At 68.9% G+C, this 113,986-nt stretch carries 98 protein-coding genes and 1 pseudogene (1 of these 99 cut by a window edge); 50 read left to right on the forward strand and 49 right to left on the reverse strand.

Annotation, left to right across the window (positions count from 1 at the left end):
- The 3 genes and pseudogenes from VD964_RS17280 to uvrC form a co-directional block, all read left to right on the forward strand.
- Positions 1-135: pseudogene (locus tag VD964_RS17280) on the forward strand (ISAs1 family transposase); the annotation flags it as partial.
- 111 nt (positions 136-246) lie between these two features.
- Entirely contained in the window at positions 247-1,302 is a 1,056-nt protein-coding gene (locus tag VD964_RS17285; RefSeq protein ID WP_324869749.1) for a GMP reductase, read from the forward strand.
- Between the two features lie 124 nt (positions 1,303-1,426).
- A complete protein-coding gene (uvrC, locus tag VD964_RS17290; RefSeq protein WP_324869750.1) occupies positions 1,427-3,301 on the forward strand; it encodes an excinuclease ABC subunit UvrC in 1,875 nt (624 codons plus the stop codon).
- A gap of 4 nt (positions 3,302-3,305) precedes the next feature.
- On the opposite strand, the gene VD964_RS17295 is transcribed toward uvrC, so the two are convergent.
- The 5 genes from VD964_RS17295 to VD964_RS17315 form a co-directional block, all read right to left on the reverse strand.
- A complete protein-coding gene (locus VD964_RS17295) occupies positions 3,306-4,508 on the reverse strand; it encodes a hypothetical protein (RefSeq protein ID WP_324869751.1) in 1,203 nt (400 codons plus the stop codon).
- A gap of 341 nt (positions 4,509-4,849) precedes the next feature.
- A complete protein-coding gene (locus VD964_RS17300; RefSeq protein ID WP_324869752.1) occupies positions 4,850-5,320 on the reverse strand; it encodes a hemerythrin domain-containing protein in 471 nt (156 codons plus the stop codon).
- A 129-nt stretch (positions 5,321-5,449) separates the two neighbouring features.
- Complete coding sequence (locus VD964_RS17305) at positions 5,450-5,710, reverse strand: hypothetical protein (protein ID WP_324869753.1); 261 nt, start codon at positions 5,708-5,710, stop codon at positions 5,450-5,452.
- Positions 5,711-5,859: 149 nt separating this feature from the next.
- Positions 5,860-6,726: a universal stress protein gene (locus VD964_RS17310; protein ID WP_324869754.1), complete on the reverse strand. Its 867-nt coding sequence runs from the start codon at positions 6,724-6,726 to the stop codon at positions 5,860-5,862.
- Positions 6,727-6,905: 179 nt separating this feature from the next.
- Complete coding sequence (locus tag VD964_RS17315) at positions 6,906-8,483, reverse strand: AAA family ATPase (RefSeq protein WP_324869755.1); 1,578 nt, start codon at positions 8,481-8,483, stop codon at positions 6,906-6,908.
- Positions 8,484-8,659: 176 nt separating this feature from the next.
- Here VD964_RS17315 and VD964_RS17320 point away from each other — a divergent pair, with 176 nt between their 5' ends.
- From VD964_RS17320 to VD964_RS17335, 4 genes are all read left to right on the forward strand, one after another.
- Positions 8,660-9,319 carry a hypothetical protein gene (locus tag VD964_RS17320; protein WP_324869756.1) on the forward strand — a complete coding sequence of 220 codons (660 nt, stop codon included), beginning with the start codon at positions 8,660-8,662 and terminating at the stop codon, positions 9,317-9,319.
- Positions 9,320-9,454: 135 nt separating this feature from the next.
- A complete protein-coding gene (locus VD964_RS17325; RefSeq protein ID WP_324869757.1) occupies positions 9,455-10,000 on the forward strand; it encodes a DUF2934 domain-containing protein in 546 nt (181 codons plus the stop codon).
- Between the two features lie 124 nt (positions 10,001-10,124).
- Entirely contained in the window at positions 10,125-11,063 is a 939-nt protein-coding gene (locus VD964_RS17330; protein ID WP_324869758.1) for a DMT family transporter, read from the forward strand.
- A 193-nt stretch (positions 11,064-11,256) separates the two neighbouring features.
- A complete protein-coding gene (locus VD964_RS17335; RefSeq protein WP_324869759.1) occupies positions 11,257-13,986 on the forward strand; it encodes a TIGR02302 family protein in 2,730 nt (909 codons plus the stop codon).
- 27 nt (positions 13,987-14,013) lie between these two features.
- Here the strand turns inward: VD964_RS17335 and gloB are convergent, their stop codons facing one another.
- Positions 14,014-14,781, reverse strand: coding sequence for a hydroxyacylglutathione hydrolase (gloB, locus tag VD964_RS17340; RefSeq protein WP_324869760.1), 768 nt, complete (start codon positions 14,779-14,781; stop codon positions 14,014-14,016).
- 54 nt (positions 14,782-14,835) lie between these two features.
- Between gloB and VD964_RS17345 the strand changes: the two genes are divergently transcribed.
- The gene (locus VD964_RS17345) at positions 14,836-15,645 is read left to right on the forward strand and encodes a methyltransferase domain-containing protein (protein ID WP_324869761.1); all 810 of its coding nucleotides are present in this window, start codon (positions 14,836-14,838) and stop codon (positions 15,643-15,645) included.
- Here the strand turns inward: VD964_RS17345 and VD964_RS17350 are convergent.
- Complete coding sequence (locus tag VD964_RS17350; RefSeq protein WP_324869762.1) at positions 15,630-16,856, reverse strand: methyl-accepting chemotaxis protein; 1,227 nt, start codon at positions 16,854-16,856, stop codon at positions 15,630-15,632. The genes VD964_RS17345 and VD964_RS17350 overlap by 16 nt on opposite strands.
- A gap of 128 nt (positions 16,857-16,984) precedes the next feature.
- Here VD964_RS17350 and VD964_RS17355 point away from each other — a divergent pair, with 128 nt between their 5' ends.
- Together VD964_RS17355 and VD964_RS17360 are read left to right on the forward strand one after the other, a co-directional pair.
- Complete coding sequence (locus VD964_RS17355) at positions 16,985-17,545, forward strand: RBBP9/YdeN family alpha/beta hydrolase (RefSeq protein WP_324869763.1); 561 nt, start codon at positions 16,985-16,987, stop codon at positions 17,543-17,545.
- A 77-nt stretch (positions 17,546-17,622) separates the two neighbouring features.
- Entirely contained in the window at positions 17,623-18,663 is a 1,041-nt protein-coding gene (locus tag VD964_RS17360) for a 4-(cytidine 5'-diphospho)-2-C-methyl-D-erythritol kinase (protein ID WP_324869764.1), read from the forward strand.
- A 16-nt stretch (positions 18,664-18,679) separates the two neighbouring features.
- Here VD964_RS17360 and VD964_RS17365 read toward each other — a convergent pair whose 3' ends face one another.
- The 3 genes from VD964_RS17365 to VD964_RS17375 form a co-directional block, all read right to left on the reverse strand.
- Complete coding sequence (locus VD964_RS17365; RefSeq protein ID WP_324869765.1) at positions 18,680-18,994, reverse strand: hypothetical protein; 315 nt, start codon at positions 18,992-18,994, stop codon at positions 18,680-18,682.
- A gap of 5 nt (positions 18,995-18,999) precedes the next feature.
- Complete coding sequence (locus VD964_RS17370) at positions 19,000-20,061, reverse strand: ABC transporter substrate-binding protein (protein WP_324869766.1); 1,062 nt, start codon at positions 20,059-20,061, stop codon at positions 19,000-19,002.
- A gap of 103 nt (positions 20,062-20,164) precedes the next feature.
- A complete protein-coding gene (locus tag VD964_RS17375; protein WP_324869767.1) occupies positions 20,165-21,397 on the reverse strand; it encodes a Bcr/CflA family multidrug efflux MFS transporter in 1,233 nt (410 codons plus the stop codon).
- Between the two features lie 289 nt (positions 21,398-21,686).
- Here VD964_RS17375 and VD964_RS17380 point away from each other — a divergent pair, with 289 nt between their 5' ends.
- Positions 21,687-22,682 carry a BMP family ABC transporter substrate-binding protein gene (locus VD964_RS17380; protein WP_324869768.1) on the forward strand — a complete coding sequence of 332 codons (996 nt, stop codon included), beginning with the start codon at positions 21,687-21,689 and terminating at the stop codon, positions 22,680-22,682.
- 30 nt (positions 22,683-22,712) lie between these two features.
- Here the strand turns inward: VD964_RS17380 and VD964_RS17385 are convergent, their stop codons facing one another.
- A complete protein-coding gene (locus tag VD964_RS17385) occupies positions 22,713-23,906 on the reverse strand; it encodes a pentapeptide repeat-containing protein (protein ID WP_324869769.1) in 1,194 nt (397 codons plus the stop codon).
- Positions 23,907-24,184: 278 nt separating this feature from the next.
- On the opposite strand from VD964_RS17385, the gene msrB reads away from it, so the two are divergent.
- The 3 genes from msrB (at position 24,185) to VD964_RS17400 (ending at position 26,061) form a co-directional block, all read left to right on the forward strand.
- On the forward strand, positions 24,185-24,616 hold the full coding sequence (gene msrB, locus VD964_RS17390; RefSeq protein ID WP_324869770.1) for a peptide-methionine (R)-S-oxide reductase MsrB: 432 nt from the start codon (positions 24,185-24,187) through the stop codon (positions 24,614-24,616).
- 241 nt (positions 24,617-24,857) lie between these two features.
- Positions 24,858-25,421, forward strand: a complete 564-nt coding sequence (locus tag VD964_RS17395) for a hypothetical protein (RefSeq protein WP_324869771.1) — start codon at positions 24,858-24,860, stop codon at positions 25,419-25,421.
- Between the two features lie 13 nt (positions 25,422-25,434).
- Entirely contained in the window at positions 25,435-26,061 is a 627-nt protein-coding gene (locus tag VD964_RS17400) for a hypothetical protein (protein WP_324869773.1), read from the forward strand.
- A 13-nt stretch (positions 26,062-26,074) separates the two neighbouring features.
- Here VD964_RS17400 and VD964_RS17405 read toward each other — a convergent pair whose 3' ends face one another.
- The gene (locus VD964_RS17405; protein WP_324869774.1) at positions 26,075-26,770 is read right to left on the reverse strand and encodes a response regulator; all 696 of its coding nucleotides are present in this window, start codon (positions 26,768-26,770) and stop codon (positions 26,075-26,077) included.
- 206 nt (positions 26,771-26,976) lie between these two features.
- Here VD964_RS17405 and VD964_RS17410 point away from each other — a divergent pair, with 206 nt between their 5' ends.
- Positions 26,977-28,398: a PLP-dependent aminotransferase family protein gene (locus VD964_RS17410; protein WP_324869775.1), complete on the forward strand. Its 1,422-nt coding sequence runs from the start codon at positions 26,977-26,979 to the stop codon at positions 28,396-28,398.
- 8 nt (positions 28,399-28,406) lie between these two features.
- On the opposite strand, the gene VD964_RS17415 is transcribed toward VD964_RS17410, so the two are convergent.
- Positions 28,407-31,922, reverse strand: a complete 3,516-nt coding sequence (locus VD964_RS17415; protein WP_324869776.1) for an ATP-binding protein — start codon at positions 31,920-31,922, stop codon at positions 28,407-28,409.
- Positions 31,923-32,030: 108 nt separating this feature from the next.
- Between VD964_RS17415 and VD964_RS17420 the strand changes: the two genes are divergently transcribed.
- Both VD964_RS17420 and VD964_RS17425 read left to right on the forward strand, forming a co-directional pair.
- Entirely contained in the window at positions 32,031-33,095 is a 1,065-nt protein-coding gene (locus VD964_RS17420) for an amino acid ABC transporter substrate-binding protein (protein WP_324869777.1), read from the forward strand.
- Between the two features lie 231 nt (positions 33,096-33,326).
- The gene (locus VD964_RS17425) at positions 33,327-35,042 is read left to right on the forward strand and encodes an MFS transporter (RefSeq protein ID WP_324869778.1); all 1,716 of its coding nucleotides are present in this window, start codon (positions 33,327-33,329) and stop codon (positions 35,040-35,042) included.
- Between the two features lie 106 nt (positions 35,043-35,148).
- On the opposite strand, the gene VD964_RS17430 is transcribed toward VD964_RS17425, so the two are convergent.
- The gene (locus VD964_RS17430; RefSeq protein WP_324869779.1) at positions 35,149-36,330 is read right to left on the reverse strand and encodes a hypothetical protein; all 1,182 of its coding nucleotides are present in this window, start codon (positions 36,328-36,330) and stop codon (positions 35,149-35,151) included.
- Between the two features lie 254 nt (positions 36,331-36,584).
- Here VD964_RS17430 and VD964_RS17435 point away from each other — a divergent pair, with 254 nt between their 5' ends.
- Entirely contained in the window at positions 36,585-40,082 is a 3,498-nt protein-coding gene (locus VD964_RS17435) for a PAS domain-containing hybrid sensor histidine kinase/response regulator (RefSeq protein WP_324869780.1), read from the forward strand.
- A gap of 157 nt (positions 40,083-40,239) precedes the next feature.
- Here VD964_RS17435 and VD964_RS17440 read toward each other — a convergent pair whose 3' ends face one another.
- The 3 genes from VD964_RS17440 to gltA all read right to left on the reverse strand — a co-directional run bounded on the left by VD964_RS17440 (position 40,240) and on the right by gltA (position 43,520).
- Positions 40,240-40,890 carry a response regulator gene (locus VD964_RS17440; protein WP_149222643.1) on the reverse strand — a complete coding sequence of 217 codons (651 nt, stop codon included), beginning with the start codon at positions 40,888-40,890 and terminating at the stop codon, positions 40,240-40,242.
- A gap of 127 nt (positions 40,891-41,017) precedes the next feature.
- On the reverse strand, positions 41,018-42,031 hold the full coding sequence (locus VD964_RS17445; RefSeq protein ID WP_324869781.1) for an NUDIX hydrolase: 1,014 nt from the start codon (positions 42,029-42,031) through the stop codon (positions 41,018-41,020).
- Positions 42,032-42,188: 157 nt separating this feature from the next.
- Entirely contained in the window at positions 42,189-43,520 is a 1,332-nt protein-coding gene (gltA, locus tag VD964_RS17450; RefSeq protein WP_324869782.1) for a citrate synthase, read from the reverse strand.
- Positions 43,521-43,723: 203 nt separating this feature from the next.
- Between gltA and VD964_RS17455 the strand changes: the two genes are divergently transcribed.
- Positions 43,724-44,002, forward strand: a complete 279-nt coding sequence (locus tag VD964_RS17455; protein ID WP_324869783.1) for a hypothetical protein — start codon at positions 43,724-43,726, stop codon at positions 44,000-44,002.
- 33 nt (positions 44,003-44,035) lie between these two features.
- Here the strand turns inward: VD964_RS17455 and VD964_RS17460 are convergent, their stop codons facing one another.
- The 3 genes from VD964_RS17460 to VD964_RS17470 all read right to left on the reverse strand — a co-directional run bounded on the left by VD964_RS17460 (position 44,036) and on the right by VD964_RS17470 (position 50,255).
- The gene (locus tag VD964_RS17460) at positions 44,036-47,839 is read right to left on the reverse strand and encodes a response regulator (protein ID WP_324869784.1); all 3,804 of its coding nucleotides are present in this window, start codon (positions 47,837-47,839) and stop codon (positions 44,036-44,038) included.
- Positions 47,836-49,305: a sigma-54 dependent transcriptional regulator gene (locus tag VD964_RS17465; RefSeq protein WP_324869785.1), complete on the reverse strand. Its 1,470-nt coding sequence runs from the start codon at positions 49,303-49,305 to the stop codon at positions 47,836-47,838. Before VD964_RS17465 ends, VD964_RS17460 begins: the two co-directional genes overlap by 4 nt.
- A 179-nt stretch (positions 49,306-49,484) precedes the next feature.
- Positions 49,485-50,255: an FCD domain-containing protein gene (locus VD964_RS17470; protein ID WP_324869786.1), complete on the reverse strand. Its 771-nt coding sequence runs from the start codon at positions 50,253-50,255 to the stop codon at positions 49,485-49,487.
- Positions 50,256-50,734: 479 nt separating this feature from the next.
- On the opposite strand from VD964_RS17470, the gene VD964_RS17475 reads away from it, so the two are divergent.
- The 6 genes from VD964_RS17475 to VD964_RS17500 all read left to right on the forward strand — a co-directional run bounded on the left by VD964_RS17475 (position 50,735) and on the right by VD964_RS17500 (position 58,714).
- Positions 50,735-52,411 carry an L-lactate permease gene (locus VD964_RS17475; protein ID WP_324869787.1) on the forward strand — a complete coding sequence of 559 codons (1,677 nt, stop codon included), beginning with the start codon at positions 50,735-50,737 and terminating at the stop codon, positions 52,409-52,411.
- Positions 52,412-52,446: 35 nt separating this feature from the next.
- Positions 52,447-55,302, forward strand: a complete 2,856-nt coding sequence (locus tag VD964_RS17480; protein WP_324869788.1) for an FAD-binding and (Fe-S)-binding domain-containing protein — start codon at positions 52,447-52,449, stop codon at positions 55,300-55,302.
- 198 nt (positions 55,303-55,500) lie between these two features.
- Positions 55,501-56,250, forward strand: coding sequence for a (Fe-S)-binding protein (locus VD964_RS17485; RefSeq protein WP_324869789.1), 750 nt, complete (start codon positions 55,501-55,503; stop codon positions 56,248-56,250).
- A complete protein-coding gene (locus VD964_RS17490) occupies positions 56,240-57,664 on the forward strand; it encodes a LutB/LldF family L-lactate oxidation iron-sulfur protein (RefSeq protein ID WP_324869790.1) in 1,425 nt (474 codons plus the stop codon). The genes VD964_RS17485 and VD964_RS17490 overlap by 11 nt, the downstream gene beginning before the upstream one ends.
- Positions 57,657-58,499, forward strand: a complete 843-nt coding sequence (locus VD964_RS17495; protein ID WP_324869791.1) for a lactate utilization protein — start codon at positions 57,657-57,659, stop codon at positions 58,497-58,499. The genes VD964_RS17490 and VD964_RS17495 overlap by 8 nt, the downstream gene beginning before the upstream one ends.
- Positions 58,496-58,714, forward strand: coding sequence for a hypothetical protein (locus VD964_RS17500; protein ID WP_324869792.1), 219 nt, complete (start codon positions 58,496-58,498; stop codon positions 58,712-58,714). Before VD964_RS17495 ends, VD964_RS17500 begins: the two co-directional genes overlap by 4 nt.
- Here VD964_RS17500 and VD964_RS17505 read toward each other — a convergent pair.
- Complete coding sequence (locus VD964_RS17505; protein ID WP_324869793.1) at positions 58,711-60,012, reverse strand: D-amino acid dehydrogenase; 1,302 nt, start codon at positions 60,010-60,012, stop codon at positions 58,711-58,713. The two genes, VD964_RS17500 and VD964_RS17505, sit on opposite strands and share 4 nt — an antisense overlap.
- 395 nt (positions 60,013-60,407) lie before the next feature.
- Here VD964_RS17505 and VD964_RS17510 point away from each other — a divergent pair, with 395 nt between their 5' ends.
- Positions 60,408-61,937: a sigma 54-interacting transcriptional regulator gene (locus VD964_RS17510; RefSeq protein WP_324869794.1), complete on the forward strand. Its 1,530-nt coding sequence runs from the start codon at positions 60,408-60,410 to the stop codon at positions 61,935-61,937.
- Between the two features lie 23 nt (positions 61,938-61,960).
- On the opposite strand, the gene VD964_RS17515 is transcribed toward VD964_RS17510, so the two are convergent.
- Together VD964_RS17515 and VD964_RS17520 are read right to left on the reverse strand one after the other, a co-directional pair.
- On the reverse strand, positions 61,961-62,731 hold the full coding sequence (locus tag VD964_RS17515) for an MJ0042-type zinc finger domain-containing protein (protein WP_324869795.1): 771 nt from the start codon (positions 62,729-62,731) through the stop codon (positions 61,961-61,963).
- 266 nt (positions 62,732-62,997) lie between these two features.
- A complete protein-coding gene (locus tag VD964_RS17520) occupies positions 62,998-64,647 on the reverse strand; it encodes an electron transfer flavoprotein-ubiquinone oxidoreductase (protein ID WP_324869796.1) in 1,650 nt (549 codons plus the stop codon).
- A 151-nt stretch (positions 64,648-64,798) separates the two neighbouring features.
- Between VD964_RS17520 and VD964_RS17525 the strand changes: the two genes are divergently transcribed.
- The 5 genes from VD964_RS17525 to VD964_RS17545 all read left to right on the forward strand — a co-directional run bounded on the left by VD964_RS17525 (position 64,799) and on the right by VD964_RS17545 (position 71,586).
- The gene (locus tag VD964_RS17525; protein WP_324869797.1) at positions 64,799-65,680 is read left to right on the forward strand and encodes a uracil-DNA glycosylase; all 882 of its coding nucleotides are present in this window, start codon (positions 64,799-64,801) and stop codon (positions 65,678-65,680) included.
- Between the two features lie 222 nt (positions 65,681-65,902).
- Positions 65,903-68,173 (forward strand): lytic transglycosylase domain-containing protein, encoded by a 2,271-nt coding sequence (locus tag VD964_RS17530; protein WP_414637187.1) that lies wholly within the window; start codon positions 65,903-65,905, stop codon positions 68,171-68,173.
- Positions 68,174-68,227: 54 nt separating this feature from the next.
- Entirely contained in the window at positions 68,228-68,764 is a 537-nt protein-coding gene (gene moaB / locus VD964_RS17535; RefSeq protein WP_149222624.1) for a molybdenum cofactor biosynthesis protein B, read from the forward strand.
- A gap of 11 nt (positions 68,765-68,775) precedes the next feature.
- Entirely contained in the window at positions 68,776-69,792 is a 1,017-nt protein-coding gene (locus tag VD964_RS17540) for a phosphotransferase (protein WP_324869799.1), read from the forward strand.
- Positions 69,793-69,885: 93 nt separating this feature from the next.
- Positions 69,886-71,586, forward strand: coding sequence for a tetratricopeptide repeat protein (locus VD964_RS17545; RefSeq protein ID WP_324869800.1), 1,701 nt, complete (start codon positions 69,886-69,888; stop codon positions 71,584-71,586).
- Here the strand turns inward: VD964_RS17545 and VD964_RS17550 are convergent, their stop codons facing one another.
- On the reverse strand, positions 71,587-72,030 hold the full coding sequence (locus tag VD964_RS17550; protein WP_324869801.1) for a bacteriohemerythrin: 444 nt from the start codon (positions 72,028-72,030) through the stop codon (positions 71,587-71,589). It lies immediately after the preceding gene.
- A gap of 230 nt (positions 72,031-72,260) precedes the next feature.
- On the opposite strand from VD964_RS17550, the gene VD964_RS17555 reads away from it, so the two are divergent.
- Complete coding sequence (locus VD964_RS17555; protein WP_324869802.1) at positions 72,261-73,019, forward strand: Fic family protein; 759 nt, start codon at positions 72,261-72,263, stop codon at positions 73,017-73,019.
- A gap of 18 nt (positions 73,020-73,037) precedes the next feature.
- On the opposite strand, the gene VD964_RS17560 is transcribed toward VD964_RS17555, so the two are convergent.
- The 9 genes from VD964_RS17560 to VD964_RS17600 all read right to left on the reverse strand — a co-directional run bounded on the left by VD964_RS17560 (position 73,038) and on the right by VD964_RS17600 (position 83,920).
- Positions 73,038-74,681, reverse strand: coding sequence for a CocE/NonD family hydrolase (locus VD964_RS17560; protein WP_324869803.1), 1,644 nt, complete (start codon positions 74,679-74,681; stop codon positions 73,038-73,040).
- A gap of 324 nt (positions 74,682-75,005) precedes the next feature.
- Complete coding sequence (ade, locus tag VD964_RS17565) at positions 75,006-76,715, reverse strand: adenine deaminase (RefSeq protein WP_324869804.1); 1,710 nt, start codon at positions 76,713-76,715, stop codon at positions 75,006-75,008.
- A gap of 85 nt (positions 76,716-76,800) precedes the next feature.
- The gene (locus tag VD964_RS17570; RefSeq protein WP_324869805.1) at positions 76,801-78,108 is read right to left on the reverse strand and encodes a PAS domain-containing sensor histidine kinase; all 1,308 of its coding nucleotides are present in this window, start codon (positions 78,106-78,108) and stop codon (positions 76,801-76,803) included.
- Between the two features lie 17 nt (positions 78,109-78,125).
- Positions 78,126-79,262 carry a DUF2336 domain-containing protein gene (locus VD964_RS17575; protein WP_324869806.1) on the reverse strand — a complete coding sequence of 379 codons (1,137 nt, stop codon included), beginning with the start codon at positions 79,260-79,262 and terminating at the stop codon, positions 78,126-78,128.
- 156 nt (positions 79,263-79,418) lie between these two features.
- The gene (locus VD964_RS17580; RefSeq protein WP_324869807.1) at positions 79,419-80,183 is read right to left on the reverse strand and encodes a DUF6969 family protein; all 765 of its coding nucleotides are present in this window, start codon (positions 80,181-80,183) and stop codon (positions 79,419-79,421) included.
- A gap of 112 nt (positions 80,184-80,295) precedes the next feature.
- Positions 80,296-80,946 (reverse strand): ABC-type transport auxiliary lipoprotein family protein, encoded by a 651-nt coding sequence (locus VD964_RS17585; protein WP_324869808.1) that lies wholly within the window; start codon positions 80,944-80,946, stop codon positions 80,296-80,298.
- A 14-nt stretch (positions 80,947-80,960) separates the two neighbouring features.
- Complete coding sequence (locus tag VD964_RS17590; protein WP_324869809.1) at positions 80,961-81,920, reverse strand: MlaD family protein; 960 nt, start codon at positions 81,918-81,920, stop codon at positions 80,961-80,963.
- 9 nt (positions 81,921-81,929) lie between these two features.
- The gene (locus VD964_RS17595) at positions 81,930-82,754 is read right to left on the reverse strand and encodes an ABC transporter ATP-binding protein (protein ID WP_324869810.1); all 825 of its coding nucleotides are present in this window, start codon (positions 82,752-82,754) and stop codon (positions 81,930-81,932) included.
- Positions 82,754-83,920 carry an MlaE family lipid ABC transporter permease subunit gene (locus tag VD964_RS17600; protein ID WP_324869811.1) on the reverse strand — a complete coding sequence of 389 codons (1,167 nt, stop codon included), beginning with the start codon at positions 83,918-83,920 and terminating at the stop codon, positions 82,754-82,756. Before VD964_RS17600 ends, VD964_RS17595 begins: the two co-directional genes overlap by 1 nt.
- 227 nt (positions 83,921-84,147) lie before the next feature.
- On the opposite strand from VD964_RS17600, the gene VD964_RS17605 reads away from it, so the two are divergent.
- Entirely contained in the window at positions 84,148-84,663 is a 516-nt protein-coding gene (locus VD964_RS17605) for an adenine phosphoribosyltransferase (RefSeq protein ID WP_324869812.1), read from the forward strand.
- A gap of 15 nt (positions 84,664-84,678) precedes the next feature.
- Here VD964_RS17605 and VD964_RS17610 read toward each other — a convergent pair whose 3' ends face one another.
- The 3 genes from VD964_RS17610 to VD964_RS17620 all read right to left on the reverse strand — a co-directional run bounded on the left by VD964_RS17610 (position 84,679) and on the right by VD964_RS17620 (position 87,175).
- The gene (locus VD964_RS17610; RefSeq protein WP_324869813.1) at positions 84,679-85,140 is read right to left on the reverse strand and encodes a DoxX family protein; all 462 of its coding nucleotides are present in this window, start codon (positions 85,138-85,140) and stop codon (positions 84,679-84,681) included.
- A gap of 86 nt (positions 85,141-85,226) precedes the next feature.
- Positions 85,227-86,189, reverse strand: coding sequence for a DMT family transporter (locus tag VD964_RS17615; RefSeq protein WP_324869814.1), 963 nt, complete (start codon positions 86,187-86,189; stop codon positions 85,227-85,229).
- Positions 86,190-86,335: 146 nt separating this feature from the next.
- Entirely contained in the window at positions 86,336-87,175 is an 840-nt protein-coding gene (locus VD964_RS17620) for a 2-keto-4-pentenoate hydratase (RefSeq protein WP_324869815.1), read from the reverse strand.
- Between the two features lie 150 nt (positions 87,176-87,325).
- Here VD964_RS17620 and VD964_RS17625 point away from each other — a divergent pair, with 150 nt between their 5' ends.
- The 3 genes from VD964_RS17625 to VD964_RS17635 all read left to right on the forward strand — a co-directional run bounded on the left by VD964_RS17625 (position 87,326) and on the right by VD964_RS17635 (position 89,390).
- On the forward strand, positions 87,326-88,630 hold the full coding sequence (locus VD964_RS17625; protein ID WP_324869816.1) for an acetylornithine deacetylase/succinyl-diaminopimelate desuccinylase family protein: 1,305 nt from the start codon (positions 87,326-87,328) through the stop codon (positions 88,628-88,630).
- 92 nt (positions 88,631-88,722) lie between these two features.
- Positions 88,723-88,983, forward strand: coding sequence for an AbrB/MazE/SpoVT family DNA-binding domain-containing protein (locus VD964_RS17630; protein WP_324869817.1), 261 nt, complete (start codon positions 88,723-88,725; stop codon positions 88,981-88,983).
- A complete protein-coding gene (locus VD964_RS17635; protein WP_324869818.1) occupies positions 88,980-89,390 on the forward strand; it encodes a type II toxin-antitoxin system VapC family toxin in 411 nt (136 codons plus the stop codon). Before VD964_RS17630 ends, VD964_RS17635 begins: the two co-directional genes overlap by 4 nt.
- Before the next feature lie 37 nt (positions 89,391-89,427).
- Here the strand turns inward: VD964_RS17635 and VD964_RS17640 are convergent, their stop codons facing one another.
- The 5 genes from VD964_RS17640 to VD964_RS17660 form a co-directional block, all read right to left on the reverse strand.
- On the reverse strand, positions 89,428-92,232 hold the full coding sequence (locus VD964_RS17640; protein ID WP_324869819.1) for a bifunctional diguanylate cyclase/phosphodiesterase: 2,805 nt from the start codon (positions 92,230-92,232) through the stop codon (positions 89,428-89,430).
- Entirely contained in the window at positions 92,232-92,738 is a 507-nt protein-coding gene (locus VD964_RS17645; protein WP_324869820.1) for a hypothetical protein, read from the reverse strand. Before VD964_RS17645 ends, VD964_RS17640 begins: the two co-directional genes overlap by 1 nt.
- A 132-nt stretch (positions 92,739-92,870) precedes the next feature.
- A complete protein-coding gene (locus tag VD964_RS17650; RefSeq protein ID WP_324869821.1) occupies positions 92,871-94,616 on the reverse strand; it encodes a methyl-accepting chemotaxis protein in 1,746 nt (581 codons plus the stop codon).
- Positions 94,617-94,835: 219 nt separating this feature from the next.
- A complete protein-coding gene (gene prs / locus VD964_RS17655) occupies positions 94,836-95,747 on the reverse strand; it encodes a ribose-phosphate diphosphokinase (RefSeq protein ID WP_324869822.1) in 912 nt (303 codons plus the stop codon).
- A 112-nt stretch (positions 95,748-95,859) separates the two neighbouring features.
- Complete coding sequence (locus tag VD964_RS17660) at positions 95,860-96,387, reverse strand: hypothetical protein (protein WP_324869823.1); 528 nt, start codon at positions 96,385-96,387, stop codon at positions 95,860-95,862.
- A 155-nt stretch (positions 96,388-96,542) separates the two neighbouring features.
- Between VD964_RS17660 and corA the strand changes: the two genes are divergently transcribed.
- Together corA and VD964_RS17670 are read left to right on the forward strand one after the other, a co-directional pair.
- The gene (gene corA, locus VD964_RS17665) at positions 96,543-97,544 is read left to right on the forward strand and encodes a magnesium/cobalt transporter CorA (protein ID WP_324869824.1); all 1,002 of its coding nucleotides are present in this window, start codon (positions 96,543-96,545) and stop codon (positions 97,542-97,544) included.
- 55 nt (positions 97,545-97,599) lie between these two features.
- Entirely contained in the window at positions 97,600-98,004 is a 405-nt protein-coding gene (locus VD964_RS17670) for a hypothetical protein (RefSeq protein ID WP_324869825.1), read from the forward strand.
- A 39-nt stretch (positions 98,005-98,043) separates the two neighbouring features.
- Here the strand turns inward: VD964_RS17670 and VD964_RS17675 are convergent, their stop codons facing one another.
- The 3 genes from VD964_RS17675 to VD964_RS17685 form a co-directional block, all read right to left on the reverse strand.
- Entirely contained in the window at positions 98,044-99,048 is a 1,005-nt protein-coding gene (locus tag VD964_RS17675; protein WP_324869826.1) for a LysM peptidoglycan-binding domain-containing protein, read from the reverse strand.
- 240 nt (positions 99,049-99,288) lie between these two features.
- Positions 99,289-100,182 (reverse strand): cytochrome c, encoded by an 894-nt coding sequence (locus VD964_RS17680; RefSeq protein ID WP_324869827.1) that lies wholly within the window; start codon positions 100,180-100,182, stop codon positions 99,289-99,291.
- A gap of 3 nt (positions 100,183-100,185) precedes the next feature.
- Positions 100,186-100,671 (reverse strand): cytochrome c, encoded by a 486-nt coding sequence (locus tag VD964_RS17685; RefSeq protein ID WP_324869828.1) that lies wholly within the window; start codon positions 100,669-100,671, stop codon positions 100,186-100,188.
- 143 nt (positions 100,672-100,814) lie between these two features.
- Between VD964_RS17685 and VD964_RS17690 the strand changes: the two genes are divergently transcribed.
- The 3 genes from VD964_RS17690 to alr all read left to right on the forward strand — a co-directional run bounded on the left by VD964_RS17690 (position 100,815) and on the right by alr (position 104,163).
- Positions 100,815-101,399 (forward strand): TIGR00730 family Rossman fold protein, encoded by a 585-nt coding sequence (locus tag VD964_RS17690; protein WP_324869829.1) that lies wholly within the window; start codon positions 100,815-100,817, stop codon positions 101,397-101,399.
- A gap of 131 nt (positions 101,400-101,530) precedes the next feature.
- Entirely contained in the window at positions 101,531-103,036 is a 1,506-nt protein-coding gene (locus VD964_RS17695) for a replicative DNA helicase (protein WP_324869830.1), read from the forward strand.
- A 5-nt stretch (positions 103,037-103,041) separates the two neighbouring features.
- A complete protein-coding gene (gene alr / locus VD964_RS17700; RefSeq protein ID WP_324869831.1) occupies positions 103,042-104,163 on the forward strand; it encodes an alanine racemase in 1,122 nt (373 codons plus the stop codon).
- Between the two features lie 163 nt (positions 104,164-104,326).
- Here alr and VD964_RS17705 read toward each other — a convergent pair whose 3' ends face one another.
- Both VD964_RS17705 and VD964_RS17710 read right to left on the reverse strand, forming a co-directional pair.
- Positions 104,327-104,536, reverse strand: coding sequence for a hypothetical protein (locus tag VD964_RS17705; RefSeq protein ID WP_324869832.1), 210 nt, complete (start codon positions 104,534-104,536; stop codon positions 104,327-104,329).
- A gap of 2 nt (positions 104,537-104,538) precedes the next feature.
- Positions 104,539-105,072 carry a hypothetical protein gene (locus VD964_RS17710; protein WP_324869833.1) on the reverse strand — a complete coding sequence of 178 codons (534 nt, stop codon included), beginning with the start codon at positions 105,070-105,072 and terminating at the stop codon, positions 104,539-104,541.
- A gap of 260 nt (positions 105,073-105,332) precedes the next feature.
- On the opposite strand from VD964_RS17710, the gene VD964_RS17715 reads away from it, so the two are divergent.
- The 4 genes from VD964_RS17715 (at position 105,333) to VD964_RS17730 (ending at position 108,009) form a co-directional block, all read left to right on the forward strand.
- Positions 105,333-106,109: an MlaE family ABC transporter permease gene (locus VD964_RS17715; RefSeq protein WP_014250103.1), complete on the forward strand. Its 777-nt coding sequence runs from the start codon at positions 105,333-105,335 to the stop codon at positions 106,107-106,109.
- A gap of 10 nt (positions 106,110-106,119) precedes the next feature.
- Positions 106,120-106,896 (forward strand): ABC transporter ATP-binding protein, encoded by a 777-nt coding sequence (locus VD964_RS17720; RefSeq protein WP_324869834.1) that lies wholly within the window; start codon positions 106,120-106,122, stop codon positions 106,894-106,896.
- Between the two features lie 116 nt (positions 106,897-107,012).
- Positions 107,013-107,693, forward strand: a complete 681-nt coding sequence (locus VD964_RS17725) for an endonuclease III (RefSeq protein ID WP_324869835.1) — start codon at positions 107,013-107,015, stop codon at positions 107,691-107,693.
- A gap of 85 nt (positions 107,694-107,778) precedes the next feature.
- Positions 107,779-108,009, forward strand: a complete 231-nt coding sequence (locus tag VD964_RS17730; protein WP_324869836.1) for a DUF1178 family protein — start codon at positions 107,779-107,781, stop codon at positions 108,007-108,009.
- A gap of 124 nt (positions 108,010-108,133) precedes the next feature.
- Here VD964_RS17730 and VD964_RS17735 read toward each other — a convergent pair whose 3' ends face one another.
- Positions 108,134-109,078 (reverse strand): peptidoglycan-binding domain-containing protein, encoded by a 945-nt coding sequence (locus tag VD964_RS17735; protein ID WP_324869837.1) that lies wholly within the window; start codon positions 109,076-109,078, stop codon positions 108,134-108,136.
- Between the two features lie 327 nt (positions 109,079-109,405).
- Here VD964_RS17735 and VD964_RS17740 point away from each other — a divergent pair, with 327 nt between their 5' ends.
- Positions 109,406-109,636 carry a hypothetical protein gene (locus VD964_RS17740; RefSeq protein ID WP_324869839.1) on the forward strand — a complete coding sequence of 77 codons (231 nt, stop codon included), beginning with the start codon at positions 109,406-109,408 and terminating at the stop codon, positions 109,634-109,636.
- 19 nt (positions 109,637-109,655) lie between these two features.
- Here the strand turns inward: VD964_RS17740 and VD964_RS17745 are convergent, their stop codons facing one another.
- Positions 109,656-110,075 carry a hypothetical protein gene (locus VD964_RS17745; RefSeq protein ID WP_324869840.1) on the reverse strand — a complete coding sequence of 140 codons (420 nt, stop codon included), beginning with the start codon at positions 110,073-110,075 and terminating at the stop codon, positions 109,656-109,658.
- 22 nt (positions 110,076-110,097) lie between these two features.
- Positions 110,098-111,555 carry a GH1 family beta-glucosidase gene (locus VD964_RS17750; RefSeq protein ID WP_324869841.1) on the reverse strand — a complete coding sequence of 486 codons (1,458 nt, stop codon included), beginning with the start codon at positions 111,553-111,555 and terminating at the stop codon, positions 110,098-110,100.
- Positions 111,556-111,771: 216 nt separating this feature from the next.
- Between VD964_RS17750 and VD964_RS17755 the strand changes: the two genes are divergently transcribed.
- The 4 genes from VD964_RS17755 to VD964_RS17770 all read left to right on the forward strand — a co-directional run.
- Positions 111,772-111,966: a twin transmembrane helix small protein gene (locus tag VD964_RS17755; RefSeq protein WP_063635925.1), complete on the forward strand. Its 195-nt coding sequence runs from the start codon at positions 111,772-111,774 to the stop codon at positions 111,964-111,966.
- Between the two features lie 8 nt (positions 111,967-111,974).
- Positions 111,975-112,544, forward strand: coding sequence for a cob(I)yrinic acid a,c-diamide adenosyltransferase (locus VD964_RS17760; RefSeq protein WP_324869842.1), 570 nt, complete (start codon positions 111,975-111,977; stop codon positions 112,542-112,544).
- A gap of 160 nt (positions 112,545-112,704) precedes the next feature.
- Entirely contained in the window at positions 112,705-113,454 is a 750-nt protein-coding gene (locus tag VD964_RS17765) for an electron transfer flavoprotein subunit beta/FixA family protein (protein WP_324869843.1), read from the forward strand.
- Positions 113,455-113,470: 16 nt separating this feature from the next.
- Positions 113,471-113,986 carry the 5' portion of an electron transfer flavoprotein subunit alpha/FixB family protein gene (locus tag VD964_RS17770; protein WP_324869844.1) on the forward strand. It continues 432 nt past the right edge of the window, so the window shows 516 of its 948 coding nt (coding positions 1-516); its start codon is at positions 113,471-113,473; the stop codon falls past the right edge of the window.

Here is a 113,986-nt window from a genome sequence, read left to right on the forward strand (position 1 = left end):
AACCTCGCCACACTGCGCAAGATCGCCCTCAACGTCTTAAACCGAGCACGCCCAGACGTCTCCATCCGACGCAAGCGCAAACGCTCAGGATGGTCCGACGATTTCGCCAGATCAATCCTCGGCCAAATGCGATGACCCTGCCTGCGGCCCCGATGCTGCTTGCCGAACCGGGACATCGCCTCCACTCTGTGATGTTGGGTCATGTGAAAGCGGTTGGCCCGGCAAACAGATATCAGCAGGTGTGCGGTGATCATCGAAAGCGACCTCAAGCTCGACTTCAAGGATGTGCTGATCCGGCCGAAACGCAGCACGCTGCAGAGCCGCAACGACGTGGACGTAAACCGGACCTTCACCTTCCTGCACACCCAACGCGACTGGACCGGCTTCCCGCTGATCGCCGCCAACATGGACGTCACCGGCAGCATGGGCATGGCGCGTGCGCTGTCGCGCTTCGGCGCCATGACCGCCCTGCACAAGCATTACAAGGCCGACGAATTGGCCGCCTTCTTCCGGGAGGAGGCCGAGTCCGCCACCCTGTCCAACGTCTTCTATTCGATGGGCATCGCCGACGCCGACCATGACAAGTTCCAGGCGGTCAAGGCCAAGGCGCCGGTGGGGAAGATCTGCCTGGACGTCGCCAACGGCTACACCGAGCGCTTCGTCGAAGTGATCGCCCGCCTGCGCGAGGAGAACCCGGACACCGTCATCATGGCCGGCAACGTCGTCACCGGCGACATGACGGAGGCGCTGCTGCTGGCCGGCGCCGACATCGTCAAGGTCGGCATCGGGCCGGGGTCGGTCTGCACCACCCGCAAGATGACCGGCGTCGGCTATCCCCAGCTGTCGGCCATCATCGAATGCGCCGACGCGGCGCACGGGCTGAAGGGGCAGGTCTGCGGCGACGGCGGCTGCACGGTGCCGGGCGACATCTCCAAGGCCTATGGCGCCGGCGCCGATTTCGTCATGCTCGGCGGCATGCTGGCCGGCCATGACGAGTGCGAAGGCGAGATCCGCTACGAGGACCGCGACGGCAACCGCGTGCCCGTCGCCATGACCTTCTACGGCATGTCGTCGGACACGGCGATGCACAAATATTCCGGCGGCGTCGCCTCCTACCGCGCCTCGGAAGGCAAGACGGTGGATGTCCCCTACCGCGGCCCGGTGGAGAACACGATGCAGGAGATCATGGGCGGCGTGCGCAGCATGATGACCTACATCGGCGCCACCCGGCTGAAGGAGGTGCCGAAACGCACCACCTTCGTCCGCGTCGGCGCCCAGCTGAACACCGTGTTCGGCGGCTGATTCGCGCCGGTGCCGCATGGCTGATCCCTGCCGGACACGTCGTCCGATTCTTGTCTCTTGGTCCCGTTCCGTTCTACTGCTTGGGTGAGCGGCGAATCGGATCTTTGCAGGAACGAGAGTGCTAATGGACGGGGTGCCCGGCAGCGGAGCGGACGTCATCCGCGCCCAGTTGCCGACCCTTCCGGACACGCCCGGCGTCTATCGGATGCTGGCGGCCGACGGGTCGGTCCTTTATGTCGGCAAGGCGAAGAACCTGAAGCGGCGGGTGGCCAGCTACACCCGGACCGACGGGCTGCCCAACCGCACCCGGCGGATGGTGTCGCTGACCCGCGCCATGGAGTTCGTCACCACCCATACCGAGGCCGAGGCGCTTCTGCTGGAAGCGAACCTGATCCGCAGCCTGCTGCCGCCCTTCAACATCCTGGTGAAGGACGACCGGTCCTTCTCGTACATCGTCATCGGGAAAGGTCATGACTTCCCCCGCCTCATGCAGCATCGCGGCAGCGCCGAACGCCGCGGCACATCGGGCAAGGGCAACCGCCGGGATTCCGACCTGTTCGGTCCCTATGCCTCGCCGCATCTGGTCGGCATGACCATTGCCGCCCTGCAACGCGCCTTCCTGCTGCGGACCTGCGACGACGGCGTGTTCGCCTCGCGCACCCGCCCCTGTTTGCAGCACCAGATCAAGCGCTGCTCCGCCCCCTGCGTCGGGCGCGTCGACGAAGACGAATACGCCGCCCAGGTCCAGGGCGTGCGCGACGTGCTGTCCGGCCGCAGTGCGGAGGTGCAGGCGGAATTCGCCCGCCACATGACCGACTGTTCCGACCGGCTGGAATATGAGGACGCCGCCCGCTGGCGCGACCGCATCCGCGCCCTGACCGCGCTGCAAAGCCGCCAGGACATCAATCTGGAGGACACGCTGGGCGACGCCGACGTTCTGGCCCTGCACCGCGAGGGCGGTGCGGCTTGCGTCCAGGCCTTCTTCTTCCGCGGCGGCCGCAATCAGGGCACCCGTGCCTTCTTCCCCCGCATCGACGCGGAGGAGGAGCCCGGCGACATCCTGGCCGCCTTCGCCGCCCAACTCTATGCCGATACCCCGCCGCCGGCCCTGCTGCTGCTGAGCGACCCGGTCGAGTCACCGGAGTTGCTGGCGGATGCCCTGAGCCTGTCGGCCGGCCACCGCGTCGCCGTGGAATGCCCGAAGCGCGGGCCGAAGCGCCGCGCGGTCGAACACGCGCAGACCAACGCCCGCGACGCTCTCGGGCGCCGGCTGGCCGAGCGGTCCACCCAGGCAACGCTGCTGGAGGGGGTGGCGCGCGTCTTCGGCCTGCCCGCCGCCCCGCGTCGCATCGAGATCTACGACACCTCCCACATCCAGGGAGCCTTCCCGGTCGGCGCCATGGTGGTGGCGGGACCGGAGGGGTTCCAGCGCAACGCCTACCGCCGCTTCTACATCCGCGATCCCGAGGCGGCAGGCGACGATTACGCCATGCTGCGCGAGACCTTCACCCGCCGCTTCCACCGCAGCAGCGAGGCCGGCCGCGATTCCGGGCAATGGCCCGACCTCGTCCTGATCGACGGCGGGCTGGGGCAGTTGAACGCGGTGAAGGACGAGCTGGCGATGCTGCAGATCACCGACATCCCGCTGGTCGCCATAGCCAAGGGGCCGGACCGCAATGCCGGGCGCGAGCGCTTCTTCCGCCCCGGCCAGCCGCCGCTGACGCTGGCGCCCAACGACCCGGTGCTGCATTTCCTGCAACGCCTGCGCGACGAGGCCCACCGAACCGCCATCGACAGCCATCGCGCCCGCCGCATGAAGGCGATGTCGCACAGCCGGATCGACGGCATCCCCGGTATCGGACCGACCCGCAAGAAGGCGCTGCTCCACCATTTCGGCAGCGCCACCGCCGTTGCCTCCGCGGGCCTGAAGGATCTGGAGGCCGCCCCGGGCATCAGCGCTGCCATAGCGCGAAAGCTCTACGAGCATTTCCACGGATAGACGGTTACGGCACCGTCTTCCCCGTGAATGGGTTCCAGCCCAGCGCCGCCAGCGCCGCCCAGGCGGTGGCGCCCAGATGCGGGCGGCGGTAATAGAGGAAGTCGTCGGTCTTGCTGTCCGGCCCGATGGCAAGGCCGGTCGACAGCACCTGCGGCCGGGTGGCGTAGAGATAGCCGCCGGGGCTGATCTCCTTCAGCAATTCGCCGAACAGCCGGTCGGCATCGCCGCGGCGGCCGACGACGCGGTAGGCGAGTGCAGCCTGCGCCGTGCCCTCCACCCACATGCCGTCGCGATCGTCGTTGAAATCGAAACCGCCGTCGGCGCCATGGGCGCGCTCGGCATAGGACAGCGCGGCGCGCCAGGGCTCCGGCGCCTTCGGCAACATCAGCGGCCAGAGCTGGGCGTCGAGGCCGGAGGTGGAGGTGCTGACCGTCACACCGTCCGGCCCGGTGCCGATCGGGAAATGGTCGCCGCCGGCCGTCCACAGCGTGTCGAGGAAGGCGCGCGCCTCGCGCTCCGGACCGGCAAAATCGTCCCCCGGATCTCTGGCCAGCCGGCCGAACAGGGCGGCGAGGTCGGTGTTGTGCTCCGTCGATTTCCAGGTCAGCGGCTGCGGCGCGTCGTCGAAGCCCTGAAGCCCGCCGTTGAAGCCGCCGGGGCCGCGCGGGTCGCGGGTATGCTCGACCACCCAGCGCGCCAGCTCGGCCGCACCGTCGCGAAAGCGCTTTTCGCCGGTCGAGTCCGCCAGGGTGAGCAGAGCCAGCCCGGCCCAGGCGACGTTGCCGGTTGCGGTGCCGACCTGATAGGGGTCCTCGCCCCAATGGTTGCCGACGGCATCCCACCAGCCGTTGGGCGGAATCGGCCGCTGCTTCTGCGCGCCCGCCCGGTAGGTGTTGCGCAGCCGTCCCTTCCAGCCGGCGCGGTCGAGCGACACCGCGTCCAGCAGCGCTTCGCCGATGCGCAAGGCACGGTCCTGCCGGCCGCAGGCGGTCAGCGCCATGATCGCCAGCGCGTTGTCGTAGGTGAAGGCGGCGTTTGAGAGCGCCGGCTCCGAGGTGGGGCCGGGGGCGTAGGAGTTGTCGTAGCTGCGCAGGAACAGCGGCCCGCGCCCCGACACCTCATCCACGCGGGACGCAAGCGTGGCGCAGGTCTTCTGGGCCAGTTCCTTCGCCGGCGGGACGGGAGCGGCGGAGGCCGGAAGGGTCATGACGGCGGAAATCCCGAAGACGACCGCCGCCAGCGCGGCGCCGCGAAACCGTCCGGTCCGCTGCGGGAGCACTCGCTTGACGCAGATACGCTTTGACATCGACACCGCCGGCCAGTTTCAGAAAGGTCCAGATATGGCCCCTTTACCGACCGGCGGCAACCGAACGGGACGGCGTAAACTCCCCCTTTCCCACCCCCAAGTCCCCTCTCCCCCCCGGGGAGAGGGTTAGGGTGAGGGGGTGCCGCGGCGAGGATTCTTGGGATAGCCACGCCGTGCGTCCCCCTCACCCCGACCCTCTCCCCAGGGGGGAGAGGGGGAAATGCACGACCTCAAAGCCCCCCTTACAGCGGCGCCAGCCCGGCCATGATGTGCTGCTTGCGGTCGGCGTAGACGCTGCCCAACTCGGCGGCGCGGGTGTCGTCGAGGACGTCCTTGGCCTCCTCGAACAGCTCCTCCTCCTCTTCGTCCAAGTGGTGGCGGACCAGTTCGCCCAGCACCTGGAGCTTTTCCTTCCAGCCGCTGTCGCTGGTCTTCATCGCGTTCAGTTCGTCCAGCAGGCCGTTGATCAGATGATGCTCGTTCAGCCCCTCGATGGTTTCCGACTTCGCCTCCTTGGCCTTCTTCAGCGAGGCGTAGAACACGCCCTCCTCGACCTTGGAGTGGGCCCACAGTTCGCGCTGCAGATCCTCGAACACGGCGCGGCCGCTGCCGTTGGCCTTCTCGGTCTGATCGAGAAGGCTGCGGATGGTGTCGTGATCGGTCTTGATGCGGGCGAAGATGTCGGCCTGGGTACCGGTGGTCTTGCTGGCCATCGTCGGGGTCCTTGGCAATTGTCGGGGGCGACCGCTGAAGAGCAATCGCGAAAAAGCTTGCCAATAGAACCCCGCCGCGGCCGGACTGTTCCCGGCGGCCGGCACCGCCCTTTCAGCCCTGCGGCCCTTTCAGCCCTGCGGATGCGTGTCCACGAATTCCCGCAGGGTGTGCATCAGCTCCACCGCATGGGCGACCTGCCCGTGGGCACAGGCCTCCGCGATGTCGTCGGCGATGATATGGGCGATGCGGTCGGGCCCGCCGGGGCAGTGGGCAAGGCAATGGCCCATCTCCACCGCCAGCATTTCCGGCAGATGTTCGTGTTCGGCGATCGCGTCGATCTCGGCTTCGGTGAGATCGCTCAGCGCGATGCAGTCCTTGATCGTCAACATGGCGCGTTCCTCCCAGGAACGGCCGGGCCTCCCTGCGGACAGGGGCGGATCGGTTCGGCTGGAACGCCCGCCTTGAAACGGCCGTCGCCGCAGGGCATCCCCGCCCGAATGGGCGGCGGGGATGCCGCGCGGCCGAAGGCCGGCAAAGATCAGTGAGCCATCAGAACCGGCAGCCCGGCGTGGTTCAGCACGTAGCGCGTGACACCGCCCAGGATCATTTCCCGCATCCGGCTGTGGCCATAGCCGCCCATAACAAGCAGGTCGGCGCCCAGCTCCACGGCTTTCTTGGTGACCGTCTCCCCAACGGGTTCCGATCCCGGATGCAATATAGTTAACTCAGGGTTAACGCCCTGCCAAGCGAGATAATCGGTGATGCGGCGTCCTGTCGCGGCCTCCGTCACCGAGGTCTCGGCGGTCAGCACAACCGCGCGCTCGGCGCTGCGCAGGAAGGGCAGTGCCGCGGCGACGGCGCGGGTCGCCTCCGCCTTGCCGTTCCAGGCGACGGCGACGGTGCGGCCGATCTCCGCCGGCAGATCCTTCGGCACCAGCAGCACCGGCCGGGCGGAGCCCAGCAGCGCCGTTTCCATGGTGGTGTAGCCCTGGGTGTCGGCCTCGATGGAGGTGTGGGCGCAGACGATCAGGTCGGACAGGCGGCCTTCCATCGGCACCACATCCTCAACCCGCCCGACGACCTCGCGCCAGGCGGCGGACGGTGCCTCCACCCCGCCGGGGACGTCGCGCAGCTCGATCCCGGCTTCGGCGATCACCGTGTCGAAATGCCGGCGGGCGGCGACGCGATGGTTGTTCGACTCCGACTCCGCCGCGCGCATGATCTCGTCCACCATGGCGCCGGACATGCCTTCGCCCAGCATCGGCACGGCATCGCGCGGGTCGAGGCGCACGAACAGGGCGACGATATGCGCGTCGAAATCCTTCGCAACCGCGACCGCACCTTTGAGGGCCACCGGATCGTTGTCACTGCCGCACAGCGGCACAAGGATGGTCTTGTAGGTCATGGACTCCTCCCGGACCGGTTCGAGCGGCCCTTCCCGGACGGCTCCGGTCCGCCCGCCGATGCGGCGGGCATTCACCGTGCCGTCGTTCGCCCCATCATCATAGCGGTATGGTCGCAACGGTCCACGGCCTGGGGCGGAGCCGTCGACTTTCGACCCTTAACATGTTGTCCGTCCTGGAATTAGGCCAAGCTTGCACGGGCGTCGTCCAGCACATCCGCTGCAACCCTGCCAGCATCCAGGCGCGTCCAATCGATTGTACCCAAATCATAGCTTTCCTGCCGTTCCACCACGTCGGCGGTGGCGTCGGACGCGTCATTGCGACGATTGGCCACACGCTCCACCCGCGCGTTCAAGGGCGCCTCCAGCCAGATCCCGTCGAATCGCACGCCGGCATCGGCGGTCAGCACGGCGAGGCGGCGGCGTTCGTCCGGCCGGGCGCTGACCGCGTCGACCACCACCGCATGCCCGGCGGCCAACACGGCGGCGGCCCGCCGGTACAGTTCGGCATAGACCCGCTCCGTCACGGGCACGGCATAGCCGTCCTCCGGCAGCCGGTCGGTGTCGGCCACGCCGCACAGCCGCTTGCGCAGCACGTCCGTACGCAGGACCACCGCGCCGGGTGTTGGCCCCAGGCCGGGGGCGAGCCCTTCGGCAAGGCGGGTCTTGCCGGTGCCGGACAGGCCGCCGACCGCGACCAGCCGCGCCGGTGGCGGATCGAGCGCCGCCAGCGCATGGTCCAGATAGCGCCTCGCCTCCTCCGCCAGACCGGAAGCGGTTCCGTCCAGCCGCAGTGCCGCCGCCAGCACCTTTGCCCGCACCGCGGCGCGGAGCGACAGGAACAGCGGCAGCGCCGCCAGCCCGCCGTAATCCTCCGTCTCCTCCAGATAACGGTTCAGCACCACAGTGCCGAGCGGCCGCAGCCCCCGGTGGTCGAGATCCATCAAGAGGAAGGCGAGGTCGTAGAAGACGTCGGCGACCGCCAGCGCATCGTCGAACTCGATGGCGTCGAAGAGCGTCGGCTCGCCGTCCAGCAGGACGATGTTGCGCAGATGCAGGTCGCCATGCCCGTGCCGGACGAGGCCGGTCCGCCGCCTCTCCTCCAGCAGCGGCGCCAGCCGGTCGAGCGCCGCCGCGGTGCGCTCCGCCAGCCGTGCCACCATGGCTTCGGGGAACAGGTCGGGAGCGGCGCGCAGATCCTCCAGATTGCCGTCCGCGACCGCCCGCATCGCCTCTGCGCCGCCGCCATCGGGCCTGGGGTCGGCCTCGCCATGGAAGGCGGCGATCCGTTCGGCCAGCCGGCGCATCAGGTCAGGGGTCAGCCGGTGCCGCTCCGCCATGCGGTCGAACAGCGCGTCGTCCGGAAAGCGCGTCATCGACACCAGCCAATCGACGGCTTCTCCCGGGCCGTCGCCGGCATCCAGGAACAGCCGTCCGTCGGCGCCGCGGCGGAGTGCCGCCACGTCGCGATAGAGCGCAGGCGCGGTGCGGCGGTTGATCGCCAGTTCCGCCAGGCAGGCGGCGTGGCGCTTCTCCACCGTCGAATAGTCCAGATAGGGATAGCGCACCGCGCGCTTCAGCTTCAGCGCGCGGTCGCCAGCCAGGAAAACCAGGGCGGCATGGGTGTCGATCCGCTCCACCGCCTGACCGCCATGGCTGTGCGGATCGCTCAGGAAGGCGATCGCCTCTTCCTGCTGGCCCTCCTGCTGGCTGGGGCCCTGCGGCGGGCCCGGACTTCGATCGACGGGATGCGCGGTCATGACGTGATGGTAACAGAGCAGCGCCCCGCCCCGCTCCTGCTTTCATGGTTGAAACGCCGATGCCAATCACGACATCCTAGGGGTAGCGCCGATACACCATGGGACGACGGCCACGCCCCATCGTTATAGTGGCCGAGAACGCTTGCTTGGAGCCGACGCGTCACCGGAGGGTGCCCGTGAACCGCCTGTTCAGCCACCTGACGCACAGCACACCCGCCGCGGCGCGGGCCGGCCTGATCGCCGGTGCGCTCGCCGGCATCCTTACGTGCACCCTTGCGGCACCGGCAGCGGCACAGGCGATCGACGCCGACGGGCGATTCGGCAATTGGGCGCTGGGCGGCCTCGCCTACAGCCTGCAGCCGCCGGCCGAAAGCAGCCTCACCGTCCTCAACAGCAAGATGCGGATCGGCGCCTCGCTGATCCCGCAGATCGAAGGCTACGCCAACGTGCAGCCCTGGATCGGGCCGGGCACCGGAAGCAGCCTGACCCCGCGCGGCGCCGTGACCGGGCTGACCGGCGGGCTGCCCGGCACGGGAAGCGCCGGTGTTTCCGGCGGACTGGCCGGCATCATGGGCGGCGTCCTGATCGACGTGCCGCTCGGCTCCTTCGTCTTCACCCCCAGCGTCGGCGCCGGCACCTTGCCCACCGTGCGGCGGGAGGGCGCGCCCACAACGGAATTCCGCTCGCAGCTGGAACTGGGGTACCAATTCGACAACAACTCCCGCTTCAGCCTGGGCTACAGCCGTATCGTCAACGATGCCGCCGCAGGGGATCCGGCGGCGGGCACCAACAACGTCTTCGGCTTTTATTACCGTTTGCCTTTCGGCGGTCCCTGACCCTGCCGGCACGACAGGACATCGTGTCGCGGCGTCTGGCGGTGGGAAAACGCGCGCGGCGGTAGCGTCTTAACTGCATTTTAAACATGGTCGGCTCAAGTGGACGCGGACCGAACGCTCCCCGGGGAACCCACCATGGCCACCAAGCGCAAGACCGCCGCCTCCGCTGCTCCCGCAACCGCTCCTTCCGCTGCCGCGCCCGTCTTCGAAGCGCCGGTGGAAAGCTGGGCCGACATCATCCTGCGGACCAACTTCGCGTCGGTGGAACAGGACAGCATCGTCCTGCTGCAGGCGGCCAGCTGCCTTCTGGAATCGGATGCTCCGGAGAAGGTCAGCATCGCGCTGGACCAGAATCTGAAGCTGTGGATCGCGATCAAGACCGTCCTGCTGAACGACGATTGCCCGGTCGAGCCGGAGGTGAAGGCCAACCTGCGCAATCTGGCGCAGTATGTCGTCTCCACCACCATGCTGGCGACCCAGGGCGCCATCGAGACGAGCAAGCTGGTCTCGCTGGCCCGCCTGAACATGAACATCGCCGAGGGCCTGCTGAGCGGCCAGCGCAACAGGATGATCCAGGAACGCGCCTATCAGATCTGGGAAGAGGAAGGCCGTCAGGAAGGGCGCGAGCAGGAGCATTGGCTGCGCGCCGAGGCCGAGATCACCGGCCTGTTCAAAGTTTAAGCTCCTCAGCCGGTTAGACGGCGGGTCGGGCGGGTTTTCGCAACGCCGCCATACCCCGTGGACATGACCGCCCGCGTCGCGACACCGTGACGCGGGCGGTTTCGCTTGGTAGGCTCGGGGCACCGTGACAGTCCCGCCGCAAACCCTCTCCAAACCGCACAAGCGCATCGACAACACCCCGCTCGGCATCGGTTCGATGCTGGCGTCGGTGCTGTTCTTCTCGCTGATGAACGTCCTGGCGAAGCTCCTGATGGACCGCTTCCCGGTGACCGAGGTGATGTTCTTCCGCAGCCTGTTCGCGCTGATCCCGGTCTGCCTGTCGATCCATCTGGGCAAGGGCTTCGCGTCCACGCTGTACACGCGCCATCCCTGGGGCCATATGGGACGGTCGCTGATCGGGCTGACCACCATGGTCGCCATGTTCTGGTCGTTCCACCTGCTGCCGCTGGGCGACGCCATCGCGCTGAACTTCGCCGCCCCGCTGTTCCTCACCGCGCTCTCCGTGCCGCTGCTCAGCGAGAAGGTCGGCATCCACCGCTGGAGCGCGGTGCTGGTGGGCTTCGCCGGCGTGCTGATCATCGTGCGGCCCAGCGGCGACGTGCTGAACCTGGGGGCCATCATCGCACTGGCCGGCGCGCTGACCAACGCGCTGGCGATGATCGCCATCCGCCAGTTGAGCCGGACGGAGCCGCCGGACACCATCGTCTTCTATTTCACCCTGCTGACCACCGTCCTCCTTGGGCTGACCCTGCCCTTTTCCTGGGTCACGCCGGAGCCGTTGGACTGGCTTCTGCTGGTGGCGACCGGCCTGCTGGGCGGCTGCGGTCAGCTGATGCTGACGCGGGCCTATTCGCTGGCGCCGGCCGCAGTGGTGGCGCCGCTGAACTACACCTCGCTCCTGCTGGCGGTCGGCTTCGGCTGGCTGATGTGGGGGGAGGTGCCGACCGGCACCATGGTGATCGGGGCCGCGGTGGTGATGGCGAGCGGCCTGTACATCCTGCATCGCGAGACCCGGCGCCGCGCCACCCCGTCCCAGCCGCTGCCGCCCGGCGACGGGGATTGAAGGCTCAACCGCCTGTTCCGGCTCTGAATTTTCGCGCCATGGTTTCGCCGCCATAGTTTCGCCACTACGCAATGATGGGCTGTACCATCGCGCCGATGGGCAAAATCCATCGTCGGCGCCTATATGATTGGCGTGCGCAGCAGTATCGGTGGGCGGCGGCGGACCGGCTGCATTTCGGCGCGGAGGGGGCGGCATGAAGCAGAACGAGCGACGCGGCGACTCCGGAGCTGGGCCGAACCGGCCTGCCGATGGCAATCCGGGGGGCGACGGCCTGAGAGAGCCGCGCTTCCGGCTGGTCCAGGCTCGCGCGGCGCTGTTATGGGAACGGCTGGGGCCGGCGCTGTGGGCGCCGCTGTCCGTGCTGGGCGCCTTTCTGGCGCTGGCCCTGCTGAATCTGCTGATCCTGCTGCCGGGCTGGCTGCATGCGCTGGCGCTGCTGGCGCTCGCCGCGGCCTTCCTGCTGTCGCTCGTCTTGGGCGTCCGGCGCTTCCGCGCCCCGGCCGAGGATGAGGCGCGACGGCGGCTGGAGCGCGACAGCGGCCTGGACCACCGTCCGCTGCACACCCTGCGTGACCGCCCGGCCGGCAACGACCCGATGGCCCAGGCCCTGTGGCGCCTGCACCAGGAGCGCGCCCGCGCCGCGATGCGCAAACTGCGCGTCGCCTGGCCTGGGACCGAGGTGCCGTCGCACGACCGCTACGCCCTGCGCGCCCTTGTGATCCTGGCGCTGGTGGTGGCCGGAGCCGCCGCCTGGGGCGATTGGCGCCCGCGGGTGGCCGCCGCCCTGACCCCGCGGCTGGACGGCGGCACCGCCATGGCCACGGCGACGCTCGATCTCTGGATCAACCCGCCCGACTATACCGGCCTGCCGCCGGTCTTCCTGAAATCCGGCTCCACCGCCACACCCGCCGGCACACCCGGCACCACGCCCCCCGGCCAGCAAGGAGCCAACAAACAGGCGCCCGGCCAGCAACCGGCCGACCAGCCGGTCCAGGTTCCGCAGGGCAGCCTCGTGCTGGCCCGCGTCACCGGCGGCAGCGGCACCCCCAGCCTGGAGGCCGGCGACCGGACCGGCCCGTTCGAGGCGGTGGATTCCACCAATTTCCAGGTGCAAAGGCCGGTGACCGGCGGCACCCGCATCTCCGTCACCCAGGGTGGCCGAACGCTCGGCTCCTGGCCGATCGAGGTGGTGCCGGACCGCGCGCCCATCGTCGCCCATGCCAGCCCGCCATCGGCTGCGGAGCGCGGCGCCCTGAAACTGGATTATGCCGCACGCGACGATTACGGCCTGACCGAGGTGAAGGCGCAAATCCGCCTCGCCCCCGCCGCTCCGCCGGCGACCGACGCCGACAGGAAAGCGGCGGAGGAGAAGGCCGACAGCGCCGAGATGCTGGAGCTTCCGCTGTCGCTGCCCGGAGTCCGCCCGAAGGAGGCGCACAGCACCGCCTTCCAGGACCTGACCGCCCACCCCTGGGCCGGCATGCCGGTGACCGTGCGCCTGACCGCCGCCGACGGCGCCGGCCAGACCGGCCGGTCGGAGGACGCGGCGATCACCCTGCCGGAACGGACCTTCAACCACCCGGTCGCCCGCGCCATCGTGAACCAGCGCAAGATCCTGACCCGCAACCCGCAGGGTTCGCGGGTGCAGGTCGCCCGCGCGCTGGCCGAGATCTCCGCCCGGCCCGGCACCTATGGCGACGACATCGTCGCCTTCCTGTCGATGCGCACCGCCATCGCCCGGCTGATGCTGGATGAAAGCGCCGAGGCCATCCCCCCGCTGCAGCAGCTGATGTGGGAAACCGCGCTGCGCATCGAGGACGGCGGCCTGTCGCTGGCCGAGAAGGACCTGCGCGACGCCGAGAAGCGGCTGTCCGAGGCGCTGGACAAGAATGCGTCGGACGAGGAGCTGAACCGCCTGATGGACGAGTTGCAGGCGGCGCTCGACAAGTTCCTGGACGCCATGGAACAGCGGATGATGGAAGCCCTGCAGCGCGGCGAGCAGCTGCCCATGGTTCCGCCGGAGATGGCCGACCAGATGACGGACCGCAACGACCTGCAGCAGATGCTCGACCAGATGCGCGAGATGGCGCAGACGGGATCGCGCGACGCCGCACGCCAGATGCTGTCCCAGCTGCAGCAGATGCTGGAGAACATGCGCTCCGGCGCCATGGCCCAGATGAACCAGCAGAACGGCCAGCAGCAGAACCAGAACTGGGAGATGATGCAGCAGCTGCAGAAGCTGGCGCAGCAGCAGCAACAGCTTCTGGACCAGAGCTTCCGCCAGTCGCAGGAATCGATGGACCAGCAGCAGCAGGGGCAGCAGGGCGAGCAGCCGCGCAACCGGCAGTCCAACCAGCGCCGCAACCAGAACGGCCAGCAGCAGAACGGCCAACAGAACAACCAACAGAATCCTGGCAGCCCGACCCTGCAGAAGCAGGCCGAACAGCAGGAGGCCCTGCGCCGCCAGCTGGGCGAGCTGATGCGCCGGATGGGTGAGCAGCAGGGCGGCGAGATCCCACAGCCGCTGGGCCGCGCCGAACGCGCCATGCGGGACGCCGCCCAGGCCCTGCAGCAGGGCGCCCCCGGCGCCGCCGTGCCGTCGCAGACCGAGGCGATGGAACAGCTTCAGCAGGGGATGCAGGGCATGGCCGAACAGATGGCCCAGCAGATGATGATGGGCCAGGGACCGGCCATGATGGGCCAGCAGGGCCAGATGCCGCGCCAGAACGGCCGTGGCCGCGACCCTCTGGGCCGCCGCCCGTCCGGTTACGGCATGCAGGACTCCAACGACGTGAAGATTCCGGAACAGTCGGAACTGCAGCGCGCCCGCGAAATCCTGGACGAACTCCGCCGCCGCTCCGGCCAGTACGGCCGCCCGCAGGAGGAACGCAATTACATCGACCGCCTGCTGAAGCAGTTCTGACCGGGAGCTGCGGCCGAACGACGGCTCCTATCCGCGGAAATGGTCCTTGCGGTGGCGGAGTTCGGTGAAGACTTCCACCGCCGGGGCGCCGGACAGGCCGATGGCGGATTGGACGCCGGGGTCGTCGGCGCGCAGGAAGGGGTTGGTCCGGCGTTCCAGGCCGATGGTGGTCGGGATGGTCGGCTGGTTCCGCTCGCGCAATGCCGCGACCTCCTCCATGCGCTGTTGCAGGGCCGGGTTGGCGGGGTCGACGGTCAGGGCGAAGCGGCCGTTGGACTGGGTGTATTCGTGGCCGCAATAGACGCGGGTCGAATCGGTCAGCGCCCGCAGGCCTTGCAGCGACTCCCACATCTGGGCCGGCGTGCCTTCGAACAGGCGTCCGCAGCCGAGCGAGAACAGGGTATCGCCGCTGAACAGAGTCTCCGCCGCCTCGAACCAGAAGGCGATGTGGCCGCTGGTGTGGCCGGGAACGGCGATGATGCGGGCGGTCTGCTCCCCGAACACCGTGCGGTCGCCGTCGCCGAGCGCCACGTCCAGGTCGGGAATGCGGTGGGCGTCGGCACGGGCGCCGATCACGGTGGCGCGGTGGCGGGCCTTCAACTCCGCCACGCCGCCGATATGGTCGTTGTGGTGGTGGGTCAGGAAGATGTGGCTCAGGGTCCAGCCGCGGCGCTCCAGCTCGGCCTGCACCGGGGCCGCGTCGCCGGGATCGACAACGCCGACCTTGCCGGATGCCGCGTCGCGCAGCACATAGATGTAATTGTCGGCGAAAGCCGGAACGAGAATGACCTCCACGGCAGCGGACTCCCTGCTGTTGCGATACGAAACCCGTGTTACGCTTGGAATACCATGTACACAGATATCGTCGATCTGAGGGAGTTCTACGAGTCCGGATTGGGCAGGACCGCCCAGCGGATGATCCGCCGGCGCATCCGCACCATCTGGCCGGACGTGCACGACCAGATCGTGCTGGGCGTCGGCTACACCACCCCGTACCTGCGTCCCTTCATGGGCGAGGCGGACAGGGTGGTCGCCGTGATGCCGGCCAGCCAGGGCGTCAGCTTCTGGCCGGCGGAGGGGCCGGGCATGGTGGCGCTGGGCGACGAGGCCGACCTGCCCTTCGGCGACAACACCATCGACCGCGTCCTGCTGGTCCATGGGCTGGAGGGCACGGAACAACTGCGGCCGATGATGCGCGAGATCTGGCGCGTGCTGGCCGGCGGCGGCCGGGTGCTGGCCGTGGTGCCGAACCGCCGCGGCCTGTGGGCACGCGCCGACTGGACGCCCTTCGGCCACGGCTTCCCCTATTCGGCCTCGCAGCTGAAGCAGGTGCTGCGCGACACCATGTTCGTGCCGGAACGCACCCGCCACGCCCTGTTCATCCCGCCGCTGCGCTCGCATTTCCTGCAAAAGACGGCGCCGGCCTGGGAAGAGGTCGGCGTCCGCTGGTTCAAGGCCTTCGCCGGGGTGACGATGATCGAGGCGTCGAAGCAGATCTTCGCCGGCGTGTCGCGCCGGGCGGCGCAGCAGCCGGTCAAGCGCCGGCTGATCGTGCCCCTGCCGGGCGGCGCGGCCCCCGCCGCGCGAAGCGGCAGCGCCCGCATCATCACCGGCCCCGGCGGCGACCCGGTGGACCGGCAGCCCTACCCGCGGACCTGACGCAGCGCGTCGGACAACCGGCTGCCCAGCCCGCTGCCCAGGCTTCCCGCCCGCGCCGCGATGGTCTGGCTCAGCGTCGCCAGCTCGTCCAGCGTGCGCGTCACCCCGCCCAGCGTCTGTTCGGCGTCGCCGATGCGCTGTTCCGCCGCCATGGCATCCTGGCGGGAGCGGTCGAGCGAGCGCGCCACCTCGGCGGTGAGCGACGCCTGTTCGTCGATGGCGGCGGCGACGGTGCCGTTGATCGCCTGGATCGAACCGATGGTGGAATGGATGCGGCCCAGCGCCTCGTCCACGGCAGCCGTCTCCTTCTGCAGGTTGGCGACCTGATCGGCGATCTGCTTGGTGGCGTCGGCGGTCTGGCGCGACAGGGCCTTCACCTCGTTGGCGACGACGGCGAAACCGCGCCCGGCCTCGCCCGCGCGGGCCGCCTCGATGGTGGCGTTGAGCGCCAGAAGGTTGGTCTGGCTGGCGATGGCGTTGATCAGCTTCACCACGCTGGCGATCTGCTCCGCCGCGGAACGCAGGGAGTTCATGACGGTGGTGGCGCGGTCGCTGTCGGACGCCGCCTCCAGGCTGATCTCCCGCGCCTTGCTGGTGTCGCCGGAGATCTGGTCGGAAGTGGAGGCCAGCCGGTCGAGCATGCCGGCGATGGCGCCGACCGACCCGTCGACGGCGCGCGCGGCACCGGCGGCATCGGCGGTCTGGCGCAGCCCCTCGGTCCCGGCGGTGCGGACGGAGGCGACCGCCGTCTCCAGCCGGCGCCCGGCATCCGCCAGATCGGCGGCCAGCCCGCCGACCTCGCGCTCCACCCGGTCGGACAGGTCGCGCATCAGGGCGACGCGGCGGCTCTCCGCCGTCTCGGCCCGCAGGGTCGCCACCGCCCACTGGCGGGCGAGGCGGGCGAAGCGGCGGGCCTGATCGGCCGGCCCGGCGACGGCCAGCGCCCCCACCCGCTCGCCGTCCAGGTCGATGGCGATGGCGTATCCCTCGCGCATCGTTCCGCCCGACTTGGCCGCCTCCTCCCGGCTGACGGCACGCTCGTCCAGCCGCCGCGCGACGATATCGGCCGCGGCCGGGTGGCCGGTGCCGATCCGCTCCCGCAGGGTGGAGGCGGCGACGGTGCCGCCCTTGCCGATGAAGGACACGACGGCGTCCAGTTCACGGCCGATGGCGTCGCAGAGATCCTGTGCGATGGTAGCGCTGATGTCCAAGGCGCTTCTCCCCTATCTTCGGTTGGTGCTTCCCGGCCCTGCCCCGCCCACCGGACGGAGAGCATTTGCCATGTTTTTGGTTATCTTCCGACACTACACGCAACATTTACAAACGAAGAGTTGAAAGAATGACGCAGCCGACCGTTCTGGTTCTTCCCGGCCTGGGCAATTCCGGACCTGGGCATTGGCAGACATGGCTGGAAGGCAGGCTGCCGGCGCTGAACCGCGTCGACCTCGGCGACTGGGACGCGCCGGAGCCGGAGCGATGGGTGGAGCGGCTCGATGCGGCGGTCCGCGCCGCAGCCCTCGCCGCACCGGGACCGGTGGTTCTGGTGGCGCACAGTCTGGCCTGCATCCTGGTCGCGCGCTGGGCGGCGACATCCGACGCAGCAAACAAGGTGGCGGCGGCCCTGCTCGTCGCCCCGCCCGACGTCGAGTCGACGGGTCGCGTGCCGGCGGTGGTCCGCCGCTTCGCGCCGGTACCGACGGATCCGCTGCCCTTCACCGCGGTGACGGTCGGCAGCCGCAACGATCCCTACTGCGCCGCCGCCCGCGCCTGCGGGTTTGCCGCTCTGTGGGGCGCCGACTTCATCGACGCCGGCGAGGTCGGCCACATCAACGACGACAGCGGCCACGGCCCCTGGCCGATGGGCGAGACCCTGCTGAGGGATCTGCTGGCGCAGCTGTGAAGCAACCCCTTGCCGCTGCGGGGCCAAGGGTGCGACACAGGGCGCGTCGTCGCGCGCCCGCCAGCGGATTGGAGCTTATGACCGGCATTCCCATCACCGAGGCCGCCCCGGCCAAGCTGAACCTGTACCTGCACGTCACCGGCCGGCGCGCCGACGGCTATCACGAGTTGGACAGCCTCATCGCCTTCGCCGAACTTGGCGACACCATCACCCTGACGCCGGGCGCCGCAAGGGTGGCGCTGCGCGGCGCCGACCTGCCGCCTGCCGGGCCGCGGCTGGCCATCGCCGGCCCCTTCGGCCCGGTCCTGATGGGCGAGAACCCGGCCAGCAATCTGGTGATGCGCGCCGCCCATGCGCTGGCCGCCCGGCTGGGGCGTCAGGCCGACGTGATGATCGCGCTGACCAAGGCACTGCCGGTCGCGTCCGGCATCGGCGGCGGGTCGGCCGACGCCGCCGCCTGCCTGCGGGCGCTGGCTCGCCTGTGGGGCATGCCGGCCGGCGATCCGGCGCTGTTCGCGGTGGCCGCCGGGCTGGGCGCCGACGTGCCGGTCTGCGTCGCCGGGCGCAGCTGCTATTTCGGCGGCATCGGCGACGTGCTGGACGAGGCACCGGACCTGCCGGAAACCCATTTGGTTCTGGTCAACCCGAACGTGCCGGTGCCGACGCCTGCGGTGTTCAAGGCGATGGCCGTCGCAAGGGCGGCGAACGGCGCCGGATTCTCCGCGCCTGCCCGCTTCACCCGCAAACCGGCGGACGCCCGTGATCTGGCGGCGCTGCTGCTGGAGCGGACCAACGACCTCACCGCCCCGGCCCTGACGGTCGCCTCGGTGATCGCCGACGTGCTGGCGGCGTTGGAGCGCAGCGCCGGTTGCCTGCTGCCCCGCCTGTCGGGCAGCGGCGCCACCTGCTTCGGCCTCTATGCCACGGCGCAGCAGGCGGAGGGTGCGGCCAAGGCCATCGCCGCGGCGGAACCGGGCTGGTGGGTCAAGCCGACCCGCCTGCGCCCCACCCCGCCCGACGCCCCGATCCTGCCGCGCGACATCGTCGCCGATCCCGTCGCCGCCGTCCCGCCGCCGGCCGCTCCCTTCCCCGACACCGGCGGCTGGGGCGTGGGCTGATCGAGGCGAATGCGGCTCAGGCCCGCATGTAGCCCCAACCCTCCGCCTGCGCCTCGGCGATGTCGAGAACGCCGGCGGGCACCACCGTCAGCCCTTCCGCCGACCGGCCGGTCTTCGCCAGCGTGTTGCCGCAGACGCGCAGAAGCCGGTCGGTCTCCGCATCCGGGACGTCCAGTGCCGCCGCGACCGCGCCGGCATTCACCACGATTCGGACTTCGGCGTCCGGCCGCGCCTTCAGCAGGTTGCGGGCGTTGTTCCGCGCCCGCTCCAGCGCCGCCGGGGTGGGGGCGTGGATGACCAGACGCAGGGTGCCGTTCGGGGGCGGGGTCATCGCCGTCATTTCCCCAGGGCGGCATCGTGGAAGGACAGGTCGAACAGCGCGTCCACGTCGACCGGTTCGGTGATCTGGCCCAACGTCTGCTGAAACGCCTGCATCCGCTTGGTGGACTCCAGGATCACCCTGGGGTCGTCGACGAAAGTCGTCGCGTCGGAGGTCAGCGCCGCCCGCATCACGTCGCGCTCGACCAGGCCCTTGCCGATGATCTCCGTCACCAGCTCCGCCGTGCGGTCGGGATTGGATTTGGCGAAGGCGGTGGCGCGGATGTGCAGCTTGACCAGATCGGCGACGGCGGCGCGATTGCCGGCGATGGCGTCCTCCGTCACCACCAGGACGGCACCCGGCTGCTTGGGGAACATGGTGCCGGCCTTGGCGATGATGGCGGCATCCTGCAGGCGCGACTGAACAAGGGTCAGGATCGGCTCCAGGATCGAGGCGCCGTCGATGGCGCCGGTCAGCAGCGCCTGCTGCAGGGGCTGCTCGCCCATGCCGACGATCTCGACATCGTCCGCACCGATCCCGGCGACTTCCGCCATCCAATAGCGCAGCACCGTGTCGGGCACCGAACCGGCCGGCAGCGAGCCGATCTTGGGCAGCCGGCCGTTGGCCGCGCGGAAGGCCTTGATCCCCTCCGCCGGGCTGGCGGCACCGGCCATCGCCTTGGCCAGCGGCCCGCGACCGATCAGCGCCACCTGATCGATGACGTTGGCGGCGACGACCTTCAGCTTCACCCCCTTCGACCGCGCGATCATCGCCGGGCCGATGCCGACATAGGCAACGTCCAGCGTCCCCGACGCCAGCGCCTGGATCATCGCCGGACCCGACTGGAAGCTGGTGGTCTGCAGGGCCAGACCGACATCCTTCGCCCATCCCTCCCCCGTCAGCACATAGAGCTGGGTCATGGGAATGATCGGGATATAGCCGACACGCAGGGGCGTCGCGGCAAAGGCCGGCCGCGGCAGCGACGCAGCGGCACCGGCGGCGCCCAATGCGGCTGCACCGGCCAGCAGCCGGCGGCGGGCGATGGGAAGGGTGGTGTTGAAACGGCTGGTCGTCGGCATTGCTGTCTCCCTTTGCCGGGCAAAGCTAGCCCGCCCGGCTGGGAAACTCAATTCACAACATTCCGAAATGACACATCCCAGTATTCAACAAGAACTTTCTGTTTTACTGCTCGCCATGCTGCCGGCGACGGACGGGTCTGATCAGCCACAGGTTCAACACCAGGCTGACCAGGGCCGCGCCGCCGATCACCGCCGCCATCGGCAAGGCTGTGCCGTTGGCCATCAGCCCGACCGCCCAGCCCGACGCCGCGCCGATGCTGAACTGCAGCATGCCCGCGAGCGCCGACGCCGTGCCGGCCATTTGCGGGAAGGACTGCAGCGCCCCGGCCATGGAGTTGGCGAAACAGAAGCCGGTCAGCGACATGAACAGGAACAGGCAGCCGACCAGCCCCCACAATCCGCCCCAGCCGCTCGCCACGACGACGACCAGCAGGATCCCGCTCGCCGCCGACAGCCAGACGCCGGTCCGCAGTATGACGTCGGACCCGAAGCGCATCACGGCGCGGCTGTTCAGCGTGTTGACGATGATCATGCCGACGATGTTCAGCCCGAACAGGAAGCCGTAATTCTCCGGCTGCACGCCGAACAGCTCGATGTAGACGAAGGGCGAGCCGGAGATGAAGGCGAACATCCCCGCATAGATGAAGGACGATCCCACCGCATAGCCGAGATAGCGGCGGTTGGTCAGCAATGTGCGGTAGGATTCCGCCAGCACCATCGGGCGCAGGCTGGTGCGCCGCGTTTCGGGGTGGGTTTCCGGCAGGGTGGCGAGCGCCAGCATGGCGATGACGCCGAAAGCCGCCTGGGCCCAGAAAATCCAGCGCCAGTTCGCCCAGATCAGGATCTGCCCGCCGATCAGCGGGGCGATGATCGGGGCGGCGCCCATCACCAGCATCATCATCGACAGCACGCTGGCGGCGCGGTCGCGTTCGAACACGTCGCGGATCATCGCACGGACCAGAACCGGGCCGGCGCACGCCCCCACCGCCTGCACGAAGCGCCAGGCGGCCAGATGGCCGACATCGGTGGTCAGCGAGCAACCGACGCAGCCCACGGCATAGAGCAGGATGCCGGTCGCAACCGGGATCCGCCGGCCGAACCGGTCGCTCAACGCCCCCCACAGCAGCTGCCCCACGCCGAAGCCCAGGAAGAAGGCCGACAGCGTCCATTGCACCTGATCCTGCGGTGCGTGCAGGTCACGCCCGATCTCCGGCATGCCGGGCAGATACATGTCGGTACCCATCGGACCGAACGACATCAGCACGCCGAGCGCCGCGATGAAGAAGGGGCTTTCGGCAGGCAAACGGGAACGGACGGCGGCAAGGCGCGCGAGCATCAGCAAATCCGAATAGAAAAAGGGGGGGAACCGGCCGGACGGAGTCCGCAGTCTCTAAGCTGATCCGTCACCCGCCATGCGCAAAGTCCCGTCTTGTCATGGCTGCCTTGACCGATGCGCGACGGGCCGAAACCGCGACAATCCGGACTTTGGCCGGTTTGCCGCCCGATCCCGGGAGTCGGCCATTCGGCCGCGGCTTGCGGCGCAACAAAATTCTGGTTCCGTTAAAGGAGCCGTGGCTAGAATTGAGGCCGAGTACCGGGTTTTCCACCCAGCTGAAGGCCGTGCCATGCCGCACCTCAACCGCCGGTCGGTCCTGTCCTGCGCCGCCGCCGGGGCCACCCTGGCCCTGCTGCCACGGCACGCGCAGGCGGAGGCCGTACGGCCGGGGCTGGTCTATGCGGCGGGACAGAAATTCGACAAGAGCTTCAACGAAGGCGCCTTCGCCGGGGCGGAGCGGTTCAGGTCCGCCACCGGCATCCCGGTCGTCGAATACCTGCCGTCCAATCCGGCCCAGTTCAATCAGGGGGTTGCATCCCTGCTGCGGCGGGGCGTGACCGATCTGGTCGCCATCGGCTTCTACTATGCGACGCCGCTGGCCCGGCTGGCCCCGGCACACCCGGCGGTGCGCTTCACCCTGGTCGATGCGGTGGCGGAGGCGCCGAACATCCGCTGCGTCACCTTCAAGGAGCAGGAGGGCGCCTTCCTGGCCGGCGTGCTGGCGGCGCTGGTGTCCAAGACCGGAACCATCGGCTTCATCGGCGCGCTGGACATCCCCTTGATCCGCAAATTCATCGCCGGCTTCGAACAGGGTGCGCGCCACGCCCGGGGCGACATCCGGGTGGTGGTGAACTTCGTCGGCACGACGCCCGCCGCCTTCAACGACCCCACCGCCGGCGCGGAGGTGGCGCGCAGTCAGTTCCAGCGGGGAGCCGACGTGGTCTTCGCCGGGGCCGGCGTGTCGAACTTCGGCATCTTCGCCGCGGCAAGCGACGCGCGCCGGCTGGCCATCGGCGTCGACAGCAACCAGAACTACCTGTATCCCGGCTCCATCCTCACCTCCATGCTGAAGCGGGTGGATCTGGCGGTGGACTCGACCTTCCAGGCGGCGCTCCAGGGGCGATGGAGCGCCGGCACGGTGGCGCTGGGGCTGGCGGAGGGAGCGGTCGATTACGCGCTGGACGAAAACAACCGGGAGCTTCTGACCCCCGCCATGCTGGACGCGGCCGAGGCGGCCCGCCGGGCCATCATCGCCGGCCGAATTCCCGTGGCGGACGGCAGTTGAACCGGCGGTCGATCCGAAGTCGGGGCAGGCTCAGGCCGGCGCCTCGCAAGGCTGCCAACCGAGGGCGGCGGACAGATCGGCCCCCTTCAGCGTGGCGAAACTTGTCTTGATAGCGGTCAGGTCGGTGCCGCGCAGAACCACCCCGGCAAGGCTGGCGTCGCGCAGGTCGGCCCCGGTCAGCCGCGCCTTGGCGAAGCTGGTCGGCCACAGGCGGCTGCCGTCGCCGCTGAGGTCGACCTTGCGGAACTTGGCCCGCCACAGCTTGGCGCCGGCCAGATTGGCGCCCTCGAGGTTGCAGCCGGACAGGTCGGCGCTGGTGAAATCCGCATCGCGCAGGTCGCTGTAGGATAGATCGGCCATCATCAGCTTTGCGCCGGAGAAATCCGCCCCGCGCAGCCCGCAAAAGCGCATCACCGCCCCGCACAGCAGTTGGTTGGCGAAATTGTAACCGCGCAGGTCGACGCGCTGAAGCTGGATGCGCTCCCCGCCCTTGCCCAGCTTCTCCACCCAGATCTGATGCTCGGCGATCAGGTCGGTCATCCGCGCCGCGGTGGTGGTCAGCCCGGTTCCGTCCACATCGACGCCGTGCCGCTCCAACGCCACCCGCAGTTCCTCGTTCAGGCGGGCGCCGCACATCAGCACGCCGTCCAGCGTCGCCTTGCGCATGGTCGCGCCTGTCAGGTCCGCCCCGATCAGGATGGCGCCGCTGAGGTCGCTGCCGCTGAAATCGGCACCGGACAGGTCGCTGCCGCTGAAATCGCACTGCGCCATCCGGCAATCGGTCAGGATCGCCTTGGTCAGGCTGCAGCCGACGAAGGTCGTGGTTCCGTCGCTGTTGCCGGCGGCCCGGAACTCGCCGGCGTCCAGCACCATGCCGCGGCGCAGGTCGGCGCCCTGCAGGTTGGCGTTCTGCAGCTTCGCACCGTCGACCCTGGCCCCGCGCAGATCGGCGCCCTGCAGCTGCGCGCCGGTCAGGTCGGCCTTCGACAGGTCGGCGCCGTAGAGATCGGCCTTCGACAGCACGGTGCCGACCATCCGCGCCCGCGCCAGGCTGGCACCCGTCAGCTTGGCGCCCGACAGATTGACGCGGTTGAGGCCCAGCCCGGCCAGATCGTAAAAGCTGAGGTTGGCGCGGCGCCCCCGTCCGGCCGGGTCGCGCAGCAGCCATTGCTGGTGCCGCACCAGCGCGTCGCGAACCGCCCGAAGGTAGCGTTCATCCGTCATGCGGCGCGTCGATGCCCCGGCACTGCCGTCCCGGACACGCTGTCCCGGACTGTTGGCAATCGGGATGTTACCGAAACCGATTCAATTTCGAAAGGCATGTCCCCTCGAACCTTCGCCAGACCGGCAAGAATCTTTTGTCGCAGCCTCAGATACGGTCCGACATAGGACCGCCGCCATCACAGCCGCGTGATCGCCCTCCCGACCCGCTTGGGCCGGCGGCAAGTCCGACCAATATAGTGGGTCTGGAACACCGACCACCATCAGCGGAGACCGGCGGCATGCCCGAATCGGACAAGAACAATACGGCCCAGAACACCACGGACAAGAGCGAACAGGACTGGAAGCAGGAGCTGTCGCCCAACCAGTTCAAGGTTCTGCGCGAACACGCGACCGAGTATCCCGGCACCAGCCCGCTCAACGACGAGAAGCGCCGGGGCGTCTACCGCTGCGCCGGCTGCGGACAGCCCCTCTATGCCAGCGATACCAAATACGAGAGCGGGTCGGGATGGCCGAGCTTCTGGGAGCCGATTCCCGGAGCGGTGGAGACCACCACCGACTACAAGCTGGCCTATCCGCGGACCGAGGTTCATTGCGCCACCTGCAAAGGCCATCTCGGCCATGTCTTCGACGACGGGCCGCAGCCGACAGGGAAGCGCTACTGCATGAACGGCGTCGCCATGACTTTCGTGCCTACGGAAAAGTCCGGCTGACCCGCAGAACTATGACCGGGCGCCGGAGTCCTTTGCCCGATCGGCGTCTGGTCATAAACCCTCCCAAAAAAGGCGGGTTTACCCCTAATTGAGCTAAAAATGACAACCTTGGCCCAGAGCGCGATGGTATGATCTGCCCCCGTGCGGCGGGTTGTCGCGAGGGCATCGCGACCCTCCGCCGTCCATGGCACCATGCGTCGTCGAAGCGGCGCGGGCATTCGGTGCGGCTGGCGGAGGGCGAATGGTCATTTCGGCCGAGTTCCTGGGGATGCTGCTTCTGATCACCAGCGCCGCCGCGCTTGGTCTGTCGATCGTGGTCGATGTCGGCCGCGTCAGCGCCGAAAAGGCGCGCGAGGCGATGAACCAGAGACAGTACGACAAGAAGCGCGCCGCGCTGGCCGAATGGCGCCAGAAGACGGAGCGCAAGCGCGTCGACGTCACCACCCTGCAAGCCCGCCTGACCGAATTCAACGGCCGCCGCCAAAAGGCGCTGACGGAGTTGCGGGCGCTGGAATTCTCCAAGATCGAACTGGTGCACGAACTGGGCGACCAGGATTCCGACGGCGACGTCTACTGGGCGCAGTTGGCGGTCGGCTCCAATTTCAACGAACTGGATCGCAAGGACATCGTCTTCTCGCGCCAGATCTGGGAGTACCGCAACGTCGCGCACATCACGGCGCCGTCGGCCGAACAGGCGCACGGCACGGTGCGGACCAGCTTTTCCCAGCGCAACGGCCTGATCAGTTCGCCGGTGGTGCCGCTGGCGCTGGCTCCCGATCCCGAGGTGGAGGCGACCGCAGCATGATGGGAACGGCTTGATGACCGGCATGATGCTGTATTTCGCGCTTGGCCTGATGGTGCTGACCGTCCTGTCCAACCGCTATTGGCGCCGCCAGCTGACCCTGACCCGGGTCGCCATGTCCAAGTTGAAGGAGAAGGTGGACGACGTGACCAAGGAGGTCGCGGACGTCGCCTCCGACTATGCCCAGCTGGCCCACCACCATGCGGAAATGGAAAAGCGCGTCCAGAAGGCGGAAATCGACATGCAGGCCGCCATCCTGGAGCTGGACCAGAAGAAGGGTGCCGCCATGCAGCGCTACTTCGTGTTCGACCGGAACGAGCCGCGCCCCGGCCGCTTCTGGGAGGTCGCGGTGCGCTTCCACCCGACCGCGGTCAGCTTCGCCGACCAGCGCGGCCATCGCGGCTGGTCCGGCATCCGCCGTTTCCTGCTGATCGCCGACGGCGAACGTGACGCGCGCGAGCGGGTGGCTGCCCGTTACCCCCGGAAGGCCGGCTTCGAAATCCTGGAGGTTGCCGGCTGCCGCCTGAACGGGCTGACGGTCAACCGCATTTCCGAACTCAGCACCTTCCGCAAGCCCGGCAAGCCGGAGGAGGAAGCCGCCGCCGCCCGTCCGCAGCGCCGGACCTCGCCCGCCCAATCCTGAGCGGCGTGCGCGATCAGTCCACCGCAGCCTGGAACATGTACCCCATGCCGTGGACGGTGACGATGCGGGTCGGGTCGGCGGGATCGGGCTCCACCACCCGGCGCAGGCGGCGGACCAGCCGGTCGATGGAGCGGTCGTAGGGTATCGAGTCGCCCCGCAGCGTCAGGTCCAGCAGATCGTCGCGGCTCAGCACCCGCCCCGGATTCTCGACGAAGGCGGCCAGCAGTTCGAATTCGGCCGAAGTCAGCCGCGCATCCTCGCCTTCGGGGTCGCGCAGGCGGCGCTTGTCCAGATGCAACTCCCACCCGTCGAACCGCTTCACCCGCCCGCCCGCCGGCTTGGTCGGCTTGGCGATGCGGCGCAGGAGGCTGCGGGTGCGGGCCAGGATTTCCCGCGGTTCGAATGGCTTGGTGATGTAGTCGTCGGCACCCAGTTCCAGCCCGATCAGCCGGTCCATCCGGTCGGACCGGCCGGTGATCAGGATGATGCCGATGTTGGAGGTGGCCCGCAGTTCCCGCGTCACCGCCAGCCCGTCCTTGCCGGGAAGCCGGATGTCCAGCAGAAGCAGGTCGATCCGCCCGCGCGCCAGCAGCGCCGACAGCTGATCGCCGTCGCGCGCCAGCATCACCCGATACCCCTCGCCTTCCAGATAGGCCTTCAGGGTCTCGCGGGTGATGGGATCGTCGTCGACCACCGCGATGGTGTTCATTGTCCCCCGTGACGGAGTCCGATGGCCGGCGGATTGTCTGCCGGCCCCTCATAGCAAGGCTATCGGTTCCGCCAACCGGATACAAGGTGGAGCACACGGGTCCTCCCAAGCGGCATCCGTCGATTGTGCGGCGCACCAAGAGCCAGCAAATAGGGACAATCGCGCCGAACTTGCCAGATCGAGGGGACAATGCCACATTTGTACTCATGACAAATTGGACCCCGAACCTGGAGGGCCGCGCCGGCCCGCTCTATCGCGTTATCGCCGACGCGCTGGCCGACGACATCGCGGAGGGTGCGCTGCCGGTCGGCACCCGCCTGCCGACCCACCGCGACCTCGCCTTCCGGCTCGGCGTCACGGTGGGAACGGTGACGCGCGCCTATACGGAAGCGGAAAAGCGCGGCCTGATCGGCGGCGAGGTCGGACGCGGAACCTTCGTGCAGGGCCAGCGCCCGCCGGCGACACCCCTCCCGCTCGGCTGGCCACCGGCCGGAGAAACGTCCGCCGGGGAGGCGGGAACCGGCTCCACAATCGTCAACATGACCACGGTCCACCCCGAACACGCCGTCGCGGTGCAGGCCTTCGGCCAGACGCTTGCAGCGATCGGCGCCTCCGGCCGTGCGGCGGCGTTGATCGGCTACGGCCCGCATGCCGGGCTGCCCGACCATCGCACCGCCGTCGCCGCCTGGCTGGAGCGCCAGCACCGGGTGCAGGCGACCGCCGACTCGGTGCTGCTGACCACCGGGGCGCAGAATGCGCTGGCGGTGGCGCTGGCTGCCGTCGCCCGCCCCGGCGACGTCATCCTGGCGGAACGGCTGACCAACATCGGCACCAAGGCGCTGGCGGCCACCCAGGGCTATCACCTGGAAGGGGTGGCCATCGACGAGCATGGGCTGGTACCCGACGCCTTCGACAGCGCCTGCCGCCGGCTGGGGCCGAAGGCGGTCTATCTGGTGCCGACCCTGCAGAACCCGACGGCGGTGGTGATGCCCGCCGCCCGCCGCCGCGAGATTGCCGAGATCGCCCGCCGTTACGGCGTGATCCTGATCGAAGACGACGTGTTCGGCTTCATGGTGCCGGACGCCCGGCCGATCCAGACCATCGCGCCCGACATCACCCTGTATGTGTCGAGCGTGTCCAAGAGCCTTGCCGCCGGGCTGCGGCTCGGCTTCGTCGTCGCCCCTGCGGAACTGCGCTCCCGCGTCGAGACCGCGATCCGCGCCCTGCAATATTCCGCCCCCGCCCTGCCGGCGGAGGTGGTTGCACGCTGGATCCAGGACGGCACCGCCGACCGCATCGTCGCCACCCAGCGGGAAGAGGATTTGGCCCGCCAGCGGCTTGCCCGCTCCATCCTGCCGGCGGGGACCATCTACGGCAGTTCGGCGGCACAGCATCTGTGGCTGGTCCTGCCGGAGCCCTGGCGGCGCGAGGATTTCGTCGGCGAGGCGCGGCGCCGCGGCGTGATCGTCACCGGCGCCGATGCCTTCGCCGTGGGTCGCGCCAGCGCCCCCCATGCCGTGCGCGTGGGGCTGTGCATGCCGCGCAGCCGCGACGAGACCGCGCGCGGCCTGCGCGCGCTGGCCGATGCGCTGGACGCACCGGCGGCGGCGATGCTGTCGATCGTGTAGGAACCGCCTTACGCCCCCTGCAGCATTCCCTGCACCGCGTCCATCGCCGCAAGCCCGCGGCTGAACACCGACTCCGCGGTCGCGGCGAGTTCCTGGGCCTCGACGCGGCGGCCTTCGCGCATGCCGTCCTCCACCGCGCGCATCAGGCCGACGAAGCGGGTCAGGCCGAAATGGCTGGCGGCCCCGGCCAGACGATGGGCGATGTCCTCGATTTCGTCGTCGGGCGTATCGGCGGCGGTCAGGCGGGGCAACCCCTCCTGCGCGGAGTCCAGCAGCAATCCGCGGATGGTGGCGAAGCGCGCCGGGCCGAGGGACCGGATATAGCGTTCCAGGATCTCGTCGCTCACGTCCTCCTCGACCACCACCGGCGGGCGGGGGGGGATCGCAACGGCGACCATGTCGCCTCCTGTGTCCTCGCCATTGCCATCCCCGCGCGAGGCGACGGCGTTCGACAGCAGATGCATCAGCCGTTCCGGGAAGATCGGCTTTTCGATCACCGCGTCGATGCCGGCGGTGAGATAGCGGGCACGGTCGGCAGCGAAGACGTTGGCGGTCACTGCGACGATCGGCACCGCCGCCCGGTCGGTATCATCGAAGGCCCGGATGCGGCGCGCCACCTCCGGCCCGTCGATGTCGGGCAGGCGGATGTCGAGCAGTACGGCGTCGAAGCGTCGCCGGGCCGCCAGTTCCAGCGCCTTCTCCCCCGTCTCGGCGATGGTGATGCGATGGCCGGCGTCGGACAGCAGGCCAAGCGCCACCTCCCGGTTGATCGCATCGTCCTCCACCAGAAGCAGTGCCAGCGACCGTACCCGGCTGATCGGCAGAAGCCGGCCGGGCCGCCGCGCCGGCAGGGCGGACTCCTCCACCCGCTGCAGGGGGATGGTGACGGTGAAGACGCTGCCCAGCCCAACCGCGCTGTCGACGCGGATGCTGCCCTGCATGGCGTCCAGCAGGTGCCGCACGATGGCGAGCCCCAGCCCGCTGCCGCCGAATCTCCGGGCAATGGTGGGATCGGCCTGTTCCAGCTTCTCGAAGATGGCGGCGCGGCGTTCCGGCGGCACCCCGATGCCGGTATCACGCACAGCCAGTCGCAGCATTTCTCCGGAGCCGGAACGTTCCGGCCCCGGTTCGATGTCGACGCGCAGATCGACCCCGCCGCGTTCGGTGAACTTCACCGCGTTGCCGACGAGGTTCACAAGGATCTGGCGCAACCGCTGGCGGTCGACCACCACCAGTTCCGGCACCTCCGGCGCGATGTCGAGGTCGAGATCGATTCCCTTCTCGTTCGCCAATCCTTCCACTGTCGCAACGACCTCTTCCAGCACCGGCAGCAGGGCGCAGGGCGCAGGATCGAGGTCGAGCTTGCCGTCTTCGATCTTGCGCAGATCGAGGATGTCGTTGACCTGATCGAGCAACCCGTGGCCGCAGCGCATGATCGACATGGCATAGCGCCGCTCGCCCGCATGCAGCTGCCCGGTCAGCAGAAGCCGGCACAGGCCGAGGATGCCGTTCAGCGGCGTGCGCATCTCGTGGCTGACGGTGGCGAGGAATTCGGTCTTGGCGGCGTCTGCCCGCTCTGCCCTCTCCTTGGCCTGCCGCAACTCCTCCCGCGCCCGGCGCGAGGCGGTGATGTCGTTGGCGACGCAGATGATGCGGCAGCGGCCGTCGCCCGACCATTCGAAGGGATGGCGCTGCAGGGCGAAGACCGCGGTTTCGCCGTTGCGAGCCAACGCCAGCTCCTCCACGCCCAGCGAGCGCATGGAACCGGGATCGCCGCCGGCCAGCGCCCGTCCGGTCTCCGGCCCCAACACCTCGGCCAGGGTGCGGTCCTCGATGTCGGCGCGGCGGGTGCCGAAGCAATCCTCCGCCGCCCGGTTCCACAGCACGACGCGGCCGGTATCGCCCTCCAGCACGTAGAGCACGCTCGGCACATTGTCGATCACGGCGTCCAGGAAGGCCTGGGTCCGGCGCAGCAGCTCCTCCGCCTCGCGGCGGCGGGTGATGTCGACCACCGAACTCAGCAGCACCTCCTCCCCCTGGAATTCGAAGGCGATGCCGGACAGCAGGCCCCACAGCCGGCGGCCGGTGCGGGTCACCAGCTCCGTCTCGACGTCCAGCGCCAGGCCGCTGTCGAAGACGTCGCGGACGAACTCCTCGCGCACCGCCGGGACATACCAGACGGTGGCGGCCGGCCGACCCAGCAGTTCGCCGGCATCGGCGGCCTCGAACAAGTCGGCGGCGCGGCGGTTGACGAAGCGGATCTGGCCGTCGGCACGGCCCGAGATCACCAGCGGGACCGGCGCCGCCTCCAGCACCGTGCGCAGCCATTGCTCATTGCGGCGCAACGCCTCGCTCTTGTCCTCCGTCTCCTGGATGTAGAAGCGCAACGCGCGGGCCAGTTCGCCGATCTCGTCGGCACCGGTCGCCGGCACCTCCGCCCTGCCGCCCCCGGTGCGGTCGCGGATCGCCTCGCTGACAGCCCACAGACGGGCCAGCACCTTGCGTCGGACATACAGCACCGACAGCACCATCCCCAGCACCACCACCCCGACGGAGGCGAAGAACAGGCGGGTGTAGGTTGTCGATACCTCGATCACCTGCTGGCGGCTTTCCTCCGCCGCCTTGGTCTGCTCGACGAAGATGCCGGTGTTGAGGCCGGTGTTGACCAGCGACACCTGATTGGCGCGGTCGACCAGCCCGTTCAGAGCTTCCGACGCCTGCAACTCGGCCTGCCGCTGGCGGAAGACGGAGCGGTCGCCCTCCACCACCGCGCGCATGCCCTCGGCCAGCCGGGTCAGCCGGTCGGATACGCCATCGACAGACACCCCCGGTACCGATGTGGCGAGGCTCTCCAGCTGCGCCGCCGCGCCGTCGGCCAGCCGGGCCAGGGCGAAGCTGTTCTCCGCCTGATGGACCGACGCGATCAGGAACAGAAGCCGCTCGGCCATCGCCAGCCAGCGCTGAACACCCACGTCCTCGACCCCGCGCAGCCCCGGTTCCGCCAGGGCATCGGCCATCCGCCGCACGTCGCGGGTGCGGTCGGCCAAGGCACGGCGGGCGGCGACGCGGGCGGTCACGCCGCGGTCGATGGCGTCGCGCAGCCGCAGGATCTCGTCACGCTGCTGCTTCAGCCCGGCGATCCGCCTTGCCTGGGGCACGTCGGAAGAGTCCATCTCCGCCAGCAGCCGGTCATAGCCGTCCAGCTGGTCCGCCAACCCCTGCTTGATGGTTTCGCGGCCGAAATTGTCGTCCGACAGGGCCAGTTGTTCCAGGGTCCGCATGATCCGCTGGTGCTGGCGCTCCAGCTTGGCGGAGGCGACCACGGCCGGAAACTGCTCCGACGTCACCTTGGTGATTCCGGCATGCAGGCCGTCGAAGGCGATGTAGGCGCCAAGCCCGATCAGGAAGGCGACCAGACCATTGAAGGCGAGCGCGCCGAACAGACGTGCGCCGACGCCGATCCTCACCACGCCCGCCTTGCCGGCTTCGGACCTGCCGGCCTCCGACTTGCTGCCGCCCGCCATTCCCAATCCCGCCAGTCCCGTCCAGACGCCCAGCCCCGACGCCCCCAATCGTTTGCGCGGTGCCGTCGGCAGCGTATCATAGCGGCGCCGTAGGATAAGGGGAGAAGGATGGGGCCGAAGCCTGTTGCCGCCGCGCTGGGACTGATTCTGGCGCTCGTCCCGGCGCTTGGCGGAGCCGCCGCGGCGCAGCCGGACGCACAGCCCATGCCGAACGGCGACCGACCCGTCCTGGCGGAAATCGAGCGGCGGGGGGTGGTTCGCTGCGGCGTGTCCTTCAATCCCGGCTTCGCCGCCAACGACGACAGCGGGCGGCCGGTCGGCTTCATGGTCGATCTGTGCCGGGCGCTGGCCGCCGCCGTCCTGGGCAAGGCCGACGCCGTGGAGATCCGCCGCCTGTCCAAGCCGCAGGAATTCGACGCCGTCGCCGCCGGCGAGGTCGACGTGTCCTTCGCCCAGACCTCCTGGACGCTGACCCGCGACGCGACCTATGCAGTCGATTTCGGCCCGCCGGTGTTCCACGACGTGCAGGGGATCGCCGCGTGGCGCCTGCCCGACGGCCGGTCGGCATTGGACGGAACGGAGCTGACGGTCTGCGTCCCCGCCGGAACCACCACCCAGGCCGAGTTGGAGGCGCTCGTGGCCGGCGGAAAGCGGCCCTGGAAGCTGCGGAGCTTCCCCGGCTGGCCCGATGCGCTGGAGGCCTTCCTCAGCCGCGACTGCGCGGCGCTCAGCGCCGACCGGGCCCTGCTGACCACCGCGCTGCATATGCTGGAGTCGCCTAGGGAAGCGCTGGAGATCGCCGACGCCCCTCTCCCGTCACGCGAGCCGTTGGCGCCGCTGACGCCGAACACCGACCGCATGTGGATGGCGGCGGTACGCTGGACCATCTATGCGCTGTTCCTGGCCGAGGATGCCGGCGTGACCGGCGCCAACGCCAATTTCCAGCGGATCACCGGCGGCAGCGAGATGCGGCGCCTGCTGTCCGGCCTGCCGGAGGTCGCGGCGAAGGCGGGCCTGCGTCCGGACTGGGCCTATCAGGCGGTGGTGCAGGTGGGAAATTACGGCGAGATCTTCGAACGCAATCTGGGCGCCCGTTCTCCCTTCAAGCTGGACCGCGGACCGAACCGGCCCTGGACCCAGGGTGGAATGCTCTACGCACCCGTATTCCAGTAGGTGTCACCGTTCGGGCGGAGGCGTCGCACCTGTCCAAAAGTTCACTGTAGCCCAATACCGCAACGTCTGATACCCCCGACCATGGTAGGGGGTGACGCGGATAATTCGGTAAGCACACTATCGGTTAGAAAACCAACGGGCGGGCTCGGTCATCAGTCCATACGACCGGAATGCACCGCTCGCTAAAAACCAACCGATATGCATGACTATTCACTTGGGAGGGTGAAGACCATGGCCTATGCGGCTTCGTCGGGCGATGCCGTCCGACCGATGACGGGCGAGGAGAAGAAAGTCATCTTCGCGTCCTCGCTCGGGACCGTTTTCGAGTGGTACGACTTCTATCTCTACGGTTCGCTCAGCGCGGTCATCGCCGCGCAGTTCTTTTCCGGGGTCAACCCGACCGCGGGCTTCATCTTCGCGCTGATGGCCTTTGCCGCCGGCTTCGCCGTCCGGCCCTTCGGCGCCCTGGTCTTCGGCCGTCTCGGCGACATGATCGGCCGCAAATACACCTTCCTGGTCACCATCCTGATCATGGGCGTGTCGACCTTCATCGTCGGTATCCTGCCCAATTATGCCACCATCGGCATCGCCGCCCCGATCATCCTGATCGTCCTGCGCCTGCTGCAGGGCCTGGCGCTGGGCGGCGAATATGGCGGCGCCGCGACCTATGTGGCCGAACATGCGCCGCACGGTCGCCGCGGCAACTACACCTCCTGGATCCAGACCACCGCGACTCTCGGCCTGTTCCTGTCGCTGCTGGTCATCCTGGGCTGCCGCGTGTCGATGACGGCGGAGGATTTCAACGCCTGGGGCTGGCGCATCCCCTTCCTGATCTCCATCGTGCTGCTCGGCATCTCGGTGTGGATCCGCCTGATGCTGAACGAATCGCCCGCCTTCAAGAAGATGAAGGAGGAGGGCAAGCACTCCAAGGCGCCGCTGACCGAATCCTTCGGTGAATGGAAGAACCTGAAGATCGTGCTGCTCGCCCTGTTCGGCCTCGTCGCCGGCCAGGCGGTGGTGTGGTACACGGGCCAGTTCTACGCCCTGTTCTTCCTGACCCAGACGCTGAAGGTCGACGCCCAGGCGGCCAACCTGATGATCGCGGCGGCCCTGCTGATCGGCACGCCCTTCTTCGTGATCTTCGGCACGCTGGCCGACAAGATCGGCCGCAAGCCGATCATCATGGCCGGTCTGCTGCTCGCCTGCCTGACCTACTTCCCGCTGTTCAAGGCCATCACCCACTACGCCAACCCGGCGCTGGAGGAAGCCATCGCGACCTCGCCGGTCGTCGTGATCGCCGATCCGAACGAATGCTCGTTCCAGTTCAACCCGGTCGGCACCAGCCAGTTCACCAGCTCCTGCGACATCGCCAAGAGCGCACTGGTCCGGCGCGGCATCCCCTACACCAACGAAGCGGCCCCGGCCGGCACCGTCGCGTCGATCAAGGTCGGCAGCACGGTCATCCCCAGCTACACCGCAACCCCGCAGGCCAGCACGACCGTGTCGCTCAGCCACGGCCCGACCGCCTCGCATGCGCCGACCGACACCAAGGCTGCCGGCGCCGCCTTCGACAAGGGCCTGGGCGATGCGCTGAAGACCGCCAACTATCCGCCGAAGGCCGATCCGGCCCGCATCGACACGGTGATGGTCGTCGCCCTGCTCACCGTCCTGGTCATCTACGTGACGATGGTCTACGGCCCGATCGCCGCGATGCTGGTGGAGATGTTCCCGACCCGCATCCGCTACACTTCGATGTCGCTGCCCTACCACATCGGCAACGGCTGGTTCGGCGGCTTCCTGCCGACCACCTCCTTCGCCATCGTGGCGGCGACCGGCGACATCTACTCCGGCCTCTGGTACCCGATCATCATCGCCGCCGCGACCCTGGTGATCGGCCTGCTGTTCGTCCGCGAAACCAAGGACGTGGACATCTACCAGCATGATTGAACAGGGTTCCGCCTGAGCAGATCATAATCCGGCAAAAGGAAACGGGCGGAGGGGATGACCCTCCGCCCGTTTGCCGTTCGGACCGTGGCTGAAGCCGGCAGACCCGTCAGGCGATCGACAGCGTCGCCTGCTGCTGCAGGGCATCGGCCGACGCGAAGGCCGTGCCGGTGCTGGTGCCGAGCGGTGCGGCGCTGCGGCCCTCCTCATAGCCCTGGGCGACGTAATGGGCGGTCGCCGCCTGCAGGTCGCCGCCGAAGGCCGCCTGCAGGTCCGGATAGCGCGCCAGATAGGCGGAGGCGTCGAAGTCCAGGCTCCGCCCCTCGTTCCGACCATAGGTCGCGTAATGCAGCGCCGCCGCCGTCGGATCGCTGCCGAAGGCCTGGATCAGGTCCGGGTTGGCCGCCAGATAGCTGGTGGCGTCGAAGTCGGCCTGCCGGTTCTCGTTGCGGCCGACCTCGATGTAGTGGCGGGTCGCCTCCGCCGTGTCGGTGCCGAAGGCCGTGGCAAGGTCGGGGTTGTCGGCCAGATAGCCGGCGGCGTTGAAGGTCAGGGCGCGCCCCTCGCTCCAGCCGAAGGACCGATAGTGGTCGAAGGCGTCGTCGCTTTCGGTGTTGTAGACGGCGGCGAGATCCGGATTGGCCGCGAGGTAGGACAGCGCGTCGAACACCGGGGCGGTGGCGCTGGCGACCGTCTGGTCGGTGTACTGGATGAACTCGACGTTGGTCATCCGGTCGTAGCCGCCGGCGTCGATCACATAGATCTCGCCGTTGTGCTTGACGGCGCCGCTGTTTGCGAGCGATGCGCTGCGAGCGACCGTGTCGATCCCGTCGCTGCCGTCGATGATGTTCACGCCGCTGCCGCCATCCAGCAGATCGTCGCCCATGCCGCCGTTGATGGTGTCGTCGCCGGCATAGGCGCGGATCGTATCGTTGACGTCCGACCCGGTAAGGCTGTCGTTGCCGCCCAGCAGCGCGGCGCGGATCTCCGCGGGATCGGTGCCGGCGGCCTCCCAGCCCAGCGCCGTCGCGACCGGCAGGTTCAACTGCGACACCGACAGGCCGGGGACGCCGTTCGTCGAGTTGGTGACGCTGGAGATGGTGCCTCCGGTCAGGGTCTGGCCGGCGGCGTCATAGGTGAAATTGCCGCGGAAATCGGTGGACCGGCCGTCGGCATAGTTGATGACGAGCTGGTTGGCTGTCGCCAAGGCAACCGTGCCGCCCCGAATGCCCGTAACCCCGAGATCGTCGGTGTTGATGCTGGTCTGGGAACCGGCGCTGACCGATACCATTCGGACTCTCCTTAACCTTGCGTGTTCGATCAAAGGCCTCAAAGCCCAGCAGAAAGAACAACGGAGGACCGAATGTGTCCCGGTATCTCCGGGCGTGCGGTCGGACGGCCCCCTTTGCCCCCCTCGGTGGCGGGGCCATTCTTTTGCGCGGGGTCGAAGGTGGGAGCCGAACGGCGGCGCGGCGCCGGCGCGCGCTCTGTGATAGGCTGGCGCCCGCAGGGAGAGAAAATCAAAAGCGGGATGCGAAAAGCCCCATGGAAAGCTGGTTCATCCTGGCCGCATCGATGGCCTATCTGCTGTCGCTGTTCGCCATCGCGTGGTACGGCGACCGGACCGGCGACCAGGGCGCCGAGCGGCGCACGCCCTGGCTCTATGCGCTGAGTTTCGGGGTCTACTGCACCTCCTGGACCTTCTACGGCGCGGTGGGACGGGCGGCCACCGGGGGCTTCTACTTCCTGCCGATCTATATCGGACCGATCCTGATGATCGGATTGGGCTGGCCGGTGCTGGCCCGCATCGTCCGGGTGGCGAAGTCGGAGAACGTCGTCTCCATCTCCGACTTCCTGTCGGCCCGCTACGGCAAGAGCCGCAGCCTGGCCGCTCTCGTCACCGTCGCCGCGGTGATCGGGCTGCTGCCCTACATCGCCCTGCAGCTGAAGGCGATCAGCGTCAGTTTCGAGATTCTGGCCGGGGCGTCGCTGGGGACCGACCTGAACCAGATGCCGGGCGGGACCGCGCTGATGGCGGCATTGCTGATGGCGGCCTTCGCCATTCTGTTCGGCGTGCGCAGCGTGTCTGCCAACGAACACCACCGCGGCCTGATGATGGCCATCGCCGCGGAATCGGTGGTGAAGCTGGCGGCGGCGCTGGCCGTGGGCGGCGCCATCGCCTATTCGGTCTTCGGCGATCCGGCCACCTTCTTCGAAGCGGCGGCGAACCATCCCGGCTTCCTCGACCTGATCCGGCTGGACAGCATCGGTGCCGACTGGTGGGTGGCCTGCCTCTTGTCGGCGCTGGCGATCCTGTGCCTGCCGCGCCAGTTCCACGTCGCGGTGGTGGAGAACACCCATAACGGCGACGTGCGGTCGTCGGCCAAGCTGTTTCCCGCCTATCTGGTCGCCATCAACCTGTTCGTGCTGCCGGTGGCGCTGGCCGGGCTGATGCTGTTCCCGGACGGCACGACCAATGCCGACACCTTCATGGTCTCCATCCCCTTGAGCCAGGGCTGGCCGTGGCTGGCGCTGGCCGCTTTCATCGGCGGCCTATCGGCGGCCACCAGCATGATCCTGGTGGAGATGGTGGCGCTCAGCACCATGATCTGCAACGACGTCGCCGTGCCGCTGCTGATGGCGTTGCGCCCCGACGACCGGCGGCTGCGCGACGACCCGGCGGGGATCCTGCTGCTGATCCGCCGGTCGGCGGTGATCGTGCTGGTTCTGCTGTCCTACGGCTGCTACCGGCTGATCGGCCCGGCCTTTCCGCTGGCGACCATCGGCATGATGAGCTTCACCGCGGTGGCGCAGTTCGCCCCCGCCCTGCTCGGCGGCCTGATCTGGAGCCGCGCCAGCCGCAGCGGCGCCTTCGCCGGCATCTGCGCCGGCTTCCTCGGCTGGGCCTACACCATGCTGCTGCCGTCCTTCGCCGATGCGGGATGGCTGGCCTCCAGCGCCTTGCGCGAGGGGCCGTTCGGCCTGACCGGCCTCAGCCCGGTGGCGCTGGCCGGCATCGCCGGCATCGACCCGCTGACCAATGCCGCGCTCTGGAGCCTGGGGCCGAACATCCTGCTGTTCGTGCTGGTCTCTCTGCTGACCCGGCCGTCGACGCTGGAGCGCCAGCAGGCCGCGCGCTTCATCAGCCTGCGCCGCTCCGCCGACGGAGAGGCCACCGGGCCGCGCGGCGCCACGCTGGCCGACCTGCACGACCTTGCCGTTCGCTATGTCGGGCAGGCGCGCGCCGACGCTGCCTTCTGCCGCTTCACCGGGGTGGAGGACGGCGATCTGCGCACCGCGCTGCTGACCCGCACCGATGGTGAGGCGATCCAGTTGACCGAGCGGCTGCTCGCCGGCGCCGTCGGCTCCGCCTCGGCCCGCGTGGTGGTCGCCGGCCTCCTGTCCGACCGCCGGCTGTCGCGCACCGATGCGCGCTCCATCATCGACGAGGCGTCGCGCGCCATCCTGAAGCAGCATGAGTTGCTGCGCGCCACCGTGGAGAATGTGCCGCAGGGCATCGCCGTGTTCGACGAGGATTGGCGCGTCGCCACCTGGAACAACCAGTTCCTGGTGCTGCTGGACCTGCCCGACGGCTTCGTCCAGGTCGGCACCTCGCTGCAGGAGATCGTCGGGCTGATCGCGCGGCGCGGCGAATATGGCCGCAACGGCGAGATCGAAACCCTGCTGGAGCGCCGTTCCGACCCGCGGCGACGCAACAAGCCCGACGTCTACGAGCGGGTGCGGCCTGACGGCACGGTGCTGGAGATCGCCACCAACCCGATGCCGGGTTCGAAGCCCGGAGGGGGCGGGTTCGTCGCCGTCTACACCGACGTCACCGAACGCCACCGCGCCGCCGCCGCCCTGCGCGAAGCCAACGAAACGCTGGAACGCCGCATCGAGGAGCGCACCCACGCCCTGTCGGAAGCGAAGGCGGAGGCCGAGCGCGCCAATCGCGGCAAGACCCGCTTCCTTGCCGCCGCCAGCCACGACCTGCTGCAGCCGCTGCACGCCGCCCGCCTGTTCCTGTCCGCCCTGGCCGAACGCAACGGCGACAGCGCCATCCGACAGATCGACGCCTCGCTGCGGTCGGTGGAGCAAATCCTGGGCGACCTGCTGGACGTGTCCAAGATCGACAGCGGCGTGGTGAAGCCGAACCCGGTGCCGATGCGGATCGAGGAACTGCTGAAGCCGCTGGGCGAGGAGTTCACCGTGCTGGCGAGCCGCCACGGTCTGGGGCTGCGGGTGGTCGACTGCTCCGCCATCGTGCACAGCGACCCGACGCTGCTGCGGCGCATCCTGCAGAACTACCTCGCCAACGCCGTGCGCTACACCCGCACCGGCCGCATCCTGCTGGGCTGCCGCCGCCGCGGGAATTTCCTGTCGATCGAGGTGTGGGACACCGGCCCCGGCATCCCCGAGCACAAGGTGCCGGAAATCTTCATGGAGTTCCGCCAGCTCGACAACGACGCCGACGACCGCGGCAAGGGGCTGGGCCTCGGCCTCGCCATCGTCGAGCGTCTGGCCGGCATCCTCGGCCATACGGTGCAGGTGCGCTCCAGGGTCGGGCGCGGCAGCGCCTTCTCCGTCCTGGTGCCGCTGACCGACGAGCCGGTCGCCGCCCGCGCCGTGGTGGTCCGCCCGCGCGGCCGCGACCTGAGCGGCGTGCTGGTGCTCTGCCTGGAAAACGAGCCCGCCATCGCCCGCGCCACCGAGGATCTGCTGTCGAGCTGGTCCTGCCGCGTCGTCACCGCGGCGGCGCCCGACCTCGCCCTGGCGAAGCTGGGGGGGCGCATGCCGGACGTGATCCTGACCGACTACCACCTCGACCGCAGCCTGACCGGGGTGGAGGCCTTGGCAACCCTGCGCGCCGCGTTGGGCAGCGACCTCCCCGCCGCCGTCGTCACCGCCGACCGCGACGCCGCCGTCCGCGAGGACATCGAAGCGGCGGGCTGCCGCCTGCTCTACAAGCCGGTGCGTCCGGGCGCGCTACGGGCGCTGCTGGGGCAGTTGCTGGCGGAGGGGCAGCGGATGGCGGGCGACTGACGCGCCATGCCCCCTCCCTAACCCTCCCCCACCTTCGGGTGGGAGAGGGGACTGCCGCCGCACGCCGACAAAGCTACTGTCCCCTCTCCCGCGATCGGACCGGCCTCTGGCCGGCCGAGGGCGGGGGAGGGATAGGGAGGGGGCACCCGCGCTTCCCTCACTCCACCGGCGGCGGCGGCGCGGACGACAGCGCCAGCTGGCTCGCTAGAACCGCGGCCTGCGTCCTCGTCAGCACGCCCAGCTTGCGCAGGATCGTCGTGACGTGGGCCTTCACCGTCGTCTCGGCGACGTTCATCTCGTAGGCGATCTGCTTGTTCAGCTTGCCTTCGGCGATGCCGGCCAGGACGCGGAGCTGCTGGGGGGTCAGGGTGGCTGCGCGCTGGGCTGGATCGGGGGCGTCGGTCTCGGGGCCGCCGTTGATCTCCGGCAGCCATAGTTCACCATCGAGAACGGCGTGAATCGCCTCGACGATCTGGGTGTTGGGGGCGGATTTCGGCACGAAGCCGGAGGCGCCATAGTCGATGGCGCGTTGGATCGTCACCGGATCCTCCGACGCCGACACCACGATCACCGGGATCGCCGGATGTTCGGAGCGCAGCATCATCAGCCCGATCAGGCCGCTCATGCCGGGCATGTGCAGGTCGAGCAGGATGATGTCCGGCGGCTCCCCGGTGTCCAGCAGCGGCTTGATCTGCTCGAATCGCGACGCCTCCAGGATCACGGCGCCGGGGATCGCCTGCCCGATGGTCTGGGTCAGCGCGGTTCGCATCAGCGGATGGTCGTCGGCGATCAGAATGCGGTGCGACATCGGCCTTCTTGGACTTTCCGGGTATGGACATTCCGGGTTTAAAACCGTTCCAGCAGTATCCGCTTGCAGCCGCCCGTTGACAACTGCGCCCAATGCCGCGCGTCGACGTTTCCGAGAGATTTTACCCTTATCCGTCCGCGGACGGAATGGCCCCGGCGCTGGTGCGTTCGTGAATGGCCTGTCGCCGGAAGCGGTACAACTCCGCCGGCCGGCCGCCGGTCTGGCTTTCATAGCGCCCGGTGGGCTCGACGAAGCCGCCGGAGATCATCAGGCGCCGGAAATTCTGCTTGTGCACCCGCTCGCCCGACAGCGCCTCCACCACCAGCTGCAGTTGGTGCAGGGTGAAGGTCGGCGGCAGCAGTTCGAAGACGATGGGACGGTAGCGCAGCTTGCCGCGCAGCCGTTCCAGCGCGGTGGCCAGGATGCGCCGGCCGTCGCGCGCCATCGGCCGGCCGAGCGCCCGCGGCATCGGTCCGCCGGCCTGTACCGATGTATCGACCCGCGCGGCGAGGTCTCGGTCGCGGAAGGACTCCACCACCAGCCCGGCCTCGTAGAGAAGTTCGAAGCGCTCCAGCACCCGTTCCATGTCCCAGTCGGCGCCGTCCAGCCCGAAGGCCATCTGGGCACGCTCGGCCCGGCGCAGGCGGGTTTCCTCGTCGGGAGCCGAGGCGATCCAGCCGCAGAGCGCCGGGGCGATGACGCCGTCCAGCAGCGGCGGGCGCTGGTCGCGCCAGTCCTCCCACGGGAAATGGTCGTAGAGGTCGCGCCATTCGGCCGCGGCGTCGCCGCCCAACGGGCCGTCGCGGACCAGGGCCAGATAGCCGACCACGACAGAGCGCGGGCCGCCGAACAGCTCGTGCGGATCGCGGTAGCGGTCACCGAAGGTGTAGAGCTGCTCGACATAGCGCAGCGCAAGGCCGGACAGCCCCTCCGCCACCGCGCGCACGCCCTCCTGCAGGGTACGGAAACGGTCGGGCTCGAAGGGCGCGCCGGGCAGGGCGTCGCGATGCGGCAACGGTTCGTCGCCGCGCCGGTGGTCTTCCGGCACGGCGAAGCCGCTGCGCACCGTCACCACGCGCGGCGTCCCGCCGGTCACCGCCACGATGGCGACCGACAGGCCAAGCTGGAGGGGCCGGGTCACGGCAGATTTGCTTTTCCCCCTCTCCCCCCCGGGGAGAGGGTCGGGGTGAGGGGGATGCACTGCGTGCCCTCCCGAGAATCCTCGCCACGCTTCCCCCTCACCCTAACCCTCTCCCCGGGGGGGAGAGGGGATCCAAGGCGGGGATAGGCTACTGAACTCAACGCTTGTCCAGCGGCACGAAGGGGCGGGCGGCGTTGCCGGTGAAGAGCTGGCGGGGGCGGCCGATCTTCTGGGCCGGGTCCTCGATCATCTCCTTCCACTGGCTGATCCAGCCGACGGTGCGGGCGAGTGCGAACAGCACGGTGAACATGCTGGTCGGGAAGCCCATCGCCTTCAGGATGATGCCCGAATAGAAATCGACGTTCGGATAGAGCTTCTTCTCGATGAAATACTCGTCCGACAGGGCGATCTTCTCCAGCTCCATCGCGATGGCCAGATGCGGCTCGTCATGGATGCCCAGGCGGTCGAGAACCTGATAGCAGGTCTCGCGCATGATCTTGGCGCGCGGATCGTAGTTCTTGTAGACCCGGTGGCCGAAGCCCATCAGGCGGAAGCTGTCGTTCTTGTCCTTGGCGCGGCGGACGAATTCGGGGATGCGGTCGACCGAGCCGATCTCCTCCAGCATCTTCAGAACGGCCTCGTTGGCGCCGCCATGGGCCGGGCCCCAGAGTGCCGCGATGCCCGACGCGATGCAGGCGAACGGATTGGCGTGGGACGAGCCGGCGAGGCGGACGGTGGAAGTCGAGGCGTTCTGCTCGTGGTCGGCATGCAGGATGAAGATCTTGTCCATGGCCTTGGACAGGACCGGATCGACGGTCCATTCCTCGCACGGCGTGCCGAAGGTCATGTAGAGGAAGTTTTCCGCGTAGGACAAGTCGTTGCGCGGATACATGAACGGTTCGCCGACCGTGTATTTGTGGGCCATGGCGGCCATGGTCGGCATCTTGGCGATCAGGCGGTGCGCGGCGATCTTGCGCTGCACCGGATCGAAGATGTCGGTCGAATCATGGTAGAAGGCCGACAGGGCGCCGACGACGCCGCACATGATCGCCATCGGATGGGCGTCACGGCGGAAGCCGCTGTAGAACTTGGTCAGCTGTTCGTGCACCATCGTGTGGTAGGTGATGGTGCGCTCGAAATCGGCCTTCTGCTGCGGGTTCGGCAGTTCGCCGTTCAGCAGCAGGTGGCAGACCTCCAGGAAATCGCAGTTCTCGGCCAGATCGGCGATGGCATAGCCGCGGTGCAGCAGGACGCCCTCGTCGCCGTCGATGTAGGTGATGGCCGAATCGCAGGCGGCGGTGGAGGTGAAGCCGGGATCGTAGGTGAAATAGCCGGTCTCGGCATAGAGCTTGCGGATGTCGATCACGTGGGGACCGGTGGACCCGCCCAGCAGCGGCAGCTTCAGCGTCTTGCCGGTGGCGTCGTCGGTCAGCGTGACGGTGCCGACCTGGGTCACATCGCCGTGCGGCGTATGCTTGCTCGATTCCATGACCTTATCACACTCCTTGCTGGCCGGCCGGGCGGCGCCTGTCGGTCTCCGCTGCCGGACCTTGGTGGTTGGCCCGTTCTTCGCGCGCTTTGGCACCCTATCGGCACCGCGCCGTCTTCTCCCGGTCTCCGAAGGATCGGTCAGGATCGGAACCCGCACCCGTCCACTGTCGTTGACTCCTCCGGAAGATAGCAGAGGACATCATGACCGACACGCCTCAAACGCGCATCCCCTCCGAAGGAATGCCCCGCCCTGACAAATCCCAATCGGACAAACCCGCACCGGACAAATCCGTCTCGGGCAAATCCGGTTCCGATACCCAAGACCAGACGCCGGCGGGCGAACGCTCCCCGCGCGAGGACATGACCAAGACGCCCGGCGACGGCACCCTGCAGGATGCGACCCCGGCCGGCCTGTCGTCGAAGGAACTGCGGGAACGGGCCGAAGACACCGACGGCTCGACCCAGCCCGGCACCGGCTGACGCCCTCCCGGCCGGCGGAGTTCCGGGGGAGGCTCAGGCCGCCGGCCGCTCCACGCCGGTGCGCTGGCGCAAGGAACGCTCCAGACGGGCGGCCTCGCGCAGCAGCACCGGCAGAAGCTGGGCGGCCTGTGCCGTGTCGCCGTTGCGGCAGATCACTTCCATCCGCCAGGCGAGATGCATGACCGCCATCCCGCCGAAACTGCCGGCGAGGCTGGACAGGTCGTGCGCCTCCCCCGCCAGCGCCCGCATGTCCAGGGCGCCGGCCGGGGCTGACCGCGCCATCGCCGACAGCCTTTCCAGCCGTCGGGATACGTCGTCGAGGAAGCTGTCGACGATCAGGGCGAGATTGTCGGCACCCACCGTCTCGACCAGATCGGCCAGCACCGCTTCGTCCAGAACCTCGCCATCATCGCCGTCGCCGCCGCCATTGCCGCTGCCATTTCCGCCGCCGACACTGCCATCCGCCGCCGCATGTGCGCTCCCGGCCTCGGTCATCCAGCGGTCCAGCGCCGCCAGCAGTCCGGCGCGGCTGATCGGCTTGGTCAGGTAATCGCTCATGCCCGCGCGCAGGCACAGCTCGCGCGTGCCCGGCATGGCGTCCGCGGTGAGGGCAATGATCGGCAGGCCGGCGAACCGCCCGCCCCGCGCGCGGATCGCCTGCGCGGCCTCCAGCCCGTCCATGCCCGGCATCTGCACGTCCATCAGCACCAGGTCGATGCCGCCGCGGCAGGCCGCCGCCACCGCCTGCTCCCCATCCTCCGCCACCTCGACCGTGTAGCCCAGCTTGCGCAGCAGGGTGGTGGCGAACAGCTGGTTGGTGCGGTTGTCCTCCGCCAGCAGGATGCTGCCGCTGCGCGCCGGCTCCTCGCCGCGGTCGGCAGGCTGTCCCTCGGCGGGCTGCCTGTCCGCCGAAGAGGGCGGTACGGCCGCCTGGAACAGGCCGGTCAGGCAGCCGGCCAGCGCACTTTGGCGCAGCGGGCGGTTGAGAATGGCGTGGGCCAGCCCCTGGACCGGTCCGCCATCGGCCCGCGCCGCCGGTCCCAGCCCGGCGATGAGCACGCGTCTGGTGCCGCCCAGCATCGGATTGCCGGCGATGGCCGCCAGCAGGGCGTCGCCGCCCATGCCCGGCATGGTCTGGTCCACCAGCACCACGTCGAATGGCCGGCCGCCGACTGCCGCGCGCGTCAGCGCCTCCAGCGCATCGGGGCCGTTGTCCACCGCCGTCGGCCGCGCGCCCAGGCTGTCGAGCATCGCCGCCAGCACGCGGCGGTTCACCGCCAGATCGTCCACCACCAAGGCACGGCGCCCGGCCAGCGGCTGTTCGGCCGGCGGCAGCGCCTCGTCGAGCAGGGCGAGCGGCAGATCGACCAGGAAGCGGCTGCCGGCGCCCAGACTGCTTTCCACCGCGATGCTGCCGCCCATCAGTTCCGACAACTGGCGGCAGATCGCCAGCCCCAGTCCGGTTCCGCCGAATTTCCGGGTGATCGACCCGTCCACCTGCTGGAACTTGCTGAACAGGATGGGCAGCGCTTCCGCCGGAATGCCGATGCCGGTGTCGGTCACGGTCATGCGCAAAACCAGATGGGCCTCGGTGGCGTCCAGCGCCTCCAGTTCCACCGCGACCGATCCCTGATCGGTGAACTTCACCGCGTTGCCCACCAGATTGACCAGGATCTGCCGGATGCGCGTCGGGTCGCCCAACAGGGTGCGGCGCAGGAACGGGTCGATGTAGAAGCCGATCTCGATCCCCTTCTCGTGGGCGCGGGGGGTCAGCAGTTCCACCACCCCCTCCACCAGATCCGCGGGGTCGAAGGGCAGCGTCTCGATGGTGACGCGGCCGGCCTCCAGCTTCGAGATGTCGAGGATGTCGTTGATGATGGTCAGCAGCGCGTTGGAGGAGCTGCGGATGGCCTGGGCGAACTGGTGCTGCTCCGCCGTCAGGGGCGTGTCGAACATCAGCTCCGTCATGCCCATGATGCCGTTCATCGGCGTGCGGATCTCATGGCTCATCGCCGCCAGGAATTCCGACTTCGCCTGGGTCGCCGCCTCCGCCCGGACCCGCAGGGCGTCGGCCTCCTCGCGGGCGGCATCCAGACCTTCGGCCAACGCGCACATGTCGGCCGCCTGACGCTGCAGTTCCGCCTCGAAGCGCTTGCGCTCGGTGATGTCGGTGCGGGTGCACACCAGCGCCCCGCTGCTGGTCCGGTTCTCCGCCACCAGGATCCAGCGGCCGTCGGGCAGTTCCCGCTCGAATGGCGGGCCGGGATTGCGGTGCTGGGCCAGTTCCGCCTGGATCCAGGCCTCGTCGCTCGGGCCGTCCGGGTTGGCCGCGAATTCGCCGTTGGCGATCGCCGCGCGCAGGATCTCCTCGAAGGGACGGCCGGGCGTCAGCAGCGGGGCGGTCAGAGGATGCGCCTCCCGGTAGCGCTGGTTGCACAGGATCAGCCGGTCGTCGGAATCGAAATAGGCCAGACCTTCCGGCACCGCCTCGATGGCGTCGTCCAAAGTCTGCTTGGCGAGGCGAAGCTCCTCCTCCGTCATCTTGTCGCGCGTGATGTCGGTATGGGCGCCGACCATGCGCACCACCCGCCCCTCGGCATCGCGGATGTGGATGGCGCGGCTCAGGATGTAGACGGTGTGGCCCTGCTTGTGGCGGAAGCGCTGCACCGCCTCGAATTTCGGGATCAGCCCGGCATTGTAGGCCCGCACCATCTCCAGGGCGGCGATCCTGTCCTCCTCGAAGATCAGGCCCGCCCACATGTCCAGGCTGTTCTCCAGCTCGTCGTCGCGGTAGCCCAGCTGCTCCTTCCAGGTGGGGGAGAACCAGATGGCGCCGGTGTCCAGCGCCCAATCCCAGATGCCGTCCCGCGTCGCCTGCACGGTGAGGTCCAGCAGTTCGCGGTTCGACCGCAGTTCCGCCTCTTCCCGCTTGGCGTCGGTGATGTCCTGGACGACGCCCAGCAGTCCGATCGGCCGGCCGGCCGGCCCCCATTCGGCCATGCCGCGGATGAAGACGTGGCGCAGCGTGCCGTCCGGACGGATGATCCGCGCCTCGACGGAAAATCCCTCGCCGGTCGCCCGCGCCCGCTCGACCAGCGGGGCGATCCTCGGCAGATCGTCGGGATGGTAGGCGCCGCGCGACATGTCGACGGTCGGCGGGCCGTCCTGCGGGCTCAGGCCCATGATGCGATAGACCTCGTCCGACCAGCGGCGGGTGTCGGTGACGAAGTCGATGTACCAATGCCCGAACTGGCCGATCTCCTCGGCCAGGTTCAACAGCCGGGAGCGGTCACGCAATTCCGCTTCCGCCTGCTGGCGCCGCGTCACCTCGCGGCGAAGTTCCAGCTCGTCCACCACCAGCCGGGCGAGCTGGGTCAGGGTTTCCGCCTCCCGCGCCTCGAACCCGCCGCGGGGGCTGTCGTCGATCACGCAAAGCGTGCCCAGCTTGTGGCCGTCCGCCACCAGCGGCGCGCCGGCATAGAAGCGGATGCCCGGGTTCCCGGTGACCAGCGGATTGCCGGCGAAGCGCGGGTCCTTCGTCGCGTCCGGCACCACCAGGACGCCGTCGTTGAGAATGGCATGGGCACAGAAGGCGAGGTCGCGGTGCGTTTCCTCGGCGTCCAGCCCGATGCGGCTCTTGAACCATTGGCGGTTCCGGTCGATCAGGGAAACGAGCGCGATGCGCGTGCCGAAGAAATGCTGGGCGAGCCGTGTGATGTTGTCGAAGCCTGATTCCGCCGGGGTGTCGAGGATGCAATAGGATTCCAGAACCGCCAGCCGCCGCTCCTCGTCCGGGGGCAGCGCCGCAGGAACCGCACCTACCGCGTCCCCGCTCACGCGGCGCTTCCCTGGGCGGCGTTCCCCTGGGTGGCGTTCCCCTGGGTGGCGTTCCCTTGGGCGGCGGCCCCATCCGCGGCGCGCCACTGCTGCAGCTTGCGGTAGATGGTGGACGGGCTGATCTCCAGCATCAGGGCGGCGCGCGGCACGTCGTCGCCGCTGAGCCGCAAGGCCTTGAGGATCATCTCCTTCTCCACATGCCACAGCGGAAGGACGGCGCCATCCTCCTCCTGCCCGCCATCCGCCGGGGTTCCGGCGCCGGCCGCGGCGTCGGCACCGATCCCGCCGGCCCCGGTCAGGGGCGGCAGCATCTCCAGCACCACCTGCGGCCCGTCGTTCAGCACGACGACGTTGCGCAGCACGTTCTGGAGCTGCCGCACGTTGCCCGGCCAATCATGGGCGCGCAGCCGCGCCTCCACCTCCGGAGCGAAGGCTACCAGGGATTTTCCCTCCTCCCGCGCATAGTCGATCAGGAAGGAGCGGGCGATCTCGATCACGTCGTCGCCGCGGTCGCGCAGCGGCGGCAGGGCGAGCGGGATGACGTGCAATCGGTAATAGAGGTCCTCGCGGAAACGGCCGGCCTGCACCTCGGCCAGCGGATCGCGGTTGGTGGCGGCGACGAAGCGCACGTCCACCCGCTCCTCCCGCCCGCTGCCCACAGGACTGACGGTGCCGGTCTGGACGAAGCGCAGCAGCTTGCTCTGCAGTTCCACCGGCATTTCGCAGATCTCGTCCAGGAACAGCGTACCGCCGTCGGCCAGCAGCGCCGCACCCGGCCGGTCGCCCGCCGCCCCGGTGAAGGCGCCCTTCACATGGCCGAAAATCTCCGATTCCAGCAGTTCCTTCGGAATGGCGGCGCAGTTCAGCGCGATGAAGGCGCGGTCGCGCCGCGGGCTTGCGCGGTGGATGGCCTGCGCCGCCACCTCCTTGCCGGTCCCGCTCTCTCCCGTGATGAAGACGTTGGCGCGGCTGGCCGCCACGCTTTCGATGGTGCGGTAGACCGCCTGCATCTCGGGCGAACTGCCGATGAAGCCGTGGAAGCGGCCGCGGTCGAGATCCTTGCGGTATCCCTCCACCATGCGCGCCAGCGTCCGCCGCTCCAGCGCGTTGCGCAGGGTCAGGTTCAGCCGGTCGGCGTTGAAGGGCTTCACGATGAAGTCGAAGGCGCCCAGCTTCATCGCCTCTACCGCCAGGTCGATGGAGCCGTGGGCGGTGATGATGACCACCGACACGCTCGCGTCGCGGGCCTGCAGGGCCTGCAGCACCTCCAGCCCGTCCATGTCCGGCAGCTTCAAGTCCAGGATCACCGCGTCGGGCGGCGATGCAGCCGCGGCGTCCAGCGCCTCGCGCCCGCGGGTGCAATGCACGACCTCATGGGCATCCGCGCGCAGGAACTCGATATAAAGCTTGGCGAGCGGGACCGTATCCTCGATCAGCAGGATGCGGTGCTTCTTGGCGGAGGACACGGGCGCGACACTCGGGCAGTCGATGGGGCAGTCGGTGGGGCAGTCGGTGGGGCAGTCGGTGGCGGACGGAAATTCCTCCACAGTGTAACCCGGCCAAAGCCCCGCCGCCAGTCGGGGCGAGCCCTCCGGCATATGACCTTCGACGGATGCCTCCGCCTCGGCGGCTCCCGGCTCTCCCCCTACGCCCCGCTGTCGATCAGGTCGGTCCGCCCGATCCGCCGCAACGAGACCTGGACGCGGGCATTGTGTTCCCGGATTTCGCGCAAGGTCTGCAGCGTGAATTCCACATGGGCGTCGGCCGCCGCGCTCGCAGCATCCGCATCGCCGGCCAGCACCGCGTCGGCAATGGCCAGATGCTGCCGCAGCAGCAACTCGCGCACCCCCGGCCGGGAATAGAGGTCGGCGCGGTTGTAGAACACGTCGTTGCGCAGCAGGTCGGACAGGGTCCGCATGATGTGCAGCATCACGACGTTGTGCGCTGCCTCGTAGATCGCCAGATGCAGGTCGGCGTCGGAATCCGCCTCTTCCGAACTGTCGTCCTTGCCGTGGGCGGCCTTCATGCGGGCGACGATGGCACGGATGCCGTCGCGGTCGACGTCGGTCGCCCGCTGCGCCGCCAGTCCGGCCGCCGCCGCCTCGATGGAGCGGCGGAACTCCAGATAGTCAAAGGACGCGTCCGGCTTGTTGCGCATCAGCGTCATCAGCGGGTCGGCGATCTGCGACAGGAAGGTGGCGACATGGGTGCCGCCGCGCCCGGTGACCAGCAGGCCGCGCTCCTCCAGCTTGGCGATGGCATCGCGCAACGACGGGCGGGACACGTCCAGCTTCACCGCCAGCTCGCGTTCGGCCAGCAGCTTTTCCCCCGGACGGAGCGCGCCTTCCAGGATCAGCCGTTCCAGATGCTCGGCAATGGCGTCGGCCAGCTTGGCCGGTTTGATCGTCCCCTGCATTGGATCGGCGACCCCTCCCTGCACCTCTTGGCCCTCTTCAATACCGGTGGACGGAACATGCGTCCAGAGGGGCGGCTGTCCGACAGCGTCGCACCCCCCTACCAAAGTTGGTCGAGTGGCAAACGATTCAGCCGTTGCACAGTCTGGTAAAATATTTTATCCAACTTGCGCCGTATGGATAAGAGATGTCCACCGCGGTCCGTCTGGCAAGGGAGACTTCCCGAAGCGGCCGGGCTGGAAAGGGCATCCACACGTACCGGGACAGGACGGACCAACCCCGCCAAGGGGCGCATCCGCACCGCTGCCGCGCGCCGAAAGGCCATGGCGGCGGTGAACGCCGCCGCATTGCCGATCGCCGGCCCTCCTCCGCGCCGCCATCCCGGCGCGGGAAGGCGGAGCCATGCCGACAGGCCGTGGAAAGCCGTCCCGGGACACCGTTCGGACCGACATCACGTCCCCCGAGAAGGAGGTCCCCGAGGATGAGCTGGTCGCAAGTCTACGACCCGATGAACAACATGTGGCTGTCGACGTTCTTCGCGTCGCTGCCGGTCCTGGTGATGCTGGGCGGTCTCGGCATCTTCCACATGAAGGCGCACCGCGCCGCCCTGCTGGGTCTTGCGGCGGCGCTGCTGGTGGCCGTCGCCGTGTTCGGCATGCCGATGGCGATGGCGGGAAAGACCGCGTTGCTGGGTGCGGCTTACGGCCTGCTGCCGATCGGCTGGATCGTCGTCAACATCATCTTCCTCTACCACCTGACCGAACAGCGCGGTCAGTTCAAGATCCTGCAGGAAAGCATCACCGGCATCACGAACGACCGCCGGCTCCAGCTTCTGCTGATCGCCTTCTGCTTCGGCGCCTTCTTCGAGGGCGCGGCGGGATTCGGCACGCCGGTCGCCGTGACCGGCGCCATGCTGATCGGCCTGGGCTTCACCCCGCTGGCAGCCTCGGGCCTGTCGCTGATCGCCAACACCGCCCCGGTCGCCTACGGCGCGCTGGGCACGCCGGTGCTGGCGCTGGCCGCGGTCACCGGCCTGCCGCTGCTGGACCTGTCGGCGATGATCGGCCGGCAGCTTCCCTTCTTCTCGGTGCTGGTGCCCTTCTGGCTGATCGTGGCCTTCGCCGGCTGGCGCGGCATGGTCCAGATCTGGCCGGCCATCCTGGTCGCCGGCGTGTCCTTCGCCGTTCCGCAGTTCCTGGTGTCCAACTACCACGGCCCCTGGCTGGTGGACGTCGCCGCCGCCATCGTGTCGCTGGTCTGCGTCACGCTGTTCCTGAAGGTGTGGCACCCGAAGGCCATCTGGCACACCGCCGGCGGGGCATCCGCCCTGACGCAGGGTGTCGGCGCCGCGGTGGTGCAGGGCGAGGCGCGCCGCAGCCACGGCTACAGCGCCGCCGAGGTCCGCCGCGCCTGGACGCCGTGGGCGATCCTCAGCGTCGTCGTCTTCCTGTGGGGCATCCCGGAGGTCAAGGCCTTCCTCGACGGCATCTCGATCTTCAAGTTCCCGATCGAGGGCCTGCACAACATGATCCTGCGCGTTCCGCCGGTGGTGCCCAAGGCCCATCCGGAGGCCGCAGTCTTCACCCTGAACTGGCTGTCGGCCACCGGCACCGGCATCTTCATCGCCGCCGTCATCTCCGGCTTCGTGATGGGCTACTCGCCGGCCGCGATGCTGAAGACCTACGGCCACACGCTGTACGCCATCCGCAACTCGCTGCTGACCATCTCCGCCATGCTGGCGCTGGGCTACACCACCCGCTACTCGGGGCTGGACACCACGCTGGGCCTCGCCTTCGCCAATTCCGGCTTCCTCTACCCGTTCTTCGGCACCTTCCTGGGCTGGCTGGGCGTGGCGCTGACCGGGTCGGACACGGCGTCCAACGTGCTGTTCGGCAGCCTGCAGAAGGTGTCGTCGGAACAGCTCGGCCTGCCGCCGACGCTGATGGCCGCCGCCAACAGCTCGGGCGGCGTGATGGGCAAGATGATCGACGCCCAGAGCATCGTCGTCGCCGCCGTCGCCACCAAGTGGCATGGTCATGAAGGCAAGATCCTGCGCTACGTCATCTGGCACTCGCTGGCGCTGACCACGCTGGTCGGCCTGCTGGTGATGGCGCAGGCCTATCTGTGGCCCTTCACCGAAATGGTCATCGGCCGCTAAGGCGGCCTTCCCCCCACCGGCAGGAGCCGCCGCCGATGCTGCCTTCTCCTTACGACCATGTCCTGGCCGAGCTTCAGTCCGTCATCCCGCAGGCCCGGCTGGTCACCGACCCGCTGCGCACGCTGGCCTACGGCACCGACGCCAGCTTCTACCGCCTGATCCCCAAGATCGTGGCGCTGGTGGAGACGGAGGAGGAGGTGGTGCGGCTGCTGCGCATCACCCGCGGCCACAAGGTGCCGGTGACCTTCCGCGCCGCCGGCACCAGCCTATCCGGACAGGCGGTCAGCGACAGCGTGCTGGTGGTGCTGGGCGACGGCTGGCGCGGCTGCAGCATCGGCGCCGCCGCCGCGACCGTCACCCTGCAGCCCGGCGTGATCGGGGCGGAGGCGAACCGGCGCCTCGCCCCGCTGGGGCGGAAGATCGGTCCCGACCCGGCCTCCATCGCCACCGCCAAGATCGGCGGGATCGCCGCCAACAACGCCAGCGGCATGTGCTGCGGCACCGCGCAGAACAGCTACCGCACGCTTGAGTCCATGCGGCTGGTGCTGGCCGACGGCACGGTGCTGGACACCGCCGACCCGGCCAGCCGCGGCAGTTTCCGCGACAGCCACGGCGCGCTGCTCGAACGGCTGGCGGATTTGGGATCCCGCACCCGCGCCGACGCGGCGCTGGCGGGCCGCATCCGCGACAAGTTCCGCATCAAGAACACCACCGGCTACAGCCTGAACGCGCTGGTCGACTATGAGGACCCCGTCGACATCCTCCAGCACCTGATGATCGGGTCGGAGGGGACGCTGGGCTTCATCTCCGCCATCACGCTGCGCACCGTGCCGGAGCATCCGCACAAGGCCAGTGCCCTGCTGTTCTTCCCCGACATCGCCGAGGCCTGCCACGCCGTGTCGCTGCTGAAGGCGGCTCCGGTCGATGCGGCGGAGCTGATGGACCGCGCCTCGCTCCGCTCCATCCAGGACAAGCCGGGCATGCCGCCGCAGATCAGCGGCTTCGGACCCGAGGTGGCTGCGGTGCTGGTGGAAACCCGCGCCGAGAGTGCCGCCGCCCTGGAGGCCAACGTGGCGGAGATCGCCGCGGTGCTGGCCGACTGCATCACCATCGGCGACACCCGCTTCACCACCGACGCCAAAGCCTGCGAAGGCTTCTGGAAGATCCGCAAGGGCCTGTTCCCGGCGGTCGGCGCCATCCGCCAGACCGGCACCACCGTCATCATCGAGGACGTCGCCTTCCCCCTGCCCCGGCTGGCCGAGGCGACGCGCGAACTGCAGGACTTGTTCGTCCGCCACGGCTATCACGAGGCGATCATCTTCGGCCACGCGCTGGAAGGGAACCTGCACTTCGTCTTCACCCAGGCCTTCGACACCCAGGCCGAAATCGACCGCTACCGCCGCTTCATGGACGATGTCGCGGTTTTGGTGGTCACCCGCTATGACGGTTCGCTGAAGGCGGAGCACGGCACCGGCCGCAACATGGCCCCCTTCGTCGAGATGGAATGGGGTCCGCAGGCCTATGGGCTGATGAAGGAGATCAAGGACCTCTTCGATCCGGACGGGCTGCTGAACCCCGGCGTCATCCTGAACGGCGACCCCGAGGCCCATCTGAAGAACCTGAAGCCGATGCCCGCTGCCGATCCGCTGGTCGACACCTGCATCGAATGCGGCTTCTGCGAGCCGACCTGCCCGTCCCACCGCCTCACCCTGTCGCCGCGCCAGCGCATCGTCGGCAGGCGCGAGATGGCGCGGCTGGTAGCTGCCGGCGACGACGCCCCCCGCTTGGCCGAGATCAGCGCCGCCTACGACTATCAGGGCATCGACACCTGCGCCGCCTGCGGCCTCTGCGCCACCGCCTGCCCGGTGGGGATCGAGACCGGGCTGCTGGTGAAGTCCCTGCGCGGCGAGCGGCGCGGTGGCGTGGCCCGCAAGGCGGGAGCGCTGGTCGCCGACCACATGGAAGGCACGCTGGGCCTCGCCCGCGCCGGGCTGCGGCTGACCGACCTCGCCCGCCGCACGGTGGGGCATGGCGCCACCCAGGCGGCGGCCCGCGTCCTGACCGGCGGCAGCCTGCCCTCGCTGCCCCGCAACCTGCCGACCGCCGTGACCTTTACCGCACACTCGGACATTCCCAGCGACGACCTGCCGACCGTGGTCTATGCCCCCAGCTGCGTCAGCCGCAGCATGGGCCCCGCCGCCAGCGATCCGCAGAAGCGCCCGCTGCCGGAGGTCGTGGAATCGGTGATGCGCAAGGCTGGCTTCCGCATCCTCTATCCGGAGGCAGCGGACGGCCAGTGCTGCGGCATGCCATTGGAGAGCAAGGGCCTGATCGAGGCCGCCGATGCCAAGGCCGACGCCATGCTGGCCGCGCTGTCGAAGGCGAGCCGGGGTGGCCGTTACCCGGTGGTGATGGACACCAGCCCCTGCGCCCTCCGCCTGAAGAAGCGGCTGACCGACGCGGGCCTGCGCATCCTCGACGTGGCGGAATTCCTGAGCGAGTTCGCCCTGCCCCGCCTGGACATCGCCAAGTCGGCGGAGCCGGTGATGCTGCACCTGACCTGCTCCACCCGCCGCATGGGTCTGGACGGCGCGCTGACCGCGGTGGCGAAGGCCTGCGCCGAGACGGTGGTGGTCCCGCCGGATGTCGGCTGCTGCGGCTTCGCCGGCGACAAGGGTTTCACCACGCCGGAACTGAACGCCCACGCGCTACGCCACCTGCCGGCCGCGGTGCCGGAGGGCTGCGCGTCGGGCTACTCCACCAGCCGCACCTGCGAGATCGGCCTGTCCGACAAGGCGGGCGTGCCCTACCGGTCGATCGTCTATCTGGTCGACGCCTGCGCGACGGCGAAGGTGGACGAGAGGGCGCGGGTGGCGGAGGTGGCTTTTTGAGCGATGATTTGTGAAAGCGCCGGTATGCCCCCTCCCTAACCCTCCCCCGCTTTCAGCGGTGGAGGGGACTGCCGCCGCTTCGCATAAGGCACCCTCTCCCGCGATCGGACCGGCCTTTGGCCGGCCGAGGGCGAGAGAGGGTTGGGGAGGGGGCAGCGACGCCCAGCCATAAAAAGACGCCCAGTGAGGAAACACCCAATGCCCTCCACTCCCAAACCAACCCGCGTCTATTACTTCGGCACCTGCCTCGTCGACCTGTTCTTCCCCGACGCCGGCATGGCCGGGATCGAGCTGCTGCAGTCCCAGGGCCTGACCGTCGTCTTCCCCCAGGGCCAGAGCTGCTGCGGCCAGCCCGCCTACAACTCCGGCTACCGGGCCGATGCCCTGAAGGTCGCCCGCGCCCAGCTGGACCTGTTCCCCGGGGACGATCCCATCGTCGTGCCGTCCGGCTCCTGCGCCGGCATGATGAAGAAGCACTGGCCCGACCTGTTCCGCGGCGAGCCGGACGAGGCCAAGGCGGTGCAGGTGGCGGGGCGCGTGTGGGAGCTGACGCAGTTCCTCGTCCATGTGCTGGACGTCCGACTGACCGACAAAGGCGAGCCGCTGCGCGTCACCTGGCACGCCTCCTGCCATGCCCAGCGCGAGATGGGCGTGGTGGAGGAGCCGAAGGCGCTGCTGCGCCAACTCGCCAATGTCGAGCTGGTGGAGTTGAAGCGGGAAAAGGAATGCTGCGGCTTCGGCGGCACCTTCGCCGTGCGCCATCCGGAGATCTCCGCCGCGATGGTCGGCGACAAGGTGGCGGACATCGAGGACACCGGCGCCGCCCGCGTGGTGTCGGGCGACTGCGGCTGCCTGCTGAACATCGGCGGCGCGCTTGAGGCCGGCAACAAAGCCGCGCGCGGCCAGCACATCGCCCAGTTCCTGAAGGAGCGCATCCATGGACGGTAACGCACCGGATTTCGCCGCCGCCTCGCGCGCGGCGCTGGCCGACCCGCAGCTGCGCGGCAATTTCCGCCGCGCCATGGACGGGCTGATGACAAAGCGCGCCGCCCAGTTCGCGGACGCGGGCGAATGGCATGGCGTGCGGGCGCTGGCGGCCTCGGTCCGGCTGCGCGCCCTGTCGAAGCTGCCGGAACTGCTGGAAAAGCTGGAGGAGAACTGCACCCGCAACGGCATCACCGTCCACTGGGCCGCCACGACGGACGAAGCCAACGGCATCGCGCTGGACATCCTGCACAAGGCCGACGCCAAGCTGGTGGTCAAGGGCAAGTCGATGGTGACGGAGGAGATGCACCTGAACGCCGTTCTGGAAAAGAATGGCATCGAGGTGCTGGAAAGCGACCTCGGCGAATACATCGTGCAGCTGGACGGCACCATGCCGTCGCACATCATCATGCCGGCGATCCACCTGAACACGAAGCAGATCGCCCATCTGTTCAAGCGCAAGATCAAGGACGCCGAGAGCCGCGAGGATGCGGCCTATCTGACCGACCTCGCCCGCCGGGTGCTGCGCGCCAAGTTCCAGGCCGCCGATGTTGGCATGTCCGGCGTCAACGCCGCGGTGGCGGAGACCGGCACCCTCTGCCTGATCGAGAATGAGGGCAACGGGCGCATGTGCACCACGGTGCCGCCGGTCCACATCGCCTTCATGGGGCTGGAGAAGGTGGTGGAAAAGCTGGAGGACGTGCCGCCGGTCATCAGCCTGCTGCCGCGCTCCGCCACCGGCCAGCCGATCACCACCTACGTCAACATGATCTCCGGTCCCCGCAAGCCGGGTGAAAAGGATGGCCCGCGCGAGGTGCATCTGGTCATCCTCGACAATGGCCGCTCCGGCATCTACGCCGACCCGGAGCTGCGCGACACCCTGCGCTGCATCCGCTGCGGCGCCTGCATGAACCATTGCCCGGTCTACACCAAGGTCGGCGGCCATGCCTATGAGGCGCCCTATCCCGGTCCCATCGGCAAGATCCTGGTGCCGCAGATCGAGGGGTTGGACAAGCGCGGCACCATGCCCCACGCCTGCACCATGTGCAACGCTTGCGTCGAGATCTGCCCGGTGAAGATCCCCATCGTCGAGATCATGGGGCGGCTGCGGGTAGAGGCGGTGAAACCCGGCGGCGCGGTGAAGGACGGCGGCGCCAAGGCCAGCCGGGCGGAATCGATGGTGTGGAGCGGCTGGGCGGCGATGAACGCCTCCCCCACCGCCTACCGGCTCGCCACGGCGGCGATGAGCAGGCTCGGCAACGCCGCACCATCCTCGCTGCCGCTGCTCAAGGAGTGGACGAACGTCCGCACCAAGCCGCGCTTCGCCGGCCGCACCCTGCACGACCTAGCCCGCGCCAAGGGGGTTCCCGATGTCTGACGCCCGCAACTCGATCCTGACGAAGCTGCGCACTACCCGCGACGCCCACCCGCTGACCCCGCCCGCGTCGGACTTCGCGCCGATCGAGGCGAAGCACTGGGCGACGGAGGAACGCCTGCCCCGCATCCGCCGCCTGATGGAGGCGGTACACACGGAGTTCATCGAGGCGACGGAGTCCGACTGGCCGGCGGTGCTGCGCGAGTTCCTGGCGCGGGAGGGCGTGGGGTCGTTGATGTACGCGCCGGCGACGGAGGCGGGGAAGCGGCTGGTCGAGGGGTGGGGGACTGCTTCTCCCTCTCCCCCCCGGGGAGAGGGTCGGGGTGAGGGGGACGCACCGCATGATTCCCCCGAAGGTCCCGCCGCGCATCCCCCTCACCCTAACCCTCTCCCCGCCTTTCAGCGAAGCTGCGCTTCGCCTGTCGGCAACGCGAGCGAAGCTCGCGTTGGGGGGGAGAGAGGAACTGCGCCGGGTCCCACCCTGATCCCCTACGACCGCCCCGTCGAAGACCTCAAGCCCCAGCTCTTCGAGTCCATCGACGCCGGCCTGACCACCACCCGCGGCGCCATCGCCGAGACCGGCAGCCTTATCCTGTGGCCAACGGCGGACGAACCGCGCACGCTCTCGCTGGTCCCGCACATCCACGTCGCAATCCTGCGCACCGACGCCCTCTACGACACCTTCCTGCAGGCGATGCGCGAGCAGGGATGGGCGCAGGCGATGCCGACCAACGCGCTGCTGGTGTCCGGCCCCAGCAAGACCGCCGACATCGAGCAGACGCTGGCCTACGGCGTCCACGGCCCGAAGCGGCTGATCGTCCTGGTGGTCCACCCATGACGGCCCGCCAGCCTGCCGCCCGACCCGCGAACGAGCCGGCGACCCGGCTCTACGAGGCGATCCTGCATCTCAGGCGCCTCGGCCACCGGGTGGAGAAATGCGAAGGGCGGCGCGGGCGACATCGGCTGGATGGGGCCGAGATCGCCGACGCCGCCCTTCTGGAGCTGGCGATGACCCGCGTCCGCCGGGCGGCGCGGGTTCCCCTATCCCATTAGGCCGGACGCACCGCCGCCGGGCGCGACACCGCCACCGACGGCTTGCGGCCGTAACGCTCGACGCTCAGCCCTTCCATGTCGATCTCGGTCTGGCGTCCGCTGACCACGTCGGCCAGCACGCGGGCCGAGCCGGCGGACATCGTCCAGCCCAGCGTGCCGTGGCCGGTGTTGAGGTACAGGTTGCGGATGTGGGTCGGCCCCAGGATCGGCGTGCCGTCCGGCGTGTTCGGGCGCAGGCCGGTCCAGAACTCCGCCTTCGACAGGTCGCCGCCCTTCGGGAACAGGTCGCTGACCACATGGTCCAGCGGACCGCGGCGGCTGTCGCGCAGGGTCAGGTCGAAGCCGGTCAGTTCCGCCGTGCCGCCGACGCGGATGCGGTCGCCGAGTCGGGTGACGGCGATCTTGTGCGTCTCGTCCATCACCGTCGATTCCGGCGCATGGGCGGCGTCGGTGATCGGCAGGGTCAGCGAATAGCCCTTCACCGGATAGACCGGCAGGTCGATGCCGAGCGGCTTCACCAGCTTGGGCGAATAGCTGCCCATGGCGACGATGTAGCTGTCGGCGGTCAGCGTGCCTTCGTCGGTCTGCACGCCGGTGATCCTGCGCCCGTCGCTTTCCAGCCCGCGGATGGAGACGCCATAGCGGAACTCCACCCCGCGCTTGGCGGCGTAGGCGGCCAGCTTGTTGGTGAACTGGAAGCAGTCGCCGGTCTCGTCGCCCGGCAGGTGCAGCGCGCCGACCAGCTTGTCCTTCACATGGGCCAAGGCCGGCTCGACCGAGGTCAGGCCGTCGCGGTCGAACAGGCTGTAGGGAACGCCATAGCGCTCCAGCACCGCCATGTCGTAGCCGGCGGCGTCCATCTGCTTCTGGGTGCGGAAGACCTGCAGCGTGCCCTGGGTGCGCTCGTCATAGGTGATACCGGTCTCGGCGCGCAGAGCCTTCAGGCAGTCGCGGCTGTATTCGGCGACGCGGACCATGCGGCTCTTGTTCAGCTGGTAGCTCGCCTCGTTGGCGTTGGCGAGCAGCTTCAGGCACCAGGACCACATGGCCGGGTCCAGCTTCGGCCGGATCACCAGCGGCGAATGCTTCATCAGCATCCACTTGGCGGCCTTCAGCATCAGCCCCGGCGCCGCCCAGGGAGCGGAATAGCCCGGCGACACCTCGCCCGCATTGGCGTAGCTGGTCTCCAGCGCCGGGCCGGCCTGACGATCCAGCACAGTCACCTCATGCCCGGCGCGCGCCAGATAATAGGCGGTGGTGACACCGATGACGCCGCTGCCCAGAACGATCACGCGCATGAGACTGGCTCCCAAGGGGATGGATGACTTCGCTTGGGAAGGAGTTCGCAAAGGGCGTGCCAGAGGCGGAAATGGCGGATTTGCTGCGATGTTAGGGGCGCTATGGAGCGTGGGGTGTATGCGGATGTTTACAGGGGAGAGAAAATGAGGGCTGTGGGTGTTGTGGAACAACGGCTTGGTCGGGTGTAAAGATATTGATACGGCGTAACGATATGTGTACAGTGGTCGCTGATTGCCCCCTCCCCAACCCTCCCCCGCCCTCGGCCGGCCAAAGGCCGGTCCGATCGCGGGAGAGGGAGTTAAGCGCGAGAGCAGCGGAGTTCCCTCTCCCGCGGAACGCGGGGGAGGGTTAGGGAGGGGGCAACAAGCACCTCCCACCCCCAACAGCCACCCCCATGCGCATCGAAGTCACCTTCACCGACCGCGTCGGCATCGCCCATGAGATCCTCGCCGTGCTGGCGCTTCGCCGGCTCAACGTCGTCGGCGTCGAGGTCGACCCGCCGCTGATCCACATCGACGCCCCCGGCCTCGATCCGGCGGCGCTCCCCGCCCTGTCGGACGCGCTGCAACGCATCGCCGGCGTGCAGGCGGTGGCTGCCATCGACATGCTGCCGGGCACGCGGCGGCGGCTGCATCTGGATGCGCTGCTCGCCGCCCTGCCCGACCCGGTGCTGGCGGTCGACCGTGCGGGCAGCGTCGTGGTGGCGAGCGCCGCCGCCGCCCAGGTCGCCGGACTGCCGGAATCGCGCCTCGCCGGTCTCGACCTCGGCGAACTGTTCGGCGAACCCGGCCTGACGCGCGAACTGGCCGACGGCGGCTTCCGCATGTCCGGCCGCGAGGTGACGCTAAACGGCCAACCCTTCCTGCTGGAGGTGACGCCCATCGTCGATGTCGAGGCCGCGGGCGCCGTCATCACCCTGTTCACCCCGTCTCGCTTGGGCGAGCGCCTGAATGCGATCCAGAACTTCGATGAAGGCGGCTTCGACCGCATCCTCGGCGAATCGCCGCCGGTACGGGCGTTGAAGGCGCGGGCCGCGCGCGTCGCCGCGATGGAAGCACCGCTGCTGATCCTGGGCGAGACCGGCACCGGCAAGGAGCTGATCGCCCACGCCTGCCACCGCGCCAGCCCGCGCCGCGACAAGCCCTTCCTGGCGCTGAACTGCGCCGCCGTGCCGGAGAATCTGGCGGAGAGCGAGCTGTTCGGCTACGCCCCCGGCTCCTTCACCGGGGCGCAGCGCGGCGGCAAGCCCGGCTTGCTGGAACTGGCCCATGGCGGCACCGTCTTCCTCGACGAAATCGGCGAGATGTCGGCCTATCTCCAGGCCAAGCTGCTGCGCTTCCTCAACGACGGCAGCTTCCGCCGGGTGGGGGGAGAGCGCGAGCAGAAGGTGGATGTGCGCGTCATCAGCGCCACCCACCGCTCGCTGGAGGCGATGGTCGCCGACCACAGCTTCCGCGAGGATCTGTTCTACCGCCTGAACGTGCTGACGCTGAGCGTCCCGCCCTTGCGGGAGCGCGGGCAGGACATCCTGCTGCTGGCCCGCCATTTCATCGCCCGCGCCGCAGCGCAGGCCCGCCGTCCGCCCGGACGGCTGACCCCGGCGGCGGCGGCGGCGCTGCTCGCCAACCGCTGGCCCGGCAATGTCCGCCAGTTGGAAAACGTCATCTTCCGCGCCGTGACCATGAGCGACGGCGGCGCGCTGGATGCGGCCGACCTGGAACTGGCAGGGGCCGGCATGCAGTCCGCCGAGGTGCCGGCGGAGGATGCCGAAAGCTGGGAGGATGCGGTGGACAGCTTTGAGCGCACGCTTCTGCGCCGGCTCTATCCGCGCTTCCCTTCCAGCCGAAAGCTGGCGGCGCGGCTGAACACCTCGCACACCATGATCGCCAACAAGCTGCGGAAGCACGGCATTCCGGAGCGGTGACGCGGCCGACCGGCCACGGGATCTCAGTGACCTGCGGGTTTGGCCGGGGCGGCGGGCTTTGCGGCGGCAGGCTTCTCGGGAGCTTTCTCGGCCGGCTTCTCGGCAACCGGCGCACCCAGCCCGGGCGGCGGGCCGCCGAAGGTGATGGTCACCTCGGTCACCGGTCCAGGATCCGGCTGGCTGTGGTGGAAGCTCACCACCGCACCCGGCAGCAGCACGGACGCAGACGGTTCGATTGTCCAACTCTGCAGCGGCTTGTGCTCGGCACCGAAGGTGATGGCGCGCAGCGGGGGCAGCGCGCGCTCGGCATCGGTGGTGTTGGCGATCTCGCCGTCCAACAGCAGGACGGTCTTGCCGCCTTCCATCTTCTGTTCGGAGCGGATGTTGCGCAGTTCCAGCCCGAATCCCGGCGGCTCGGCCTGCATCCCGATGGTCTCGTAGAGCAGAGCGGCGGGCGGCCAGTTGCGGACGATGGCATCGCGGCCGAAATAGCCGCCGGCAACGGTCCCCGCGACGAGCACCCCCAGCAGGGCGAAGCCGATCACCGTGCTGCGCGCCGGCTTGGCGCGCGGAGCCTTTGGCGGCTTGACCTTCGTCTTGGCGGCCGGCTTTGCCGCTTTCGCCGGCCGTATTTCCGTCGGCGCGTCGGCGACCACCGGCTCGGGGCCCGCCCATTCCGGCATCTGCCACCATGTGTGGCCGCAGCGGGCACAACGCACCTTCCGGCCGTCAGTGCCGAGCGACTCGTCGGACAGGGTGTAGCGCGTTGAACAGGTCGGACAGGAAACGATCATCGCGCCGTCGCAGAGAGGTTACCGCTTGCGTTATAGATAGGAGTGGCCGGCGGCGCAACCGACACCCGCGTGTCGGCACCGTTCATCCTTTTGCATGTGGCGATGGGCGCGTACGTTTGCCCCCTCCCTTCCCATGCTGATGCATGGGCCCCTTCCCTCCCCCGCCTTCGGCGGGGGAGGGAAGAGTTTGCGAAGCGGCGGCAGTCCCCTCTCCCTAGAAGAGGGGGAGGGTTAGGGAGGGGGCAAACGCCCCCACATCCCGACCCTTACATCCCGCCCGGATAGTTCGGCCCCCCGCCGCCTTCCGGCACGACCCAGTTGATGTTCTGGGTGGGGTCCTTGATGTCGCAGGTCTTGCAGTGGACGCAGTTCTGCGCGTTGATCTGCAGGCGCGGATCGCCGCCGTCGTCGTTGCGGACGATCTCGTACACGCCGGCCGGGCAATAGCGCTGCTCCGGCGCATCGTAGAGCGCCAGATTGACGCTGATCGGGACCGACTTGTCCTTCAGCGTCAGGTGCGGCGGCTGGTCTTCCTCGTGGTTGGTGTTGGAGAGGTAGACCGAGGACAGGCGGTCGAAGGTGACCTTGCCGTCCGGCTTGGGGTAGGCGATCTTCGGCGCCTCGCTGGCCTTCACCAGGGTGGTGTGGTCGGCGTGGTGCTTCAGCGTCCAGGGCGACTTGCCCTTCAGCGCCGTCTCGTAGGCGGCGTTCGCCAGACCGGCCCACAGGCCCTTCTGGAAGCCCGGACGGATGTTGCGCACGGCGTACAGCTCCGGCCAGACCCAGGACTGTTTCAGCCGCTCCGGATAGGCAATCACCTCGGGACCGTTGTCGCTGCCGCCGGTCAGGTGGTCGAACACCGCCTCGGCCGCGACCATGCCCGACTTCATGGCGGTGTGGTTGCCCTTGATCTTCGGCACGTTCAGGAAACCGGCGCCGTCGCCGATGATCAGGCCGCCGGGGAAAGTCAGCTTCGGGATCGACTGGAAGCCGCCTTCCGACAGGGCGCGGGCGCCATAGGCCAGACGACGGCCGCCTTCGAAGGTCGGGCGGATCGCCGGGTGGGTCTTGTAGCGCTGGAACTCCTCGAACGGGCTCATGTGCGGGTTCCAGTAGTCGAGGCCGACGACGAAGCCGACCGACACCAGATTCCCTTCCATGTGATACAGCCACGACCCGCCATAGGTCTTGGGGTCCATCGGCCAGCCGATGGTGTGGACGATCAGGCCCGGCTTCGACTGCGACGGATCGACCTCCCACAGCTCCTTGATGCCGATGCCGTAGGTCTGCGGCTGGCAGTCGCGGCGCAGGTCGAAGCGCTCGAACAGGGTCTTCGTCAGCGAGCCGCGGCAGCCCTCGGCGAAGATGGTCTGCTTGGCGTGCAGCTCCATGCCGGGCGTGTAGTTGCCGGTCTTCTCGCCGTCCTTGCCGATACCCATGTCGCCGGTGGCGACGCCCTTCACCGCACCGTTGTCGTCATACAGCACCTCGGCCGCGGCGAAGCCGGGATAGATCTCCACCCCCAGCTCCTCGGCCTGGGTCGCCATCCAGCGGGCCAGATTGCCCAGGCTGATGATGTAGTTGCCGTGGTTGTTCATCTGCGGCGGAGCGTAGGGCGACTTGTAGGCCTTCGTTTCCGTCAGGAAGAGGAAATGGTCCTCGCGCGCCGGGGTGGTCAGCGGCGCGCCCTTTTCCTTCCAGTCGGGGATCAGCTCCTCCAGCGCATGCGGTTCGAAGACGGCGCCGGACAGCAGGTGGGCGCCGACCTCCGACCCCTTCTCGATCACGCAGACGCTGAGTTCCTGCCCGGTCTCGACCGCGCGCTGCCGCAGGCGGATCGCAGCACTCAGGCCCGACGGGCCGGCGCCGACGATCAGAACATCGTATTCCATGACCTCGCGCGGTTCGCGTTCCATCACCACACTCCCCCACCGTCTTGTTTTGGTACTGTTTCCCTCGGGACGCCCTATGGTGTTTTGCGGGCGCGTGCTTGTAGCACGGTTTGCACCGCACCCAAATTGGGTATCTGGACATGTAAGACCACACGATCTGTGGTAAGGTCAAACGATGATTGACGTATGCGACATCCTCGACGCGCTGCGCTGGCATGCCGATATCGGCTGCGACGAGGCCATCGGCGACGAGCCGATCGACTGGGCCGCCTTCTCCGCCCGGCCGGCGGCGCGCACCATGCCCGTGGGTGCCGGTGCGGCGCCAAATGCCGGTTTGGGCACCGGCATGGCCCGTGGCCCGGCACCGACTCGGGCACCCGCCCCCGCGGCGCCGCGCCCGTCCGCACTCTTCCCGTCGCCCGACCAGCCGCTGGGCGCCAGCGAGGCCGGCATCCAGGCCCGGGCCCGCGCGCACGAGGCGCAGACCCTGGACGCGCTCGAGGCGGCGTTGCGCTCCTTCGACGGCTGTCCGTTGAAGGCCACCGCGATGAACACCGTCTTCGCCGACGGCAATCCGCAGGCTCCGGTCATGCTGATCGGCGAAGCGCCGGGCGAGGACGAGGACCGGCAGGGCAAGCCCTTCGTCGGGGTCAGCGGCAAGCTGCTGGACCGCATGCTGGCGCAGATCGGGCTGGACCGCGGCAAGGTCTACATCACCAACATCCTGCCCTGGCGCCCGCCCGGCAACCGCAGCCCCACCCAGGCGGAGATCGCCGCCTGCCTGCCTTTCCTGGAACGGCATGTGGAGTTGGTGCGGCCGAAGCTGCTGGTGGCGCTGGGCGGCGTGTCGGCCAAGACCCTGCTGAACAGGGCGGAGGGAATCACCCGCCTGCGCGGGCAATGGCGGTCCTATGAGGGAACCGGCGCACCGGTGCCGCTGATGCCGATGCTCCATCCGGCGTACCTCTTGCGCAACCCTATCGCAAAGCGGGAAGCGTGGCGGGACATGCTTGCGCTGCGCCAAAAGATCGACGAAGAAGGAATCAAGTATTCCTAAGATAAAAACCGATGTCACAGCCCGGCCGAAATCGTTTGTATGACCGGGCAGGTTGCATGACACAAATGTAATCCGCCCATATCCAAAGGCACCTTCCCAACGGGCTAAGGCCTTTTTGTCGCCTCCCTTAACCCGTTGTAGAGACTGGCGAATACCGGTGCCGACACATTCCGCGCGAATCCGTTGCTTGCGGTTCGCGAGCGCCTGCGCTATTTCGGAACAATGCTCCGGATATTTTGCAGTGCAGCATACCGGGCCGCGAACGCGGTCCCGCTGCGGCGGAACCTTCTGGGGGTGCTGGGTCTCGCGGTGGCTTACACCCTGGGACCCGACGGTGCGGTCGGGCTCCGGCCCGCTTGCGCCGCCCTCATTATTCACGCGCCGGACGGTCACGCCGTCGTCCCGCCCGGCCCGGATTCCGTGCCTGACCCCCATACCCTTGATTTTGGCGAGCCGACTGGCAATCCGGTCATCGGCGACCCGGTCATGGGGCTCCCCGACCCGGGCATTCCCGGCGACCCGTCTTTCGGCGCGCCGGCGGCCGATGCCTCCGCCGGCCCGGCCGGTTCCCCGCTGCTGCTCGCCAGCGACGACGAGGCCCGTGCCGTCCAACTGGACGAGGAGGATGCCGGCCGCTACCGCCGCATCTTCGCGCTGCAGGACCGGGCGGAGTGGGACGCCGCCGACGCCGAGATGGCGAAGCTGAAGGACCGCCGGCTGATCGGCTATGTCCTGCGCCAGCGCTATCTCCACCCCGACCGCCGCGCCGGCTACGAGGAACTCGCCCGCTGGATGCAGGATTACGGCGACCTTGCCGGGGCGGAGCGGGTGCACAGCCTGGCGCAGAAGCGCCAGCCCGCCGGCCAGCGGGCGCCGAAGCCCCCGCGGGGGGAGGAACGCGTGCGTCTCGTCGGCTCGCTGGAACGGATGGGCGGCTTGCGCACCGTCGCCGCGAACGAGGAGGACGAGGAGGACGGCGTCACCGTCGCCCCGCGCAGCCGCACCGTGTCGCGCGCCCGCAGCGACCGCGCCGCCGTGGCGCGGGTGGAGGAGCTGCTGCGTTCCGGCCGCGCCAGCAACGCCCTGACCTTGCTGAACCAGGACGAGTTCGGCGGCAGGCTCGACACCGTGCAGTATGACGCCGCCCGCGCCCGCATCGCCGAATCCCTCTACTTCTCGGGCGAGACGGCGCAGGCACTGACGCTCGCCTCCGCCAGCGCCGCCCGGTCGGGCGACATGCTGCCGGACGCGCATTGGATCGCCGGGCTTTCCGCATGGCGGCTGAAGCAGCCCGACCGCGCCGCCCGCCATTTCCAGGGCATGGCCGCCGCCGGTCCGCGCTCCCCCTGGAAGGCGGCGGCCGCCGACTATTGGGCGGCCCGCGCACTGGCGCGCAAGCCCGGCAAGGAGAAGGAGGCGGCGGAGCATCTGGCCGCCGCGGCCCGCTATCCCCACACCTTCTATGGCCTGATCGCGCTCCGCACCCTGGGCACGCTGCACGATGTGCGCTGGCAGGCGCCGGAGCTGAGCGGGCGGACGCTTGCGGCGATCGCGGCCAAGCCGGCAGGATCCCGCGCCATCGCCCTGCTGCAGGTGGGCCAGCGCGAACTGGCCGGCATGGAGTTGCAGCGCATCCACCCGCAGGGCGACCCGCTGGTCGAACAGGGGATGGTGGCACTGGCCGACCGCGCCGGGGTGGCGACCCTGTCGCTGCGTCTGGGCAACGCGGTGGCCGGACCGGACGGCGCGCCCTATGCCGCCGCCCTCTACCCGCTGCCGCACTGGACGCCGCGCGACGGCTTCGCCGTGGACCGGGCGCTGGTCTTCGCGGTAATGCGCCAGGAATCGCGCTTCGACCCGCGGCTGGTCAGTTCCGCCGGGGCGACCGGGCTGATGCAGATCCTGCCCAGCACCGCCCAGCATGTGCGCGAACGCCACGCCGACATCGGCAGCGAGGACGCCAACCGCGACGCCCTGTTCGATCCCTCCCGCAACATGGAGCTGGGCCAGCGCTATCTGACCGAGTTGCTGGGCATGCCGGAGATCGACGGCAACCTGTTCCTTGCCGCCGCCGCCTACAATGCCGGACCGGGCACGCTGGCGCGCTGGCGGCGGGAGTTGAGCGACATCACCGATCCGCTGCTGTTCATCGAAAGCCTTTCCTTCGGCGAGACGCGCGACTATGTGGAGAAGGTGATGGCCAACTTCTGGATCTACCAGCTTCGGCTGGGCCAGGAGACCGCCTCGCTCGACGCCGTCGCCGACGGGAAATGGCCGTCCTACATCCCGGTGGAGGCCCCCGCGACCCAGGTCGCGGCCCAGCCGGACCCGCTGCCGGCGGCAAAGCCGGCGATCCCGGCCGCGGCGACCGCAGCCGCCGAGAAGCCGACGGCGGAAGCCCCGGCGGCCGAGCCTTCCGTCGCGGACGCTCCGGCAGTTCCGGCCCGGGTGGAGACGGTGGCGGAGCGGGGGGAGGCCAGCCCGATACCCTGATCGCCGGTGCGCCCTTGCCGGGCTCCGGCCCGACACGAGGACACGCCTGTCGCCATGCCGAAGATCGACGAGAGCCGCCCCTTCCTTCCCGTGAACATCGCGGTGATCACGGTGTCCGACACCCGCAGCGCCGCCGACGACCGCTCCGGCGACGCACTGGCGGAACGGATCGCCGGTGCCGGCCACAGGCTCGCCGCCCGGACCATCGTTCGCGACGACATCGCGGCGATCCGCGCCCAGGTGCAGGCATACATCGCCGATCCGCAGATCGACGTGGTCCTGACCACCGGCGGCACCGGGGTCACCGGCCGCGACGTGACGCCGGAAGCGGTCGAGGCGCTCTATGAAAAGGCGATCCCCGGTTTCGGCGAGTTGTTCCGCTACCTGAGCTACGCCAAGGTCGGCACCTCCACCATCCAGAGCCGGGCGACCGGCGGCGTCGCCAACGGCACCTACATCTTCGCCCTGCCGGGCTCGCCCAGCGCCTGCCGCGACGCCTGGGACGACATCCTGGTCTGGCAGCTCGACAACCGCCACCGCCCCTGCAATCTGGTGGAGCTGATGCCCCGCCTGCGCGAGCACATGGCGTGAGCGGAGTTGGCGTGAGCGCACCGGCTGGCTTCTCGATGGAGGCCCTGCACGCCGCCCTGATCCGGCTGCCGCGCCTTGCCGACCTCTCCCCCGACGCGCTGGAGCCGATGCCGCTGAAGGGCGTCGCCCACGACCATGTCCGCCTGCGCGGCCGCCGGCTGGTCGCCCGCATCCCGCGCTGGAGCCAGCTTGGCCTCGACGCCTGGACGGCGCTGGACCGGCAGGCGGCCGCTTTCCGCCGGGCCGAAATGTCGGGCCACACCCCGCGTTTTGCCGGCCTGCTGCCGCCGGGCGAGGGGCTGCCGCTGGGCGCCCTGGTGGTCGGCGAGGTGGAGGGACGCACCCCCGTCCTGCCCGCCGACATGCCGGCCATCGCCCGCGCGCTGGCGGCGATCCACCGCATGGCTCCGCCGGACTTCTACGAGCCGCTGCCCGCTCCGCCCGATCCGGTCGCAGCATTGCTGGCCCAGGTAGAGCGGCAGGCGGAGTGGTTCGACCGCGCCGCGCTGGACGCCGACGCCCGCGCACTGGTCGCGGAGGAGCTTGCCGCCGCCCGCAGCGGCGACCTCGCCCCGCCGCCGGAGACCCCGATGCCGCTGACCGCGGTGGGCGTGGACGTGCATCCCGGAAATTTCCTGATCGACGGCCATGGCAAGGCCTGGTTCACCGACCTGGAGAAGCTGCAATACGGCCACCCTGCCAGCGATCTCGCCCATGCCAGCCTCTACACCTCCACCAAATGGGACCCGGCGGTGGATGCGGAACTGGCGCCGGCCGACATCGACGCCTTCGTCGATGCCTGGGCGATGGCGGTTCCCGGCGACCTCGCCGACGAGGTGCGGCCCTGGCTGAAGCCGCTGCGCCGGCTGACCTGGCTGCGCACCCTGTCCTGGATGGCCCGCTGGTCGGTGGAGGGCGCCACGCTGTCGCCGGGCATGCCGGAAGACTTGCGCGCCCATATGGACGCCCATGTCACCGACATCCTGCGTGCCGAACGGATCGAACAGGTGCGCCGGGATTGGCATTGATTGAGTGCGAAAAAGGGAAGGGCACGAAAGTCGCTTGCCCGCGCCCTGGGGAAAATGATGGGATATCGACTCGGAAAACGAGGTGACGAGAGCATGACGAGTTTCCGACGCCGGTTGCTGCCGACCTCCCTGGCCACCCTGCTGACCGGGGCCATATTGGCGCCGGCCTTCGCCGCCGGCCCGCCCGGCGAGACCGCCGGCTCCGCCACCGGCAGCTATCTGGCCGGCCGCTACGCCCAGCACCAGGACGACTGGACGGCGGCGGCGCGCTTCACCGCCCGGGCGCTGGCCGCCGACCCGGACGATCAGGCCCTGCTGCGCCGCACCTTCCTGCTGCGGCTGGGCGAAGGGCAGGTCGACACCGCCATCGGCTATGCCGCCCGCCTGCTGGGCGAACAGGGCGAACCGCAAATGGCGCTGACCCTGCTGGCCGCCGATGCGCTCGCCAGGGGCAAGCTGGACGAGGCCGACGGCTATGCCGCGCGCCTGCCGGCCGATGGGCTGGGCCGCTTCATCACACCGCTGACCCGCGCCTGGCTGGCGACTGCCCGCGGCAAGACCGACGAGGCGCTGGCCGCGCTGGAGCCGCTGGCGGCCGTCCAGGGCTTCGGCGCGCTCTACAACCTGCATGCCGCCCTGATCCTCGACCTCGCAGGCCGCAGCGAGGATGCCGCCGCCCGCTACGTCAAGGTGACGGACACCGAGGCGCCGCTGCGGGTGGTGCAGATCGTCGGCAACTTCATGATGCGCACCGGCAAGAAGGACGATGCGCGCAAGCTCTACGAGACCTTCCAGATCAACAACCCCGACGGGCTGCTGGTGGAGCCGGCGCTGGACGCCATGGCGAAGGCGCCGGCCGACGCCCGCCCGGTGCCCGATGCACGTTCGGGTCTGGCGGAAGCGCTGTTCGACCTGGGCAGCGCCTTGCATCACGAGAATGCCGACGAACCGGCGCTTCTGTTCGGCCGCATCGCGCTGCACCTGCGCGGGGATCTGGCGCTGGCCCATCTGCTGATCGGCGACATCGTGGCCTCCCGCGACCATCATGAGGAGGCGCTGACCGCCTACCGGCTGCTGGCGAAGGACCCGCTGCTTGGCTGGACCGCCCGCATGCGCGAAGCGGACAGCCTCGCCCGCATGAACCGCAACGACGACGCCATTGCCGTTCTCAAGGCCCTGTCCGCCGAACGGCCGGAGCGGACCGACGCGGTGACCCGGCTGGGCGACATCTACCGCTATGCCAAGCGGTACGACGAGGCGATCCCCGCCTACACCACCGCGCTGGAGCGGATCGGCGCGCCGCAGGAGCGGCATTGGCCGCTGCTGTACGCCCGCGCCATGAGCTACGAGAAGACCAAGCAGTGGCCGCAGGCGGAGGCCGACCTGCAGACCGCGCTGAAGCTGCGGCCGGACGAAGCGTCGCTGCTGAACTTCCTCGGCTACAGCTGGATCGACCGGGGCGAGCATCTGGACAAGGCCAGGGCGATGGTGGAGCGCGCGGTTGAATTGCGCCCGCGCGACGGCTACATCGTCGACAGCCTGGGCTGGGCGCTCTACAAGCTGGGCGACTTCGAGGGCGCGGTTGCGAAGCTGGAGCGCGCCGTGGAGTTGAAGCCGGGCGATCCCACCATCAACGACCATCTCGGCGACGCCTACTGGCGCGCCGGCCGCCGCAACGAGGCCCGGTTCCAGTGGATGCGCGCACTGCGCAACGCCGACGAGGACACCGACAAGGCCGGCATCCAGGCCAAGCTGGACGAGGGAATGGCCGACCGGAAGGCCGCGGCGAAGTAGCTAAGCTTTCCCTCTCCCCGACCCTCTCCCCGGGGGGGGAGAGGGAGACTCCCCCACATAGGGCTTGTACTGGCTGTCCGTCTGCTGGATGTGCTCCACGAACCAGTCCTTCAGCAGAAGGATCAGGTCGACGCGCAGCATGGTGGGGTTGCCGCCGTCGAAGTCGCGGGCCAGCTTGTCCACCTCTTCGGCGAAATAGCGGTGGGCGGCGAGATGGCCGTCCAGTTCGGGATAGCCGCAACGCTCCATCATCGCCTCCTCCCGCGCGAAATGGACGGCGACGTAGTCCTTGAGGCTGCCGAGCAGGCTGGACAGCTCCTCCCGGTTGGCGGGGGTGATGCCGCTTTCCAGCAGGCCGTTGAACAGGTCGAGGAGCCGCCGATGCTCTTCGTCGAGCACGAGCACGCCGACGCTCATGGATTCGTCCCAGGCGACATAGGTCATCGCAGCGACCTCCCCCCTCGCATCCCGCGAATTCAAGCGCCTTCCGCCCTTTTCAAGCGGTTGCGGCCGGCCATGGCTGGGTTGTGGACATCTTGACAGGGATCCTAAAACCGGCAACCGTGCCCGTCCAAGCGGCAAATCCCCGCAGGGGGCGCGGCATGATGCGCCAAGCACCCTCGAACCGGCCTCCATCCACCAGACCGCCCCCATTCACCAGATCAGAGTGACCGATGGCCCTGCTCGACGAGATCGCGGAGAAGAAACGGGCGCTGGACGCGGCCCGCCCCCTGCCGCAGGAGGTCGTGCACGGCATCGCCGACCGCTTCGAACTGGACCTCACGGTCGCCGCCGCCGCGCTGGAGGAGGTGCCGGTCAAGCCCGCCGACGTCAAGGCGATCCTGGAGCGCGGCAGCATCCTGCGCCACCGCGCAGTGGAGGAGCAGCGTTTCGTGCTGAACCATCGCGCGGCGCTTGAACTGATGGCGCGGCTGTCCTTCGATCCGACCGGCGCCGTGACCGAACGCACGGTCACCGCCTTCCACAGCGTGCTGTATCGCGGGATCGAGGACGAGGCAGGGAAATACCGCAACGGCGCGCCGAAGGACGATCCGGCGGAAACCGCGCCCGACCCGGCCAAGCTGCGCGTGTCGATGTCGGCGCTGTCGACCTGGATGCGCAAATCGGACGCCGGCCCCGACACCGCCTTCGAGGCGCATCACAAGCTGAGCGCCATCCGACCCTTCCACGCCGGCAACCGGGCCACGGCGCTTCTGCTGTGCAACCTGATCCTGAACCGGGCCGGCTACCCGCCGGTGGTGGTCCTGGCGGAGGACCGCGGCCTCTATTTCGACCTCGTCGAACGGGCCTGGGCGGTCGGCGACAAGACGCCGTTCCGCGACCTGATGATGCGCTTCCTGTCGCAGAGTCTGGATTTCTGCCTGGAGGCGGCGGGAAGGGCCGACGCGGGCGACGACGCCGATCCTTCCTGAGAACCGGGCGCCGATCAGTCAGGCCGGCAGGCGCAGGCGCGACGGCCGATCCGGTCCGCTGTGGATCAGCAGGGTGATCGGCAGCGCATCGACCCGGCGGGTCTCGCCCGGTTCGGCCCCGGTGCCGGGATTGACCGGATAGGCCGGGAAACAGGAGCCGGCGAGGCTGAGGCGCAGCGCCGATCCCGGCGCCAGCGTGGCGCAGGCCGCTCGCATGGCGATGGTCAGCGGCCGGGTCGGATCGCCCGGCTCCACCCGCGCATGGCCCTGGGTCAGCGGCAGCACCTGCCCGTCGGGGCGCACCACCGACAGCACGGCGCTGACGTCGAAGGACGGGGCGTCGGCCTCCACCCACAGATCCAGCGCGACCCGCCCGGCCAGCATCAGCGGCTCGTCCAGCGGCAGGCTGGTGTAGGTCGCCACATCCGGCCGGCGGTCGACGGCGGCGCGGTCGAAGCGGCCGGCGACGGCCGGCACCGCATGCCCCCCGACCGTCGGCACCGGACTGCGCGGATCATGCACCACCACGTCGAGTGCCTCGAAATCGGGCATCTCCGGCGCCAGCCGGCCACCCTGCCGGTTGGCGAGGCCGTCACTGGCCAGATGCAGCACCGCCTCGGCCGCGGGCAAGGCGGGCAGGTCGTGCCAGCGCCCGGTTTCCACGTCATGCAGGCGCACTTGGCCGCCGCGGTCAGCCCCCTGCCCTTTCAGCACCCGCTCCCACCAGGCGAGTTGCAGCGTGTCGAGTGTCGGCGCCTCCCCCGGCGCCGCGGCCGGACCATCGGCGCCCCAGGGACCGACCACCAGCCGCACCGGCGCCCTGCCGCGCGCAGCAAGCAGGTTGTGCGCATCCAGCGTGCCGGCCAGCCGCGGATCGTACCAGCCGCCGAGTTGCAGCACCGCGACGTCGGCCGGCATCTCCGCCAGCATCGCCCTGGGCGACAGCGCGGTCCAGGCCGGGCCGGGCACCGGGTTGGTCAGCCAGTCGTCGTAATGGGAATAGCGGGCGTAATCGCGCAGGGCCTGCGGCCGCGACGGGATCTCGTCGTCGATGGGCAGGCTGCGCGCCGCATCGGACAGGATGCGGTGGCCGGTGCCGTCCTCCACCCGCCGCGCCGCCTCGGCGGCGGTGCGCAGAGCCCAGCCCATGGCGTCAGCCAGCCGGAAGGCCCCGCCCTCATAGGCCCAGTCGGAGAAGACGTCCCAGCCGGCGAAGGCCGGCGCCACGGCGCGCAGGGCCGCCGGTCGCTCCGCCAGCGCCAGCCACTGCGCCATCCCGGCATAGCCGCAGCCATACATCCCCACCACGCCCGACGACCCCGGCAGCGAGGCCGCCCAGGCCACGGCGTCGGCCCCGTCCTCCCGCTCCGCCTCGAAGGGGCGGAAACGGCCGTCCGACGTGCCGCAGCCGCGCACATCCTGCACCACCACGACATAGCCCCGCGCCGCGTACCAGCGCGGATGGGCGTAATGGCTGGTCAGCGCGGTGCGCCGGCCGCAGGCGACGCGCAGCAGCAGCACCGGCCAAGTGCCGGCGGCGTCCGGCCGGTAGAGGTCGGCATCCAGCCGCACACCGTCGCGCGTTCGCATCGACACGGTTTCCGGCGGCCGGACCGGCAGCAGGTCATGCGACTGATGGATCACCGGGGCCAGATGGGTCATGGCTGATCAGGCTCGCTCGATGACGAACAACGAATAATGTGTCGTCGAGGCAAAGCCTGTGCCAGAGGGTTCGGAGTGATTTACTCAAATTTTCATCCCGCTCCGCCCACTGTTTAAAGCCCCTCTCCCCTTGCGGGAGAGGGGTTGGGGTGAGGGGTGCGGCGGCCGACAGGCCGATGGAATGCTTGAGTTTGCGACCCCTCACCCCAGCCCTCTCCCACAAGGGGAGAGGGGGAGTCGTCTGCATGACCGTGCCGTTTCCCAGAACGACCAGGCCCCGCCCATTCCCTGCGCCTCTGCCTCATTCCCGGGCAACCCGCCCGTTCAGGCGGCAATCAACTCGAAGCGGTCGACATCGACCATGCCGCGGTCGGTGATCTTCAGATGCGGAATGACCGGCAGCGGCAGGAAGGCCAGCTGCAGGAAGGGTTCGGCCAGCGGGCAGCCCATGGCGCGGACGGCGGCGCGCAGGGTGCGCAGTTTCCCCTCCACCGCCTCGAAGGGTTCCAGGCTCATCAGCCCGGCCAGCGGCAGGGCAAGCTCGCCCACCACCTTGCCGTCACGCACGGCGACGAAGCCGCCCTGCAGCTCGATCAGCCGGTTGACGGCGATGCGCATGTCGGCATCGCTGGCCCCCACCACGCAGATGTTGTGGCTGTCGTGCCCGACCGACGACGCCAGCGCGCCCTCCGCGAAGCCGAAGCCCTGGACGAAGCCGCGGCCGATGTTGCGGTTGCTGCCATGGCGGGCAAACACGCAGATCTTCAGCAGGTCGCGCGACGGATCGGCCACCATCCGGCCGCCCACCACCGGCACCTCGATCCGCCGGTGCTCGGTCAGGATCCTGCCCGGCTCCAGCCCGATCACCGACTGGATCGACCCGCCGGCCGGGACGGCGAAATCCTCCTCCGCCACCGGCTCCAGCTTCACCGAATCCAGCCCCACCGGCGTCACCGCCGGCCGGCCGTCGAAGCTGTGCGGGCCGACGATCCTGCCGTTGCGGATGACCCGGTTGACCGCGCAGTCCTCCAGATCGTCGAGCAGGACCAAGTCGGCGCGATGCCCCGGAGCCACCAGCCCGCGGTCGTACAGGCGGAATCCGCGGGCCGCCGACCAGGTGGCGGCGCGGTAGACATGGGCGACCGGCGCGCCGAGGCGGATGGCGCTGCGGATCAGGTGATCCATGTGCCCCTCCTCCGCGATGTCCAGCGGGTTGCGGTCGTCGGTGCAGAAGCCCAGGAAGGGCGAGGTCTCGGGATTGATGACCTCGGCCAGGGCATGGACGTCCTTCGACACCGACCCGTCTCGGATCAGCACCTGCATGCCCTTGCGCAGCTTCTCCATCGCCTCCGCCGCGCTGGTGGTCTCGTGGCAGTTGCGGATGCCGCAGGACAGGTAGGCGTTCAGCTCCTTCCCCGACACCAGCGGGGCGTGGCCGTCGATGTGGCGACCGTCGAAGGCAGCCAGCTTGTCCAGCACCCCATCCACCTTGTGGAAGACGCCGGGGAAGTTCATGAACTCCGCCAGCCCCAGGACGCGGGGATGGTCCATGTGACGGATCAGGTCCGGCGCCTCCAGCCGCGCGCCGGACGTCTCCAATTCCGTCGCCGGCACGCAGGAGGACAGCTGCACGAACAGGTCGAGCGTCGTCCCGCCGGCGCTGTCCAGGAAATAGCTGAGCCCCCGCTCGCCCAGCACGTTGCAGATCTCGTGCGGGTCGCAGATGGCGGTGGTGGTGCCGCGCGGCAGGACGCAGCGGTCGAACTCCTGCGGGGTGACGCAGGTGGATTCGCAATGGACGTGGGTGTCGATGAACCCCGGAACCACGGTCAGCCCGCGCCCGTCGATCTCCTCCACCCCGTCATAGGATTCGTAGGTGCCGACAATGACCTCGCCGCAGACGGCGATGTCGCCCTCGGCGATCTCGCCGGTCACGACATTGAGGAAGCGCGTGTTCTTGATGACCAGATCGGCCTTCGCCTCGCCCAGCGCCTGCCCGATGCGCGTCTTCAGATCATCCCGGCTGACCGCCATAACCCACCCCGCCTGTCGTCTATTCAAGCAGGCAAAGTGGCTCGCCGCGTGGCGGCATGCAAGCGGCTATCGTCCCTGATTTCGATCACTCGCCGTCATAGGGCGGCGCCACCGGCAGGCGCACGCTGACCGTCGTGCCCTCTCCTTCGCGGCTGCGGATGTCCAGCGTGCCGTTCAGCAGATCGACGAAGGAACGGACCAGCGGCAGGCCCAGCCCGGTGCCGCCGGAGCGGCGGGACAACTGGCTGTCGACCTGACCGAAGGGCTGCAGGGCCACGGCGATGCCTTCGGCGTTCATGCCGATGCCGGTGTCGGCGATCTCGATCAGGATGCGGCCGCATTCCGGTCGGACGCGCAGCGCGATGCCGCCGCCGGCGGGGGTGAACTTGACGGCGTTGGACAGCAGGTTCAGCAGGATCTGCTTCACCCGCACCGGGTCGCCCAGCAGGTGCGGCGTATCGGGGGCGATGTCCTGGGTCAGGGTCAGGCCGCTTTCCTCCGCCCGTTCGGCGATCAGCAGCAGCGAGCTTTCCACCGCGTCGCGGACGTCCATCGGCTGCGGATGCATCTCCAGCTTCCCCGCCTCGATCTTGGCGACGTCCAGGATGTCGCTGATGACGGCCAGCAGATGCTGCCCCGACTTGCCGATCACCTTGGCATAGTCGAGGTATTTGGGATGGCCCAGCGGCCCGACGATCTCGCTTTCCATCATCGAGGAGAAACCGATGATGGCGTTCAGCGGCGTGCGCAGCTCGTGGCTCATGTTGGCCAGGAACTCGCTCTTGGCCCGGTTGGCCAGTTCGGCCTGCTCCTTGGCCTGGATCAGCGCCTGTTCGGCGCGGCGGCGTTCCTGGATTTCCTGCATCAGCGCGCGGGTGCGCTCGGCGACGCGCATCTCCAGCTCGTCGCGGGCCTGCCGCAGGGCCAGTTCCGCCCGCTTGCGCCGGGTGATGTCCTGGCCGACGCACAGGATGCCCGGTGCCACGCCGTCCGCCTCCGGCAGGCGGTTCAGGTTCCACAGGAACACCCGCTCGCTCATGCAGTCCTGCTCGCGCAGCGCCTGTTCGAAGTTGCGGATCTCCGTGCCCTGGACGGCGATGGCGAGTTGGGCGGCGAAGGCGCCGGTCGGGCGCTCCCCCATCACCTCCGTCCAATGGCGGCCGATGGCGCCGCCCCCGTCCATGCCGAAGGCGCGTTCGGCTTCCCGGTTGGCCTCCTGCACGCGGCCGTCCTCGCCCAGGACCAGGATGATGCTGGCCGCGGTCTGCACCAGGGAGCGGAAACGCGCTTCGCCCGCCCGCGCCTCGCTCTGCCGCAGGGCGGCCTCCAGCTCGGCCACGCGGGCTTCGAGAGGGCGGACGGTCTCCGCCGGCCCGGCGGAGCTTGCGTCCATGAAAACCGACCGGTCGGTCACGCCGCGGCGTTTTCCGGCTGCATGATATCGCCCAGCTTCGCCAGCAGGAATTCCAGATCCTCGGGCGCGAGATCCTCGTACTGGGTCAGGATGCGCTCGATCACGCGGCGGCGGTGACGCTCGCGGTCGCCGGGCTCGCCGTCATAGGGCGTCTCCTTCAGCACATCGATGGCGATCCGGCAGGCCGGCAGCAGGGCCGGCGGCAGCTTCGCCTTGTCGTACAGCGATTTCAGCCCCAGCCGGCCGGCATCGTGGATCAGCAGGCGGGCGTTGGTCAGCGGCACGTTCGCCATGCGCGACATGGCCATCTCGAAAAAGGCGATGTCGCCGGTGCACAGCGAGCGCAGCAGCAGCGAGGGTGTCAGGCGGCCGGTACGGGCGAGCTGGCCCACCAGCCGGTCCAGGGCGCCTTCGTCGCTCTCTCCGGTGAACAGCGCCACGGTCGCCCGTTCGCGGCTCTGCAGGATCAACTCCGACGCGACCTTGGCCGGCAGCTCATGGTGGGCGACGAGATGCTGGCGCAGCCGTTCCGACACCACGGCGACCAGCCGTTCGGCGATGGTGATCGGCAGCCTGGAGCGGTGGACCAGCGGGTCCTGCACCGCCTCGCTGGCGCCGAAGCGGTCGATGACGCGGCCCAGGCTCTGCTCGCCCAGTTCCGCCCCCTCGTTGGCGACCAGCGCGGCGACGGCGCGTTCGGACCCGCTTTCGATCAGCGCGTCGGCGACCACCGCCGGCACGGTCGGGCGCTGGGCGATGGCGGTGCTCTTGGCCTCGGCGCCCGACCGCACGATCTCGACCAGATCGGCCGGGGTCAGCACGGTGGAGACGCTGAGGAGCGGGATAGCCACCGCCTCCACGTCGCGGGCAAGGTTCAACGCCACGTCGCGCGGCAGGGACGGGCTGGATTTCAGGTTCTCGGCCAGGGTCTGGCGGACGCGCAGGACCGTGTCGTTGACCATCAGGCGGATGATGTCCTCCGCCAGCTTATGCTCGGCCTGCGACAGCTCGGGGCTGTCGAACTGCTGGGCCAGCTTGGCGGCCAGATCGGTCCGGCTGTTCGGCGACGGGTCGGCCAGCAGCCGCACCACGTCCTCCTGGGTCAGATGACCCGACTTCATACCGTCACTCATGGGTCCGGGACCCTTCCTGCCCTGGTCCGTCTCCATATCTGTCGCGAAGAGGCGATACCCGCGCGGATGTGGGCGGAGACTTGTCCACACCGTCAAGGATCTTCCGAAACGGTTGAACCTTCATTAACGCCGGCGGGACATAGATCGTCGGAAGGATCAGGGCAGCTCGACGAAGCTGGGCGGTTCCGGCAGGATCGGGCGGCGGCGGCGGGCACCGCGCAGGTGGATGGCGACCTCGGCGATCTGCTCCTCCACCGAGATGTGGCGCTGGGAGGCGACCTCCAGCCCGCGGTCCTCGTAGACGTAGGCGTCTGGATGCGCGTCGGCCCAGCGCCGGATGGCGGTGTCCCGCTCGCGCAGCAGGCCGACGATGGTCGGGCGGAACAGCCGCATCATCGCGGTGATCCACCGGTTGGCCGGCCAGGACGGTCGGGCATGGTCGACCTCGAAGGCGTCGAGCATGGCGATCACGTCGTCGGCCCCGTACCAGGTTTCCCCCGTCACCCAGCGGTTGGTGGTGAACAGGCGCACCGGCTGGCCGGCGACGTCCATGGCGATGCCGATCAGGTGCGACAGCGCGTCGTTGTCGTTCTCCGGCGGCTGGAAATCGGGCAGCGGCGCTGGCCTCAGGCCGGACGGCATGCCGTGGGGCCGCAGGAAGGTGTGGAAATGCCCATGCTCCCCGTTGGGCCGCTCGCCTTCGGGATGGCAGTGGTAATAATACTGGGCGTGGAATTCGGCGTCGTAGATGTCGCCCGGCGGATAGTGCTTCCACTCGTACAGCGTGCCGTGGCCGCGCAGAAGTTCGCCCACCACCGTGTCGCCGGTCTTGGCCAGGACGCGTTGGCACAGGCGCACCTCGCGTCCCGCCTCGGCCATCGCCTCCAACTCTTCCCGGGACACGTCCGACAAATCCGTCATCGCCCGATCCTGCGCTGCGCGAACACCCCCATTACGTACGCGGCTATGCGGATGTGGCAAGGTCTTTTCCGCTGCGGCACTTGGCGTTGCAGCCGAGCCTGCGCTTGGCCGGTCAGCTGCCGGAGGGGCGGAAGCGCTGCGACAGCGACCAGGTGACCAAGTCGCCGGTGACGCGGCCCAGCGCCTCGTCGAAGGCGGCGACGATGTCGGTGAAGGACCGGCCGCGCACCGGGACCGACGCCTCGAAGGTCTCGCCCGCCTCGATGGTCCGGCGCGGCATGGCGACCAGCTTGGCCGACAGGCGCACATGCACCCGGTCCGGCAATGCTGCCCCCGACGTGCCATATTCCGCCTGGAAGTCGCGCAGCTCCGACTTCAGCACATAGTCGGAGCGCAAGCCCACCGTGTCGCGCCCGACCGAGATGATCCGCCCGCTGTCCTCGAAGGTCTGGACGATCAGCCCCTGCACCATGTTGGGCGCCCGGTCGGCCCAGGACACGTCGGCGAAGTAATCCAGCGAGGTCGGCGTGCGGGCGAGCGCAATGCGCGGCGTGTCGATCCCGGCGGCGGCGGCCGGCGTCTCCACCAGCAGCTGCCAGTCGGCCTTGGGACCGGGGCCGATGCTGGCGCGCGGGGTCAGGGTGTAGAGCTGCGGCGCCGTCGGGTTCAGCGTGGAGCAGGCGGCAAGCCCCAGCAGCAGGACGGCCCCCGCCACCACGCACAGCGCCGGCCGCGCTGCCCCTTTGCCCGTCCCCTTCCGCAAGATCGCCGCTCCCGTCATTTTCCACGCACCTCCACACCCTGCCGCGTCCCGCCGAAGAGGAAGTTCGAAGGGTCGTTCTCGATCCGCGTGATCACCCGCGACAGCTGCCCGGACAGGTCGCGCAGCTGGGAGATCAGCAGCGTCAAATCATACAGCCCGGTGGCGGTAAAGTCGCGCACCGGCTCGCGATTTTCGGCCATCAGGCCGTTCAGCGTGTCGGAGGTGCGCTTCAGCGAGCGCATCAGCTCGCGCGTTTCCCCCGTCAGTTGCTTGGCGCTGCCGTCCACCGTCGCCAGCGATTCCCGCGCCTGGGCCAGCGTGCGGTCCAGCTGCGGACCGACGGTCTCGAAGCCGTTCAGCGTCTGCCGCGCCTGGGCCATCGTCTCCTCCAGGCCGGAGCCGGCCCGGGCAAGCTCGCCGCTGAGGATGCGCGCGTTGTCCAGAATTTCACCGATGGCCTTCTGGTTCTCGCCGTTCAGCAGCTCGCCCAGCCTGGTGATGACCTCCAGCGCGCGGTTGACCAGCTGCGGCGCGCTGTCCACCACAGCGGTCAGCGAGCTTGGCCGCGACGGGATGGTCAGCACCCCGTCGGAATCGGTGGCGGTCAGATGCTTGCCCCCCACCGTCCCGCCGGAGATCTGGACATAGGCGCCGCCGGTGATGCCCTGCACCTCCAGCGAAGCGATGGAATCGGACATGATCGGCGTGCCGTTCTGCACCTGGACCGTCACCCGCACCCGCGTCACGTTGTCGGGGTCGAGCCGGATGTCCGACACCGTGCCCACCGGCACGCCGCGGTAGCGCACCGGGCTTCCCTGCTGCAGGCCGGTGACGGAGCCGGTGAAGTAGATGCGGTAGGTCTCTCGCGATTCGTCCAGCTGGACCTTGGCGATCCAGGCGGTGAAGACCAGCAGGCCGGCGACCAGCGCCAGCACGAAGCTGCCGACCAGAATATAGCTGGCGCGGGTTTCCATGGCGTGTCCCTACCCTTTCGCAAGACGCGGAGCGTCTTCATTTTCACCACGATGCCGAGCGTCGTTGCGCTCTTTCGCGTCGAGCGCCGCGCGTCCGCGCGGTCCGTGGAAGTAGTCGCGGATCCAGGGATGCGGATCGGCCAGATGCTGGGCCAATGTCCCCACCCGGATCTTGCGGTCCACCAGCACCGCGATGCGGTCGCAGATGGAGGTCAGGCTGTCCAGATCGTGGGTGACCATGAAAACCGTCAGCCCCAGGCTGCGCTGCAGCCCCTGGATCAGCGTGTCGAAGGCGGCAGCGCCGATGGGGTCGAGGCCGGCGGTCGGCTCGTCCAGGAACAGGATGTCGGGGTCGAGCGCCAGCGCGCGGGCCAGACCGGCGCGCTTGATCATGCCGCCCGACAGCTGGGCCGGATGCTTGGTCCCGGCATCGGGCGGCAGGCCGGCCATCGCAATCTTCACCCGCGCCACCTCGGCGATCAGCGCCGGCGGCAGATCGGTGTGCTCCTTCAGCGGCAGCATCACATTCTCCGCCACCGTCATGGAGCTGAACAGCGCGCCGTTCTGGAACAGCACGCCGGTGCGGGCCTGCAGTGCCGTGCGCTCCGTCCGGTCGAGGTCGGCGGTGTCGTGGCCCAGCAGTTCGATCCGGCCGGCCGACGGCGCGATCAGGCCGAGGATTTCCTTCAGCAGCACCGATTTGCCGGTGCCGGACCCGCCGACGACGCCCAGCACCTCCCCCCGCTCCACGTCAAGGTCGAGCCCGTCATGGACGGTCTGCGGGCCAAAGCGGGTGACCAGCCCCCGCACCCGGATGACGGGGGGCGCGTCCATCACACCCCCAGCATCGAGAAGACGACGGAGAACACCGCGTCGATGACGATCACCAGGAAGATCCCCTCCACCACCGCCTTGGTGGTCATGATGCCGACGCTTTCGGCGCTGCCGGAGACCTTCAACCCCTCGTAACAGCCGACCATGGCGATCACCAGGGCGAAGACCGGCGCCTTGATCAGCCCGGCGATCACCGTGTTGATGCCGACGGCGCTGTGAAGCTGGCGGATGAACTGCCCGAAGGTGATGTCCAGCGTGGCATAGGCCATCACCGCCCCGCCGAACAGACCCATCACGTCGGCGTAGAAGGCCAGCAGCGGCAGCGAGATCATCAGCGCCAGCGCCCGCGGCACCACCAGCAGTTCGATCGGGTCTAGGCCCATGGTGCCGATGGCGTCGACCTCCTGGTTCACCTTCATGGTGCCGATCTGTGCCGTGAAGGCGGAGCCGGAGCGGCCGGCGACGATGATCGCCGTCATCAGGATGCCGATCTCGCGCAGGACGGAGATGCCCAGCAGGTTGACCACATACAACTCCGCCCCGAAGCGCTTCAGCTGGTCCGCCCCCTGGAAGGCCAGCACCACGCCGATCAGGAAGGACAGCAGCCCCAGGATCGGCAGCGCGTTCAGCCCGGTCTGCTCGATATGGAACAGGACGGAGGTCAGGCGCAGGCGCGACGGGCGCAGGATCAGCCGGCCGAAGGTAACGGTAACCAGGCCGAGGAAGCCGACGAGGTCCAGCATTTCCTTGCCGGCGTTCACCGTCGTCTGCCCGGTGCGGACGACCATGTCCAGGATGGGGTGGTGGTCGCGCTCGATCGCATGGGGCGGCGCCTTGCCGGCATCGCGCACCGCGCCGAACAGGGCGGCATGCTCCGGCTTCAGCCCGACCACCTTCACCGCATGCCCTTCCGCCTCCAGCCGGTCGGCCAACCGGTTCAGCAGATAGGCGCCGACGGTGTCGAGAGCCTCCACCCGCGACAGGTCGAGCCGCACTGCGGCACCACCCTGCGGCTTCTGCGCCCGGTCCAGCGCGTCCGACGCGGACCCGGCCGCGTGCAGGGTCCAGCGCCCGGCGGCACCGATCCGCCAGCCGCCGTCGTCCGGCCCGGCATCGATCCGGGCCGTCTCCGCCGCCGCTCCGTCCTTCGCCAATGTTACAGCCACAGGCTCCGCCGCACGCATCCGCACACCGACCGGTGCGTCTCGAACGTGGCGGAGCACCGCCGAATGGTCAACCCCATGCGGCATAGCCGCGCAGCACGGCGGCTATGCCCCGTGCCGGCCACCGCGGCCAATCGCGTCTTTCCGCGCAGGCAGGCAGCCGCTAGAGTGCCGGGCGGCGGACCCGGCTTTTCATGCCGGCACCAGACCCTTTACGGACAAGATTTCCGATGAACCTGAAAGACCACATCCGCGGCATTCCGGACTTCCCGAAGCCCGGCATCCTGTTCTACGACGTCTCGCCGCTGCTGGCGAACGGCGCCGCCTGGAAGGCCGCCATCGACGAGCTGGCCGAGGCCGTGCGCCCGCACAAGCCGGACCTTCTGGTCGGAATCGAGTCGCGCGGCTTCCTGGTCGCCGCCCCGCTGGCTTTGGCGCTGGGCATCGGGTTCATCATGGTGCGCAAGCACGGCAAGCTGCCGGGCGACAAGATCGCCCACTCCTACAACCTGGAATACGGCACCGACACCATCGAGGTGCAGGCGGACGCGGTGAAGCCCGGCCAGCGCGTGGTTGTGCTGGACGACCTGCTGGCGACCGGCGGCACCATGGTCGCCGCCATCAACCTGCTCCGTCAGGTCGGCGCCGACGTCCGTGCCGCCGCCTTCCTGGTGGAGCTCACCTTCCTCAATGGCCGGGACCGCATCGACGTGCCCAGCGTCTCGCTGATGGCATACGATGAGTGAGACCCGCAACTGAGGTCAGCGGCGGGCGCGCCAGCCGTCGATGCTGAAACGCCCGGCCCCCGCCGCGGCCAGCGCCAGGAAGCCGCCGATGATGGCGAGGTTCTTCATGAACTGCGTCTGCTGCATCTTCATCGCCTCCGGCGGGACGTCCCAATAGCGGTGGGCGATCAGGGTCGCGGCGACGGTGAAGGCCGCGACCAGCAGCGCCGCCAGCCGGGTCCAGGCCCCAAGCACGATGGCCAGCCCGCCGAACGCCTCCACCAGCGCACCGATGGGTGCGAGAATCATGGCCATCGGCACGCCCTGGCTCTCCATCCCGGCGATGAAGCCGCCGAGCGCCATCAGCTTGCCGAAGCCGCTCTGCACGAAAATGGCGCCAAGCAGGACGCGGGCCGCCAGAAGCAGCGCGTCCTGTCCGGCGGTGGCGGTTCCCGCACCGGTGGCGAAGCCGCCCGGCGTCGTCGCATGGTTGGTCATCGCACTGGTCCCTTATCCCGGTTTCACTTGGAACAGGTGACGATGGCGGAAAGCCCGTTATTCCGCCGACGGCTGAAAGAATGGCCTCAGGCGGTCTTCCACAGCGTGATGATCATGACGCCGGCCACGGTCAGGGCCGCGCCGGCCAGCTGCAGCCAGCCCATCGGCTCCGCCAGCACCAGATAGCCGAAGACGGCGGCGGCCACCGGACCGATGGCGCCGCTCAGCGCCACCAGATTGGGGCCGACCCGCCGCAGCGCCTCGGCCGTCATCAGCACCGGCAGCACGGTGCAGACCACCGCCATCACCGCCGACAGCCAGTAGACCTGCAGCGGCAGGTCGAGCGCCGACAGGGGCCGCAGCACGGCGAATTGCAGGATGCAGCACAGGCAGGCCGCGGTCATCGCATAGGCGGTGAAGCGCATGGAGCCGATCCGCTGCACCACCCGGCTGCTGCCGACCAGATAGACCGAATAGAGGAAGGCTCCCATGAAGACCAGCCCGGCCCCGGCCATGAAGTTGGGATGGCCGGTCCCGACCTCCGACCACACCACCAGCGCGACGCCGGCATAGGAGACGACCAGCGCCACCACCTCGCGCAGGCCGATCCGCTTGCCGAGGAACATGGCGGACAGCAGGACGACGATGGTCGGGTAGAGGAACAGCAGCAGCCGCCCCATCCCGGCCGAAACGTAGCGCAGCCCCAGGAAATCGCAGAAGCTGGCGGCGTAATAGCCGGTGACGCCGAGCCCGATGGTCAGGGCGAGGTCGCGCCTGGAAACCGGCGCGCGCTCTCCCTTCCTGGCCCCCGACCACAGCGCCATGCCGAAGAAGAAGGGCAGCGCGAAGACCATACGCAGCATGATCAGCGTCACCGGATCGACATTGTAGCGGTAGGCCAGCTTGATGATGACCGGCCGCAGCGAAAAGGCCACCACCCCCGCCACGGCAAGCCCGAGACCGGCCAGCAGTTGGACCGGCGGCAGGACGGACGCCGCGGCGGCGCCATCGGACGGCAGGCTGGCCTGGGATGCGCTGGTTTGGGACAAGGTGTTTGGATCCGGCGACGGGAGAGGGAACGCCATTCAAGCATCCCCGCGCCCGTTTGGCTCGCCCCAAGGCGGCGGACGGCCATGCCCTCCGCCCCACCCTGGATTGCACAATCCGCGACGCTGATGGTGAAGCGTCTGGACCTTCAGGCGGCAGGCGTCGCGGTGACGGCGGTGCCGCTCATCGGGGCGAGGCCGGTGAAGGCGATCCGCGCCTGCTGGCCGATGGCGATGGAATGCACGCCGGTCAAGGCGCCGGTGGACACCCACTGCCCCGCCTTCAGCGGCCGACCGAGCCGGACCGCCATGCTCAGCGCCACCGCGACCGCGGCCGCGATGCCGCCCGGCAGCTTGGCGGCGCTGCCGACGCCGACGCTCTGCCCATCGATCAGAACCTCGGCCCGCAGGGCATCGGCGCCTTCGAGCCCGCCGACGATCTCCTCGCCGACGATCAGGCCGTTGTTGTTGCCGAAGACGGCGGTCGAGGCGGTCGGCCCCAGTTCGTTGACCGGCGACAGCGGGCCACCCGCCACCTCGACGGCGGCATGGACGGCGGCGATGAAGGCCGCGGCCTCCGCCGGGCTGTAGTCCAGCTTGTCGGCGGGTGCGTCGGCGGCGATGCGCACCGCGAACTCGGCCTCCACCGCGCCGAAGCCGCCGGGAATCACCGGAAAGCTCAGCGTTCCGCCATCGGCGGTCGCCACCGTTCCGGCGAAGATCGGACCGATATAGCGCATGGCGCCCAGCGCCTCCTCCAACGCCGGGGGCACCCGCGCCACCTTCCAGCCGGTGACCTCGTCGGGCCAGGCCGCGGTCGCCGTCGCCTGGATGGCGTAGGCGGTGGCGAGATCGGCCGGCAACGGGCCGGGAAACTCGTCGAGCCCGGTCGCGCTGCGGCGGGCGGCGACGAAGCGGGCGGCGGCCTCGGCGATCACCGGGTCGGCCAGGGTCGGGGCGCTCAGCCCGATGGGGTGCGTGACGGTCATGACGGGAACTCTCCGCTGGGGGGCGTCGCGACTGTAGCGGCCCCGGCCGGTCCGGGAAAGTGCGCCGCACAAACACCGTTCCCGAAAGGCGGGGTGGACGGACCATCCGCTTGGGGCGACACTGATTGCGTCCTTGCCGCGGGAGAGGCCATGCGCTCCGACACCGACGCCGCGACCAGCCAGCTGTTCCGCCGTATCGAGGCGCGGCGCGACGATCTGGTCGCCCTGACCCAGGCCTTGATCCGCGTGCCCACCGTCAACCCGCCCGGCGACGTCTACACCGACTGTGCCGAGCTGATCGGCCGGCGGCTGGCGGCGCGCGGCTTCACGGTGGAGTATGTGCGGGCGGAGGGCGCGGCCGGCGACAGCGACCGCTATCCCCGCACCAACGTCGTCGCCCGCATCGAAGCGCCGCGGCCGGGCCCTTGCGTCCACTTCAACGGCCATATCGACGTGGTGCCGGCCGGCCAGGGCTGGACCGTCGATCCCTTCGGCGGGGTGGTGAAGGACGGGCGGGTCTATGGCCGCGGCGCCTGCGACATGAAGGGCGGCATCGCCGCCTCGATCATCGCTGTGGAGTCACTGCTGGAGGAAGGGCTGCTGACCGCCGGCGCGCTGGAGATCTCCGGCACGGTGGACGAGGAATCGGGCGGCTACGGCGGCGTCGGCCATTTGGCGAAGCTCGGCTATTTCTCCCGGCCCAGGGTCGACCACGTCATCATTCCGGAGCCGCTGAACGTCGACCGCGTCTGCATCGGCCATCGCGGCGTCTGGTGGGCGGAGATCGAGACCAAGGGGCGCGTCGCCCACGGCTCCATGCCTTTCCTCGGCAACTGCGCGGTGCGCCACATGGGCGCCGTGCTGCACCGGATCGAGACGGAGTTGATCCCCCGCCTCGCCGCCAAGCGCACCGACATGCCGGTGGTGCCGGAAGGAGCGCGCCAGTCCACCATCAACATCAACGCCATCCACGGCGGCCAGCGCGAAGACCATGACGGCCTGCCCAGCCCGATGGTGCCCGACCGCTGCCGCATGGTGATCGACCGCCGTTACCTGATCGAGGAGGATCCCGAGGCGGTCCGCGGCGAGATCGTCGCCATCCTGGAGGATCTGCGCCGCAGCCGCCCCGGATTCGAGTACGAGCTGCGCGAAGTCCTGGCCTTCCTGCCGACGATGACCGATGCCGACGCCCCCGTGGTGCGGGCGGTTGCCGCCGCCATCGAAACGGTGCTGGGCCGCCCGGCGCAGCATGTCGTCTCCCCCGGCACCTACGACCAGAAGCATGTGGTGCGCGTCGGCCAGTTGAAGGACTGCATCGCCTACGGCCCCGGCATCCTCGACCTCGCCCACCAGCCCGATGAATGGGTCGGCATCGACGACATGGTGCACTCGGCCCAGGTGATGGCGCTGGCGACACTGGGGCTGATGGGTGGTGACGACGGGCTTCGGTTCTGAGGAGCCGTCCGGGTCGATATGGCTCCCCACTTGATGAACGACCCCGGACACCTTACAGTAAGGTAGACTCATCCTTACCAAGGAATGCCGCTATGAGGGTGGAACTGACCGTTACTGCCAAGGGGCAGATTACCCTGAGGCAAGCCGTCCTCGACCATTTGGGCGTCAAACCCGGCGAACGTGTCGATGTGGAACTTCTCCCTGATGGACGGGCCGAGTTGCGCCCGGCCGGCGGACGGCCGGACCTCGCCCGGCTGCGGGGTGCCCTGCGCCGCCCCGGTCAGGTGCCCGTGACCTTGCAGATGATGCAGGAAGCCATTGAGCAGGGCGGCGGGCAGGCTGAAGAACCGTGAAAATTGCCGTTGATACGAATGTACTGGTTCGCTTCCTGACTTGGGACGATCCGGAGCAGGCCGCCCAAGCCGCACAGGTGATTGAAGAAGCGGAAATGGTCTTCATCTCAACCGTCGTGCTCTGCGAGCTTGTCTGGGTGTTGAGGCGTGCTTACCGCTACAAGGCGACGGAAATCGTCGCGACCCTGCAAACCCTGATCGAAAGCCGGACCGTCGAGACCGACCGCGCTGCCGCCGAATCCGGGCTGCAGTTGCTGGCTGCGGGGGGAGACTTCGCCGACGGCGTGATCCTGTACGAAGCGGAGAGAGCCAAAGCGGCCAAGCTGGCTACGTTCGACCAGGGCTTTGCAAGCCGGGCACGAACCGACACCGTGATGTTCCTGCCTGTCTCGCCGATCCGACAGTGACGGTACCGTCACCGGGGTACCGTTACCGTCCCTCGCCTCACTCCACCGCCACCGCATGGGCAGCGCCCTGCCTGCCCAGCAGCCATTCCACTTCGTCGGCCGGGACGGGGCGGCTGAACAGGAAGCCCTGATAGCTTTCGCAGGCAAGGTCGCGCAGAAGCTGCAGCTGTTCCTGCGTCTCCACCCCCTCGGCGATGACGGACAGGCCCAGGCTGCGGCCCAGCCCGACGATGGCGCGCGGGACGGAGGCGTCGCTGGCCCCGGTCGACAGGTCGTGGATGAAGGAGCGGTCGATCTTCAGCTTGTCGATCGGCAGCCGGTGCAGGTAGCTGAGGCTGGAATAGCCGGTGCCGAAATCGTCCAGCGCGATCAGCACGCCGCGCTGCTTCAATGCCCCCAGCGTCGCCGCTGCCGACTCCACGTCGTCGATCAGGGTGCTTTCCGTCACCTCAATCTCCAGTTCCGGCCCGCTCAGGCCGTTGGCGTCCAGCGCGCGGGCCACCTTGGCCGGCAGCTGCCCATCGCGGAACTGGGCACCGGAAACGTTGACCGCCACCGGGATCGACAGGTCGAGCCGCGAGCGCCAGCGCCGGATCTGAGCACAGGCCTCGAACAGCACCCAGTCGCCCATCGCCAGCACCAGTCCGGTCTCCTCCGCCACCGGCAGGAAGCGGCCGGGGAGGATCAGCCCCTCCTCCGGGTGGCGCCAGCGGATCAGCGCCTCCAGCCCGACGATCCGGCCGGTCAGGGTATCGACCTGCGGCTGATAGACCAGGAACAGCTGCCCCTCGCGGATGGCGTCGCGCAGGCTTCCCTCCAAATCCATGCGTTCACGCGACCTGGCGCCCATCTCCTTGGTGACGAAGCGGAAGCCGTTCCGGCCATTTTCCTTGGCGTGGTACATGGCGATGTCGGCGCAGCGGATCAGCCCTTCCGGGTCGTCGGCGTCGTCGGGATACAGGCTGATGCCGATGCTGGGCGTCACCACGAAATTCTGGCCGCCGACGGTGAAGGGGCTGGCCAGATGCGCCACCACCTTCTCCGCCACGCGCGCCGCATCCTCCGGTTCGATCACCCGGCGCAGCACGATCAGGAACTCGTCGCCGCCCAGCCGCCCGACCGTGTCGGATTCGCGCAATCCCGACTGCAGCCGCCGAGCCACCGACCGCAGCACCTCGTCGCCGAAGCTGTGGCCCAGGCTGTCGTTGATCACCTTGAAGCGGTCGAGGTCGATGAACAGCACCGCCACCTTGCTGCCCTCGCGCCTCGCCTCGCGCAGGGCCTGGGAGATGCGGTCGAACAGCAGGACGCGGTTGGGCAGGCCGGTCAGCGCATCGAAATGCGCCAGATACTGGATGTGCTGTTCCGCCCGGCGCTTCTCGCCGATGTCTTCGGCGAAGGCCAGGACGAATTTCAGCTCTTCCGTCAGGGTGACGGGCTGGAAATGCAGGCTGAAATGGCTGCGCCGCCCGCCCAGCACCAGCGGCTGGTCGGACTCCAGCTTGCCGCTTTCCCCCTGCAGCGCCGCTTCCAGCGCGAAGACGGACGCCTGGTCGCCGAAACGCAGCCGCAGGTCGGCGCCCAGCAGTTCCTCCCGCACCAGCCCCGCGGCCGCGGCGAAGGCCGGGTTGCAGTCGGTCAGGAGGCCGTTCGTGCCGACCAGCGCAATCCCCAGCGGCGCCTGGGTGAACAGCTGCTGCCGTTCCGCTTCCTGCAGGCGGAGCGAGGCCGTCATCTCCCCCGCCAGTTCGACCGCACGGGAATGGGTCGCCAGCATCATGCGCAGGACCAGCGACAGCGCGATGCTCAGCGCGATCCCGCCGGCCAGCAGCGCCCCCGGCACCCATTCATGGGCGGTCAGCACGCCATCGGGCAGGCTGTCGTAGCGCACGGTCCAGACCCGCCCGCCCACCGGCAGTTCCCGCATCAGGCTGATGGCGGCCGTGGTTTCCAGCGGACGCCGGCTGCGGTAGAGCGGGAATTCCGCCTCGGCCGGCGGCACGTCGTAGATCTCGATGCCGGTGTCCGGCCGCTTTTCGTCGACCAGCCCCTCCACCAGCGGACCGATCCGCACCGGAACCAGAACCACGCCGGTGAAGGAGGCCTGCCGCGCTTCCAGCGACGGCGGCAGCGGATCGCCGCGATAGGTCGCCTGATAAAGGATGAAGGCAGGCTTCGCCCCCGCCGCCTCGTCGATCTTCAGCGTGATCGCGCGGGTGGCGGCCGGCTCGCCGCCGTCGCGCGCCCGCTCGATGGTGGAGCGCCGCGTCGCTTCCGACATCATGTCGAAGCCGATGGCCCGCACATTCGCCTCGTCGACCGGGGCGGTGAAGATGTTGACCACCCGCTCCGCCCCCGCGCTCTCGGGCCAGATGCGGAAATTCGTCAGGCCGGCCGCCCGCATCGCCGCCACCAGTTCGCCGGAACGGGTCGCCGGAACGGCGCGGGCATAGGCGACGGAAATGATGCCGGGATAGCGGCGCGGCATGTCCAGCGCTTCGACGAAGCGGTTCCACTGCGTCCAATGCAGGTCGGGGAAGGTCATCACCAGCGACGCGGCGCTGCGGGCGACCTGCTGGTAGACCTGCAGCCGGTCGGCCAGCTGGCCGTGAATCTCCTCGGCCCGCGCGGCGAAGCGGTGCTCCTCCTCGCGGGTCAGCAGGCGGTCGGACTGGAGCATCGCCAGCACGGACAGGCCGCAGCCGGCAATCAATGCCAGAACGGGAATGACGGCCGGCAATGGCAGATTGCGCAGGAAGCGCCGGAAGGAGGGTTCCGAGCGGGAGGCCGGCGGGCGGTCCGCAGGTTGATCGACTGCGGGATCGGCTGCCGGTTCCGCCATCAGAACTCCTCTAGGATCTTGGGGCTGGTCAGCAGCAGCGTTTCGATCATGCCCAGGATCTGCTCGATCTTGGTGCGGGTCGCATCGAGTTCGTCGGCGGTCTTGTCGTCGATGCCCGCTTCCATCAGCATCGTGTCGAAGGTGTGCAGGGTCTCGTTGAAGGCCTTCTGCTCCGCCACCAGCACGTCGAAGGCACCCAGCGAGGAGGTCAGCGCCAGCGGCGGATCGCTGACGAAGGAATGGCTGATGTCGGTGAAGATGGCGATGGCGCTCAGCTTCTGCCGGAGAACCCATTGCGGGAAATTCGGCGGCAGTTCCTTCCCGGCGGCTTCCAGCCTTTCCTGGATCGAGAAGATCAGCCCCTGGATGTCCAGATAGGCCGCGCGGATCTCGCGGAAGCGCGGAAAGGTCTTCGGCTTTCCCGCGGCGCGCAGCCGGCCCAGGGCGGCGATGTCTTCCGTCAGCTTCCGGGACATCCGAAGCACGACGTCCGTCACCTTCGACATCACTCCCCTCCGCTCAACGGCCCGCCCTCGCGCATCCTTGCCGGGCCGCCCTTGCTCGCCCCGCCTATGGCGGCCAGCCTACACCAGAACCTGCCCCGATCGTTAGTGTTACCCGCCGGTCGGAAGCCGCCTTCAGAACCCGACCGCGGCGGCCGGCGTCGGGGCGTTCCCCAGCCCGGCCTTGTCGAGCGTGTCGAGCAGGTCGATGACGTCCTTGGACGCCCGCTCCACCTCCGCCACCTCGGCCAGGGCGCGGTCGATGTCGCCGGCCAGGAAGGCGCGGGCGGCGGCCTTGCCGTGGTCGTGGACCAGCCGGTGCGGGGTTTCCAGCCGGACGAAGGCGGAATGGGCGCGATAGGCCATCGAGGACGGGCCGTAATACCATTTGCCCAGCCGGCAGGCCTCGTGGCTCGCCAGTTCATCCGGACGCAGGGTTTCCAGCCCGACCAGCATGTCGGCCAGCCGCTTCTTCCAGATGACGTGGTCGACCTTGGCGATCTTCACGATCTTGCCGGGGATGTCCTGCTCCATCAGCTGGGTCAACTGGTTGCCCAGCAGGGTCTCCACGCCGCGCGTCGCCTGGACGCTGCGCAGGATGGCGGCGCTGTTGGTCGCGCTGCTTTCGGCGATGCGTGCGGTTCCGGAAGCCACCTGGTTAGCGGCGGCGGACTGCTGGGTCAGGATGCTGGCGATGTCGGACATGCGCTGTTCGGTGCGGCCGATATGGTCGCCGATGTCGGCCATGCGCTCGCTGACTTCGCGGATCGCCTGCTGGCCGGCGGCGACGGCGCGGGTGCCGTCCTCCATCGATGCCACGATGGCGCCCATTTCCGCCTTCAGCGCGTCGATGCGCAGGCGGATGTCCTCGGTCGCGCGGGCGGTCTGGTTGGACAGGTTCTTCACCTCGCTCGCCACCACGGCGAAGCCCTTGCCGGCCTCCCCCGCCCGCGCCGCCTCGATGGTCGCGTTCAGGGCCAGAAGGTTGGTCTGCTTGGCGATCGCCTCGATGGTGGAGACGATCTCCGCGATGCGTTCGGAGGCGACCGACAGCTCCCCGACCCGCGTCGCCGCCCCGTCCACCGCGGTGGCGATCTGTTCCATGCGGGCGACCGCCTGCTGAACGGTGTGGCCGCCGTCGGCGGTCACCGACCGCGCCTCCCCGGCAAGCGCCGCGACGTCGCGGCTGCGCGCCCAGATCTCCTGGATGCCGGTCACCGTCTCCTCGGTCGCGGCGGCGATGCCCTGGGACTCGTGATCGACCGCGCGCAACTGGCCCACCATCTGGGCGTTGGCGACTGCCGATTCGTTGATGGCCATCGCCACGTCGATGGTGCGGTCCATCAGCGCCGCGGCGAAGTCGCCCAGCGGCCGCCCGCATCCGGCACCACCGGCGGTTCCGGCCGCCGACAGGCCGTAGCCCGCCAGGGTCCGGTCCATGTCGAAGGACACCGCGCGGGCAACCGCCGCCACCGCCCGCCGCGCCGTGGCCGGGCGCCAGCGAAGCGCGCCCTGCACCAGGGCCAGCAGATCGCTCAGCACAACGCCATAGGCGCCGATGTACCAGGACGGTTCCAGCCCGATGCGCAGATGCGCCTCCCCGGCAGCCCGGCAGCGGGCCTCGTGCGCCGGCGAACCGGCATCCTGGAACATCAGGCGCCAGTGATCGGCCTGCTGCCGCTTCAGCCGGGGCAGGTCGCCGTGGGCGTCCAGCAGCTTGCGGGTCTCCGGCCATCGCGAGAGGTGGGCGTAGAAGCGCTCGGACAGGTCGGGCAGGCTGCGGTCGATCAGCCGCCCCATGCTCGCCAGCAGTCCGCGTTCCTCCGCCTCAAGTCCGAAGAAGCCCGCGTCCGCCCGAAGTGCCCGCCCATCAGCCGCCATGTCGCCCATCCACACCATTGATACGGCATACGCACAATCAGCGCGAAGCCGCGATGCATCCGGCGACAGTTATATGACGATCATCGTAAATGGCAACCCAGGGCCGGCCGTAATGGATCGAAGGATCGGCAATGGGCTGCGCATAATGGTCGCACCTGCCTCCTCATCAGGCATCTCTGCGATGCCGGGCCGTCTACAGAGGCCGCATTCCGGGAGCGATCATTTGACTGCGAATGATTGAATGGCTTCTGCGATCAGGCCGCCGAGGGACAAAGCGTTCGACGGGTGCGGCACGCTATCGCAGGACAGCGGGCGGCCGAGCCCTTCCGCCGCGAAGCGTCCGGCGACGGTGTCGTTGAACAGGGCATGGACGCCGTACACCCGGACCGTGTCGGCCCCCAGCACCCGCGCGGCCCGCGCGCAGGAGAAGATCGTCTCGCCGGAGCTGATGACATCGTCGACAATCACCACCGGGCGGCCATGGATCGGCGCATCGGGCGGCAGCGCCACCGTCACGTCGCGGTCGCCGCGCCGTTCCTTGCGCCCGACCACGCCGGTCAGGCCGAGCGGGCCGGCCACCGCCTCCACCAACGGGGCGGACTCCTCGTCGGGGCCGACGATCACCGTGCCGGGCGCCACGCCGGCGGCGCGCAGGTGGTCGGCAATGGGCGCCGCGCCGCTCAGCGCGATGGAAGGGCGCCCGACGAACACCTCGTCCAGCGTGTGGGTGCGGTGCAGGTGCGGCTCGACGCAGACGAACCGGTCGAAGCAGCGGCCGAGCCACTCCCCGACCACCGTCTGGCTGACCGGCTCGCCCGGCTTGAAGATGGCGTCCTGGCGCATGTAGGCCATGTAGGGCGCCACCAGACAGAGGTCGGTTGCCCCCTGGCGCCGCAGCACGGAGGAGGCGAGCGTCAGTTCAACCAGCTTGTCGTTCGGGCGGTCGAGCGAGCGGTAGACGATGGCGCGCTCGACCGGCTCGGGCAGGCGGACGAGGCTCTCGCCGTCGGGAAAGCGGTGCAACTCGGCGATGTGGCAGGGAATGTCCAGTGCCTGGGCCAGCCGGCGCGCCGCGTCCGCCGACTCCGGAAACCCGTAGACGGCCGTGTAGTTGCCCGTATCGCGGGGCATGCCCCTTCTCCCTCTACCACCTTGGATGCCGGCAAGCTTGGCGCAGGCGGCATGGCCGGGTCAATGATGGCAAAAGGCGGACGCTCCGGCTCCGGCGTCCTGTCTTGTCGGCCTATGCCTTGGCGGTTTCGTCCTTTTCGCTTTGTTTGCCGTCCTCCGCCGCGTCCGCTTCGGAGGCGGCGGGATCGACATGGATGCTCTCGGCCTTGCGCGCCAGCCACTGAAAGGCGCCAAGCCCGACTACCAGCAGCGTGACCACCCCCAGCAGCATCACCGGATAGACGATGGCGGAGATCTCGCTGGTGCGCGCTTCGAACACCAGGACCAGCCCTTCCAGGCTGGCGGCGATGATGATGGTGGTCAGGAACTTGGTCAGGGTGCGGCGGGCCTCGTCGGCGCGGCGCAGTTCACGTTCGCGCACGATCTCCTCCTCGTAGAGGTATTTGGCGATCTCGAAGACGGCGATGGCCAGCACGATCATCCCGACCCCTTCCAGCATGGCCGAGGTCAGCGCGTGGCTGTCCAGCGCCACCATCCCCTCCACCACGGTCAGGGCGGACAGGCCGATGAACAGCAGGGCGAACAGGCTGAGCGTCACCGCCGCCAGCAGATACATGCCGCGCGCCGCCGATTGGAACATCGTCCTTCCCCTTCCCGATCCGAAACTGGTCCTTGGCAGGGACAACGCGCGGGACGCCCGGTCCGCCCGGCCGGCACCATCGGAGTCGTCGACGCTGCCGGGGAACCTCTTTAGAGTGCGGCCACTCCGCCGCCCGCAGTCCGGTTTTCCGCACCATGACCTTGCCGCCCTCCCCCGTTCCCACCCACGACCCCGTCATGGCCAGCGCCGCCTATTGCGACGGCCGGCGCATCGCCGACGTGCCGATCGCGGAGGCGGGATCCTGGGCCGCGAAGGACGGGCATTTCGTCTGGATCGGCCTGTGGGAACCGGACGAGGCGCTGCTGATGGAGGTGAAACGCCAGTTCGGCCTGCACGAGCTGGCGGTGGAGGACGCGCTGCACGCCCACCAGCGCCCGAAGGTGGAGGTCTATGGCGACAGCCTGTTCATGGTCCTGCGCACCGCCCGGCTGGAACAGGGGGAACTGGTGCTGGGCGAAACCCATGTCTTCGCCGGGCGCGGTTATGTCGTCACCGTGCGGCACGGCGCATCGACCAGCTATTCGCCGGTGCGCGTGCGGGCCGAAAGCGCGCCGCATCTGCTGAAGCATGGCGAGGACTTCGTCGTCTACACCGTGATGGACTATGTGGTGGACTGCTATGCTCCCGTCCTCGACCAGATGGCGGCGATGGTGGAGGAGTTGGACGCCCAATTGATCGCCCGTCCGCCCGGAACGGCGGAGATCGAGCGCATCCACCAGCTGCGCCGCGACCTGGAGCGGCTGCGCCGCAACGCCTCGCCCCTGCTGGAGGTCTGTTCGCGGCTGGATCGCTTCGACCTGCCGATGATCGACCCGGCGATCCGCCCCTATTACCGCGACGTGCAGGACCATGTCATCCGCGTCAACGAACAGATCGGATCGCTGCGCGAGGTGCTGTCCTTCGCCTTCGAAACCAGTATGATCCTGGCTGCCGCACGGCAGAACGACGTGACGCGCAAGCTGGCCGCCTGGGCCGCCATCCTCGCCGTGCCGACGGCCATCGCCGGCCTCTACGGCATGAACTTCGAGCATATGCCGGAGCTTCACTGGCGGTACGGCTACCCGGCGGTGCTCGCCGTGATCGCCGCCATCTGCGCCGGCCTATATATCCGTTTCCGGCGGACGGGTTGGCTTTGACGCTGCCGCGGCGGGGAACTTCCCGGCCAAGCTGCCCTTTAGGGATATTCGGACCATGAGCGACGCAAAGAACACGCTGCACGCCCTGCTGGACGCCTATCTGCGCTGCCCGGTGGATGCGGCGCGGAGCGAGCTGGAGCAGGCGCTCCGCAGCTACCAGACCGACTGGATCCGCGCCCATGCCGGGGCCGACGCCCCACCTCTGCCGGCAGCCGTTCCTGCTTCGGCGGCGAAACCGCTGACGCCCAAGCCGCGCTTCCCCATCGCGTCGGCCGATCTCGAAGTGCTGAAGCGGCTTGCCGACGGCTGGCCCGGCACCACCGCCGAGGTGGCGCGCTGGGCGTGGTTCGAGAATCGGGAACTGGTGGCGCTGGAGACCAATCCGGCCGGCGAGGGACCGGAGATGCTGCGCCTGACCCCGCTGGGCTGGGCCGCCATCGGCCGCCTGCCGCCGGACTGAGCCGGCGGCCCCCGGTCGGTTCACCAGTCAGTTCACAGATCAATTCACCTGGGGCAGCGAGAAAATCTGGCCGGGATAGATCAGGTCCGGGTCGCGGATCTGCTCGCGGTTGGCGGTGTAGATGGTGGTGTAGAGCATGCCGTCGCCATAGGTGCGGCGGGCCAGCCGCCACAGGCTGTTGCCGGGCTGCACGACGATGCTGCGCCCGTCGGCGGTCCCGGCGGGCAAGGCGGAAACCTGGACCGGCAGTTCGGCCCGCGCCACCACCTTGCCGGACTGGGTGACCTGATCGGCGCGCAGGGTGTAGACGCCGGGATCGATCAGCTTTTCCGGAATCAGGCGCCAGCCGCCCTTGGGATCGGTGTGGGCGCTGCCGACCAGGATGTTGTCGAGATAGAGCTGCACCGCGCTGTTGGGCGCCGCCCGCCCGCCCAGCGCCACGCGGCCGGCGGGATCATAGTCCATCGTCTCCACCGACACGCCGCCCGGCGGCGGCGGCGCCCCGTTGGCCGGGACCGGCGGAGCCTGCAGAACCGAACTGCCGCCCATGGATGCCGGCGCGCCGGACAGCCCGTCGCGCGGAACCGCCACGGCCACCGCCGTTCCTTGCGACACCGAGTCGGTCGCGGTGGCCTGGGTCGCAGTGATCTGTTCGGCCGTGGGCCTGGCTGCCGGGTCGGGCACCATCACCACGACCACCTTGTCGGCCGGCACCGGCGTGTCGATCCCGGGACGGGCCTCCGTCAGGTTCAGTTCGCGCGTGCCGGGGGCCAGCGGCTTGTCGGGCAGCATCACCCATTCGCCGCGCTGGTCGGCCTTGGCGGTGGCGACCGGGGTGCCGCCGTCGGTGACCGTCACCTGCGATCCCGGCGCCGCGCGGCCGGCCATCACCGTCGCCCCGTCGGGCGCCACCCGCACCACGTCGAAGCTGGGCGCCGCGGGTGCTGCGGGAGCCGGTGCCGCCGCAGCTTTCGCGGGCGCCGCCGGCTGGCTCGTCGCCGGCAAGGCGGCGGGAGCCGACACCGCCGGGACCGGTGCCTGCACAGGCCCCCCGGCCGGCCACAGGGCAACCGCCGACGCCCCACCCGTCAGAGCCACGCCCAAAGCTGCGAACAACGCGTTTCGTTTCACTGAGCACCCATCCGGCGGCCCGCCACCACGGCAGGATGAGCAACTATAGCAGAAGGACAGGTGCCAAAAGAATGGCGCCGTTGGAGCATTTCCATCGGCCAATCGGCATCGATTGCCCCATAAGATCACGATTCGGCCGGGAATCGGGCGAAGTCACTCCTTCGCCGGCACCGTCTTCAGATAGGCGGCGATGGCGGCGCGGTCCTCGGCCGTCAGTTTGGAGGTGCTGTTGCGCACGACCTCCCCCATCGCACCGCCGACCACGTCGCCCTCCGGGGTCAGTCCGGTCTCCAGCAGCAGTGTCAGGTCGCCGTCGGACCAATCGCCGATCCCCTTGCCCTGGGCGCTGGTGATCCCCGGCACCTTGTCGCCGTCCGGGCCGTCCGGGTTGCCGGCCAGATAGCGGTCGGCGTCCATGCCGCCCATCAGGGTGCGCGGGCTGTGGCATTCGCCGCAATGGCCGAGCGCGTCGACCAGATAGCGCCCACGGTTCCAGGCGGGCGGCTTTGCCGGATCGTCGGGCATCGGACCGGGGGTCAGGTACATCCACTGCCAGACCGGCAGCAGGAAGCGCCAGGAGAAGGGCGGCGTCAGGTCGTGCGGCTTGTTCGGGGCGGCGACCGCCGGCCGGCTGAACAGGTAGGCCTTCAGGTCCAGCAGGTCGCGGTCGGTCATCCGCGTGTAGCTGGCATAGGGGAAGGCGGGGAACAGCGCGGCGCCGTCGGGCCGCACGCCCTCGCGGAAGGCGCGGATGAAGTCGGCATCGCTCCAGCGGCCGATGCCGGTCTCCGGATCCGGCGTGATGTTGGGGGTGTGGAAGGTGCCGAAGGGGGTCGCCAGCGCCCGCCCGCCGGCCAGCGGCGCACCGCCCTCCTTCTCGTTGCTGTGGCAGCCGAGGCAGCCTGCGGCATTGAAGATGTAGGCGCCGCGGGTCACCGAATCGCCGGTGGCCGCATCGTCCGCCGACGTCCCGTCCGCGGCCAGCGCACCGCCGCCCGCAACGGCCAGCGGCAACAGAATCGCGGCGGCGGTCGGGATGCGCCGCATCGGTCAGTTCTTCTTGACGCGGAAGTCCTCGTGGCAGCTTCCGCAGGCCTTGGAGGTCGCGCCCAGCGCCTGGGCGATCTGGGTGCGGTCACCGCTCTTCACCGCGGCGTCCAGCTTCTCGGCCACCGGTTGCAGGCCGCTCCAGTAGCGCTGCGCCTCGGCCCAGTTCTTCCACAGCTCCGGCTTGGCGGCGCTGTCGGTCACACCCACCGCGGTGCCTTCGGGGAAGATCACCTTCGGGTCGATCTTGGAGACCGCCAGCACGGCCTCCGCCCCCTTGGCCGCATCCTCCAGGGTGGCGCCCTCGTTCTTCACATACTTGCCGACGGCGCCCATCCCGCCGCCGAGCTTCTTCATCGTCTGCTGCCGGTCCTTCACCTGCTCGGCCGGATCGGCGGCGCCGGCCTTGCCCGCCGACATGCCGAACAGCGCGAACATCAGACCGGCGACGGATGCCGCCGCAAGGACATTGACGACGCGGTTGCTCATGTGGTCCCTCCCGATGATGCCCTGGCTTAACGGTGCTTGTGCCGCTGTTGACGCGCCGCCCTCTCCCGATATTCCATGGCTTTCACCGGATTGTTTACGCCCCGCCCCTGGTGGGCGGTGGTGGCGAGAAAGGTTGACCCGCGATGAAGAGCCTGTCGTCCGTCTGCGTCTATTGCGGTGCATCCAGCCGCGTCGCCGATGTCTACAAGGAAGCCGCCCATGCGCTGGGCGACGGGCTGGCCCGCCGCGGCATCCGCATGGTCTATGGCGGCGGCCGGGTCGGGCTGATGGGCATCGCCGCCGATGCCGCGATCGCCGCCGGCGGCGAGGTGGTCGGCATCATCCCCGAACACATCCAGTCGGCGGAGATCGAGCACACCGGCCTGACCGAGCTGCATGTCGTCGACAGCATGCACACCCGCAAGCGCATGATGGTGGAGCGCGCCGATGCGTTCGTCATCCTGCCGGGCGGACTCGGCACGCTGGACGAGGCCTTCGAGATCCTGACCTGGAAGCAGCTGCAGCTGCACGACAAGCCGATCGTCATCGCCGATGTCGACGGCTACTGGCGCCCTCTGCTCGGCCTGATCGACCACATGGTCGCCCAGGGCTTCGCCCGCATCGACCGCTCCGCCCTCTACAGCGTCGCCGACCACGTCGATGCGGTGTTCGAGGCGCTGGAGGTGGCGCCGGCCCCCTCCCACCCGGCCCAGCCGAAGAAGCTCTGAGCCGGCATCAGCCCTTCCCGCGGTTATCCCCAAACTTCCCAGCTTGTGGATAACTTCTGTGCACAGCTTTTGTGGAGGGTTCCCCACCCTTCACAGAGCGTTCCCGTTCTGTTTCTGCTATTGTGTCCTTCATGAGCAACCAGACCTCATCGCTGTTCGATCCCCGCCCCTCCGCCGCGGTCAAGCCGACGGCCGAGTACCGCACGCCCCCCAACAACGAGGAGGCGGAGCAGGCGCTGCTGGGCGCGATCCTGGTCAACAACAAGGCCTACGAGAAGGTCGGCGAGTTCCTGCGGCCGGAGCATTTCTACGATCCGGCCCATCAGCGCATCTTCGCCGCCATCACCAAGATGATCGACCGCGGCCAGATCGCGAACCCGGTCACCCTGAAGGCCCTGTTCGACAACGATCCAGAACTGGCGGTGGAAGGCGGCAGCGCCTATCTGGCGGAACTGGCGGCCAACGTGGTGACGGTGGTCAATGCCGGCGATTACGGCAAGACCATCCACGACCTGTTCATCCGCCGGCAGCTGATCGAGGTCGGCACCGACATGGTGAACGAGGCGTACCGCCACGACCTCGACATCACCGCGCTCGACCAGATCGGCGAGGCGGAAAAGCAGCTGTTCGACCTCGCCTCCACCGGCGACGTCCAGGGCGGCTTCGTGGCGTTCGGCGAGTCGGTCAAGCACGCCATCACGACGGCGGAGGCTGCCTTCCGCCGCTCCAGCCACGTCACCGGCGTCACCACCGGCCTGATCGACATCGACCGCAAGCTGGGCGGCCTGCACCCGTCGGACCTGATCATCCTCGCCGGGCGTCCGTCCATGGGCAAGACGGCGCTGGCCACCAACATCGCCTTCAACGCCGCCAAAGCGCACATGCGCTCATCCGGCCAGGAAGGCGGCGTGGTCGGCTTCTTCTCGCTGGAAATGTCGGCGGAACAGCTGGCAACCCGTATCCTCGCCGACGAGGTGCAGGTGCCCGGCGACAAGATCCGCCGCGGCGAGATCCGCGACACCGATTTCCCGAAATTCGTCCAGGCCAGCCAGGATCTGGCCCGCTGCCCCTTCTATGTCGACGACACTCCGGCCCTGTCGGTCGCCGCGGTGCGCACGCGCTGCCGCCGGCTGAAGCGCACCTCCGGCCTCAGCATGGTGGTGGTCGACTATCTCCAGCTGCTGCGTGGTTCGTCATCGCGCGGGTCGGAGAACCGGGTGCAGGAAATCTCGGAAATCACCCGCGGCCTGAAGGCCATCGCAAAGGAGCTGGACGTGCCGGTGGTGGCGCTGTCGCAGCTGAGCCGCGCGGTGGAGCTTCGTGAGGACAAGCGCCCGCAGCTGGCCGACCTTCGCGAATCGGGCTCGATCGAGCAGGACGCCGACGTCGTCATGTTCGTCTTCCGCGAACAGTATTACCTTGAGCGCGCCGAGCCTTCGCGCCGGCCCGACGAGAGCGACGACAAGTTCAACGACCGCTATCAGCGCTGGCAGCAGCGCCTGGGCGAGGTGCACAACACCGCCGAGGTGATCATCGCCAAGCAGCGTCATGGTCCGATCGGCACCGTCCGCCTCTACTTCGACGGCCAGTTCACCAAGTTCGGCGATCTCGACCAGCACCACCAGACCGACGAGTGACCAGAGTGACGAGCGACCTGAACCCGCGCACCGGCGCCATCCTCACCGTGGATCTCGGCGCCGTCGTCGCCAACTGGACCCGGCTGCGCGACCGCGTCGCCCCGGCGGAATGCTCCGCCGTGGTAAAGGCCGACGCCTATGGGCTGGGGGTGGCGCGCGTCGTCCCGGCGCTGGCCGCCGCCGGCTGCCGCACCTTCGTCGTCGCCCAGTTCGAGGAGGCGCTGGCCGTCCGCCGCGCGCTGGAGCCGGTCGCTCCGGAAGCGCAGGTCTTCTCGCTGGGCGGCCTGCCGGCCGGGTGCGAGGGGGATTTCATCGCCGGCCGCATCCTGCCGGTGCTGAACCATCTGGGCGAGATCGCGGCGTGGCGGGCCTTCGCCGCATCGCGCGGCGAGGTTCTGCCGGCGGTGATCCACATCGACACCGGCATGAACCGGCTGGGCCTCGGCCCCGACGAGCTGGACGAGCTCGCCGGCCATCCGCATTGGCTGGAGGGGATCGACGTCCGCTATTGGATGACCCATCTCGCCTGCGCCGACGAGTTCGACAGCCCGATGACCGGGGAGCAGCTCGACCGCTTCCGCGCGGCGCTGGCCCGGTTGCCCAAGGCGAAGGCGAGCTTCGCCAATTCGTCCGGCATCTTCCACGGCAAGGACCATCATTTCGACCTCGCCCGGCCGGGCTGCGCGCTCTACGGCGTCAACCCGACGCCGCATCTGTCCAACCCGATGCTGGGCACCGTGCGTCTCGACGCACGTCTGCTGCAGGTCCGCAACTGCACGGTTCCGATGACGGTCGGCTATGGTGCGGCCCACAAGGTCACCGGCCCGGCGCGGATCGCGACCATTGGCGTCGGCTATGCCGACGGCTACCTGCGCTCGCTCAGCGGCAAGGGGCACATTTACGTCGACGGCGTCGCCGCCCCCATCGTCGGCCGCATCTCGATGGACCTCATCACCATCGACGTCACCGGCCTGCCGGAGTCGGTGGCCCATGCCGGCCGCATGGTCGAGCTGATCGGCCCCAACCGCCCGGTCGACACGGCGGCGGCGGAGGGTGGGACCATCGGCTACGAGATCCTGACCGCGCTCGGCAGGCGCTATCACCGGGTTTATGTCGGCGGAGAGTAGAAGAGGCAGGGAGACTTGCCGGCACGCCGCCGTGAGCGGTTCTCCGCTGGGGCCACATGCTGACCTACATCGCCAGAGGAGGCAAAAACAAAAGCGCCCCTTGAGCATTGTCAGAAGGGGCGCTTTATACGTCGAAAAGCGGAAGGAATATCGCTGCGGGTCCTTAGACGCGAAAAATGACTTTCTCAAAGCTCGGGATCAACTTCTCAGCGTGTTCCTTGCGAAACCCCTTGTACTGCATAAGATAGTCAAGCATGGACATCTTGCCGGCACGGATTTGATCGCGCAGGCTCCGCTCGTGTTCTTCCCGGCTGATGGTGATATGTTCCATCAGCTCACTCTTGGCGTCGCTAAAGCGTATGTTGATGCCCATTTCTATCTCCTGCGAACAAGGGCCACCCTGCGAGGGTGAAAGCCAGTCCGACGCATCTCAACACAAAAATTAGGTTGGTTGACACGCGTTGCAAGGTGACTGTACCAGCGTTCCAGCTTCGAGTCATTAGGAACGCCAACGATCATTGGAGGACCTTTGTCTTCCATATACCGCAAAACACCTCCCACCAAGAAACGTTCCAATTCAAGGAACTCCTTCATGGACAGCATCTTGTCGCGAGGCAGCCGCCGATAGGCAGCACCTTCCTCAAGCTCATTCTCCGAGTTGTCGAACTTGAACAACAGACCAGCGCCATCGCTGGGCCGAGGCAACCCCAACTCATCGTAGAAATACTCCAGCCCATACTCCTCCAGTTCGACCGCCTCGACCCTCATGGTGTAAATAAGGTTTCCGATCGGGAAGGATGTGCCCCATACGGCGCGTACGCCATTCGCCGTCGCCGCCAGCGAAGGAAGAGGGCCTGGATCGATCGGTGCAACAGGTGTGTGTTTAAGGCTCATGAGGCCGGAAAGCATATGCATCCTTCAAGAAAAGGCAACAAATTCGGGAAGGCGCCCGCGCCATGCATGCCCACTCTGCACATCGACCGCGGAACCGCGCATGGCACTCCACCGGAAAGCGACCCACCGGCACCGGTGGTGGAATGCCGGACCACCGCCCGGCCGCGACACCCAACTCGCCCCTCCCCTGCAAAGTCCAAGGATGACCTAGCCGTTCATCGGTGCTATGACCGCAGCGCCCAAATGAGTCTCAAACCAAGGATGCGGGCCGACTGATGGGTTTCCTCGCCGCCACCGGCCGGGCCTTCCTGATCTTCCTGGAAGCGACCGGACGCCTTGCCCTGTTCACCGGGTCCGCCCTGTCGCACTGCGTGCGCCCGCCGCTCTATCCCCGGCAGATCCTGCGCCAGATGATCGACATCGGCTATTATTCGCTGCCGGTGGTCGGGCTGACGGCGCTGTTCACCGGCATGGTGCTGGCCCTGCAGAGCTACAGCGGCTTCTCCCGCTTCCAGGCCGAAGGCGCCATCGCCACCGTCGTCGTGCTGTCGATCACGCGCGAGTTGGGACCGGTTCTGGCCGGCCTGATGGTCGCCGGCCGCATCGGCGCCGCCATGGCGGCAGAGATCGGCACCATGCGGGTCACCGAACAGATCGACGCGCTGTCCACGCTGTCGACCAATCCGTACAAATATCTGGTGGCCCCGCGCCTGATCGCCGGCCTGACCATGGTGCCGCTGCTGGTGATCGTCGCCGACATCATCGGCGTGTTCGGCGGCTTCCTGGTCGGCGTCTACCGGCTGGACTTCAACGCCGCCAGCTACATCAACCGCACCTGGGAATTCCTGGAACCGCTGGACGTCATCTCCGGTCTGGTGAAGGCGGCGATCTTCGGATTCCTGATCGCGCTGATGGGCTGCTACCACGGTTACCATTCCAAGGGCGGCGCCCAGGGCGTGGGTGCTGCGACCACCAACGCGGTGGTGTCCGCCTCCATCATGATCCTGGTGTGGAACTACCTCATCACCGGCCTCTTCTTCTCGACCAAGTGAGCGCCACTCCATGACCACTGTCCCGAAGATCGCGCTCAAAGACGTCACCAAGCATTTCGGCCCGAAGAAAGTGCTGAACGGCATCGACCTCGAGGTGGCGAAGGGCGAGTCGCTGGTGGTGATCGGCGGGTCGGGCACCGGCAAGTCGGTGATGCTGAAGAGCATCCTCGGCCTGCTGACACCGGATTCCGGTTCCATCAAGGTCGACGGCGTCGAGACGACCCGCCTGCGCTCGCGCGAGCGGGAGAAGATGCTGCACAAGTTCGGCATGCTGTTCCAGGGCGCCGCGCTGTTCGACAGCCTGACGGTCTGGGAAAACGTCGCCTTCGGCCTGATCCAGGGCGCCCATATGTCTCGATCCCAGGCCAAGGAGATCGCCGTCGCCAAGCTGGGCGCCGTCGGCCTCACCCCCGACGTGGCGGAGCTGTCGCCGGCGGAGCTGTCGGGCGGCATGCAAAAGCGCGTCGGCCTTGCCCGTGCGATCGCCGACGAACCGGAGATCATCTTCTTCGACGAACCGACGACCGGCCTCGATCCGATCATGGCCGACGTCATCAACGAACTGATCGTGCAGTGCGTGAAGGACCTCGGCGCCACCGCGGTCACCATCACCCACGACATGGCGTCGGCCCGCAAGATCGCCGACCGCATCGCCATGATCTACCAGGGCCGCATCATCTGGACCGGCCACGCCCGCGACATCGACAATTCGGGCAACGCCTATGTCGACCAGTTCGTCCATGGCCGCGCGGACGGGCCGATCAAGATGCAGATCAAGGCGCTCTGATCGGAGCGACCGGGCCGGAACAATCCGGCTGGAACAATCTGGCCGGAACAATCCGGGGACTTGCCGGTTGTCGAACGGGGTGTCATCGCAGCCCGTTCCCCGGAGGTCGTTCTCCCGTGAGTTTGCAGCCCGCGACGTCCCAGGCCTTCGATATCGACGAAGCCTTCCGCCGCCTGCGGATCGCGGTCGCCCCCTACCCCAAGGCGGCGATGTTCGACCTGCGCGACCGCGGCTATGCCACGCCCTTCCAGCAGCTGGTCGCCAGCCTGATTTCCGCCCGCACGCGGGACGAGACGAGTCTGGTGGTCGCCGAACGGCTGTTCGCCGTCGCCGACACTCCCGCCGCCATGGCCGCCCTGCCGGAGGAGCGGTTGGTGGAGCTTCTGCACGGCGCCACCTTCCCGGAACCCAAGGCGCGCGACATCCGCGACCTCTCCCGCCGTATCGTCGAGGAGCATGCCGGCGAGGTGCCGGACACGCCCGACGCGCTGATGCGCTTCCGCGGGGTCGGGCCGAAGATCGCGGCGCTGACGCTGGCGGTCGGCTTCGACATCCCGGCGCTGGCGGTCGACATCCATGTCCACCGCGTCACCAACCGCTGGGGCTATGTGTCGGCGCGCACGCCGGAAAAGACCATGGCGGCGCTGCTGGCGGTATTGCCCAAGCGATATTGGGTGGAGATCAACGAGCGGCTGGTGCCCTTCGGCAAATGGATCTGCACCGGCGACCGGCCGCGCTGCTCCACCTGCCCGCTCTTGTCGATGTGCGCCCGCGTCGGCGTCACGGAGTCGCGCTGAGGCCCGGCGATTGATGCAGATCCTGGCAGGGCGGCGGGCGCTTGGCTAGAACGGCGGCCAAGATTCCGCTTTTCGAGGCTCCGCGATGATCGTCTACGCCCTGCACTGCGCCTGCGGCCATGATTTCGACCAGTGGTTCGACAACATGGCCGATTACGACGCCAAGAAAACCGCCGGCATCCCCTGCCCCTCCTGCGGCGGCACGGAGGTCGCCAAGGCCATCATGGCACCGCGCGTGGCCAAGTCCCAGCCGGCCCCGACCCCCGCCTGCGTACCCGGCGGCTGCGGCGGGGGCGGCTGTCCGATGATGATGTGAGGGGAGGTTCGGCGTCGGGTTGCCCCCTCCCTCCCACGGCTGCGCCGCGGGTCCCTCCCTCTCCCGCGATCGGACCGGCCTCTGGCCGGCCGAGGGCGGGGGAGGGTTAGGGTGGGGGCAAAGCTCAGCGCCGCCGCGCCTCCGCCGTCAAGCGCGGTTCGATGGTCAGTTCCTCCCGGCGGCGGGGAGAGCCGAAGCTCGGCTCAACCCGCGACTCGCGCGGCCGGTCGTCGCCGGCGGGGGTGCGGCTCAGCGGATCGACACCGCGCCCGCTGCGCCACCAGGCGAAGCCGACGCCACCCAGCGTCACCGCGAGCAGTCCGGCCACACCGGCGCGCGCCGCGTTCGACTGCCACACCGACGTGCCGCCGCCGACCGCCACCGGTTCCTCCACCGGGGCCGGCTTGCCATCCGGGGTCGTCGCCGCCACCGCCCCGCGGGGTGCCGCCTGCGGAGCCGGCCCTTCGGCGGCACCGGCCGACGGACGCGCCGCGCCCTGAGGCGCCGCACTGGGCGCGACCGCATTGGAAGCCGCCGCCGGTGCCGAGGGGCGCGGAGCCGCGGCAGGAGCGCTGTGGCCGGTGGAAGAGGAAGACGACGGGGAGGACGGCGCCGAAACCGGCGCGCCGCCGAACTGGGCCATGCCGCCGACGCTCTCGCTGCCGGATTCGACCCGGCCGGTGGGGGCGGCGCGCGGCGCCACCTCCTTGTCCTGGCGGGTTTGGCCAACCTGGCTCTTGGACAGGCTGCCCATGGTGGGAGCGGCCTTCTTCTCGCGCTCGCCCATCATCTTGTTGATGGTGGCCTGATCGAGGTTGCCGGTGGCCGGCAGGCCGACCGACTTCTGATAGGCGCTGAGCGAGGACCGCGTTTCCGGCGTCATCTGGCCCTTGGCGCGGCCGCCGATGTTGTAGCCCTTGTCCTTCAGGAAGGTCTGCGCCCACTGGATATCGGCCGTCGATGCCTCCGCCCGTGCGGAACCCGGCGTTCCTAGCGCAAGACCCGACACCACCACTGCAACAGCCGCCACCGCGGCGCCACCACGCACCCGCCGCGAAATCCCAGACATCGCCTTATCCCTCCGTCCGTGACGCCAGACCGATTTCAGAGCCACGACACTCCCCCCGAATCGGGGACATGGATCGTGTTACCAGATTGCGCCGCTTTTCCGGCGGCGATTTTTGTGCGTCTGCGTTGTCCGCCACGCAGCGTTGCCGAAAAAGCGCGTTCCCGGAAATGGTGTGCGAAAATGGATTGGAAAAGGCCGGACGTGGTAGCGTCAATTCAGGGGCAACACGTGGAATGCAGGGGCGCCATGATCGGGTTCGAAAACGCATCTCCATGGGTAAGACCGAGGGCAAGACCGCGGGTCGCGCCGGCGGTCGCCGTCTGCGTCGTGACCACCGTCTTCCTGCTGTCGGGCTGCGGCAGCCCGCCGGCCTACCGCGAGTGGACCGCCAGCCCCGACGTGCCGACCATCGCCTACGACGAGTGCACCGAGCAGGTGGACCACACCATGCGCCTGCGCGGCTACCCCCTGCGCCCGCTGCCGGAAACGCCGCAGTACGGCTACCGCAAGGAAATCTTCGCGCTGTGCATGCGCCGCAAGGGCTACGCGACGGAGTGACCCTCCACCGTCCGCCCCTTTATCTCCCACCGGCGAAATGCAGGTAGGCCAAGGCGCCTGCCAACGTGCCGATCACGATCACCGCAAGATAGACCCGCAGCGGCAAAGCCACCGGTTCCGCCGCCTTGCGCCTGCGCCCTGGTTTGGCGGCCGGCGCCGGCTTCGCCGCAGGACGGACGTGTCCTCCCTTTGCCGGCCCCTTGGTGGGGTCGTACAGCTCGATCAGCGTCCAGTTGAACTCCATGCCCTCATAGGCGGAGTCGGCGTTGTAATCGAGTTGGATCAGCCGGAAATAAGCCCGCGGGTTGATGCCCACCATCTGGTCGAAGCGTGCCTTGGCGTGGGCAAGCTCCTCCCCCACCTCCAGCGTCTTCCACCCCTTGCCGCGCGCCTTCTGGATAGCGAATCGGGTCGGCTGGGACGGGCGCGGGGTCGGCATGGGCGGCAGTCTATCGCCACACTCAGCGCAGCGGAACCGCGTTGTTGCGGATGACCGAGGCGTACCAGTCGTAGCTGGCCTTCGGCTTGCGGGCCATCGACTCCCGGTCGACCTGGACCAGCCCGAACTTGCGGCGGTAGCCCTCCGACCATTCGAAATTGTCCAGCAGCGTCCAGGCCATATAGCCCTTCAGGTTGCAACCCTCGTCGATCGCCTTGGCCGCGGCCAGCAGATGGTCGCGCAGGTAGCCGATGCGGTCGCGGTCCTCCACCCGGCCGGCGGGGCCGACGGTGTCGGGATAATCGGCGCCGTTCTCCGTCACATAGACGGGCGGATTGCCGTATTTCTCCTGCAGTTCGGCCAGGATCTCGGTCAGACCGTCCGGCTCCACCGGCCATTCCATGCCGGTCTTGCGCGTGCCCTCGGGCGCCGAGCCGTATCCGGTGCCGAACAGCCCCTGCGGATCGGGCTGCTGGTGCATGCGGCTGTAATAGTTGACGCCGAGAAAGTCGACCGGCTGCTTGATGCGCTCCAGGTCGCCGGACTTGGCGATGCGGGCGAAATCGGCCTCCAGCTGTGCCGGGAAGCGGCCCTTGAACAGCGGGTCCAGGCAGGAGCGGTTCCACACCGCGTCCCACATCAGCGACGCCGGATAGTTCGAATCGAGCCCCCCCACCGGCCAGGACGGCTGCAGCGACAGCACGGTGCCGAGCTGCCAGTTCCGGCCGCCCACCTGCCGCAACGCGGCCAGCGCGGTGCCCTGGGCGAGGTTCTGGTGATGGATGGCCTTCAGGCAGTTGTCGCGGCCGGTCAACCCCGGCGCATGGCCGCCGGTGCCGTGGCCGAAGATGGCGACCACCGACGGCTCGTTCAGCATCACCCAGTTCTTGGCGCGATCGCCCAGCCGGGCGGTGACCGCCAGCGCATAATCGGTGAACCAGCCAGCGATGTCGCGGTTGGTCCAGCCGCCGCGGTCCTGCAGGGCCTGGGGCAAATCCCAGTGGAACAGGCAGGGCCAGGGCTGGATGCCCTTCGCCAGCAGCGCGTCGGTCAGCCGGTCGTAGAAGTCGAGCCCCTTGGCATTCACGGCGCCCGTGCCCTGCGGCATCACCCGCGGCCAGGCGATGGAGAAGCGGTAGGCCTTCATGCCGGCCCGCGCCATCAACTCCACATCCTCGGCATAGCGGTGGTAATGGTCGCAGGCGACGTCGCCGCTGTCGCCGTTGGCGATCCGCCCGAAGGAATGGCTGTAGGTGTCCCAGACGCTGGGGCCGCGCCCATCCTCCGCCACCGCCCCTTCGATCTGGTAGCTGGAGGTGGAGACGCCCCACAGGAACCCATCGGGGAAGGCGACCATACGGGGGGCCGAGTCGGGGGCCGCCTGCACGCCCCCGCGGGTCAGTGCAGCCATCGCGCCGCCGCCGGCCGCCGCGGCCGCCGTCACCTTCAGGGCCGTCTTCAGGAAACTCCGCCGCCGCATCGCCCGCATCTCCGCTCCGCCGCCCAACCGGGCTGTGGCCGTCCGTCGCCGCGCACTGTATGCGGTCCAACGGCTTTGGCAACCGGGTGATTACCCGCATCGGCGATTCTTCCGGGGCACCGCCCCCCGCGACATCACAACCCACACATCATATCCCTGACATCGCATCCAAGGGCGGCCATAGGCGCGGCGCCCATCGCGGTCTATATTGGCGCCATGCACGATCTCTTCCCCATCCTGATGGTCCTGGCGATGCTGGCTGTGGTCGGCTCGCTCTTTGTCGGCCTCTTCTTCATGGCCCGCGGCGGCCGGGGCGACCCGCGCCGTTCCAACAAGGCTATGCGCCTGCGCGTGATCCTGCAGGGCGCAGCCTTGCTGCTGTTCGTTCTCGCCATCCTGACCAAAGGCTGACGGTTTCCATGGTAAAGCTGACCAAGATCTACACGCGCGGCGGCGATGCCGGCGAAACCTCGCTCGGCGACGGCAGCCGGGTGCCGAAGCACGACCGCCGCGTCGCCGCCTACGGCACGGTGGACGAGGCGAACGCCGTCATCGGCATGGCGCGCCTCCATACCAATGACTGGCCGGAGGCCGACGCGATGCTCGGCCGCATCCAGAACGACCTGTTCGACCTGGGCGCCGACCTCTGCACGCCGGAGGAGGAGGCGCCGAAATACCCGCCGTTGCGCATCGTGCAGGCCCAGGTCGACCGGTTGGAGGCGGAGATCGACGCGATGAACGCCGCTCTGGCGCCGCTGACCTCCTTCATCCTTCCCGGCGGCTCTGCGGCCGCCGCGCACCTGCATCTGGCGCGCACCGTGGTGCGGCGGGCGGAACGGTTGATGACCGATCTGGCGCGCCACGAACCGGTGACGCGTGCGGCGCTGAAATACGTCAACCGGCTGTCGGACCACCTGTTCGTCCTGAGCCGGGTGGTGAACCGCAACGGGGCGGACGACGTCCTGTGGGTTCCCGGCGCCAACCGGTGAGAGCCGGCCACCTAATCCGGCCTGCGCCGCCGCCGGCGCTTCCGGGGCTTCTGGCGCGTCATTGACAGTGGTAATGCCAGATCCTATGGTCCGTTCGCAACCACAGCAATTTTCGCGGTGTTCGCCGTAATGGGCGCGCGCTCAGCAGCCAGGGTGAGTTATGAAAGTCCTCGTCCCCGTTAAGCGAGTGGTCGACTACAACGTGAAGATCCGCGTCAAGGCGGATGGCAGCGGCGTCGAGACCGCCAACGTGAAGATGAGCATGAACCCCTTCGACGAGATCGCCGTCGAAGAGGCGGTGCGCCTGAAGGAGGCCGGCAAGGCGACCGAGATCGTCGTGGTCTCCGTCGGTCCGACCCAGGCCCAGGAGACGCTGCGCACCGCTCTCGCCATGGGTGCCGACCGCGCCATCCTGGTGCAGACCGACGTGACGACCGAACCGCTCGCCGTCGCCAAGGTCCTCAAGGCCCTGGTCGAGAAGGAGGCGCCGGGAATGGTGATCCTCGGCAAGCAGGCGATCGACGACGACTGCAACCAGACCGGCCAGATGTTGGCCGCCCTGCTCGGCTGGGGCCAAGGCACCTTCGCCTCGAAGGTCGTCGCCGGTGACGGCACGGTCGCGGTCACGCGCGAGATCGACGGCGGCCTGGAGACGGTGGAGCTGAAGCTGCCGGCGGTGGTCACCGCCGACCTGCGCCTCAACGAGCCGCGCTATGCTTCGCTGCCGAACATCATGAAGGCGAAGAAGAAGCCGCTGGAGACCGTCGCTCCGGACGCGCTGGGCGTCGATGTCGCCCCGCGTCTGAAGACGCTGAAGGTGACCGAGCCGGCCAAGCGTCAGGCCGGCATCAAGGTGCCGGACGTCGCCGCACTGGTCGACAAGCTCAAGAACGATGCGCGCGTGATCTGAGGGGGATGAACTGACCATGGCCAACATTCTCGTCATCGCGGAACACGACGGCGCCTCGCTGAAGCCCGCCACGCTGAACGCCGTCACCGCCGCCTCCAAAATCGGCGGCGACATCCATGTCCTGGTCGCCGGCAAGGGCTCCCAGGCCGCCGCCGAGGCAGCATCCAAGGTGGCCGGCGTCGCCAAGGTGCTGCTGGCCGACGATGCGGCCTATGAGCACCAGCTGCCGGAGGATGTCGCACCGCTGGTGGTCGCCACCGCCAAGAGCGGTTACGGCCATGTCCTGGCCGGCGCCACCTCGGTCGGCAAGAACCTCCTGCCGCGCGTAGCCGCCCTGCTGGACGTTGCCGCCATCTCCGACATCACCGGCGTGGTGTCTGCCGACACCTTCGAGCGGCCGATCTACGCCGGCAACGCGATTGCCACCGTGCAGTCGGGCGATGCGGTGAAGGTCATCACCGTCCGCACCACCGCCTTCGAGACCGCCGCCGCCGAAGGCGGTTCGGCCTCGGTCGAGAAGGTCGCGGGCGCC

The organism is Azospirillum sp. (assembly GCF_035628975.1).
Classification (GTDB): Bacteria; Pseudomonadota; Alphaproteobacteria; order Azospirillales; family Azospirillaceae; genus Azospirillum.

What these genes read in the sequence shown, in the direction of transcription:
- uvrC (WP_324869750.1), top strand. Translation starts at nt 1,427, where the DNA reads ATGGACGGGGTGCCCGGCAGCGGAGCGGACGTCATCCGCGCCCAGTTG.
- VD964_RS17295 (WP_324869751.1), bottom strand. Translation starts at nt 4,508, where the DNA reads ATGACCCTTCCGGCCTCCGCCGCTCCCGTCCCGCCGGCGAAGGAACTG.
- VD964_RS17300 (WP_324869752.1), bottom strand. Translation starts at nt 5,320, where the DNA reads ATGGCCAGCAAGACCACCGGTACCCAGGCCGACATCTTCGCCCGCATC.
- VD964_RS17305 (WP_324869753.1), bottom strand. Translation starts at nt 5,710, where the DNA reads ATGTTGACGATCAAGGACTGCATCGCGCTGAGCGATCTCACCGAAGCC.
- VD964_RS17310 (WP_324869754.1), bottom strand. Translation starts at nt 6,726, where the DNA reads ATGACCTACAAGACCATCCTTGTGCCGCTGTGCGGCAGTGACAACGAT.
- VD964_RS17315 (WP_324869755.1), bottom strand. Translation starts at nt 8,483, where the DNA reads ATGACCGCGCATCCCGTCGATCGAAGTCCGGGCCCGCCGCAGGGCCCC.
- VD964_RS17325 (WP_324869757.1), top strand. Translation starts at nt 9,455, where the DNA reads ATGGCCACCAAGCGCAAGACCGCCGCCTCCGCTGCTCCCGCAACCGCT.
- VD964_RS17335 (WP_324869759.1), top strand. Translation starts at nt 11,257, where the DNA reads ATGAAGCAGAACGAGCGACGCGGCGACTCCGGAGCTGGGCCGAACCGG.
- VD964_RS17345 (WP_324869761.1), top strand. Translation starts at nt 14,836, where the DNA reads ATGTACACAGATATCGTCGATCTGAGGGAGTTCTACGAGTCCGGATTG.
- VD964_RS17355 (WP_324869763.1), top strand. Translation starts at nt 16,985, where the DNA reads ATGACGCAGCCGACCGTTCTGGTTCTTCCCGGCCTGGGCAATTCCGGA.
- VD964_RS17360 (WP_324869764.1), top strand. Translation starts at nt 17,623, where the DNA reads ATGACCGGCATTCCCATCACCGAGGCCGCCCCGGCCAAGCTGAACCTG.
- VD964_RS17365 (WP_324869765.1), bottom strand. Translation starts at nt 18,994, where the DNA reads ATGACCCCGCCCCCGAACGGCACCCTGCGTCTGGTCATCCACGCCCCC.
- VD964_RS17370 (WP_324869766.1), bottom strand. Translation starts at nt 20,061, where the DNA reads ATGCCGACGACCAGCCGTTTCAACACCACCCTTCCCATCGCCCGCCGC.
- VD964_RS17375 (WP_324869767.1), bottom strand. Translation starts at nt 21,397, where the DNA reads ATGCTCGCGCGCCTTGCCGCCGTCCGTTCCCGTTTGCCTGCCGAAAGC.
- VD964_RS17380 (WP_324869768.1), top strand. Translation starts at nt 21,687, where the DNA reads ATGCCGCACCTCAACCGCCGGTCGGTCCTGTCCTGCGCCGCCGCCGGG.
- VD964_RS17385 (WP_324869769.1), bottom strand. Translation starts at nt 23,906, where the DNA reads ATGACGGATGAACGCTACCTTCGGGCGGTTCGCGACGCGCTGGTGCGG.
- msrB (WP_324869770.1), top strand. Translation starts at nt 24,185, where the DNA reads ATGCCCGAATCGGACAAGAACAATACGGCCCAGAACACCACGGACAAG.
- VD964_RS17395 (WP_324869771.1), top strand. Translation starts at nt 24,858, where the DNA reads ATGGTCATTTCGGCCGAGTTCCTGGGGATGCTGCTTCTGATCACCAGC.
- VD964_RS17400 (WP_324869773.1), top strand. Translation starts at nt 25,435, where the DNA reads ATGACCGGCATGATGCTGTATTTCGCGCTTGGCCTGATGGTGCTGACC.
- VD964_RS17405 (WP_324869774.1), bottom strand. Translation starts at nt 26,770, where the DNA reads ATGAACACCATCGCGGTGGTCGACGACGATCCCATCACCCGCGAGACC.
- VD964_RS17410 (WP_324869775.1), top strand. Translation starts at nt 26,977, where the DNA reads ATGACAAATTGGACCCCGAACCTGGAGGGCCGCGCCGGCCCGCTCTAT.
- VD964_RS17415 (WP_324869776.1), bottom strand. Translation starts at nt 31,922, where the DNA reads ATGGCGGGCGGCAGCAAGTCGGAGGCCGGCAGGTCCGAAGCCGGCAAG.
- VD964_RS17420 (WP_324869777.1), top strand. Translation starts at nt 32,031, where the DNA reads ATGGGGCCGAAGCCTGTTGCCGCCGCGCTGGGACTGATTCTGGCGCTC.
- VD964_RS17425 (WP_324869778.1), top strand. Translation starts at nt 33,327, where the DNA reads ATGGCCTATGCGGCTTCGTCGGGCGATGCCGTCCGACCGATGACGGGC.
- VD964_RS17430 (WP_324869779.1), bottom strand. Translation starts at nt 36,330, where the DNA reads ATGGTATCGGTCAGCGCCGGTTCCCAGACCAGCATCAACACCGACGAT.
- VD964_RS17435 (WP_324869780.1), top strand. Translation starts at nt 36,585, where the DNA reads ATGGAAAGCTGGTTCATCCTGGCCGCATCGATGGCCTATCTGCTGTCG.
- VD964_RS17440 (WP_149222643.1), bottom strand. Translation starts at nt 40,890, where the DNA reads ATGTCGCACCGCATTCTGATCGCCGACGACCATCCGCTGATGCGAACC.
- gltA (WP_324869782.1), bottom strand. Translation starts at nt 43,520, where the DNA reads ATGGAATCGAGCAAGCATACGCCGCACGGCGATGTGACCCAGGTCGGC.
- VD964_RS17455 (WP_324869783.1), top strand. Translation starts at nt 43,724, where the DNA reads ATGACCGACACGCCTCAAACGCGCATCCCCTCCGAAGGAATGCCCCGC.
- VD964_RS17470 (WP_324869786.1), bottom strand. Translation starts at nt 50,255, where the DNA reads ATGCAGGGGACGATCAAACCGGCCAAGCTGGCCGACGCCATTGCCGAG.
- VD964_RS17475 (WP_324869787.1), top strand. Translation starts at nt 50,735, where the DNA reads ATGAGCTGGTCGCAAGTCTACGACCCGATGAACAACATGTGGCTGTCG.
- VD964_RS17480 (WP_324869788.1), top strand. Translation starts at nt 52,447, where the DNA reads ATGCTGCCTTCTCCTTACGACCATGTCCTGGCCGAGCTTCAGTCCGTC.
- VD964_RS17485 (WP_324869789.1), top strand. Translation starts at nt 55,501, where the DNA reads ATGCCCTCCACTCCCAAACCAACCCGCGTCTATTACTTCGGCACCTGC.
- VD964_RS17490 (WP_324869790.1), top strand. Translation starts at nt 56,240, where the DNA reads ATGGACGGTAACGCACCGGATTTCGCCGCCGCCTCGCGCGCGGCGCTG.
- VD964_RS17495 (WP_324869791.1), top strand. Translation starts at nt 57,657, where the DNA reads ATGTCTGACGCCCGCAACTCGATCCTGACGAAGCTGCGCACTACCCGC.
- VD964_RS17500 (WP_324869792.1), top strand. Translation starts at nt 58,496, where the DNA reads ATGACGGCCCGCCAGCCTGCCGCCCGACCCGCGAACGAGCCGGCGACC.
- VD964_RS17505 (WP_324869793.1), bottom strand. Translation starts at nt 60,012, where the DNA reads ATGCGCGTGATCGTTCTGGGCAGCGGCGTCATCGGTGTCACCACCGCC.
- VD964_RS17510 (WP_324869794.1), top strand. Translation starts at nt 60,408, where the DNA reads ATGCGCATCGAAGTCACCTTCACCGACCGCGTCGGCATCGCCCATGAG.
- VD964_RS17515 (WP_324869795.1), bottom strand. Translation starts at nt 62,731, where the DNA reads ATGATCGTTTCCTGTCCGACCTGTTCAACGCGCTACACCCTGTCCGAC.
- VD964_RS17520 (WP_324869796.1), bottom strand. Translation starts at nt 64,647, where the DNA reads ATGGAACGCGAACCGCGCGAGGTCATGGAATACGATGTTCTGATCGTC.
- VD964_RS17525 (WP_324869797.1), top strand. Translation starts at nt 64,799, where the DNA reads ATGATTGACGTATGCGACATCCTCGACGCGCTGCGCTGGCATGCCGAT.
- VD964_RS17530 (WP_414637187.1), top strand. Translation starts at nt 65,903, where the DNA reads ATGCTCCGGATATTTTGCAGTGCAGCATACCGGGCCGCGAACGCGGTC.
- moaB (WP_149222624.1), top strand. Translation starts at nt 68,228, where the DNA reads ATGCCGAAGATCGACGAGAGCCGCCCCTTCCTTCCCGTGAACATCGCG.
- VD964_RS17545 (WP_324869800.1), top strand. Translation starts at nt 69,886, where the DNA reads ATGACGAGTTTCCGACGCCGGTTGCTGCCGACCTCCCTGGCCACCCTG.
- VD964_RS17550 (WP_324869801.1), bottom strand. Translation starts at nt 72,030, where the DNA reads ATGACCTATGTCGCCTGGGACGAATCCATGAGCGTCGGCGTGCTCGTG.
- VD964_RS17555 (WP_324869802.1), top strand. Translation starts at nt 72,261, where the DNA reads ATGGCCCTGCTCGACGAGATCGCGGAGAAGAAACGGGCGCTGGACGCG.
- VD964_RS17560 (WP_324869803.1), bottom strand. Translation starts at nt 74,681, where the DNA reads ATGACCCATCTGGCCCCGGTGATCCATCAGTCGCATGACCTGCTGCCG.
- ade (WP_324869804.1), bottom strand. Translation starts at nt 76,715, where the DNA reads ATGGCGGTCAGCCGGGATGATCTGAAGACGCGCATCGGGCAGGCGCTG.
- VD964_RS17570 (WP_324869805.1), bottom strand. Translation starts at nt 78,108, where the DNA reads ATGGACGCAAGCTCCGCCGGGCCGGCGGAGACCGTCCGCCCTCTCGAA.
- VD964_RS17575 (WP_324869806.1), bottom strand. Translation starts at nt 79,262, where the DNA reads ATGAGTGACGGTATGAAGTCGGGTCATCTGACCCAGGAGGACGTGGTG.
- VD964_RS17580 (WP_324869807.1), bottom strand. Translation starts at nt 80,183, where the DNA reads ATGACGGATTTGTCGGACGTGTCCCGGGAAGAGTTGGAGGCGATGGCC.
- VD964_RS17590 (WP_324869809.1), bottom strand. Translation starts at nt 81,920, where the DNA reads ATGGAAACCCGCGCCAGCTATATTCTGGTCGGCAGCTTCGTGCTGGCG.
- VD964_RS17595 (WP_324869810.1), bottom strand. Translation starts at nt 82,754, where the DNA reads ATGGACGCGCCCCCCGTCATCCGGGTGCGGGGGCTGGTCACCCGCTTT.
- VD964_RS17605 (WP_324869812.1), top strand. Translation starts at nt 84,148, where the DNA reads ATGAACCTGAAAGACCACATCCGCGGCATTCCGGACTTCCCGAAGCCC.
- VD964_RS17610 (WP_324869813.1), bottom strand. Translation starts at nt 85,140, where the DNA reads ATGACCAACCATGCGACGACGCCGGGCGGCTTCGCCACCGGTGCGGGA.
- VD964_RS17620 (WP_324869815.1), bottom strand. Translation starts at nt 87,175, where the DNA reads ATGACCGTCACGCACCCCATCGGGCTGAGCGCCCCGACCCTGGCCGAC.
- VD964_RS17625 (WP_324869816.1), top strand. Translation starts at nt 87,326, where the DNA reads ATGCGCTCCGACACCGACGCCGCGACCAGCCAGCTGTTCCGCCGTATC.
- VD964_RS17630 (WP_324869817.1), top strand. Translation starts at nt 88,723, where the DNA reads ATGAGGGTGGAACTGACCGTTACTGCCAAGGGGCAGATTACCCTGAGG.
- VD964_RS17640 (WP_324869819.1), bottom strand. Translation starts at nt 92,232, where the DNA reads ATGGCGGAACCGGCAGCCGATCCCGCAGTCGATCAACCTGCGGACCGC.
- VD964_RS17645 (WP_324869820.1), bottom strand. Translation starts at nt 92,738, where the DNA reads ATGTCGAAGGTGACGGACGTCGTGCTTCGGATGTCCCGGAAGCTGACG.
- VD964_RS17650 (WP_324869821.1), bottom strand. Translation starts at nt 94,616, where the DNA reads ATGGCGGCTGATGGGCGGGCACTTCGGGCGGACGCGGGCTTCTTCGGA.
- prs (WP_324869822.1), bottom strand. Translation starts at nt 95,747, where the DNA reads ATGCCCCGCGATACGGGCAACTACACGGCCGTCTACGGGTTTCCGGAG.
- VD964_RS17660 (WP_324869823.1), bottom strand. Translation starts at nt 96,387, where the DNA reads ATGTTCCAATCGGCGGCGCGCGGCATGTATCTGCTGGCGGCGGTGACG.
- corA (WP_324869824.1), top strand. Translation starts at nt 96,543, where the DNA reads ATGACCTTGCCGCCCTCCCCCGTTCCCACCCACGACCCCGTCATGGCC.
- VD964_RS17670 (WP_324869825.1), top strand. Translation starts at nt 97,600, where the DNA reads ATGAGCGACGCAAAGAACACGCTGCACGCCCTGCTGGACGCCTATCTG.
- VD964_RS17680 (WP_324869827.1), bottom strand. Translation starts at nt 100,182, where the DNA reads ATGCGGCGCATCCCGACCGCCGCCGCGATTCTGTTGCCGCTGGCCGTT.
- VD964_RS17685 (WP_324869828.1), bottom strand. Translation starts at nt 100,671, where the DNA reads ATGAGCAACCGCGTCGTCAATGTCCTTGCGGCGGCATCCGTCGCCGGT.
- VD964_RS17690 (WP_324869829.1), top strand. Translation starts at nt 100,815, where the DNA reads ATGAAGAGCCTGTCGTCCGTCTGCGTCTATTGCGGTGCATCCAGCCGC.
- VD964_RS17695 (WP_324869830.1), top strand. Translation starts at nt 101,531, where the DNA reads ATGAGCAACCAGACCTCATCGCTGTTCGATCCCCGCCCCTCCGCCGCG.
- VD964_RS17705 (WP_324869832.1), bottom strand. Translation starts at nt 104,536, where the DNA reads ATGGGCATCAACATACGCTTTAGCGACGCCAAGAGTGAGCTGATGGAA.
- VD964_RS17710 (WP_324869833.1), bottom strand. Translation starts at nt 105,072, where the DNA reads ATGCTTTCCGGCCTCATGAGCCTTAAACACACACCTGTTGCACCGATC.
- VD964_RS17715 (WP_014250103.1), top strand. Translation starts at nt 105,333, where the DNA reads ATGGGTTTCCTCGCCGCCACCGGCCGGGCCTTCCTGATCTTCCTGGAA.
- VD964_RS17720 (WP_324869834.1), top strand. Translation starts at nt 106,120, where the DNA reads ATGACCACTGTCCCGAAGATCGCGCTCAAAGACGTCACCAAGCATTTC.
- VD964_RS17730 (WP_324869836.1), top strand. Translation starts at nt 107,779, where the DNA reads ATGATCGTCTACGCCCTGCACTGCGCCTGCGGCCATGATTTCGACCAG.
- VD964_RS17735 (WP_324869837.1), bottom strand. Translation starts at nt 109,078, where the DNA reads ATGTCTGGGATTTCGCGGCGGGTGCGTGGTGGCGCCGCGGTGGCGGCT.
- VD964_RS17745 (WP_324869840.1), bottom strand. Translation starts at nt 110,075, where the DNA reads ATGCCGACCCCGCGCCCGTCCCAGCCGACCCGATTCGCTATCCAGAAG.
- VD964_RS17750 (WP_324869841.1), bottom strand. Translation starts at nt 111,555, where the DNA reads ATGCGGCGGCGGAGTTTCCTGAAGACGGCCCTGAAGGTGACGGCGGCC.
- VD964_RS17755 (WP_063635925.1), top strand. Translation starts at nt 111,772, where the DNA reads ATGCACGATCTCTTCCCCATCCTGATGGTCCTGGCGATGCTGGCTGTG.
- VD964_RS17760 (WP_324869842.1), top strand. Translation starts at nt 111,975, where the DNA reads ATGGTAAAGCTGACCAAGATCTACACGCGCGGCGGCGATGCCGGCGAA.
- VD964_RS17765 (WP_324869843.1), top strand. Translation starts at nt 112,705, where the DNA reads ATGAAAGTCCTCGTCCCCGTTAAGCGAGTGGTCGACTACAACGTGAAG.